Genomic DNA, 115,343 nt, shown 5'->3' on the forward strand with positions numbered 1-115,343 from the left:
GTATATGAGGCAGTTGAATAATAAGACAATGCCCTGGTGGTTCTCTCTACAACCGGCGAGGAGGTAGCCCCAATAGCCGGACGGTTCCCTGTTAGATCCAGGTAGCTTCCATTGGGATTTACTGGCGTAAAAGCATTGATCTCTTTATTGTAGCCGTAACGGTTTTCTCCACTGGCTCTATTAAAAACCTCACGGATTTCATTTCCCAGTACAGCATTCAAGTCATGCTTATTGTTCCAGTTTTTATTTACGTTTACCTGCCCCCTTAAATTGTAGCTTTTGGTTGTTCCATTATTTGTAATCAACTTTCCACCAATAGGAAGGCCATAAACCAATTGTCCTGCAGAATTTACAGAAGTCGCCCTATTTACCATTATCCTTGCTGCATAGCTATCCGGTTCCTGATAATTTTCACGCTCGTTAAAATTCCGGCCAATATTTCCAGAGATCGAAAAATTAAGCCAGGAAGTAATCTTAGTTCTCACATCCACATTCAGGCCCAAATTGTTACTCGTATTCATGGTATTGTTATAATTCAATTCATCCAGAGCTGAATACCTGAAAGGCAGGTATCCCCGGCCCTCTAAAGTCCGCGCCCTGGATGGAATCGTAAAGATATCATAGTACATTGTGCTTCCATCCGGATTGACCAGCAGATCATAAGGGCGCAGTCCAAACGGAGACATGCTCATCCCAAGCGCAGCGGCGGGATTAGTTTTATCCGTAGTATTACCGTAAGTCAGGGAAGTATTGATGGCCACACATCCTTTTAAGAGACTGGAAGTTGTTGATACATTAAAGGAGTATCCTTTATTCTTATTGCTTTTATAGATCCTGTCATCAGTATAGTAATTACCTGACATGTAATAAGAACTGTTTACACCACCGCCAGAAAGAGATAAATTATATTGTTTTGTGGCCTGCCGCTGAAGCAGGTATTTAGAAATCTGATCTGCATTATCATACTGCGCCAATGCAGCAAGTTCCCCATTCATCTGGGCTTCAGAAATTTCACCACGTTTGTTTCTAAAAATGATGGCTTGAGCCTGGGTCAGGTTCCCTGATATATAAGATGATTGTGTAACGTCGTCCACATAATTTTTATTGATCATATCTTTTTCCAGATCAATGTAATCAGCGACAGACATCATTGGCCCATAATCCGTCCTAGGTTTTGCACCGGTGCTATAGGTTGTAGTAAAGTTGAGTGATGGCGCCGAATTTTGCCTACCTCTTTTAGTCGTAATCACAATCACACCATTTGCAGCCTGGATTCCCCATATAGATGCTGCTGCTGCATCTTTTAAAAAAGTGATCTGTTGAATATCATCTGGATTAAGCAAATCCAATGCACCATTTGCGATAGAAATCTGCGATGGAAAGCCATCGACAACCAAAAGGGGCTCTACGCTCACCTGAGTATACTTACCGACGATGGTGGAGATACCACGTATGTTAATTGTCCCATTGCGACTGTTACCAGCTGTCGTCTTTGTCGAAATATTCACTCCTGGAACCAGACCTTGCAAACGTTCAAGGATACTGACCGTTGGAAATTGTGCGATCTCCTTAGCGGTTATGATCCCAAATGAACCAGTTGCCCGGTCTTTATTCAGATCCTGGTAGCCCGTACTTACAATCGATACATCCTCCAGAACAGCCACCAGGGGTTTCATGGCGATTACCACACTGGTTTGAGCAGTCAGCCTCAGCGTATCCGATTTATAGCCGATAAAGGTCGTAATCAGGGTTTCCTTACCTGTTAGGTTAAGCAAGTTAAACGATCCGTCTGATGCCGTCCTTGCACTTTGATTCCTGCCCAGCACAACAACGCTTGCGCCAGGCATCGGTTCACCTTTTTCATTCATCACCAGGCCTCTTATATCAATCCTGAATAAAGCAGTGCTTATGCGGTCGATAAAGGAACTTTCCTTCTTCAGTACAACGACCATTTTATTTTGAATTTCAAAACTCAATGGCTGGTCTTTGAAAATCAGCTCAAGTACTTCAGAAAGTTCCATATTCTTTACGCGAATATTTACAGGATCAGCGGTTTTCAATAGGTTGCCGTCTGCAACGAAATCGTAACCACTCTGCAATTTAAGTTGGGCAAAAATCCTTGCTAATGGTGCATTTTTCTCCGATAAGGAGATTTTCTGTGCAAAGCCTGCCGCGGCAACTTGCATAAGTGATGCTAACAATATCACGCTGGTTAATCGCATAATGAGCAAAATTTTAGGGTATACGCCTGATGGCATACCGGGGTTTCTGGTATATTTTGTATACATTTAGTCTAGGTTTGGTCTGCAGCATACCCCTACTTTCCACGGGAAAGGTTACTGCGGGTTCGGTTGATCAGTTGATTTTTGGCCTAAAGCCAAACTTAATCCAGGTTCCGGTCTCCGGGATCTGGTCATTTTTTTGTATTTATTTCTTCACGTAGACCCTCCTTCCTTCAACCTTAAAGTGAACTAATTTTGTAGCTTCCAAAGCCTGGAGTATCTGGCTTATATTTTTGGATCGGGAAACATTCCCAGAAAAAGTGCCTGTCGGAATGCTGCCTTCGTAAACTACCTCAATATTATACCATCGGGCAATGTCGCGCATAATCCTCTCTATAGTAATCTCAGTAAAAATAAAGTCGCCGGTTTTCCAAGCTGTATTTTCTTCCAGGTTTGCCTTGGAAATACTGATTGACTCTCCCCTGAGTAGGGATTGCTGTCCCGGACTCAGCACAATTTCGTCTTTATACCGAATCTTTCCTTTGCTATTCCAGGCAGCTGCTTCGAAATCTACACGCACACTTCCTTCCTGTAGGGTCGTTATAACGTCGGGCTCATCTTTATACGCCTTAATATTAAAGTGCGTTCCTAACACCGTTACATCCTGTCCATTTGTTTCCACGATAAAAGGCTTGGCTTCATCTTTTTGAATTTCAAAGTAAGCTTCTCCCGACATCTTAACCTTTCGGCTTTTTAACCCAGTGAAAGAAGCCGGATATGTTAGTGAGGAGGCTGCGTTTAGCCAAACCAACGAGCCGTCGGGCAATCTGACCCGGTAGGTCTCTCCCCGGTCGGTAGAAAGCATATTCATTCCCCGCTGTTCTGTCAGACCATTGTCTACGGTTTCATAGGTTATTTCCCCATCTGCTGTTTTAGAGATGCGTACCCCAGATTCAGATGCAAGCGCTCCGTTAAGGGCTGCGGACAACACGATTTTTCGCCCACTCGCCAACGTCAGCGTTGCTTTGTTGATTCCTGGGGCAATATCCTGCGCTGCAGCAATGGGATTCGTGCGGTTATCATCGTTAAAAAAACCGCTCCTTAGCAATAATGAAAAGGCGATGATTGCGGCAATTGCCGCAACGCCAGCCAGGCGCGGCCATAGCCTGCTCACTTTTTTGAGCTCCTGGGGCTGGCTGGTCACCTCTTCGAAAATTTGAAGTGCCCGGAATTCGCTGATATCCTTTTCGTAGCTTTCACTCAGCTGATAATCCGTTTCCAGCAAGCCGAACAGTCGCTGCTCCGCGCCGGGTGTATTCAGAAAAGTATTGAACGCTTCCAATTCAGTAGCAGTAGCTGTCTTTGCAGAGAACTTCGAATATAAATCGACGACCCTTTTGTCTTCCCAGTTGACCATATTGTATTGTCTAAGGATTATCCCCTTTTTAATAATAATCCCGGAGAAATGCTTTAGGGGGTATGGAGAAGGAAAAAAATTAAAGTAGTTTAAAAAGAATCAGCATAGCGGTCACGTCGGTGTGTGTTTTCAGGTATGCCCGGAGAAAGCGAAGAGCCAACTTCATGTAACTTCTGACCGTCTCGACACTTAAATTCATCTTTTGAGCAGCTTCCTCATACTTCAGTCCTTCAATGTGGCAGAGTTCATAGACCAGTTTCTGCTGAGGGGGCAATAGTGCAATGCCATCTGAGAGTAGTTTCCTGGTATCGGCCAGCAAAATTTCTTCCTCTGTTCCATTATCCTGCTCAGTCCACCCTCTTCCAAGTTCCGCGTCTGTTTTGGCTTCAAGCACTTTTCTCCTTAGCAACTGAAAGCTGCGGTTGCGTGTAAGTGTGGTTAAATAAGCCGCCAAGTTACTGTGTTCGGTAAGCCTGCCTGCGGTTTGCCAAAGTTTGAGCATGACCTCCTGCAGGACTTCTTCTGCAAGCAAATCGGACTTCAGCAAATACAAGGCCCTAGAATAAACCAGGATACGGTAATGATCATAAAGCATTTTAAAAGCATACTCGTTTCCCTTTGCAACTTTAAGCAGCAATTCACTTTCCTCAGTAAGGGGCTTAACTAACATAACATGCTTAAATATCAAATATACGTGTTTAATTAAAATAACGGGTAGTGTGACCCGCCGCCGTAGTCCATATCGGTATCATAAAAAGTAGAACAGAAGAAATATTTTGTCAGGATGTAACGCAGCCCTGTCATGTATCCTTTATCTGTGTTCCTCATCAAGTTTAACAAGCCTGCTTGTCAATGACATAGCTTTCCTCATTGCGCTTAACCTCAGGCTGAATTGAGCAGGCAAATTCAAGGGGGGCTGGCTTTTGTTTGTGCAGTTACCGTGCGTTCCTCGTGTTCTACGTTGGTGAGGCCATAAATACTTCTCAACACTATACATACTAATATCAATTTTTTCATGGGCTATTTGTTTGGTGAGCGGCTGATCATTTTTGCTGTCCATTGCAGGATCAACTGCCTATCCTTGGCAGAGAGTAACGCATTTCGGTGGATTAGGGTATAGGATGGCAATGGCATAGTGGGGTCCTTAATACTGCTGGCAATTGATTTCAACTTACTTCGCTGTCTGCGCGCGGAATAACTCCCGAACTGGTTAAAATTAAGCTCAGACTTCCCTTTTCTAATGTGAGAAGACACCCACCAGGCTGCAGGTTGTGAAAATGAGTACCATGGATATCTGGTATTGTCACTATGGCAGTCGTAACACGACTCGCGCAGTATACCCTGCACGGATTCGGGTACAGGGTAAATACGGCTAATGTCTAGTATTGCAGCCTGACCGGATTGATTACGGTCAGGCTGGATGAACTGAATGACTGCCAGCACAAATAGCATTATAAGCAGTATGTTTTTCATTATAAAGAGACTAATTGAATTCCTCTATCATACGACCACAATCTGGCATAGCCTTGCCTAAATACGGATTGTGTATGTCCTTTGTTTCGCTGATCCAGTTTCCGCCTTTTCCTTGATTATACATTGGACAATGGTCAAAATACAGCTTTCGGCCTGGAGTACTTTCTATTTTTACCAATTCGTAAATATCCTGGCTCAGAGTTTCAAAATGTTCCCGCTGATGGTTGATGTTTCCCTCACTGGCACTGATATGCTCGGCATGTTCTTTAGCGTCGTCAGCAATATCACTGAATGCCTTGGACTGTTCAGCATTCAAAGCATTTTTATCAATTATTGTGATTGCCAGCACCAGACTTTTACCGGCCTCGGCTGCTTCGTTATCGTTATCTTTTGTCAAAGCATTTTTTAGTTGTAGATAAGCGTTGATTAATGCCTCAGTGGGCGCCTTGCCTATTGGTTTCGCAACGACTACTGAGGTTAGCGCACTATCAGATGCCTTAGCGGCCGAGGTTGTTTTTTTACCGCTGGTGCAGGCAGCAAGCCATAGGATGGATGCTGCCATGCTGAATATGATTTTTTTCATTTTGATTTTATTGAAGTTGAACTGGTAAAGCCCCGGATACAACAGGGGGCATATTATGTAATTAGTTAATTGTTTTTACACTTTACCGCAATTTAGCATGGGGTCACTCTAATAAGGCCTTTTACGGGTCTAGAACAGCATTTTGATCACTACCAGTATGGTCTTTGACTCCTCGGTTGCTTTCGTTGCTGTTAATGCACCATTAACCTGTAACAAAATGATTATATCCTGATGCATTTTCTCTAGCTCGCACACGCTGGGCAAATACAGTTTGCGCAAAAGCGGTTGCGATTAAGCAAACAAAAAAATATCTATTCATTTTTTCAAGTTAATAATGACCCATCCGGGCAGGCATTTTGCCCTCCAGTGGATATTAAACTTTAAATCAAATCTGAAAACTTTGTATGGCAATCCGTACATCACTGATCGGAGACCGGCAATGCTGCGCGAAATAAGCATTTGGTACATTTGAGGGCAAACGAACCGAAAGAAATTGCCGATGAATAATACCTGGCAATAATATAAATAGTGTAGAAAGTTGGCTTAGATTATCAGTACGTTGCGCCAATTTACTACTTGCAGTCAACTTGGCTACTGCATCCTTGCAACAATTTTCCTTTTTACCGTCTTGTTCCTTATGATGATCTTTATCCTGATGGGAACCTAAATCTACATGCTGATGCTGAATACCCGCTCCGTGTTCATGCCCATGATTGGTTAAGGTTCCATTATGGTTTGCCTGAATTTCAGGTGTTTGCTGGGATGCATTGAAGCCCATATCAATCCCAATTGCACATGCAAAGCCTGTCACCGTATTTAATAAAAACACGATAAGCAGCATTATAGCTTTAATTGGCACTAATTTGCTCTTTGTCATCGATAGGCAAAAGTAATCTAATTCTAATATTACACAAAAAAATAGCAAATTTATCAGTCAAAAACCCCGTATTACAGATGTTTATTGCCATAAAAAAAAGGAAACTACTCATTAGAGTTGTTTCCTTAAGTACGATCAGCAAGAATACTTTGAACATCTAAATCGCTTTCTATTACTTATAAACCCTATAATTGAGGATTTGCAGCGGAAAAATTTCATTTAAAATTCTAGGCGTTGTCAAGGTAATCTTTGAAAGGATACCTTGACAAGACTACTTTAGAACAAAAAAGTTGGCAAATATGAGAGATTGTAGTTTTGGTTTATATTGAAGTTTATATAACCTCAAGTTTCACATTATAAAACTAATACTTTATTTGAATTAACTATTGAAAACAAGATCAAAGTGTCTTCAAAACACCGCCATCAGCCCTCAGGCTTGCTCCGTTTGTAGCTAACGACAAAGGACTGGAAAGATAGGTAGCCAGGTTTGCAATTTCTGCCGGTTCAATAAAGCGTGACAATAGCGAATGGGGATTCGTTTGTTGCATGATACCAACTTTTAACTGCTCCACACTCATATTTTGTATACCTGCAATATGTTCAACGGTTTTAGCTACGCCATCAGAATAAGTCGGCCCGCCTAAAATAGTATTTACCGTAACCTCTGTACCTTTGGTTAATTTCGATAAGCCATTGCCTACCGCCATCATTGCGGCTTTGGTCATTCCGTAGTGTATCATATTATCCGGAACATTAACACCCGACTCACTGCTGATAAAAATGATCCTTCCCCTGTTCTTGCTGAGCATCTTAGGCAATAAGGCCCTTGATAATCTTACGCTGCTCATGACATTGACCTCAAACATGTGATACCAATCGTCATCGCTAGTTTTCGCAAAATCTTTCAGATCAAAAATCCCGACATTGTTAATCAGAATATCGATATCACTTAATTGACTTAACAGGGCTTCTACCTGTGCTTTAACAGAGAAATCAGCTACAATCCCAGATACAATTGCATTTGGAAATTGTTTTTGTAACGCCGCAACTGCAGCATTTATTTTTGCTTCTTCACGACCGTTTATAATGACCTCAGCCTCTTCAGCTAGTAATTGTTGGGCAATAGCAAATCCAATTCCCTGTGTCGCGCCACTGATAAACGCTCTTTTTCCTTCTAGTTTTAAATCCATCTATTTTTATTTTTGTATCGTTCAATACATAATTATTCAAAAAAAATTAAGCTAAAATATCCAGCTGCATTTCTACCTGCGCTGCGAGTACTTTTTCATCAGGATAAATCCTTCTGAGGGTATTAAGGCCACACCAGAAAGTGATTAGGTATCTACCCAAAACTTGCGATGATAATGGGTTTTGCAGGTGACCGAATTCCCTTTCTCTTTCAATTGCGCTCACAAACATCTGCTCCACATCTTTTAGTATTCGAATGGCATCTGCCTCCAGCTCATCATCAATAAAAGTCATTTCTACAACTGTGTTTGCTATGATACAGCCTTTAAAATGATCTGTTTGCTTTGCTTTGGCTATACTCCTGAAAAAGTCTTTTATTAACATCAACGGAAACTCACTTCCTTCCAGTATTTTTCTGAAATCATTAAATGCTTCCCTCCGCTGTTGAATTGCGGCGCTGAAAACTTCCTTCTTTCCTCCTTTAAAGCTGTTGTAAAAACTACCGGAACCTACTCCGGTAGCAGTCAACAAATCGTTTAGCGAGGTTGCCGTATATCCTTTTTTCCAGAAAATTTGTTGCGCTTTGCTCACCAACTCGGCATTCTCAAATAATGTAGGTCTTCCTTTCATTGATATAATCATTTTTGTATTGATTGATACAAAAATAGAAAATCCAACCAATTATTCAAAAACATGAGTAAGAATAATTAATTAAATGACTGGCGATACTGTAAAGGGGTTTGCATGGTTTTTTTCTTAAATAACTTATTAAAAGACTGAGGATACTCAAATCCAAAGCGGTAAGCAATTTCGCTAACATTAAGGCTTGTTGTAGAAAGTAACACTTTTGCTGCCTCGATGATATGATTGTGGATATACTGCAGGGTGCTTTGTCCGGTGAGGCTACGCAACATATCACTTAAGTAATTGGCAGAAAGATTAAGTTCTTCGGCAAGTATTTTGACACTGGGAAGCGTAGGTACAGCCTTTTTATCATTTTCAAAATAGCCAGTAAGGATTTCTTCTAACTTTGTTAAAAGATCGTGATGTACAGCCTTTCTGGTAATGAACTGCCTGTTGTAAAAGCGATTTGAGTAACTAAGTAGTAACTCTACATGCGAAACCATCACATCCTGACTATATTGATCGATATTGTTTTTTAGCTCCTGCTGCATTTGTTTCAGGAGGGAGAAAATAATTTCTTCTTCTTTTACCGATAAATGGAGTGCCTCTGCAACCGAATAGGAGAAAAAACCGTAATCTTTAATACGCTTTGCTAAGTGATAATTCTGGATGAGCACTGGCTTAAATACCAGCATGTAGCCATTAACCGGTTTTCCGTCTGTTTCTCGTACCGAGAACACCTGTCCTGGTTTAGTGAATGTCATGATCCCCTCTTCAAAATCGTAATCCTGTTGCCCGTAACGGAATTTACCGTTTGTACCAGTTTTTATGGCTATGCAGTAGAAATCATTCGTAAAATGCTTCCATACATCACTGTGTTTGTAGCTCAGCAGTGCAAAATCAATCACACTTACCAAAGGATGATCAGGCTTTGAAAGTGCAAATAAACGATGCAGTTCAGAAATCGAACTGATCTGGTAAGGTGATTGATCTGTCTTCTTCATTTCCTCAAATTTAACCAATTAATCGAAGTTGGTGGAAAATGAAAGGTGTTTCCATTGTTCCATTTCAGTTTGCTCGTTTTTCCGGTGTTCCAGAATAGAGTTGTAGCTGTCTGGTCCAAGAACAAGATGAACGGGAGGCTCTTCTGCTTTTACGATTGCATTCAGTGCTTGTGCCAGTTTTTTTGGATCGCCTGGTTGGTGTCCGTTAAAACTGCTCAACATGGCTGCATGCTCTTTTTTACCGTAACCGATCACATCTTTTTTGGCCACAACTAGCGTATAATCAGACATGAAATTAGTACGGAACATACCTGGAGCCACCACAGTAATCTTAATGCCAAAGGGTTTGACTTCTTGTGCCAATGCTTCTGAAAGACCTACAACAGCAAATTTAGCCGCATTGTAACTTCCGGTATTGGCGTAACCCATATAACCCATATTTGAAGCTATGTTAATGATGTGTCCGGATTGCTGTTTTCTAAGGTACGGTAGGACATGACGAATAATGTTCACCGTTCCAAAAACGTTAACCTCCTGCGTTTTACGGAATTCTTCTTCAGAAATTTCTTCCAAGCTCCCCACCAGATAATAACCGGCATTGTTTAATACCACGTCCAACCTTCCAAAATGTACAATGCTTTTGTATATGGCATCGCTAACGGCTCCGTCGTTAGTAATATCTAATGCCAGAGGAAGAAAGTTTTCGCTAGTTTCGCCAAGGCTGCTCATGAGTTCGTTAACATTCCGTGAAGTAGCCACCAGTTTGTCGCCATTTGCCAATACCAGTTTGGCAGTTTCAAGCCCCATCCCTTTGGATGCACCTGTGATAAACCATACTTTTTGTGTATTCATTTTTTTAATTTTGATTGTGGTACAAAATTCGGCTAACACGGTCTGATAAAATTATCCATTTTACTGACATATGTATCCAATTTCAGGATCAGTGAATTCAAGATGAATGACTGATTTTTAGCTGAGCGCTACAAACATGCATTAGTAGCCATGTGATTATAACCTATTATAAACGAGAAGTTTATCTACACCGGCTATCTTTGAATAAAAAATATTCAAAGATAATCCTCTAATGCCCCACAATTGTAAAAACCTTTAGGAGAAATACTTTGAACAAGCTTGATGATATTGAAAACAGTGATTTTTAAATAAAAATTGGACTTTGAAATGTTCAAAGTCCAATTTATGCCCTTAGGGGGGTTATTTTGAACAGTACTCACAGATGGACTGAATTCAAAAAAATTTTATGATGATTTAAAGAAAATAGCTGATTTGAAACAACTTGTTTTGAGTGAACCCCTTAGTAGAGATTTTAAGCTAAAATATAGATGTAATTACAAAAAGGAATAAGATTAAAAACAGCCATAAAACTAGATTTGAGCAAGAAAACAAGTTAAAAAATATAGCAATAAATAATTTGGCTTAAATCTAGTTTTCTATCTATTGAATCCCGAGTCGGATTTCGTTGTTCTCTTTTAACCAGTCTGACTAATCCTTCGCTACTCATAAATCACATAGTTTACCTTATCAACACCTGTATTACCTGTCTTTTCATCATAAGCATACAAGATCAGTTCGTAGTTTCCAGCACAGCTAATTAGATAACTGCCCTCAAATAGATTTGTCGAGATCAATGACATTTTAATGTCCTTGATATATTTTCCGTCTTTTTTTAGTATGCTTTTCACTTCGATTTCGTCGGAGTTCCAAATTCCACCTTTATCGATGACGCATCCGCACATCATTACAACATTAGCCCGAATTTGGAGTAGCTTGTTCTTAATGGCATTCAGGGCTATGTATTGGTGGGTTCGCGGTTTCAATATGTCGATGATGAACCCCGGTATTTCTAATATAATTCCTTCCCCCAAAATATCCCGTCCAGGAATCAACCATAACTCGGTGCTTACTTTCACTTGAGCTTGTCTATAATTAATTGGGGAGGCCACCTCGATGTTGATGAATGTAGGTTCGTCAATATCAATATTCGCCAGGAAACATGCTGTTTGGGCATCCACAATGGAACTTTCTCTCATTTTGGGAGCTTTCATGATCAGATCTGTATTACCCGTGCTGCCAGTCGTTTTGCCTTCCGCTAAAATCTGCTGATTTACCTTGTTCCTGATAATTACGTAAGCACCGCCAAGGGAGCTACCTATGAACTTTGCATCTTTTGCTTTTGCTCTTATTACTATTTTTGTTTTAGTGGCAGAAACACAGATACAAGAGAAAAGAAATGCTGTAACAAACATTAGTACCTTCATGAGCTTTTTGATTTTTAGAATTCTTGTTTGAACCTATTATAAAAGGGGTGTTTTTCAATTCCAGATCTATGTTGTCGAATGGTATTGACTTGTGGATACTCCGCTGTGTAGTACGCCTCGATTCCGCCACAAAGTGGCTCTGCGTCACTTTTGCTGAAATATAAAAAAACTATAAAGCTAAAAGTCAACCAAAAACAAAAGTAAAAAAGAACCTGATCATGATTTATGATACAGGCTCTTTTTATCGATGAACTTGTTCCATCAATTAGACTTATTTATTTGATCCATATGTGAGTGTTTTACTATGAGATTGGTCTACTGCAACCACCACATTTTCATTCGTTTCCACCTTGCCATTAATTTCAGCTTTGTAGCTGACAGTTATCGGGCCACCCTCTAAATTAGAGACACTAACGTTCAATCCCCCAAAATCAAATGGTTTTACGGTTTCGAACACATAAGTTTTTGTGGTGCCTATAAAACTTTTCTCGTCTATTATTATACTGTTTTGATTACCTTGCGAAGTGCCATTCATTTTCCAAACAGGCGCTCCATACTGGCTTGCATCATGGTTTCCGGCACTTACCTGAAAATCTACCTGATCGTTTTGATCAGCTCCTGTTACTGTAACGGTCATTTTCATTGAAATTTTATTCCCGTCATCCGGGTTATCTCCAGATTTCTTTTTGCATGATGCTAAAGACAAAACACCTAGTAATATGACCATAACTGTTAATAAAGATTTTTTTGAGATTGATTTCATAATTGTTTTTTAAGATTTGTTATTATTTGATTGTTTTTCATGTGTAGTAAAAGTATTGCTAACCTATTATCTAAAGGGTCTGTAAAACAGCAGTAATACTAAAGCCAAAATGCCTAAAGTAGACTCTATGACCAACCATTGCGAACCAAATTCGCCCAAAGGCCCATCAACCAAGATTGTTATCAATCTAGAGATAGAATAGGCTAACCAAAACAGTGAAAGAAAAATGAGTGCCTTTTTTACATCCTTTAACAAAAGGTGAACTAGAGAAAAGCAAATAACTAAACCAACGCCACCATATATACCTCTTATGGAACTTATAGCATCTGTATTAGATAGTCGCGTAGCTACCAAATCCATAGTTCCCTGCGGATTATAAATTGATAAAACACTAACATAAGCGATACTGAAGATTGAAAAACCGATATAAATTTGACTACTGATTTTGGTGATTTTCTGTGTATTCATTATTGATTTTAACTACTGGTTATTTTTAAAAAGTCCTGTACTTTCATTCGTGCAAAGGATGTCTAAACCACTAGGAGTGCCAGAAGCTAGGGTACACTTATACTCAATGCTCGTATTTTTTAGGTAAACCTTAGCAGGGTCGTCAGCGTCGCTTTTTTTGCAGGATACATTGTTAACAATCATTGTAGAAGTCATTGTGGCAAATAAAATAAGTTTTGTTTCATGGTTTATTATTTAAAACTCCAGTGTTTTGAATGCAAAAATGAAACATTGAGAAATGTCAATCGCCCCACGAGGCTTCGTGGCACCTCTTATTGATTTAGAATAATGCGTTATTTAAAGTGGTGAAATACTTTAAATACCTGACAATAAACAACATAAATCGCTTTTAAAATAAACCTATTATAGCGAAGAAATAACTGAATAATAATAAGAAAACGGAGGACCTACAACGCCTTGTGGTATATTAGGTCGGTTGGTTTTCTGAAAAAATCTGAAGGAGATTTACCCGTGAATTTGCGAAAATTGCGATTGAATGAAGATTTAGAATTGAAGCCACAATCAAAAGCTATCGATAGCAGTGTATAGTTTTGGTTTTTCTCATCAGCAATCATTTTTACAAATTCATCTACCCTAAGTGAATTGATATAGTCGTAAAAACCCTTGTTAAATTTAGAATTGATCACTTGCGATAGCACAGCATCTTTTAGCTTTAAGGATTCGGCTAACTTACTTAGTGTAAGTTCCGCATTTTTATATAGTTTTTCTTGTGCCATTATCCTGTTAAGTTGCTGAAAAATACGTTCAGCTTCGGCATCCGTAAGTGAAGACCAGTCGTATTTTATTTTATTGAGCATTAATGCCGCGTTAGCGGGCTCTTCTAAAAGGTTTTCTTTTTGAGCAGAAAAGTTGGGATGTTCAGCAGCAGAGCGGGATGAGGCATTGGCGGTTTTGAATATTTGCTGTTGGCGTACACCAAAAAAACCGATGAAGCAGATGTACAACGAGGCACTGAAATAGATACTCTCTGCTGTGGGATAAAAAATAACAAAGACCCAAATTCCAGCGATGCCTGCAATCAGGTAGCGTAGCCAATTCAAGCTGATTTTATCTGTAGTTGAAAATTCTTCGCTTATTTTTTTCTTATATCGATGCAGTAGAACAATTGCGGCTGATACATAAATAATTCCCGAAATGATTATGCAAATATTGGTGATGATTCCAATGGTTTTATAGTAAGGCGAGGAAAAGCCCTGGTCATAAAGCAATAGCTTTTGCGCTGGGTTTTGTAGCAAAAAAGACATCCATAAAAGATAGGCAAAGGCAACAGGTAAAAAATGAAATAGCTTTTTCTTGCTAAATATTATCGGTGTGGTTAGATGAAGGATATATAGATACAAAAAAGGCCCATGCACAAATGCTAATAAATCTCCCCAGCCTATTAAATTGGGGAATTGGCAATAGTTTCCTGAAACCTGCAAATATAAACTGGCTAAGTGAAGCGTTGCTACCAGCTGCCAAATCATGAGTAGTTTATCTGCAGTTATTTTGTTAGGCTTAACTGCTAATAGTACGAACAAGTATAAAGAAATTGCAATACTGGTGAAGTATAACATGCTGTTATTTTGTATGGATGGCTAGATGTTATTGGTCAAACAAAAATATGAAATATATTCAAGTTCTTGACCATTGGTTGCAGACAGTAGCTTAAAATCAGCTTTTTGCCTTTGTTTGAAAAAAACTATTAAAGCAAAAAGCCAACTTTCGTTGAGGCTTCTCGTGATCCGCGGGGATTCGAACCTAGTTCAAACATCAGCGTTTAAATAGTATTTGACATGGTTTATACCAGCCCCAAAGTCATGCACTTCCAACAAGCACTCAAAACCAAAAAAATGGCCAATACACCCCTACAGCTCATCTTCCCCATCCATGTAGTCCAGCAAAACCTGACGCATCTGGTCTAAAAAGTGTGTACGTGATAACCTTTTCCGGCGCTTGATCTCCCTGAAACGGTTCGCCGGAATACCAATTTCCGTCAGCGAAGCCCTATCCTTACCCAATTGCCTCGACAAATAAATCGCATAACCTAATTCCACCAGGTTAATCATCTCCCCCGTCCAATCAAACCATTTCTTATTCGAAGCCATACCCACAGCAACACCAGCCGAAGCCGCTGCTCTTATCTATCACATTAACAGAAGGTTAAGGCATAAAAAAACGGAGTGAAAATTCCTGAAAACTTTCACTCCGGTGATGTACCAATTCTGAGGATTACCTAGAACATTTAAAAGTGTTTTGTGAGATCCTAGAGCCTATAATTGAGGATTTGCGTTCGAAAAAATTTATTGATTTTTAAGAGTACAGTCCGCCAAGTCTTATTTTTCAACCTCCGTAAGGTACTCTAGTTTGAATTAAAAACTTGGCGGAACTCAAATATTTTTGTATTAAAAATCGATTCATTTGCCTTAGAATTTTAACCACTCAATTAAGATCTTCAGCACAGGAATGACTGCTGAAATTATCTTCAGTAGAAGTATTAACATTTCAGCCCAGCCATTTAAATAACAGTTCTTTCTTGGCTTCTCGATGGATTTCAAATGAATCGATGTCTTTAGTCTTTTGTAAAATAATTTTTTCATACCTATTTCGAAATGATTTTTATTGTCATGCCGTAAAGGTGTTAGAAAAACAAAGTCTAAAACAGTTGCACAGGGTTGCGCAACCCTATATTACAAGACTAAAGATCAATAACTTAAATCGATTTATTTTTCTGAATCTTTTTTTAAAAACTGCAACATGTGCAACAATTTCTCCTTGACCAAATCCATATCTTTTGGATTAGGAGAATCCATTTTATTTTTGACGCTGTCTGAACTTATATCTCCTTGACGTGATGTATCAAAATTATCAGCTATGAAATTATAAACTTCAGTTTTCGCTTTAAAGCTTATCAACTTTTCATCCATCATTAATTTAAAGAAATATGCCAACTGGCCAACAGTAAGTTCAGATCGGATTTTTTTTCTTAAAGAAGTCTTTTCCGCAGAATCTCCCCTGCCAGCTTTATCATTAATAAAAGTCAAAGCTTCATAAAGAGTTTCTCCATAATGGTAATTATAAAAATCATGCTGAATTGCCTCGGTATCACCATTGAAACCTTCTTCAAATGCATCGTGAAACTTTGGGACATCTGATATGAGTACTTTATTTAGTTCACTAGAAATAAATGGGCTTGGGTCGAATATCTCTATTTCTGTCGTTTCATATTTTTCTAGCCATTGATCTATAGAGCTCCGATAGACATTAATATTCTTTAGAAATTCCTTACAACCAAACTCCAATCGCTCTAAATACGCGGCTCTCGAAGTCTTTTCGAGCCCAATTAGGTTATCCAAAATTTCCTTTTTTAAATGTTTTAGATTTTCCCTCCATTGGTACACATAATATGCTACAGAATGCTTAACTGGGTAATTGTATTCTAAAGAATTAATAAAAATCTCGAAATTTTCAAAACAGGGTTTACCCTGATCTTTTAAAAGCATATTATTTATATTGTTAACATGTAACTTGATATTTCTAAGGCTCTCGCCTTGGAGTGCATTGAAAATGTAGAATTTAAGTTGGTATAATTTATCTTCGACCTCACCTGCTGCTGACTTAGTGAATTTCATTGGAACTTCACCTAAAATTCCCCAAATTTTCGTGAGCATTTCTAGGAAGCGTTTTTCAGGCATAATATCTCTGGTTCGTATATCCCAGCTATCACGATTGTATTTGCCGTATTTTTCATTGAAGGCAGTCGTTTTCTCTACATCTTCAGCAGTTAAAAAGCCTATACCTTTATTCAGAAATGCCATTTCTGGAGCATCATAATCAGTAGGAATATCCGGTTCTTTATTAAAATAGCTTATCCGGCCATCAGGTTGGAGCTCTAGGATGAAAAAATCAGTCAGTGTTCTGTAGAATGCATCCATATCTTTCCAGGCAAGCTCATGATCGCGGATAAATTTCAACATGGACTGATAATCGGCATAATCATTAACACCTGAATCGTTTATTTTTTTAAGTATATTATCTACATATATCGTCTGCGATCCAGCGGTTTGATTCAACAGATTGAGTGAGATCTCTTCTTTAAAATCCTCTTCTGCAATAGACACTTTAACATTGAACTCCGATAGCCTTCGATATTTAATATATGAATCTGGGCTTGTGTAACTTACTGTTCGAAAATACTCTAGTTCTTTATTCTTGCCTTTTTCCATTGTAACTGTCAAAAAAGTTTGTTTTTATGTAACCTTGTTGGAATTTACGTCAGGTAACTCAAAGCCTAAATCAAAAAAATCAGAAGGGTAAATCATTAATTTCAAATGTAAAATTGCCAGTGTACCTTAGATAACAAAATAACCAGTTTTTTGCGATTTCATAAACCTCCTGATTATTATTTAGATAATCTATTAGCTTTTCCGATGCACTGAATTCTAATATTATCTTATTTTCTTCATTATCAAAATGGAAGTCGAAATATCTAAAATCGCTATCAATGACATCTACTTCATCAGAAACTTGCCACTTAATTTCGCTTACCAGCTCATCTCCATAATCTTCAATTAAAATAGCCCTTGCTTGGTAGCTCTCGAAGATTTCCTGGGAATAGAAATTAGGTATACCCTTTTTTATTATCTCACAGTTCAAATCATGTAGTAAATTAAAGTCTGCTACAACTTTATCAATAGCTGAAAATTTAGTGAAAATTATTCTACTGTTATGTTCGCTTTTATTGACAATAAAGCGGTTCACATAATTAATATTTTCAATTTCCCTTTCAACAAGCTCATCCCCAGAACATTCAATTTCAATGAATTTGTTTACATCTGCCACGGCAAGCAGATTTATGTTGTAAAAGTAATCTTTGTCATCTCTTCTTGTTGGCAATGATTCTAGCTCATAAGCCTGAGATTTAATTAGGGTTATGATACTTTCATAGATGCCCGTATCGTTAGCCAGCTTATTGGTAGCTTGCTTATTATCGTATTCCCTGAAAGCAAAAACTGTTTTATCGTACTCAAATAAAGAATCTATCTTACTAAGCTTATCTTGGTCACAGAACTTCATATCTGAAAACTTACCAGAAAACAAGTGATTCACAATTTTAGAATTGCTCCAATATGTATAAGGCCTGATATCCAAGTTCAATTTTGTAGATGGTGCATCTCTGGTTAAAAATACCCAGTCTTTGAAAGCACTTTTTTTGCAGCTTACTATAATCGTGGTATATACAACAGCATCATCGTATTCTCTAACCCTATAAGCTAGTAAATCGATTTCTCTTTGTATAGGTTGTACATCATCCAAATAGAATCGATTGTGTATAACAAACCAATTATTGTTTTCCAAGATTGTCGCGACATTATGTTCCAAGATAAAACCAGTTTTTTCTTGGAGTTCCTCTGCGATACTCTTTTCTTCTTTTCCAGCTTTTTGTTTTAGCATTATCTTATGACATTTGTCCTAATTAGATCAGACATCTAAAATTTCTCTGCAAATAACTAAAAAATACATTCGCATCTAAATTAAGCATAGAAATTATTAATAACAGATTAACTTTTGACAACTAAACCTACAAAATGAAGTTTTGAGGTATAATAATTTTAAAACTCTTAAATAGAAATCCTAAAAATCATTTAAACCCACTGAAGGACTTTGGATGTTCTGTTTTGAAAGAAGATACCGCATTGAAAACAATCACTATTATTATAGACAGCCTCATGTAAGATACAGTTAGAAAAGTGAAAAAGTACTAAACCTAAATACTTTACCTAGTGATAATCACGGGATAAATCCAATCATTTATCCATTCATTTGTCTATTACCTATGATATCAAGGACTCTTTGATACCTGTTAGTATAAGATTTAAGAAAACTTCCTGATATTAAATGTAAATCTTCAAAATGTTGTCTAGTAAGTCGTATTGTAATGTTTTTGTCCAACTCTTTATTATTTAACAGATCTTTGGAATAGGTTTCTTTAATTTCAGGTCCATTATAATCCATGTTAAAAACTACAATTGCATTCTCAAAATTAAAAAGTTCAATGTACGCATATAGTATCCGATACTGTTTGTCACCACGAAGATGAATAATATGAGATACCTCTTCCGGTCCAAGCTCATGTATATTATAATTATTAGGAAAATAGTAAAAATGAATATTATCTTCTTTACTCCCCTTTATAAATGCAATAACCTCCCCACAAAATTGAATATCATAGCCTTTAAATAAATACATATTTAAACACATCTTAACTATTGAGCGAAAGAAAATTCTTCCACCAAATTTTCGGTTCCCATTCTCGTCTGTAAATCTGTTAAGAATGTTAAATCGCTCTTTACTTGGCAGTTCAGAGGATTCAACAAAAAAGACTTCTTGTTTTCTTGATAGCTCTTCTTTCTTCCTTTTTAAAAGCTTGGCAAATTTGGATTCGGTTTCGAACAATACCACTTCTTTACCCTTGACCTTATATCTTAATTTATAATATGGCTTTAATTTTAATCCAACTTCTTTAATTTCACCAGAGGATGAGATCATTTTAATTCTGGGTTCTGCAGCGCCCCTGTCTCTATTGACTCCCAATAGAGATGATATTTCAGCAAGCTGACCACTCAATTCCGCATCTATTGTATCCCCAAACTCGCTATTACATTTTTTACACAACAACTCACTGGAAACGAGATTTCCACCGACACTGTTGTTGATAATGTGTTCCCGTGATGAATTCTCCTTTGTAATTTGGTTTCCACAGCTATAACAGTCCATAAATTAAGAGTTGAAATTCGAAATTAACTTAAAGTGGACGAATGAACAATAAAATCATCAGATTAATGTCGGCAACTATTAAGATTTAATTAGTTTAGTCATTAATAAAAAAATGCATCATGATTAACGACCGAGAACTAGAGAAAACTAAATTGCGTGAAGAGAATGCCAATATTTTGGCAGAATTTAAGAAAACCTATCCTCATAAATATGAGATACTCGATGAAACGCCCCTTGGAATGGGGGCCTATGGAGCAGTATACAAAGCGCTGGATATAGATAGGACGTTGGAAGTGGCAATTAAAATTCATCATAAAGGAATTGCTCCTGAAGGATCGGCAAGAGGCTGGGCAATATCAACAATGACAAATCATCCTCAAGTTGCAAATACATACACCATTGAAACATTTGAAAATCAGGATTTAAAAACTTGCAAAGCTGTAGTTACAAAACTAATACCCGGTGTACCTCTCCAAAAATTATGGGACAATATTGAAGAACTCTCCCCAGCAAACCGGGAAATTATCCAGGAAGACCTTGCACATTCATTAATACCTTCAATACTTAATGCTTTACGTTTTTGCCATGTTTTAGGATATGGTCATGGTGACCTCCATGCTGGAAATGTAATAACCTTTTTGAGTGATTTGGACAAAAGATATATACACAACGCTATTCTGATTGATTTTGATAATTCTTCAATTCGTGGAGAAATTCTATGCTCAAATGAAAATGAAAAGATAGAAAAGGATTATAGGGCTGTAAAACGCATGATATCACAAACAATAAGTGATTGGTATCACTTCGATGTCCTTAATATTTTGGTAGAAGCATATGATGAAGTATGTAATCTCTTTATTTCCTGGGAAAAAGTCATGCAGTTTATAGATTTAAGTAAAACCAACGGATTTAATAAAAACGTGATATTCACTTTTCTGAAATCCCTTATTGGTCTGGAAGTGACCAAAGAAAACTTACAACCAATTCTTACCTCAATTGCACAGCTGTGCAAGAAGCTAAATAAAGAGGAGGATTGCAAATGGGCTATCGAAGATTTTGATGAAGCTTACCAACAATATGAAAACCTATCAGAAATGCGACTAGAAATGACAATTATTGAAAATGCAGAAGTTAAGACAACATTTTATAAAAAACTGTTTGGTGGATAATTCAAACTTCGAACAAAATTTAAACATGAAATAAACAAATCTTAGTACTATGATTAGGATATATATGGATTGGAATGTAATGAGCCAAATGAAAGCTGGCAGACACACAGAATTTTCTGGAATCGTTGCCGACAATGACAAATTCTTCAAGCTCTACTCCACTTCACATATAGGAGACATCGCAGCAAGCAACCAACAAGAATCAAATAAATCGAATATAGATTCAGACCTGAATTTTATATCAAAGTTAACCGGCAACTACTGTGTATATAATACCGGCAAAGAAGTAATTATTGCAAACAGATCTCCACAAGATTTATACGCCGACAGAACAGATGTTAAAGATATCCTGAACATCCTGGATTTTGATATAAGTGAGATAATTACCAGCACGGAAGACCAGGAAATTGCCAAACTGATCAAGCCAGCACTAGACTCGTTAAGGAATTTACCTGTCGATGATGTATTCAGACAAGCATTTGAGAACCCTGAAACGGCAGCTCAAATGAAACAATTCCTACCTGATCTTGAAAATAACTATACGATTAAGGGACTTTTAAACTCCATCTTAAACATGTTCAATAGGCTCAATGAACGGGGAGATTACAAACAACTTCGTGAAATAGTGCAAAGTGGAGTTAAAATCAATAGAGACAGGCTTTTTGACAACTCGGCCCCCTATAAGATGATCAATAACAGCTATCAGAAACTGGGGATTACCTATCCCGATATCACTACTTCAAATCCGAATGCACCAGACTGGTACAATGAACTCACCAATGAGTACCTAAAATTAGATATGCATGGCTATCAGGAAGACCAGATAAAAATTGACAAAGGAAGGAAACAGACTTTTCGCAATACAATTGAAGATGCCTTTCATACCGCATATGCCACAACTTGTGATTTTTATATTACCAGTGACAAAAAGAATTATAAAAAAGCACAAATGATCTACGAAAACTTTGGCATGAATACGCTTGTCTTGAACCCCGAAGAGTTTGTTCAGCATTACAAAAACTGGCTTCATTTCAATGGAGATAGAGTTCTAAATATCATTCCTGCAATTCTCGAGCATGTAGAACCCAGGATCAGTAAAGATGGTAACCAGCGCACCTATTTTGGCTGTTTTTTTCTATTTGACTACTTCAACAAAATTTATCAGATTAACAGCCGTGAAGCCGAAGGTAGCAGTTTCCTAATACTTTCAAGAGAAAAACCTACAAATTCAAAACATTTATTTGGCAACGAGCTCGATGCCCTTATCCAGAAACTCCTGTTAATCTTTGGTAAGGATTTGGAACTACTTGACAAATTAGAAGAAACTGAAGCGGCCCTCATCAAAGATGGCAACTGGTCGGGCAGAAAGTGGATTCATAATGGTTTATGCTATAATCTAAGGATCTTAAATGGCTATTTACAATTCTATATTTCAAAGAGCACCGAGTGATGACAGGATTATTTTTATATTATTGAGTAAAGTAAACCATAGAATATATTCATCCCAAACTTGATGGAGTACAATCAAAAAGCCGAACTCTCTGATTAAAAAAACAGGAACTATTTTAGCAAGCGAAAGAAGAACGGAGAGCAAAAGAAATTGGTTCAAGTTATGACAACAGTATCAAAGCAATTAAAGCTAGGTCAATCATCTTTTGCCAATGAACATAGCCTCAATTAGATTTGATGTAATTTATTTCTAAACTGTTCAAACATCCGTTTTTTACAAAAAACTTAGTGGATAAACTAAATAGCTTTATAACCCATAATACTTTTTTAGTATTTCAGTCAATATACCTCCCGCTGTAGCGAGCCCAATATTCCAGGTACCTTCCATCGATTTATCGAGCATTTTCCTAATCCAGTTTTTGGCAGAGGGGCCAATAGAATTCTCAACCGGGACTTCCGTTTGAACAATATTGACAATTTCAGTTATTTCAGCTTCATTCACTTCATGTTCTCTTAAATCCTGTTTAAACAAGTCAAGATCGCCTTTACCATTATTAAAACTTGCATGAATTGTATTATAATCCCCAGTATTGATTACATTTTGGTTACCAGTGGAATGAATATTAATATGAGGTCGGGAAGTCATTTTCTGCTTTTCATTTTCCCTTTTTAATTCTCCTTGGAAACCTCCATTTTCAAGAAAAATGTAAGCAGATGAATCTAAGATCATTATATAGGGTAAATCCTTATCCTCAACGTCCTGCGTAGTGATCAAACCCCTACTCTTTAAAATACTGATCAGCCCGATCGCACTTTTTTCATTAGGTACCACATTTAATACCAACTCCCCATCAAGGTAAATACCATCTCCAAATGCACTCAATATATTATCCAGATTTTTGCACTGGTTTTCGTTAAGAACCTTCATTCTTTTTAGTTTTTAGTAAAAATAAGTTGAAAGAGAGAGATTACAAGGGAACCGACAGAGGATACATTTGCTCCAATAGCCAAAGCCCGCTCAACAGTCGATGTTACAGGTGTTCCTGACCTAGACTCCTCAATAAGCTGACTAAAAACAACTATAGCAGCCTCTTTTTCGGCTTTTGCTAAACTCAAATCATTTCTCAAAGTATAGATGATCTCTTCAGCCTTATCCTCTACTTTTCTTTTTTCAATCGAATTGGATAGTGTAAAGTTGTTACTATTACCAGTGTTGATCACATTACCATTTCCGGTCGAATTGATGTGGATATGATTTATCGGAGCAAAATGTTCCGTTGGCTTCTCTGGAGCGTTATGTGCCTGCTCAACCTCCTTAATTCCTTCATGGCTGATTTTGATCGTTCCTCCAAGACCGTGAGAGTTAATCAGACCTTCGTCCCTCAGGTAGTTAACCACATCGGAAGTTTTACCAGAATCGAAACCAAGTTCCCTTCCCATTTCGTGCATACTGAATACTGCATTCTGACTACCGTTTGATTCTATGTAGAGCTTATTAAGGAAGTTAAACCTATCTTGCTTAATCTTTGTTAAATCCATATTATAATTACCCGTGTTTCTGATTAGTTTATACAGAGGCACCAGAAAAAGTATTTCCGTTTCCTGTATTGATTGTAGCATTGTCACCCTTATTTTCGATCTGGTAGATATCTCCTATGAAGTAGTTAATAGTTGAGCCAATCTGTGCTTTAGTATTCCTATCTGCTCCCTTTTCATCTACCTGCGAAAAATCTTCTTCAAGCTTTAAAAGGAGGTCTAGCAGTTTTGTTCTGATAATTGTCGTCATTCCCTTTAGCTCAGAGGTTGCAACCAACTGATTACATTTGACAACCTCAAAATCATATTTATTTGTTTTTGCCTCATTTGACAACGCCTTTAGCACATCAGCAGCAAAGCCTTGTCCAATATATCCGTTACCAGAGTGCCTATTTACAATATCCTGTAATTGCCCAACGCTATGATCGAAACGTCTTTTTATTAGAATTTTAACAGTATCATCGTTAAAACAGGAAAGTGGTAGCGCTACTTCTTTGGTCAATCTTCCAGATTGTTTCATTACTGCTAGAACTGAAGTTCTTGCAAAACGGTAATAAGGAATGGTCTCTTCAGGACTGTAGCCATTTAGTTCTTTCTTAGCCCAGTCAGTAAGTTCATTATTACCAATCCTTTTTGCAAAGACCATTGTTTTTAGCAGTGGTTTTGTCAGATCATCTTCGGAAGTCAATGCGTCAATTATTTCGCTTACCATTTTCAAATATAATGATTCGGATCCACAAAAGATTTAAGGTTACATTTATGTAATAGGATTGATAACATGTCTACATCCCAAAACATACCAGGGCGAATCCACGCTATAAACCAATCCACCGATAAGAATTACTGTCTTAATTCCTCAAATACCGCTTTGCGGCAAAGTTCAATATCGAATACTTTTGAAGCAGAGACCATCTGCTCCAAAACCGCTCTAGAAGCACAACACACAAACTGCTTTGCCTGATGGATCATCAATACCTCACTCATCAAGGCGAATTTTGGACTTAATTGAGTTTTTGATATTTTTTTTTTGACACGTATAAGTTTATGTCGACCGGTCATTGGCATAACAAAGGAATTTTCAAAAAAATCTAGTGTTCTAAGGTCATCAAAGATCAAAGGATTATCCGATAATAGATTATTTGAATCTGATCTGAGAGAAAAACCCCAGTTTTCATGATCCTCGATAGAGTTGGACCTCAATAGCACCATTGAACCAATCGCAGGCCTGTACATACGCTGGAATGAAGGATCCATTCTCAACTTCTCCATTAATTCTGGTGGAGCAGCCTCTCCGGAAATTCTATTCTTAACCTTCAATTCCCGCAAGGGAAAACTTGTATCTTCCATATATCTTTTGAAAGTGGAATCCAACACCGGAAGCCGGAAAAAAAGATTACTAAGAAAAATTTGTAAATCAACCATCTGCTGCATCGAAAGTTGTGGGATACCTTTCTGTTCCTGAATAAATTTGACAATCACTTTTTCTCTGTTCTCAAACAGACCAAAAAGCTGTTCTGGAGTATCATCAGCCTGGCCATCCATTACAATTGTATTCCTGTCCTTCTCGAAGAAATGAGTACTTGGCGGAAAGCTTTTTGATTTGATCTGGTCTCGCTGCTTATCGTAGATATAAAACTCTCCTTGATCATTGGTAAACCCATTCAGGAAAAACTGGGGGATATAGTGGTGTTTGGAGGAAATCGCCATTAATATTGTTTTGCCTCAATATACAAATTAGAAGCTGTAAAATTAAAAAACAAAAAAAGCCTCCCTTTTACCAAGGGTATGGAGTTGCTACATTTGAACAGACAGTAAGTTAAGAGAATTCATAACTTAACAAAGATTATGTCACGAGAAAGAAAAGCGTATCCAAAGGAGATTAAGTAAATTCTATTACTTAAAAAAACTCATCCCCATCTCATTACTTAACACATACTAAACATTGAAACAATATAGAAGTTATACCTTAGAAATAAATATCATATTCTTATGATAAATGAAAACTATTAAGAGGAAAGCTAAAAGAATATCTGATCGTGGCAAAAAAGAATACAAATATGCCAATGAAAGCGAAAAACAACTATTGCAACTACTCGCGGAAATTATTGTAGAGATTTATTCGAGAGAAATAAACGAGAATGAAATTCAGAAAATAGAAAAATCCAAAGGTCGAAAAAAAGAATTTAAGGGTGGTTAAGCGTTTTACATTGAACACCTCTAAAAATCACCAAAAAGCGTAAAGCACTATGATTCAATAAAATAACTACATTAATTAGGATCAAAACACAAAATAACAAACAACTGTAAATCAATCGATTATAAATTAAATACAATAACTAATTCCAGTGTTCTAAGTTGAAAATGGCGAAAAAACTAAAACACAAAAGCCTAATAATCAGATTATTAGGCTTTTAAAAACTTATCTTTGTACCCGAGAGCAGATTCGAACTGCCACGCCGTTGCCAGCACCAGCCCCTCAAGCTGGCGCGTCTACCAATTTCGCCACCCGGGTATCTTACTGCAAATATATATTTATTCGCAATATAATATTAACCCATCATAGGCTAATTTAATATTATCTGGCAGTTCTTTTTCAACAACCTCATGAAGCCCCATATTATGGCTGATATGTGTAAAATAGGTTTCCTTTGCCCCTATCTTCCGGGCAAAGTCAATTGCTTCATCTAATGTAAAATGAGATATATGCTGCTCTTTTTGCAAAGCATTTACAACTAGTATTTTAGCGCCTTCAATTTTAGAAATAGTTTCTTCAGAAATAGTTTTTGCATCCGTGACATAAACAAAATCATTTATCCGGAATCCCAAAATAGGAAGCTTATAATGCATTATATCAAGAGGGATTATCGTTGTCTCACCAACAGAGAAAGCATCGTTAGCTATAGTATTTAAATCAATTTGTGGTAACCCCGGATAGTGTGCTTCAGCGAAAATGTAAGAAAATTCCTTTTTTAAAGCATGCTGAACACGTTCTGTTGCATATATCTCTATATTCTTTTTCAGCAGATAATTAAATGGTCTGATGTCGTCTAAGCCAGCAACATGATCTTTATGTTCGTGGGTAAACAAAATAGCATCCAGATCTTTAACATTTGCCCTAAGCATCTGGTATCTGAAATCCGGTCCACTATCAATAACAATGGTTCTATCCCCCGTTTCTATCAGAACTGATACCCTTAAACGCTTATCCTTATGATCGGCAGACCGGCAAACTATGCAATTACATGCGATAACAGGAATACCCTGCGAAGTACCTGTTCCTAAAATCGTGATCTTCAAAATAGAGGAGTTACTGTCATACCACCAAACTTAGAAAAAATTGTTAAAAAAATACAATCTTACCTCAAGTCTACCACCTCTACACCCGGATATTTCTTAGCATCAAAAGCAAATGTAGATTCGGGGACCTTAACATTAGGCACAAAAGATTTTATAGAATAAGCATACTTGCTTCCATTCTTATCAAAGATCAGCACATTGGAAATCTGCTTAGCTCCCTTATCAATACTTAATCGGATCTTGAAAAAAGACTTTTTAGTATCTATAGGCGATAGGTCGATCATTTGATAAACCTTGCCACCAACCTTACTATCTCCTGTATATAAGTACTTATACCCTTTTTCGTAAAGTGTAAAAATCTTTGCGGGGTTTATCACATCATCACTGTTGTCAACATTCGTAAGTTGTACTTCTTTATCGTCCTTCAAATAAGTCCACTGGCTTTTACCATCACTTATTAAATCCTGGCTAGTCATGGCAACCTTGTATTTATTGGCACTGGCCTTTGCATACAATGTGCCTTGCTGCGTTTCTTTAATTTTTGCTTGCTGATTATCTACAGTAAAAGTGAAATCGGCTTTAACAACATCGTATAAACGATATTTTTTACTTACCTCTGCCAATATGGCTTTTGCCTTGGCATCGGTTTGAGCGTAAGAGGACAAGGTAACTCCCAACACAAACATCAACAACACTATCTTCTTCATCATGTTCTTTAATTATTTATTAAGCTCATTCAAGAACTGTTCCAAAGCGTAATCATCAGGTATTAAAACTTCTCTTGCCTTACTTCCTTCAAATGGGCCAACCACTCCTGCAGCCTCTAGTTGGTCAATAATACGGCCTGCTCTATTATAACCAAGCTTTAATTTTCTTTGTATTAAAGATGTAGAACCTTGCTGATGCATAACAATTAATCTGGCGGCATCTTCGAACATAGAATCCCTATCGTTCGGATCAAAATCAAGCTTAGCTGACTCTGCTGCCTCATCGATATATTCTGGCAGCTGATAAGCTTCCGGATAACCACGCTGAACGCCAATAAATTCAGAGATCCTATCAACCTCCGGTGTATCAACAAATGCACACTGCAACCTGATCAGGTCATTTCCGGTAGACAATAGCATATCCCCCCTACCAATTAGCTGATCTGCACCACCGCTATCCAAAATAGTTCTTGAATCTATCTTAGACAATACCCTGAACGCCAAACGTGCCGGGAAGTTGGCTTTTATGGTACCTGTAATAATGTTTACTGAAGGACGCTGGGTTGCAAGTACAAGGTGAATACCAACCGCACGTGCAAGTTGCGCCAATCGGGCAATAGGCGTCTCTACCTCTTTACCAGCGGTCATCATCAAATCTGCAAACTCATCAACTATCAGCACTATATATGGCAAAAATCTGTGCGAGTTATTCGGATTTAATTTCCTTTTAATGAATTTCTCATTGTATTCCTTTAAATTCCTAACCTGCGCATCTTTTAACAGATCATAACGCTGATCCATTTCAATACAAAGAGAATTTAAGGTATTAATTACCTTTTTGGTATCTGTAATAATCGCATCAGCCTCACCAGGCAGCTTTGCCAAAAAGTGACGCTCAATTTTGTTAAACAAAGTCAACTCAACCTTTTTTGGGTCGACCAACACAAACTTAAGTTGCGAAGGGTGCTTTTTATAAAGTAACGACACCAAAATTGAGTTAATACCTACCGATTTACCCTGCCCGGTAGCCCCGGCAACAAGTAAGTGAGGCATTTTGGAAAGGTCAGCAATATAAACCTCATTAGAGATGGTTTTACCCAGTGCAATAGGTAAATCCATTGTAGTTTGCTGAAACTTCTCTGTAGCCAGAATACTTCTCATTGAAACCATCTCCGGGTGCATATTAGGCACCTCAATTCCAATTGTACCTTTACCAGGCATTGGTGCAATAATACGTATACCCAAAGCGGCTAAACTTAAAGCAATATCATCCTCCAGATTTTTGATCTTCGAAATACGGACACCAGGTGCCGGGATAATTTCATAAAGTGTAACCGTTGGTCCTATTGTAGCCTTAATCTTATCAATCTCTATGTTATAATGATTTAAGGTTTCAACAATCTTATTCTTATTGGCCTCCAACTCATCTGCGTTAACAGATATTTTATTGGAGCCATAGTTTTCCAACAGGTCCAGATGAGGATATTTATAACTAGCCAGATCTAGCGTAGGGTCATAATTACCAAATTGCTCAACAAGCTCTTCTGATTTCTTATCTTCTTCAGTTTTTTCAATAGTTAATTCTGGCTCTGCCTTGGGAACCTCCAGAATAGGAGATTTAGGTCGCTCATCAACTGATGGAGAAAGGACAATTGGCGGATGCATAACATTTACCGCCTGAGTAAATACTGGTGTTTTTTCCTCCTCAACGTCCCTTTCTTCAAATCTTGACGGAGTAACTACTATATTCTGCTCCTTTTTACGCTGATTACCTAGTTTATCATTAAGTGTAAACTCAACAGGCTCAGAGGGCATTTCGTTTTCCAGTTCAATATTATCAGGTGTTTCAGGAACAATTCCGCCATCCTGTTTACGCAGGGGTAGTTTAAAATCTATGTTATAGGCAATTATTAAAATCGTTAACCCTAAAAAAGCAATTAGCACCCCTACTCCTGCAGTCCCAATCTGGGCGGTCAGCAGTTTATTAGTCCAATAGCCAAACTCACCTTCTAAAAAATGAGGGGCATTGGAAAAGAAAGCGTGGCAAAACCCGAAAGTTAAAGAGATAAACAGCAAAAAGAAAAGGCTATAACCCAATGTTTTTTCAAGGGCGAATATTTTTACCTTAAACAGCAATCGGTATCCAATAACAAAGAATACAAATACAAAAAGAAAAGAGGCCACACCAAACCATTCGTAAATAAATTGATGAGATAGCAATGCGCCTATCTTGCCAAGCCAGTTCTGCACTACTGGAGGGATATTTACCTGCTGCAGTTCCTCGTAAGTTTTAAACAAATTACTCCAGCCACCATTAGCATCAATTACATAGCTGTGATCTTCTTGCCAGGTAAATAAGTATGAAGTAAAAGCTATAAGAAAGTATAGTGAAAGAATGACAAAAAACAAGCCTATGATCTTAATCGCCCGTCCATTCTGAAAATCCAGACGGGGCAATATTTCTGATCTCTCCCTGAATTTCTTTGTGCCTTGCGATCTGGAGCCCTGCTTATCAGCTTGATCATTTTTAAAAGAATTGGACTTAAATTGGTTTCCCCTTACCGACATTTTTCTTACGAATATTAATAATCAACAAACTTAAATAATATTATTGCCATCTATGCTAAGATATTACAAATACCGCTAAACATCGTCTAATTCAACAAATTTATTCAATGTAAAAACGTTTATTTCTTCAAAAACTTTTACAAAACATGTATCTTCTTAAAATAAATTCCTCGAGTATTTTAAACCTTCTCACTTAATTAAAGTCATAGATACAAAGCGTTTAAGTTTTGATTTTTTAGATATAGTTTTGTTTTAGGGTGATCCCGTTTAGTATTCCACTAGGCGGGATTCTTTTTTAGATAAAACATTTTTAGCTAAGTTTGTTAATTTTATTAAGCATTTTTAATTTAAATTTAACAATGGACATTGCTCATCTTGAAAGTTTAATCGAAGCCGATAAGAAACAAGAGATATCAGATCTTTTAACCAAACAGCCGCAGCTTGCCAGTCAAAAAACAAGCCACGGGATATCCCCTGCATTATTGGCATGCTATTACAGAAAACCTGGAATTGCCTTATTAATTGCAAGTTTTGTGGCAAACCTTACCATATTTGAAGCCTGCGCACTAGGCAAATATGAGCTTACTACCAAATTGGTTGCTCAAAACCCGGATTCAGTAAATTCTTTATCGGCTGATGGCTTTACGCCTTTGGGTTTAGCCACTTATTTTGCCAATGAGGAGATATGCAAATTCCTGATAGAAAGCGGAGCAGATGTAAATATCCCTGCAAACAATGGCTTTAATGTATATCCTATACACTCGTCAGTAGCTATTAAAAGTTATAACATCACCAAGATGCTGATCGATGCCGGGGCAATAATAAACGTAAAACAACAAGCGGGTTTCACACCTCTTCATGCAGCTGCCCAACAGGGAGACATTGAAATAATTATTCTATTGCTAGAGCATAATGCTGAAGTAAATAGCAGAATGGAAGGGGGCAAACTACCTGCTGACCTGGCTGAGGAAAAGGGTTTCTCTGAGATCGCAGAAATTCTGCGGGTTTAGCTTTTAAAAGTTCAAGGTCGTCTATACGTCCCAAATACGCAGGCGAATCCTTTTGATATAGTGTCTTACATCTAGAACAAGTGCCGCCAGAATATAAAACACAATAGGAAAACCTACCGCTAAAAAGGAAGAGTAAATAAAGAACAGCCGGATTTTACTAATCGACATATTTAAACGCTCTGCAAGGTAAGTACACACCCCGAAACTTTGCTTTTCAAAAAAGGTAACAATGCGCTGGAACATATTATTTTTTTAAAATTTTAATTCCTATACCACAATTTAAGCATTTTTTTTGAGTACAGTAATATTTATTTAGTTGTAACAACGCCTGAGACGTAAAAGCATTGTGTGCTTTTATCCCGGAATTAAAATATTTAGCATTTATTAGTATATCCTGCTATTATTATTATCCCGCTAAATTATATTTTTTGCTTTTTATAATTTGTGATGAATACACCCAGGATAATTAAGATTGTAGCAATAATAATGTCAAACGTAACAATTTCATCAAGGATTAACCAACCTAAAAACAATGCAATAACGGTATTGAAATAAGAAAGTACAGACACTTCGGTAGCAGTAACCTTCTTTAAAGCATAATGGTAACAGAAATACCCAACTACAGATCCAAAAATGGCCAGATAACCTACCGCCATTAAGCTCTTTAAACTCCAGGTCGCTATATGTGTATCTCCAGAGAAAACAAATGCAAGTCCGAGCTGAATTATAGCGGAGAATACAAATTGATAAAACAGATCAAGAAATATATTATCTGTTTTAAGGGTATATTTTTTAGTGTAAATAGTTCCTGAGGCCCAACCGGTAACCGCAAAACATAAAAACATAATCCCTGTTTTATAATTAGGGTCTAACAGATCACCTAAACCTGCCCTAAAAATAAAAGCTACTCCCAAAAAGCCAATAATTACACCTGCAAAGCCTTTTAAACTGGGTCTTTGTAAACCAAACAATACACTTCCCAGAAACACAACCAATGGGCTCAGCGCATTAATCAGCGATGTTAATCCGCTAGGTATGGTTTCTTCTGCTACAGTAGTCATTCCATTAGCAACAACAATCATTAAAACAGATACCAGCAACTGCCTTCTCAAATAAGGCCAGCTTTTCCATTTCAATTCATTTTTGCTCAGCAGTATCCCCATCAAAATTAAGGATGCAAATCCTTGTCTTATTGCGGCAACAAACCAGGCAGGGATGGTTTCCACTGCAACACGAATCCCAAGGTATGTTGTTCCCCAAACAACAGCAACACCTATTAAAGCAAATATTAGTTTAAAATCCGTTTTAGCGGTCATATCAATTTCGCAGATAACAATATCTGCTCCATCTCTTTTTGTACACTTATGGCTTCTTCCCTTGCTTTTTCAGCAAAGTCTTCGCCTTTGCTTGCATATATGATAGCCCTTGCAGAATTTACGAGTAGGCCACATTCTTTATTTAAGCCATAATTACAAACATCGGCAAGGCTGCCCCCCTGTGCACCAATACCCGGTACCAATAAGAAATTATCGGGAGCCAGTCTCCTTATATTTTCAAATTCAGAACCCCGTGTAGCACCTACAACATACATCAACTGCTCACTACCTGCCCACTGAGATGAAATTCGAATCACTTCTTCATACAATTTACCATCCGGCGTTTCATGCAACTGAAAGTCGCTATGACCTGCATTTGATGTTAAAGCCAAAAGGATTACCCACTTATCTTTATATTCCAGAAACGGACCAACAGAATCCTTTCCCATATAAGGAGCAACGGTTATAGCATCAAAACTCATCTCAGACTTGGCCTCATTAAAAAAGGCATCTGCATACATGGCCGAAGTGTTCCCGATATCTCCTCTTTTTGCGTCAGCAATTGTAAAAATATCATTAGGAATATATTGCCATGTTTTAATTAAAGTTTCCCAACCCCTTAATCCCATCGACTCATAAAAAGCAGTGTTAGGTTTGTAAGCTACACACAGATCTTTAGTTGCGTCAATTATCTGCTTATTAAATTCTAACACAGGGTTTTCGTATTTTAATAAGTGTTTTGGGATATTTTCCAAAACCGGATCAAGGCCAACACATAAAAAAGATTTCTTACTTTTGATTTGTTCAAATAACTGCTTCTTATTCATCAGAGGGTAAATTTTGTGTGCAAAGATGCCAAATTTAACAGTGATTTAATGCCTATTTAAAAACTTTTGAATGAAATTATTTTAAACAATTTTAAGTTTTTCTTGGAGATTAGTTTACAAATACATACAATTGCAACATAATTCTCTAAAAGTTTATCTGATCATTCCAGAAAATCCAATAAAATTTTGTCTTCTACTATCTTTTATAGCCGTATTTTCTGCTCTGTTCAATTGGTAAATTCTATTTTTAAAAATTTCTCTACACCCATATAATGTTTAATAAAACAGAATTAAATGAAAAACTCACAGCCGAATTGCGTGAGATTGCAAAAACTCAAGGTATACTAAATGCTGATGAGTTACGTAAGGCTGAACTGGTTGAAATTATTGCACAAATAACAGAACAAGAAACAGGCGCTCCTGTAGCTGAGGTGACTGAGGTAGCAGCACCAGCTAAAATCAGTAAAGCGAAAACTGTAAAAGATACTGGTACTGCTGAAAAACCAACCCGTAAAAGAATCCGGATTCCTGCAAAGGAAGAAGAAGGCCCAACAACTAAACCTTTCAATAGGGCATCGTTGTTTGATCCGCTTCCCGGCTCGGAACAAAGGTATGCTGAGGAAGCTGCTGAAGAATTATCCGTTCCGGATGCTGAGCCTCAGATTGAAGCTACTGAAGCTCCTTCAGAGGTCGCAGAAACAGCTCAACCCGCTCCTGTAGTGGCGCCTATCCAAAACGTTCCTTCAGGTGAAAACAAAAAAGGTAATAAACCTCAAAGAGACGAGAACAGACCTAAAGGGCCTAATACTGGCGGTCATCAAAAACAAAATGAGAATAGCTATTCAAATCTTGATTTTGATAATACCATCACCAACGAAGGTGTTCTGGAAATTATGCCTGATGGCTATGGCTTCCTTAGATCTGCTGATTACAATTATCTTTCATCTCCGGATGATATTTATGTATCTCAGTCGCAAATCAAACTATTTGGTTTAAAAACAGGTGATACGGTAAAAGGAAGCATCCGCCCTCCAAAAGAAGGCGAAAAGTATTTCCCCTTAGTAAGAGTAGAAACTATTAACGGACGCTTACCAGCTGATGTTAGGGACCGTGTTCCATTTGACTACCTTACTCCTTTGTTTCCTACTGAAAGGTTAAATCTTTTCACAGAAACCAACAACTACTCTACCAGGATCATTGACTTGTTTACCCCAATAGGTAAAGGGCAACGTGGTTTAATTGTAGCGCAGCCTAAAACAGGTAAAACCAATTTACTCAAAGAGGTAGCCAATGCAATTGCGAAAAATCACCCTGAGGTTTATTTGATCATATTACTGATAGATGAGCGGCCGGAAGAGGTTACTGATATGGCAAGAAGTGTAAGAGCTGAAGTTATTGCTTCAACTTTTGATGAGCCGGCAGAACGTCACGTTAAAATTGCCAACATCGTTTTAGAAAAAGCTAAACGTCTTGTAGAATGTGGTCATGATGTAGTAATCTTGCTAGACTCTATCACCAGGTTAGCCAGAGCTTATAACACAACTGCTCCTGCATCGGGTAAAATCCTTTCTGGTGGTGTTGATGCAAATGCATTACACAAACCGAAACGTTTCTTTGGTGCCGCACGTAACATAGAAAAAGGTGGCTCTTTAACCATCCTTGCAACTGCGTTAACAGATACCGGTTCTAAAATGGATGAGGTGATCTTCGAAGAATTTAAAGGTACCGGTAACATGGAGCTACAGTTAGATCGTAAACTATCTAACAAACGTATCTTCCCTGCTATCGATATTACTGCTTCGAGCACACGTAGAGATGACCTGTTACATGACAGAGACACTTTACAACGTGTATGGATCTTACGTAACCACCTGGCTGATATGAATGCTCAGGAAGCCATGGAATTTGTACAGGCACAAATAAAAGGCACAAAATCGAACGAAGAGTTTTTAATTTCGATGAATAGCTAATAAATGATAAAGAAGCATATCCCTAATGCAATTACCTGTGCAAATCTGTTCTCAGGCTGCATCGGAATAGTTTATGCTTTTAACGGAGCTCTGGAGACAGCAGCATATTTTGTGCTGCTGTCCGGAATCTTTGACTTCTTTGATGGCTTTGCAGCCAGATTATTAAACGTAAAATCAAACATCGGAAAAGATCTGGATTCTTTGGCCGACATGGTAAGCTTCGGTTTTCTGCCAGGAGTAGTAATGTACCAACTACTTTCGCAAAGCGACTATGCATCGCCTTACCTGCCTTATCTGGCCTTTATTATTACGGTATTCTCTGCATTAAGATTAGCCAAATTTAATAACGACACCAGGCAAACGGAAGATTTCATCGGTTTAAATACCCCAATGAATACTTTGTTTATAGTCTCCCTGCCGTTTATTCAAAAAGACTATCCCTCGGTTATCAATTCTACCTTACTGCTTATTGGATTAACGGCACTATTAAGCTGGCTACTGGTAAGTGAGATTAGAATCTTCTCTTTAAAATTCAGTTCAACGAGCTGGGCTCAGAATAAAATAAAGTATATCTTTCTGATCATATCAGCACTGCTACTGCCTTTTCTGAAATTTGCCGCTATTCCTTTTATACTGGTGTTGTATATAGGATTGTCAATTTTACATTTCAGACGTATTCCTGCAGCTTAAAGATCTTTTTCAAGATCCGCTTTTGCACGATCTAGTTGCTTATATAAGATTGGCACAAACTCAGCAATTTCAGCAAATGCCTGAGGCAATGCTTCTACATCAATAAGCTCGCGGGCATTATGTTCAATCATTTGCATGTGCAGTTTAGCATCTTCCCTTCCAATATAAGCAAAGGTAGGTTTCATTCTATGTGCACAGGTTGATACCAATGGCCAGTTTCTAGCGGCTACTGCACTTTCAAGCTCAGAAAGGTATACCGGCGTTTGAACTTTAAAAAGATCTATCATCTCTATGATAAACTCCGCATTATCTGCAGACATCTCTCTTAAGTAAGAAAGATCTAAAGGCTCATCATTTTTATTTACGTTAATCATTGGAACAAAAATATAATTAAATTTTAGATACAGATAAATTATCACGTAATCTTTCTAATACTTCGCGAACGGTTATTTTTAAACCCGGATGTATATAATCAGGAGCTATCTCAGCCAAAGGCTCTAAAACGAACTTTCTATATTGCATCTGAGGGTGAGGTATTTGTAATTCAGCTCCCATGTCTACCACAATGTCATCATAAAAAATGAGATCAATATCAATTAAACGAGAACCCCATTTTTCATGCCTAACCCTTCCAAGTTCAAGTTCAATTTCCAAAGCTTTATTTAGCACATCAATGGGTGTAAGTTTAGTTTTAACACCTAATGCGATATTTAAAAAAGAAGGCTGATCTTCATTTCCCCAGGCCTCAGTCTCGTAAACTGACGATCTTATAAACACCTCTCCTATTTCATTAGCAATTTGTTTAATGGCATCTTCAATCAACTGTTCCCTATCGCCAAGGTTGCTACCCAGTAACAAATAAACTTTTTTAGTATCAAATATCATATAAAGGCCTCAGGCTATTTTTTTACTTATATTTACAAAATAAATATTAAACCACCACATGAGAGAATTTTTCAAGTATGTTTTTGCAACCGTTGTTGGAGTTATCATTTCACTTGTCCTTTTTACCCTGTTATTTGTTGTAGTTATTGTTGGTGTTGTTTCATCTCTCGAGAGTGATAAAACTGTTAGTGTAAGCAGCAATTCGGTACTTTATTTAAATATGGATCAGGCAATTAAAGAGCGAACTCCGGATGATACTTTTTCAAATCTACCAATTGTAGGTGGAGATGGCGAGAAAAGTATAGGATTTAATGATATTCTTAAGTCTCTTAAAAAAGCAAAAACAGATGATGATATTAAATGCATTTATCTTAATGTAACTTCTCCAAATGCGGGCTTCGCAACATTACGCGAGGTAAGAAATGCTTTAATAGATTTCAAAACCAGTAAAAAGAAAATTATAGCTTATAGCGAGGTTTATACGCAGAGTGCTTATTATCTGGCCTCTGTGGCCGATAAAGTTTATCTGAATCCTGAAGGTGCACTTGAATTTAAAGGTTTAAGCTCTCAGGTCATGTTCTTTAAAGGAGCACTGGATAAATTAGGTATTGAGGCACAAATTATAAGAGTAGGCTCTTATAAGAGTGCAATTGAGCCATTTATTAACGATAAAATGAGCGATAAAAATCGTGAGCAGGTTACCGCTTATTTAACCGGAATGTACAATACATTTCTTGAAGGAATCGCTGAAAGCAGACACATCAGTACTCCGACCTTACATCAGATTGCAGACGATTATAAAATTCAGCAGCCAAAAGACGCACTTGCTTATAAGCTGATTGATGGTCTTAAATTTAAAGATGAAATTCTTGACGAGCTTAAATCTTTAAGCGGTAAAGACAAGAAAAGCAATATCAGCAGCATAACTATAAACGATTATGCCAAAAATATAAACGCCGATAAAAGTGAAAGCGGTAAAAACAAAGTAGCTGTAATTTATGCTGATGGAGATATTGTTGGTGGAGAAGGCTCTAATGCACAGATTGGTTCTGAGCGCCTTTCCAGAACCATCAGAAAGGCCAGATTAGATTCAAGCATCAAAGCTATTGTATTGAGGGTAAACTCACCAGGCGGCAGCGCACTTGCTTCTGATGTAATCTGGAGAGAAATTATTCTTACGAAAAAAGTTAAACCGGTAATTGCCTCATTTGGTGATGTGGCAGCATCCGGAGGTTACTATATTGCTTGTGCAGCGGATTCAATTTTTGTACAGCCAAACACAATAACTGGATCTATTGGCGTATTTGGTGTGATTCCTAATTTCCAGAAATTACTGAACTCCAAACTTGGAATTACATTTGATGGTGTTAAAACCGGAAAATATGCCGATATCATGAGTACTAACCGCCCTCTAACTGATGGCGAAAGGCTAATTATTCAAACTGATGTAAACAGAGTTTACGATACCTTTATTACTCATGTATCTGAAGGACGTAAAAAGTCTAAAGCATATATTGATAGCATTGGTGGTGGCCGTGTTTGGATAGGTACAGATGCGGTAAAAATAGGACTTGCAGATAGAACCGGAAGCTTTAATGATGCTATTGTTTCGGCAGCAAAAAAAGCAAAGGTAAAAGAGTACAGAGTAGTGGAATATCCTGAAATGATAAGCCCCCTAAAGTCATTTATGGAAAACAGTACCGATAAAGTAAAAACATATTATGCCAAGCAAGAACTTGGCGATAGCTATCCAATTTATCAGCAAATAAAATCAGCCATTTCAAAATCAGGCGTACAAACACGCATGCCATTTGAAATTAAAGTAAATTAAAAGATCTTAACTTTTATTCTTTAGAACGCATCGTCATACTTTAGAACGCACCGTCATCTCCTTTGGTTAATCAAAGGAGATGACGAAAGCCTCAAAACGACAGCCCTAAAATCAGCAGCGTCAAACAATCTTTCTTTATTGAACTTTATTCCAACCCGGATGTATTGTTAGATATGTACTATTTACCGATACTTTTTTAGGATGTACTGTAATGGCAGTAGTAAAAAAATGATCTCCTTTATTCCTTACATCAAAAGCTATCCCTTCATCCTCTGCATCATAAACAACTAAAGTATCTTTTTTAACAGTGCTCACATAAATCTCGGCCTTTTTTACATTCGGAAAAACTGCCTTTATCTCATCAAGAGATACTCCAATCCTTAAACCCTTATCAGTTCTGTAATTCGAAGCACTCACCACAATCTGCTTAACGTCTTTAGTAACCATCGTGCTATCCTTATAAGATGAATAAACCGACAGCATTCCTTTTTTGGTATCAGTTGAATCTCTGAGGTACCATATCCCCCACGCCTTTCCCATCGCGGCATCACCGTCATTTGGATTCCCTAAAATCTTAAAAACCTCTTGCATGTCTTGCCCTAAAAACACTTTATCAATCGACTTGCCCGGAACAATCATCAGATCTCCGGAATACTCTGGAAATGCACCGGCAGGAAGACGGGCCTCTTTGTCCTCCTCTGTCGTCTTTTTATTTGGTTCATTGCAGCCCAAAACCAGAGCCAGCAAAAAAACACTTAAAATATTGAATTGTCTCATAGCAACATAAGGTAAAAAAACCATGCCAATAATAGTTTAATCAAAAAACCGAGCGTTTTTATTTAATTTAGCAACGATGGAATTATCCTAAAAAATAGCTCCATTACTGTTAAGGTAAAAAATAACTCAATGGAAAACAAGACCATCGCCCGTACCCTCCGTCTCCTGTCTCAATTGATGGAACTACATAATGAAAATCCTTTTAAAATAAAATCAGTGGCTAATGCCGCTTTTAAAGTAGATAAACTGCCATTTGCCATTAAAGATAAAACGCTCGAAGAAATCGCACTCATAGATGGCCTTGGCAAAAGTATATCGGCAAAAGTATGGGAGTTACTGCAGACAGGCTCCATGGTTGAACTTCAGACCATCCTGACCGAAACACCCGAAGGAATTGTAGAAATGCTGGGCATTAAAGGTATTGGCCCTAAAAAAATATCAGTTATCTGGAAAGATCTCGCTATCGAAAACATTGGCGAACTTTATTACGCCTGCAATGAAAACAGACTTATTGAAGCAAAAGGCTTTGGTCTGAAAACACAGGAAGAGATCAAGAAAGTTATTGAATTTCAGATGGCAGCACATGGCAAATTCCTGTATGCCCAGGCAGAAGGTTTTGTTAACACACTATTTGGAGACCTTGCCATATGGCTTAGGGGCATCAGCGGAGAGCCGCTTTTAGGTGTTGCCGGAGCATACCGCCGCTGTCTGGAAATTATCGAAGAAATAGAACTCGTAATTGGTGCTGAGCGCATCGAAGAAGTAGTTACAAGAATATCAGAATTTGAGCCTTTACAATTTGAAGCGCAGGGCGATGATGCACTTATAGCACACAGTCCTACAGGTCTTAAAATCAAACTTTATGTGGTAGCCAAACACGATTTCTACCTCAATTGGTTTAAATTAACCGGCAATGAAAAACATGTTACCGATGTTTTAGCTTTAGCAGGCAATGGCCCCTTTAATGATGAGCAATCTATTTATCAAAAAGCCGGATTAGCATTTGTTGAACCGGAGCTTAGAGAGGGATTAAATGAAATAGAATTGGCAAAGGCAAACAAACTGCCTCAGTTAATTACCTACAATGACCTAAAAGGAAGTTTACATAACCACTCTACCTGGAGTGATGGCGTGCATACCCTGGAACAGATGGCGCTTTATTGTAAAGACAACCTGCAATTAGAATACCTGGGAATTTGCGATCATTCAAAATCCGCATTTTATGCCAATGGCCTAAACGAACAACGCGTTTACGCACAGCATCAGGAAATTGAAGCATTAAATGCTAAACTTGCTCCATTTAAAATATTTAAAGGAATAGAAAGCGACATCCTTTTTGATGGTTCATTGGATTACAGCGACGACATCCTTAAAACGTTTGATTTTGTAGTTGCATCTGTACACAGCATCCTGCGTATGGACGAAGAAAAAGCTACTTCAAGATTAATAAAAGCGATAGAAAACCCATATACTACCATACTAGGACACCCTACCGGTAGATTACTGCTTAGCAGAAAAGGTTACCCAATAGATTATGCCAAAGTAATTGATGCCTGTGCTGCAAATAATGTAGTTATAGAAATCAATGCCAACCCTTTGCGCTTAGATCTGGATTGGCGCTGGCATCGCTATGCGCTTGAAAAAGGCGTTATTTTATCTATAAATCCGGATGCCCACAGAACAGAAGGCTTCCATGATATGAAGTATGGCGTGTTAGTGGGCAGAAAAGGAGGCCTGGAGGCCAAACAATGCTTAAATAGTTATTCTGTAAATGAAATAGCAGATCATTTTAAAAACAGGTTCAACAATATTTAATCATTATAAAAGCCATTATGCTTACCTTTGACCTATAATAGAGCATGCTAAAAGAAAAACTACATAATGCACATCACAATAATCCCGCTCCGGATATATTAGTTATAGGCGATCTCATGTTAGATCACTACATCTTCGGGTCGGCCACCAGATTATCACCAGAAGCACCAGTACCAATCCTAAATGCACATAGAGAATCAAAAATTATTGGTGGTGCGGCAAACGTAGCCAGCAACTTGATTGATCTTGGGGCTAAAGTTCATCTTGCCGGAATTGTTGGTAATGATCTGTTTGCGGCCGACGTAATAGAGATATTAACAACAAAAGGCATAGATAATCGATTGATTTTAAAAGATGACAGCAGGGTAACTACCGTAAAAACCCGGGTTATTGCCGGAAATCATCAAATTGTTAGAATAGACAAAGAGGATATCCACAACATCTCTGCTGAACTGGAAGAATCTTTTTTTGCTTTCATTACCCCCTATATAGAAAAAGCAGATATTGTAGTCCTTTCAGATTACAATAAAGGATTACTTACTCCAACCCTATCCTTAAAAATCATTGGTTACTGCCAATCGCTTGGTAAAAAAACCCTTGTAGATCCAAAAGGAATGGATTATAGTAAATATGAAGGTGCTTTTCTTATTAAACCGAACAAGAAGGAACTGGCAGAAGCTGCCAAAGCAGAAAAAATCAATTCTGATGAGGATTTAATTAAAGCTGCTCACGTTATTCTGGACTCCACCAAGGCAACCTATCTGATTGTAACACTTTCAGAAGCAGGAATTGCTATTATTACTAAAGAAGATTATAAAATCATACCTGTTGCCGCTACCGAAGTTTACGATGTAACCGGCGCCGGAGATACCGTAATAGCCACTTTAGCGTATTGCCTATCACTAGACTTTAGTGTTGAAGAAGCGGCAACTATCTCTAATTACGCGGCATCAATTGTGATTAAACATATTGGCAGTGCAACTACCAGCATTGAAGAAATCATTGCATCTTTAAAAACCAATTAACATTCATGGTATTAGACGAATTAAATCATCATAAGGCAACCATTGAGAAAGTCATTTCGAACCTTGTACCTCAAATAGAGAGCAGCTGTAAACTAATTACAGATACCTTGCTTTCGGGTGCTAAAGTACTGTTGGCCGGAAATGGGGGAAGCGCTGCCGATGCACAGCATATTGCCGCAGAACTTACCGGTAGGTTTGTTAAAGAGCGCAAGGCACTACCTGCAATTGCACTTACGGTTGATACTTCGGCACTAACCGCAATAAGCAATGATTATGGTTACCATAGCGTATTCGAGCGTCAGTTGCACGCGCTAGCCAATCCTTCAGATCTATTTATTGCGATATCTACAAGCGGCAACAGCGCAAACATTATAAACGCCTTAAAAGCAGCAAAAGAAATTGGTTGTAAAACACTAGGTCTCTCTGGCAGAGACGGTGGCCAGATGAATGAACTTTGCGATATAAATATTGTAATCCCTGAAGACAATACTGCCAGAATACAGGAAATGCACATCCTGATTGGGCACATTCTTTGCACCGCAGTAGATCAATCATATTAATTATGGCAAAAGATTCAAAACAGACTCTTGTACAAAAAATAGTATCCAGAGATACGCTAATTGATAAGGCCCGTAAGTGGAAGGCTGAAGGTAAAAAGATCGTATTTACAAATGGCTGTTTTGACATCATACACCCTGGCCATATCGCCTACCTTGGCGAAGCTGCAGATCTGGGAGACATACTTGTTGTTGGTTTAAATACCGACAATTCTGTATGCCAACTTAAAGGCGAGAACAGGCCAATAAATAATGAGTTTAGTCGCACACAACTTATTGCATCTATGTTTTTTGTTGATGCTGTTGTCCTTTTTAGTGAAGATACTCCCCTTGATTTAATCAACGCAGTTCAACCTGATGTATTGGTTAAAGGTGGAGATTACAACCTCGATAATATTGTGGGCGCAAAAGAAACAATTGCCAATGGAGGTGAGGTTAAAGTACTTAACTTCTTGCCGGGTTATTCATCAACAAGTATTATAGAAAAAATAAAAGGTTCACAATAAGAAATTATTGATTTGAAAACACCTAAAAAGATTATTGTAATAAGGTTTAGTTCCATGGGGGATATCATTTACACAACCCCGGTAGTGAGATGCCTCAAAGAACAATTACCTGATTGCGAAATACATTTCCTTACCAAACCCGCATTCAAATACATTTACCAGAATAACCCCTATTTAACTAAACTTCATACGCTTAAACCAAGGTTATCTGATACCATTAAGGATATTAAAGCTGAGAATTTTGACCTGATTATAGACCTGCACAATAACCTGCGTACTTCTATTATCAAATTCAAAACCGGACTACCCTCTTCTACTTATAAAAAAGATAGAATAAGTAAATGGCTGGCATTAAAATTCAAATGGAATAAACTCATTTCTGGAAAACATCTGGTAGACAGATATCTTGAAACCGTGAAGTTTCTTGGTGTAAAAAATGATGACAAGCCTATTGATTATTATATCTCTAAAGAATATCATTTATCAGAATTTTTACCTCCATCTCATCAGCAAAAGTTCGTTGCCTTTGTTATTGGAGCCACTCATTTTACCAAAAGGCTGCCTAATGATAAGATCATAGAAATATGTAATAAAATAGATCTTCCTGTTGTTTTATTGGGGGGGAATGATGTAAAAGAGAATGCCGATATAATTAAGGAAGCTACTGGCGATAATGTATTCAGTACCTGTGGGATTACAAACCTGGATCAATCTGTTTTTCTGATCTCTAAAGCCCATAAGGTAATTGGATTTGATACCGGACTGACGCATATTTCAGAAGCTTTTGACAAGCCATTAGCGTCTGTATGGGGCGGCACCACACCTGATTTGCTAGGGGTACATCCTTATAAAATATCACAATCATTAATTGTTGGAGAAGACCTGGCGTGTAGACCGTGTTCAAAGTTTGGTTTAGAGAGATGTCCCTTAGGACATTTTAAATGTATGAAAAACATTCATACCGATAAGATTGTTAGTTTTATAAACTCATAAGAACGCTTATATGAAGCAATTGCTATTAGTAAGACACGGTAAATCAGATTGGGCCAATTCCCATCTTTCAGATTTCGACAGGCCATTAAATCCAAGGGGACACAGAAATGCACCAGAAATGGCGTCAAGGATACTTCAAAAAAACCTTGTTCCGCAATTATTGGTAAGCAGCCCTGCTTTAAGAGCAATTACTACCGCCAAACATTTTTCGCAAGTATGGCACAAATCTCCTGATCAAATCAAAGAAGAAACTGCTATTTATGAAGCTGATGTGAACACCCTTTTAAAGGTTGTAAACAAGCTGAATAATAAATATGACAGAGTAGCCATATTTGGGCACAACCCGGGATTTACAGATTTTGCAAACTACTTAAGTGATGCAAGTATCTATAATATCCCTACCTGTGGAATTGTTATGATAGAATTTCCTACAGATGACTGGGCTGAAGTTAGCCACTTTGGCGGAACGCTGATTGAATTCGATTCCCCCAAAAGTACTGATGGTGACTAAAAATGAAGGTGCTTAACAGTAAGTCCGTTATTAATTAGTTGCATTAACGAATCTACCCCTATTCTTAAATGAGTTTCCACATAATTAGTGGTTACACTGCTATCGCTTTCGGCAGTTTTTACGCCTTCCGGAATCATTGGCTGATCAGAAACCAGCAGTAAAGCTCCGGTAGGTATTTTATTGGCAAATCCAGTGGTAAAAATAGTTGCGGTTTCCATATCTACTGCCATTGCACGTAAGCCTTTCAGGTATTTCTTAAAGTTCTTGTCGTGCTCCCAAACCCTGCGGTTGGTGGTATAGCAAGTTCCTGTCCAATAATCTCTCGAGTGATCTCTTATTGTTGTTGATATCGCTTTCTGCAAAGCGAAGGCAGGTAATGCCGGTACTTCTGCAGGCAGGTAATCATTTGATGTCCCCTCGCCTCTTATCGCTGCTATAGGCAAAATCAAATCGCCCAATTGGTTTTTCTTCTTTAACCCTCCGCATTTGCCTAAAAACAAAACTGCTTTAGGAGAAATTGCGGTTAGCAGATCCATCATAGTAGCCGCCATCGGGCTTCCCATACCAAAATTGATAATGGTAATTCCATTTGCAGTTACGCTTTGCATCGGCTTATCTAATCCTAAAATAGGTGCATTGCCGTTCCACTCAGAGAACATTTGCACATATTTACTAAAATTTGTTAGCAAGATGTATTGTCCAAATTCTTCTAATGGTCTGCCGGTATATCTTGGCAACCAGTTCTTAACAATCTCTGATTTAGATTTTAAACCACCTTTTACAGGAGATTCAATTTCTTTAGTTTTTTTTGCTTTCGCTACTGCTTTTTCATCTTTTTTTACGTCTTTTTCTTCGTTCATATATTTATCCTTTCTTTATTATTCTTTTTTTGAGGTGTATGCTAAACTTCTGTTATCCACTTAAGTATGAGCCCGTCATCCTAAATCTTGTAGTCTTCGGCTACTTCTTCGTCATCTCTCCTATCGTCGAGATGACGGCTTGGCGTGCCTACAACCTTAACCAATATATTAAAAAAAAATCCCCGGTAAAACCGGGGATTTAAATTTCTAAGCAGCTTTTAACTTTTTAAAGTCGGCCTTCTCAAATTTCTCCACGGCATAGTCGAGTGAAATACTCAATTCCTGGACACTCGCGTCCGATGGTATTTCAAACATCGCATCAAGCATAATCGCTTCGCAAATAGAGCGTAAGCCCCTTGCACCAAGTTTATATTCCATTGCCTTATCAACAATGAAATCTAAAACCTCATCTTCAAATACAAGCTTTACATTCTCATATTCGAATAGTTTCACATACTGACGCAACAATGAGTTCTTAGGCTCAGTAAGAATGTTGCGTAAAGCCTGCTTATCTAATGGGTTAAGGTGCGTTAAAACCGGCACACGACCAATAAGCTCTGGTATTAATCCAAATGATTTTAAATCCTGAGGAGTGATATACTTGTACAGGTTTTTAAGATCCAACTCTTCGTCGTCCTTTTTAACTTTGTAACCTACAGCCTGTGTACGCAATCTGTTCGCTATTTTACGTTCAATACCATCAAATGCACCCCCGCAAATAAACAAGATGTTATTCGTGTTCACAGGGATCATCTTCTGATCAGGGTGCTTACGACCACCCTGAGGCGGAACGTTTACTACAGTACCTTCTAAGATCTTCAACAAGGCCTGTTGTACACCTTCTCCCGATACATCTCTGGTGATTGAAGGGTTATCACTTTTACGTGCCACCTTGTCAACCTCATCGATATAAACGATACCACGTTCTGCCGAAGCCACATCATAATCAGCCGCCTGCAATAAACGTGTTAATATGCTTTCAACATCCTCTCCTACATAACCTGCTTCGGTAAGCACCGTTGCATCGCATATACAAAAAGGCACATGCAATATCTTTGCAATGGTTTTAGCCAGTAAAGTTTTACCTGTTCCTGTTTCGCCTACCAGCATGATGTTGGATTTTTCAATCTCAATCTCGTCAGCTTTATCAATCTTCTGACTCAACCTTTTATAGTGGTTATACACTGCCACAGAAAGTACTTTTTTAGCATCATCCTGACCAATAACATACTGATCAATATGCGCTTTAATTTCCTGTGGTTTTAACAAGGTGATCGAAGGATCTAAAGCTTTACCTTTTTTGCTGCCCAGCTCCTGTACCAGAAGCTGATTCGCCTGAGCAACACATTTATCACAAATGTATGCATCAAGCCCTTCGATAAGCATTAAAGTATCCTGCTTACCTGAGCCACAAAAAGAGCAACGCGATTCTTTATTTTGTTTAGCCATTTTTAATCTTTCTTACTACTGGCAACCAGTACTTCATCAATCATTCCAAAACCTTTCGCCTCCTCAGCTTTCATCCAGTAATCACGGTCTGAAGCTTTTTCTACCCACTCATAAGATTGTCCGGAATGATTAGAAATGATATCGTACAATTCCTTTTTTAATTTTAGCATCTCCCTAAGGTTGATCTCCATATCTGAAGCCACACCCTGAGCACCACCAGAAGGTTGGTGAATCATTACACGTGAGTGAGGTAATGCAGCACGTTTTCCTTTAGCTCCTGCTACCAATAAAACCGCTCCCATTGAAGCCGCCATACCGGTACAAATTGTAGCCACATCAGGAGTGATGTACTGCATGGTGTCGTATATACCTAAACCGGCATAAACTGAACCACCTGGTGAATTGATATAAATTTGAATGTCTCTATTGTTATCTGTCGACTGTAAAAACAACAATTGAGCTTGTATAATGTTTGCATTTCCGTCATAAATAGCATCACCTAAAAAGATAATCCTATCCATCATCAAACGAGAGAAAACGTCCATTTGCGCTACATTAAGCTGGCGTTCTTCAATGATATAAGGTGTCATGCTTTTTGGAGAGTTGTTTGTTGCTCCAATAAAACGATCAACATTTAAACCGTTTATACGGTGATGTTTAACTGCATATTTTCTAAACTCGTCTTTATCTATTTTCATAAGTTCCTATTTTTCTTTTATCTGTTATGGAGCTTCCTCAGGAGGTTTCAGAAGTTCTTATTTTCTAATATTTGTCACCAAAGTAGCTAAACTAAATTGGTAATTTATTGTGGCATTGTAAAATTTGAATATCTTTTATATAAATAAGGCGGCCTTAATAAAGCCGCCTTATTCTTAAAACTATAAAATTAATTGTGTTTGCTGTTACCAGCCTTTCTTATTTTAATTCTATAAATTTATTATAAGCTATTTCTTTTTGGTCTAAAGTAGCAACTGATTGAATGTGTTCGAAAACTTTAATCGCTTTTACTTCATCAAAAATACGGTTAGCGTTGTCTTTCTCTTTAAGGAAAGTAGCAGTATACTGAGCCAATTGATCTTCCGGCATCGGAGCTGGACTGTACATTCTAAATTGTGCGTCTAAACGTTGTTTTGCTGTTTGGAAAACATCTTCATATTTAATCTCGATGTTATTGTCTTTAATCAATTTGTTTTCGATTAAAGTCCATTTCAAGTTTTTAGCGAAATCATCATAACCTTCAGCTAATTCTTCGTCAGTTAGTTTTTCGTTAGTAGCTTTTAACCATTTACGTAAAAACTCATCTGGCAAATCAATTTTAACACTGTCAGTAAGTTTAGTATACATATCGTTTTGTAATTTACGATCTGCATCTTGCTTAAACATGCTTTCGATTTCTTCTGTAATTCTGGCAGTAAAACCAGCCTCATCAGTTACTTCACCTGCACCAAATAATTTATCAAAGAACTCTTGATTTAAATCAGCTTCCTCTAAACGGTTTACATTTTTAACCGTTGCCTGGAATTTTGATTGTAGGTCTTTGGCATCTTCCTCGCTGATGTTTAATAATTTGGCTATTATAACCTCATTTTTATCAAAAGCTTTTTGAACGTCAAGCGTAACTACATCATCCTTTTTTAAACCAATTAAAGATTTTAAAATCTTTTTATCAGTAACCTGATCTAAACGAATAGATCCTGTTTGTGTAATGCCACCTTCAAAAACTGAACCATCGGCAGAAAGTTGTGCTAATTCGGCATAAAGTACGTCTTCTTCTGCCGAAACTTCAGGGTTTGTCATTTTGCCATAGCTTTTGCGGATGTTTTTGATACGCGCAGCTAAAGTTTCTTCGTCAGCTTTAACAACATATTGAGTAAACTTGTCTTTAGAAGAAAGGTTTAAATCAATAGCAGGTGCTAATCCTAATTCATAATCAAATTCAAACTCGTCTGTATAATCCCATTTGAATTCTTTAGAATCATCCATCACAGGCAAAGGCTGACCAAGAATTTCTACTTTATTATCAGTTAAGTGTTTGTTTAAAGTTTCGCTTAACAGATTGTTGATTTCTTCTACAAGAATACTTCTGCCATACATTTTTTTGATGTGAGCAGGAGGAACCATTCCTTTACGGAACCCAGGAAGGTTTGCTTTTTTAGCTTGTTCTTTTATAGTCTTATCAACCTTTTCAGTATAATCTTCAGGTGCAATTTTAATTTTTACAACTGCGTTTAAGTCGTTAATTTTTTCCTGTGTAATGTTCATCTTTCTGAATCAATATTTTTATAACCGTCTTTATATAAAAATTCCCCCGTGTTGCGGGGGAACTTTTGTGTGCGGAAGAAGGGACTCGAACCCCCACGCCGTGAAGCGCCAGATCCTAAGTCTGGTGCGGCTACCAATTACGCCACTTCCGCAGTTAGGATTGTTTTAGGACTGCAAAGATAGAGATAGTTTTCAATTCTCAAAACCCTTTTCAAAATATTTTCAATAAATATTTAATACCCCTCTGCCCTATTCTCATTACTTACTCACCATCAAAATTTCACCCTTCTGATAACCAGCAAAATACATTTGAAATTTTTAATGCATCAATAAATTTCATGAATAAAAAAAAATTAAAATATTTTTTCATTTAACTGTTTTCCGGTAGAGTCGTCGCTAGTTTTCGATCAAAAAGCCATGAAGACATACTCGTTATCCTGAAATCGTGCTATAGCACATGCTGTCGTCGAGATGACGAGCGTATTAGAATGACGCTTAGTACTAACTAATCACCTCCTGTATAGCCAGAGCAGGAGGCGACATTGCTTATCAGGACGTGACATTCTTTTATTGCCCCACCCCTCTTACCATCCGAGAAACCCAGGAGTTGTGGGTGCATCTCTTGTTTCAGTTACCTATATCCCAAGCCCATATTGTAGAATAGAAAGGCCCATTTGTCGGCAATCTCTTCAATAGCTTTATCTGTCGGTTTACCGGCACCATGCCCGGCGTTGGTCTGTATACTGATCAGCACCGGTGCATCACCTCCCTGCCGCTCCTGCAAGGTTGCCGCAAACTTAAAAGAGTGCGCCGGTACAACCCTGTCGTCATGATCGGCAGTAGTAACCAATGTTGCGGGATATTTACCTCCTGCTTTTAAAGCATGCACGGGCGAATACTTATGTAAATACTCAAACATCTCTTTTGAATCTTCCGACGTCCCATAATCATAGCTCCAGCCTGCTCCTGCCGTAAATTTATGGTAGCGCAACATATCCATTACCCCAACGGCCGGAAATGCTACCTTAAACAGCTCTGGTCGCTGCGCCATGGTAGCTCCAACCAACAACCCGCCATTTGAACCACCCATTATTGCCAGGTAATCTTTAGAAGTATACTTAGTTGAAATCAAATACTCCGCCGCAGCAATAAAGTCGTCAAATACATTTTGCTTTTGGAGTTTAGTTCCTGCAAGATGCCATTTTTCGCCATACTCGCCACCACCACGCAGATTAGGGACTGCATAAACACCTCCCTGCTCCAGTAAAACAACTACAGAAGTACTAAACGCAGGAGTTAAACTAATATTAAAACCTCCGTAACCATATAACACAGTAGGATTTTTGCCATTTAGCACTAGTCCTTTTTTATAGGTAATGATCATTGGCACCTTAGTGCCGTCTTTAGAAGTATAAAATATCTGTTTAGACTCGTATTTTGATGGATCGAAATCGATACCCGGCTTTTTATAGACTTCCGATTGGCCTGTAGTTACCGAATATTTAAAAATTGTAGTTGGATAAACATAGGACGTAAAGGTATAAAATAGCTCTAGCTCCTTCTTTTTACTGCCAAAGCCAACAGATGTACCTATCCCGGGCAACTTAATTTCGTGTTCCAGTTTACCGTCCATACCATACTGCAATACCATCGAAACTGCATCCTTAATGTAATTAGCAAATAGCTTACCTCCACCGGTTGATGGGCTTAATACATTTTCTGTTTCTTTGATCAGGTCTTTCCAGTTTGCAGGTTTGGGATCGGCAGCATCCACAGTAACGATGCGTCCATTTGGCGCGTCAAGGTTTGTATATATGTACAACTTGCTGCCAATATTATCAATGATGCTATGGTTTTGTTCAAAATTATCGACCACAGGGATAATGGCAGAATTGGCCACAGAAAGATCCTTTATGTACAACTCATTACCTGATGTAGAATTAGCAGCAGAGATAATCAAATAGCGTTCATCTTCTGTTAAGCCTGCACCAATATACCTGCGTGGAGTTTTTGCACCTCCAAATACCAGCTGATCGTCTTTTTGCGGCGTTCCCAGTTTATGGAAAAACAATTTATGTTGTTCTGTTAACCCTGATAGCTGGCTTCCCTCTTTAGGTTTATCGTAGCTGCTGTAATAGAAGCCGGTATTGCCTTGCCAGGCTATACCAGAGAATTTTACGTCAATAAGTGTATCGCCAATAATTGACTTATCGGCTGCGTGCATCACAACAACGCTGGTCCAGTCTGAACCTCCTGCCGAAAGCTGATATGCTACCAAACTTCCATCTTTAGAAAAACTGATGTCGGCCAATGAGGTGGTTGCATCTTTAGAAAACGTATTTGGATCCAGAAATACTTCAGGCTCTCCGCCTTCCTTTTGACGATACAGAAGGCTTTGGTTTTGCAAACCCGTGTTTTTATAGAAATAAGTATAATCGCCTTCTTTAAATGGCTGAGAATACTTTTCGTAATTCATCAACTTTGTTAATCGTTCTTTTATGACTTTTCTGAAAGGAATTTGGGCCAGGTACTTTTGGGTTACTGCATTTTCTGCTTTTACCCATGCTTTGGTATCCTCTGCACGATCATCTTCCAGCCAACGGTACGGATCTTCTACTACAGTTCCAAAATAGGTGTCTTTTATGTTTTCTTTCTTTGTTTCCGGATAAGTTATTGCCATTTTTTGTAATGTATTGTTTTTTTGAGCCTGAGCAAAAATAGGGAACATAATGACAAGTGCGATCAGGCTGTTTTTAAATGTTGTTTTCATAGCCAAAATTGTTTTACCTAAAATTTAATATTGAGATTATGTTCATAAAATTAAACAAAAAATACGCACACAACACTGTTACTTTTCTTTATTACTACGAATACGTAACTTGGGCGCTTTAATTAACTTTAATGAAGAACTTATTTTGCAAATCGGCCAGGGTTGGACTGGCACTCATGTTAACTTCCATCGGTGTTTGGGCTCAGGCCCCTTACCATGCATCATCTACAAAAATAAATGCATTAGTGCACACAAAATTAGATGTAAAGTTCGACTACTCAAAACGCCATCTAATTGGTAAAGAGTGGGTAACATTAAAGCCTTACGCCTACCCAACAGATTCGCTAACCCTAGATGCTCAGGGCATGGATATCAGAACTATTGCATTAGTAAATGGGAAAAACCTGCAAACGTTAAAATACACTTACGATGAAGAGCAGCTAAAAATACAGCTGGGAAAGAAATTCTTACCAGGCGAAGCCTACACCATTTTTATTGATTATACAGCAAAACCTGATGAATTAAAAGTAAAGGGCAGCGCTGCCATAACAGATGCAAAAGGTCTTTATTTTATTAATCCAGACAGTGCGGTTAAAGGGAAGCCGGTACAGATCTGGACGCAGGGCGAAACAGAAGCGTCTTCTGCTTGGTTCCCCACTATAGATAAACCAAATCAAAAAACTACAGCCGAAATTAGCATTACTGTGCCGGCTAAATACGTAACCTTATCAAACGGAAAACTGGTAAGTCAGCTAAAAAATGCCAATGGAACCCGTACAGATACCTGGAAAATGGATCTGCCACATTCTCCTTATCTATTTATGATGGCAGTTGGCGATTTCAAAATCTATCGTGATAAATGGAACAGTAAAGAAGTAAACTATTATCTGGAACCTGCTTACGCGCCTTATGCCAAACAAATTTTTGGGCTTACCCCAGAAATGATAGACTTCTATTCTAAAACACTTGGTGTTGACTATCCCTGGAATAAATATAGCCAGATTGTAGTTCGTGATTACGTAAGCGGTGCAATGGAAAATACCACTGCCACCTTACACGGTGCTTACGTACAACGCACACCAAGAGAAATGCTTGATGAAAATTTCGGACAGGCAGAAAGCACTATCGCGCACGAATTGTTCCATCAATGGTTTGGCGATTATGTTACGGCTGAAAGTTGGAGCAACTTAACTGTAAATGAATCTTTTGCCAACTATAGCGAATATTTATGGGCAGAACATAAGTATGGAAAAGATGCTGCCGATGCGCACAATTATGAAGACATGAGCCAGTATCTAGGTTCTAAAAAAGAAGCTTTAAAGAACCTGGTACGCTTTCATTATGCCGATAAAGAAGAGGTTTTTGATGCGGTATCTTACCAAAAAGGCGGTCGCATTTTAAACATGATGCGCAACTATTTGGGCGATAAGGTTTTCTTTAAAGGCTTAAATATCTATCTGAAACAAAACGCTTTTAAAAATGGTGAAGCTCATCAATTACGCCTGGCCATGGAGGAAGCTAGTGGACAGGACATGAACTGGTTCTTTAACCAATGGTATTTTAATGCCGGTCATCCGAAAATAAGTATAGACTATGCATGGGATGAAAGCGCGAAAACTCAAAAAGTAACACTTAAACAAACTCAGGCGGGAGATCCTTTTACCTTACCTATGGCCATAGATGTGTATACCGGGGCCAATAAAAAGCGTTATCAGGTAACATTTAAAGATGCAGTACAGACTTTTACATTTGCCAGTGCAACTAAGCCCGACCTTGTGAATGTTGATGCCGATAAAGTTTTATTAGCTGAAAAAGACGACCATAAATCCTTAGCCGAGTTTGCATTTCAATATGCACACGCTCCTTTATTTATGGACAGACTTGAAGCGATAGAAGCCGCTGGAAAAAACAAAAAAGATGCAGAAGGTGCAAAGGTTTTACTTTCGGCATTAAACGACAAGTATTATACGTTAAGAATGCAGGCAATAGATTCAATTGCGGCAGATGATTCAGAACTTTTTAAAACAGCAATGCCTGCAATTCAAAAACTTGCCACTTCTGATCCGAATACCCTTGTACAGGCACAGGCAATTTCCATTATAGGAGGCAATAAAAATGCTGCTGATTTAGCATTGTTCAAAAAAGGGCTTGAAAGTAAATCGTATGCCGTTCAGGGATCATCATTAATGGCTCTTGCTTTACAACAACCTGAAGAAGCCCTAACTGTCGCTAGAGCGCTTGAGAAAGACAACAAAGCATCACTTACACAAGCAATTGCATTTGTTTATTCAAAATTTGGTTCAGAGAAAGAATTACCTTTCATTACCGAGAAATTTACAGCAATGTCTGCTCAGGAACAGATAGAGATGATTCCTGCTTATGTAAACATATTAGGCAAGGTTAGCGACATTAATGAGCTAAAAAAGGGAGTTGATCTTGTTAAAGCCATCGGATTGAAATACAAAAGCTATGGCTACAATAAATATGTTACTAACTTCCTGCTGCAACTTAAAAAGCAAAAACAGGGAGACCAGGCTGCTTTGAGCTATACTGACAGCGCAATTGATGAATTGAAATAACAAACAGCAAATTGAATTAACACAAACTTTATATACAAACCACACAAATGACAAAGAAAACCATCTTATTTTTGGCGCTTTTAGTTAGCGTAACACTCTCGTGTAAAACCGTTAAAAAAGTTATTCAAGCTCCTCCTTCTGCGGTAGAGAAACCAACGGGTGATACTGAGCTAGACAACATTAAGAAAGATCTTCCTGAAAGTCAGGTAGAGCGTACTGATGCCGGAATTAAATTCACATTTAGTTCAGAGATATTGTTCCCTACCAACTCTTCGTATTTAAATGAAGGTTCAAAAAAGAGTATTGCTGATGTTGCTAAAGTTTTAAAACATAAGGACGCCAACCGTCAAATTCTTATCGAAGGACATTCGGATAAAACTGGGACCGCAAAATACAATCAGTGGTTATCAGAAAAACGTGCAGTATCTGTTAAAACTTACCTGGTTAGTTTAGGTATTAACGGAGATAGAATTCAAACTTCAGGTTTAGGTGATACACAGCCTATTGCAGATAACAAAACTAAAGAAGGACGTTTAAAAAACAGAAGAGTTGAGGTTACCTTGTTGAAGTAAGAACAACTGTTAAAGATAAATAATTCAACCCAGCCGGCCGGTTAATAAAGTTGCTTTTGAAGCTGAAACAGATACTGAACTGCTTTAACCAGTCGGCTACCATACCAGGAGAACATTTCTCCATCAACCAGCATTACTTTAGCCTCAGGTACTACAGCCCTGATTTCTTCAAGGTGTGCTTCTTTGAAGGGATAGGGCTCTGAGGATAAAAATATAAGATCGGGCTTTAATTTAGCCAGTTCATTTAGTTTAATTTCAGGATACCGCTTCTCTTTAATTACATTGCTAAGGCCATTTAATGCCAATATATTATCTATAAAGGTATCTCTGCCAGCCAACATATATGGTTTTTTCCAGATCAGGTAAGCCACTTTTTTATTGATTCCGTTTTGAACGGCCAAGGTTTGAAGATCATTAAAGCCTGCACTGATCAGGTGATTTAAATAGGAGGCCTCTGGTTGCCTGTCAACCAGTTCACCTATTTGGGCAATGCTCTTCTTTGCATCTTCCAGCGTATAAATATCGCTCATCCAAACAGGATAATCCTCCATCAGTTCTTCGATCTGCGATTGCTCATTCTCTTCTTTATTACCGATGATGAGGTCGGGATTTAAATCCCTTATTAGCTGGATATTTAGTTTCTTAGTCCCTCCTATTTTGGTACGCTCTGCAAACTTTTCAATGGGATGAATGCAAAATTTAGTAAGTCCGATGATTTCCTGATCAAGCCCAAGCTCGAACAACAGTTCTGTCTGAGAAGGCACTAAAGAGACGATCCGCTTTGGCGGATAATTGATTAAAATTTCTCTGTTCAGCTGATCGGTAAAACTGCGTTGCATGATGCAAAGATAGTTGCATTATGCGTAATTTAAAGCAATCGTCGAGGACGAGACGGCGACAAAATGACTTATTCATATTTCAATGCATCCACAGGATTTGACTTTGCAGCACGATAAGCCTGCCAACTCACAGTAAACAACGCAATCAAAATGCTCGATACTCCGGTAAGAATGAATACGGCAGGGCCAATTGAAATGTGGTAATCAAACTGCATCAGCCAATTATTCATAATCAGATACCCAATTGGCATGGCCAACACCATAGCTATCATAACTGTTTTAACAAAGCTTACTGACAACAGGGTAATGATACCAGTAATGGTTGCGCCCAATACTTTACGTATGCCAATCTCTTTTGTGCGTTGCTCGGCACTAAAGGCCGACAGCCCAAATAAGCCAAGACAGGAAACAAATATAGAAAGGCCTGCAAAGAGGTTCGATATTATAGACAGCATTTGTTCATGTTCAAATTTCTCGGCAACCAGGCTATCAACAAATTTGATTTCTACAGGGAAATCAGGATTTAATTCTTTTGTGATCTTTGTGATCTGATCAATGCTTTCCCGTACATTCCTTGTAGTGTTTAACCGCATCGTGATTACATCACTGTTTTCAGCATTGAATACGATGGCCATTGGGTGCAGCGTTCTGGTAGGTTCATCCCACAGTACATCGGCAAATACGCCCACCACCGGTCTTTGTTTACCGTTGAAAAGAACTTGCTGACCAAGGGGTTCTTTAAACCCCATTTGTTTTACAGCAGTTTCACTGAGCATCAGTGCCGACGAGTCTGAGGCACGGCCTTTACTAAAATCGCGTCCGGCAATTAATCTGATGTTATTCGTTTTCAGGAAATCATAAGTGGTCTGAATAAGGTCAAATGAAATTTTCTTATCTCCATCTCTCATGCCATGCCATTCAAGCCCGCTGGTATTTGAATTTTGAAAGGCGATGCTTCCTGATGACTGCGTTACCGCCGTTACTGCCCCTGAGTTGAGCAATCTGTCCTTGAACAAGTCAAATTTAGGATATAAGTTGCCTTCATGAGGCATTTCGATCAGTGCATTGCTATCATATCCCAGAGGTCTGTTCTTTAAATATTGTAATTGCTGATAAAGGATGAGTGTTGCCACGATTAGAACAATTGCAAAGCCGAACTGGATGATAACGAGCACCTGCCTAAAGCTGAGACTAAAATTGCTTTTAAATGCTATGGTCTTCTTTAAAGCCTGAACCGGGTTAAATGAAGAAAGGAAAAATGCTGGGTAACTACCAGCAATCAGACCGGTAAACAGAATCAGGCCGGTCACTGCCAGCCAGTTTCCGGGATGGTCATAACTGATCTGCAGTTTGGTATTCAGCAGGCCATTGAATGCTGGCAGGAATAGTTCAACCAAGACTATTGATAGTACCACACTAACTATGGTTAGGATAAATGATTCGAGCAGGAACTGCATTATTAATGATGTGCGGCTGGCACCAATTGTTTTTCTGATACCCACTTCTTTAGCACGTTTTTGAGATCTGGCAGTAGAGAGGTTCATAAAATTGATGCAGGCTATTGCAAGAATACCCAAGGCAAGTATAATGAAAATGCGTACTTGTTCGATCTGGCCGCCATCGGCTATACCATTAGTAAAATGGCCATACAGATGGTATTTTTCGAGGGGATATACAAAGGGGGCTGCTTCAAGAGTTTTTGTTCCGGTATTTCTGGCAATGGTGTTTTTTATTTTTTGGTTGAATGCATTAGGCTCGGTCCCATTCTTTAGTGTAAGCAACGTAAAGAAAGAATAATTGCCCCAGTTAGATTCGGCTGGCCATCCGTTCAGGTTCTCATAAAGTTTCCAGGATGTCAGACATTCAAATCCATAGGTAAAATTTGGCGGAAGATCCCTTATTACCGCAGTAACCTTCAGGTTGGCCTGGTTTTCAAATCGAACAGTCTTATTGAGTACATCCACAGTTCCGAATAACCGTTTTGCAATGGTTTCTGTAAGCACAATGGAGTTCGGATCGTCAAAGGCTTTCTCCGGATTACCGCTTAGATAGTCAAACTTAAATATTCGCAACAGATCAGGATCAGCATAGCGTCCTTCTACCTTAAAAGAATTCTGCCCATTAGCCACTAATCTTCTGCTGGCCCATAACACCCTGCTAATGTTTTCTATTTCTGGGCTTTCTTCTTTTAGCACCAATGGAAGCACATTGGAAACCTGTGGCGTGGTTCCGGTAATGCTCTTATCGGTACCGTAAAAATTAACCATCAGGTGATAAGTGTTTTCACTATTCCCAAATTGCTTATCATAACTCCACTGGTATTGCACATACAGCAACAACAATAGGCTTGCTGCAAGACCAATGGCGAGCCCGCTGATATTGATCAGCGAAGCAGTCTTGTGCTTTAGTAAATTCCGAAAAGCAATTTTAAGATTTAGTTTAAACATGTCCAGGCGCTATTCTTTAAACAGTTTGTTGAACCACAACGTCTTCCTTAATAACCCCATCCAATAAATGTAGAATACGACTTCCATACGCAGCATTAACTTCAGAATGGGTAACCTGAACAATGGTAATTCCCTCCTCTTCATTTAGCTTTTTAAACAGATCCATAATCTGTAAAGCCTGAGTAGATTGCAGGTTCCCGGTAGGCTCATCAGCTAAAATTATAGATGGTTGTGCCACCAAAGCGCGCGCAATACCGACTAATTGCTGCTGGCCTCCCGATAATTGATTAGGGAAAAGATCACTCTTGGCCACCATATTAAATCTGTCCAGAATATCAGCTACCCGACTTTTACGCTCAGAGCCCGGAACTTTTTTATACAATAATGGCGCTTCAATATTTTCCGCTACCGTCATCTCATCAATAAGATGATAAGCCTGAAATACAAAACCAATATGGTTACGGTATAGCTCTATACGCTTACGCTCGTTTAGTGAAACTACATCTTCGCCCATAAACTCATACTGTCCGTAGGTAGGTTCCTCCAGCATTCCCAATATATTAAGCAGCGTTGATTTTCCTGCGCCAGATGGTCCCATTATGGAAACAAATTCACCTTGTTTTATACTTGTAGTTACGTGACGAAGGATGTAACTTTTTACCCCTTTGTTAGCGTAATATTTCTCTATATTTTTTAATTCTATCATGAGATTATGTTTTTATGTTTTAATTCTATTCGTATTTCAAGGCATCAATTGGGTTGGTACTGGCAGCTTTATAGGATCTAAGGCTTACAGTGATCAGGGTAATGACAATGGAAAGCAGCATGGCGATCATAAAGGGCCAAACACTGAGTGGTGCTCTGTATTCAAAACCTTGAAGCCACTTGGAAACAAATATATAAGAAACTGGCCAGGCGATGAGGTTGGCGATCAGCACCATCCAGAGGAATGAACTGTTCAGCATCCTGATGAGTTCTGCAGTGGATGCTCCAAGTACTTTTCGGATGGCTATTTCTTTGGTCCGCTGTGTAGCGATGAAGGAGATCAATCCAAACAGGCCTATGAAGGAGATGAAGATAACCACCCCTGCAAATACTTTAAAAAGTACGCTCATAACCCGCTCCGTCTCATAAAATGAGCTGATCTGATCGTCCATAAAGCTGGAGTTGTACACATAATCAGGAAATGTCCCGTTCCAATCGCTTTCAATGGCTTTCATGGCCTGAAGAAGCTGGCCTGGTTCCATTTTCACGGCCATAAGATTGTAGACTCCCTTGTAGGAGAACAATGCTGTAGGCTCTATTTTATCATGCAGAGAAAAATTGTTAAAATCTTTAACCACACCAACAACCGGCATCTTACGGCCTTGAGTTTCTATAAATTTCCCAAGGATTTCATTGGGGTTGCTGATGTTGAGTTTTTTTAGCAGGGTTTCATTGACAATGGTTTCTTTAAGGGTGTCTGTTTTAGACAGGGTTCTCCCTGCGATCAGTTTCAATGAAAAGGTGTTGATGTAGTCACGGTCTGTTGATTTCACGCTCAGCTGGAAGTTTTCATCTTTGGTACTGTTGTATTTAAAGCTGGAGGTGTTGTTGTTGTTGGATGAAGGGGCTGCATTGCTAAAACTGACTGCTTTCACGCCATTGATATGAAGTATTTTCTCCTTTAAGGTGTTGAATTTTAGTTGGCTCAGACTATCGGATGGTACATCCACCAGGGCAATGGCGTTGGTGTCAAATCCTAAAGATTTGGCCCTCATGTAACTCATTTGATTGATCACTACCAGAGTGCCTACGATCAGTACGGATGTGATGGCAAATTGAATAACCACGAGCGCCCTTCTGAGTCCGATTGCTCCTGCGTTTGCGGCGCTGATCTTATTTTTTATCGCCAGCGCAGGACTGAAACCTGACACGATCATTGCGGGATAAAAGCCAGCCAGGAAACTCACTACCAAAACCAACAGTGTCATGAAGACGAATATTACGGGATGCCCAAAGAGGCTAAAAGAAATATCCCCACTGAACAGGTTTCTCATTCCCGGAAGGGCTAATTCTGTAAGCACACTTGCAATAAGCAATGCAATGACGGTGATCAGTGCAGTTTCGCTTAAAAACTGCCACACCAATTGTTTCCGCCTGCTTCCCATTACCTTGCGGATACCAACTTCCTTAGATCTGCTTACGGCTTGGGCGGTGGCCAGGTTAATAAAATTGATACAGGCAGTGAGCAATAAAAATGAACCAATAACGATCAAACCGATGATCTGACCCTCTGGCATGACTTTATTATTAAAGTTGCTGAATTTTTCGTTATAGTGGATATCACTTAAGGGCTGAAAATAGTGGTGCTCCTTGCCTACGCTTCCTTTTTCATAGTATTTATCGATAAGTTTCAATACAGGAGCTTTAAGCGCTGATGCGTCGGCACCTTTTTTTAACAGTACATAGCATTCGGAACTGGAGCTTACAGATTGCCAGCTATTCAGGCTTTCGTCTTTGTAGGTCAGGTAGGAAATGACTACATTGAAAGGGAAACTGCTGTTATCCGGAAAATCTTCAAAAACGCCGGTGACTTTGAGGTCTAACCTGTTTGAGAACCTGATGTTCTTGCCAACGGCATCCTGCCATTTTCCAAAATATTTATCAGCCGTTTTTTTTGACAGGGTAACGGTGTTCGGGACTGACAGCGCCTTGCGTGGCTCTCCTTCAAGCCACTTGATCTTAATGATATCGAAGAACTGGGGTTCAATATAATAAACGTTTGATGCTTCTTTGACTTCAGGTCTGGTGGTGGTGGCCGCCACCTTGATGATCCCTCCTGATTCCTGAACAGCAGCAACCTGCTCTGCCTGAGGAAAGTCGTTACGCACTGCCGCTGCGAGTGGTCGCGGCACTCCTTTACTATAAAATTCATTTTCGCCCGGATAGGTCCAGGAGGATACGACCCGGTAGATCCGGTCGTTATTTTCATATCCCTTGTCAAAGCTCAGCTGGTATCTTAAAAAGATAAAAATAAGCAGACATGCGGCCAGTCCGATAGATAACCCTGCGATATTTATGAAGGTGTATCCTTTATATTTCCAAAGGTTTCGTAAGGCGATTTTTAAGTTCAGTTTAAACATCTCAATTCTTATTAATCTGGTTATTCGTATTTAAGTGCATTAATTGGATTTGATTTAGCTGTTCGATAAGCCTTATAGCTTACAGTAAGCAAGGTTATTGATATGGTACCAAGGGCAGCCAATGCAATTATCCACCATGAGATTGTGGTATGAAATTCAAAATTATCCAGCCATTTAAGCATCACATAGTAAGCTATAGGTGCCGCTAATACGGTTGCAACAAGAATCATCTTCACAAACGACAGCGATAATAGCTGCATTAAGCTTACTACCGAAGCACCCAAAACTTTTCTTATTCCAAACTCTTTGGTACGCTGCTCGGCACTATAAGATAATAAGCCGAACAACCCTAAACAAGATATAAAAATAGCCAAACCTCCAAACAGATTAGATAACAATCCCAGAGTTTTTTCCTTAGTAAGTTTTTCAGCATATATAGAATTCATAAACTTGATCTCTACAGGATATGCCGGGTTTATTTCTTTAGTGATGCTTGTAATTGTCTCTATGTTTTGTTGCAGGTTATTGTTCTCATTTAAGCGCATGGTAATTGCCCCTGTACCACCTTTATTAAAATAAACGATCATCGGATTATTTGATTGGTATGGCGAGTCCCATACATAATCATCAAAAACGCCAATGATGGTGCAGTTGCTATCAAACATTTTAACAATTTCGCCAACTGGTTTTTTTAATCCCATTACTTTAACCGCAGAGGCACTAACCAAAATCGCGGAAGAATCAGAAGCGTATTTCTTATTAAAATCGCGACCACTGATCAGTTTAATTCCATTAGTACTAATATAATCGTAAGTAGTTCCAACTCTGTTAAACAACACTTTATTTTCGGGATTTGGCATCCCCCGCCATTCTATTCCGGTAAAATTAGACCCGTGATGTGATAAGTTAACCGATGACTGATACATGTTTGTAACGGCACCAGATTTTAACAATCTTGTTTTAAGTAACTCAAATTTCTCATTCAATTGCCCATCTTGCGGCATTTCAACCAGTGCATTTACATCAAACCCAACTGGCTTATTTTTTATGAACTGAATCTGCTTATAAATAACCAGCGTTGAGATGATCAGGATAATTGTGAAACAAAACTGTCCAATTACCAACAACTTTCTTAAGCTTAGCGAAAAGAAGCTTCTGCCCTCTACATTTCTTTTGAGCGATTGTGTAGGGTTAAAAGACGACAAATAAAATGCAGGATAACTACCGGCAATTAGCCCGGTAAGTAAAATAACAGACAAAAGCCCTAACCAGATGTAAGAATTAAAATAAGGGATGCTCATTTTAATATTCAGCAGGTTATTGAATATTGGCATAAATGCTTCTATTAATGCAATAGCAATGATTACACTAATTAATGTAAGCACCATTGATTCGGCCAGAAACTGCATAATTAAGGATCTCCTGTTTGCCCCTATCGTTTTCTTTATACCAACTTCTTTTGCACGTTTTTCGGACTTTGCCGTTGCCATGTTCATGAAGTTAATACAGGCAATTAAGAGTATACCTATAGCCAAAGCTGTAAAAAGCCAGATCTGTTCAATGTCTCCGCCTACACTTTTACCCTCTTCAAACTTTCCGTACAGGTGCATTTTACTTAACGGGAAAAGGAAGTTGGGTTGAGAAACCTCTCTGTTGTTTCTTTTAATGGCCTCATAAATTTTCTTATTAACCAAATCAAGATTTGCATCTGGCCTTAGGGTAACCAATGTTACAAAGCTGAAATTGCTCCAGTTTAAATCTCTGGCGCCCTCATCTAGTATTTCGTACAGAGACCAGGGCATTAAATAATCAAATCTATTTGAGCTGTTCTCTGGAAGATCTTTTATAACTGCTGTAACGGTCAAATTCTCTTTCTCCTGATATTTGACCGTTTTATTTAATACGTCAGTTGATCCGAATAAAGTTTTAGCCGTGCTTTCTGTAAGTATTACTGATCTGGGGTCTTTTAAAGCTGTCTTAGGATCACCATGGATGAACTTATAATCATACATCTTTAAAATGTCTGGTTCGGCAAATTTAGACTTCTTTTTAAAGCCGTTAATTCCATTTGCAATTAATCCGGTGTTACCATAGTCCATCCGGCTTATGTATTTTACCTCAGGAATTTCCCGTTTAATTACCGGAGCAAATGCAGTTGTCGACCCATTAAAGGTGACAAAGATCTTTCCTTTGTCATCAAGAACGTTAGTCATCACTACATGTACATTTTCGGAATCTTTTGACTGTTTATCAAAGTTCAGCTCATACATTACATATAGCAACAGCATTAAACATGCTGCAAGGCCAATGGCTAAGCCCACAACATTTATTATGGAAGACACTTTGTTCTTCCAAATGCTTCGCAATATGATTTTAAAATTCAGTTTGAACATTTCGTCATGATTTCCTTTCTGGTTGCTAATCGTATGCCAAATTAAAAAAACCTCACACAAGCCTTATAATCAATAAATTAACATCTAAAAATAAGCACCACATGTTCATTATCGAACAGGCTTCGTACAATAACGAACAATATTCAATTATTCATATTTCAAGGCATCTACGGGATTAGATTTAGCTACCTTAACGGATTGTATGCTCACTGTTAAAATTGCAATCAGAAATGATAGTCCAACGGCAATAGCAAATGGCAATACAGATATGGCCACTCTAAAACTATAAGCAGACAACCAGTGACTTATAATGATATAGGCAAGTGGAAAAGCTATGAGATTTGCAATAGCAACCAGCTTGATAAAGTCCTTATTTAATAGCGTAAGGATGTTTGCTGTACTGGCGCCTAAAACCTTACGAATGCTGATTTCTTTTTTACGCTGTTCGGCCATAAATAAGGCAAGACCTAATAAACCCAGGCAAGAAATAAATACTGCAAAGCCACCAAACCAGTTAGATAGGGTTCCTAGCAATTTCTCGTTTTGAAGTTTTGATTCGAAATCATCGTTAACAAATCTGTGGTCTACCGGAAAATCAGGGTTAAACTTCTTAATGATATTGTCTATAGTACTAACTGAAGAACTCAGATTCTGATCCGGATTTAGCCTTGCGATGATGTAATTATAATTGCTTGTTGGGTTATACATCACTAGTGGATTAACTTTTTGATAAGGAGATTCCATTACAAAATCTTTCATTACACCAACAATTGTTACCGGCGTATCATCCCATTTTATTATCGTGCCAACAGGTTGTTTTAGTCCCATTATTTTTACTGCGGTTTCGTTAACCAGAACATTTACAGTATCTACAAAGCGAGACGAAAATTCTCTGCCGGCAATAATTTTGGCACCGGTTGTTTCAGTAAAATCATAGCCCGTCCCTCTGTAATTAAATAAGATCAGTTCTTTTGGATTTTTACCTGGCCAGCTAAAATCAAAAGTTGCATCTCCAAACTGATTTAAACTATGACTAAAATAGGTAACTGAGGTTGCAGCACCTGATTTTAAAAGCTGATCTTTTACAAGATCCAGTTTTTCTTTTCCTTTTAGATTGCCTTGAACCGGTATTTCTATAAGGCCATTTCTATCGTAACCTATTGGCTTGTTCTTAATGAAATTTAACTGCTGATATATTACTCCGGTACAAACAATTAAGCATGCTGCAAATACAAACTGAAACACAACCAACACTCTTCTTACCGAAAGTGATGAGCCGCCAATGGCTGCAAAGCCCTTTAATACTTTTACAGGTTCAAATGAAGAAAGATAGAAGGCGGGGTAACTTCCGGCAATAAAACCGGTAATTATGGTTAAACCTAGCAGCGTACTCCAAAACTTCCAGTCTTGATAATTAATAACCAGTTGAATATTTAGAAGGTTATTAAAATATGGCAAGCTTATCTCTATCAAAGTAAAAGCAACCAGCATTCCTATAAGGGAAAGCACCATAGATTCCATAAGGAACTGCCCAATAAGTGATTTTCTTGAAGATCCAATAGCCTTACGTACACCAACTTCTCTTGATCTTTTCTCGGACCTTGCCGTAGACAGATTCATAAAATTAACACAGGCGATCAGAAGAATGCAAAAAGCCAGAACAATAAAAATTCTGATCTGATCTATTTTGCCACCGGTTGATTTTCCGTTTTCAAACTTATCATACAAATGCCATTTAGATAATGGATGCATTAATCCCTCATTTTCAGAATTCTTCCAGTTGCGTTTATAAATGCCTTTTATCTGACCACTAACATTATCCAGGTATTTATTATCCTTCAATTGCATTAAAGTAAGAAACGCATTGCTTCCCCATGTGGCATTTTTCACCCAGATATTTAATTTCTCATTCAATGACCAGGGCATCAGATAGTCAAACTGAATAGTTGAATTTTTAGGAACGTCTTCAATTACCGCTTCAACTTTTAATGGCTCACTGTTTTGAAATTTTACGGTCTTATTAATCGGGTCTTCATCACCAAATAAATTTCTTGCCATTGTTTGGGTCAGTATAACTGAATTTGTCTCCTGCAACACTTTCATTGGATTGCCTTTGATAAACTTATAATCCAGTATTTTAAGAAATGAGGGATCTGCAAAAATAGCAGCCTTTTTAAAGTTGTTTTGCTTATAGCTTAATAATTCATTAGTGGGGGTTGAAGAATGTGATGCGTAAGCTACGCCTTGAATTTTCTCGCTAATTTCCTTTGCCATTGGTGCCGGGGTAACACCGTAACTAACTATATCAGTACTGCTTACCGAATTAAGATACACTACATATGTTTTATCATAGTTCTTAAACTGCTTGTCGTAGCTCCATTCATACGCAACATACAGTAGCAGCACCATGCAACTGGCTAAACCAATTGCTAACCCGCCCACGTTAATTAATGTATACCCCTTGTTTTTCCAAAGGTTACGTAGTGCTATTTTTAAGTTTAATCTGAACATGACTTTAGCAGTTAAAAGTTATTCGTATTTCAAAGCATCAATAGGATTGGATTTAGCCACCTTAACGGATTGTACACTTACAGTTAGAATAGCTATAATAAGCGATAGCACCGCTGCTATTGCAAAAGGTAAAGCCGAAATACTCACTCTAAATTCATAAGCAGACAACCACTTGTTAATGACAATATAAGCAAGTGGAAAAGCAATGAGGTTAGCAATACTTACCAGTTTAACAAAGTCTTTATTTAGCAACGTTAAAATATTTGCAGTACTTGCACCCAGAACTTTACGGATGCTGATTTCTTTTTTGCGTTGTTCGGCAATGAATAATGCTAAACCTAATAAACCCAAACAAGAGATAAATATGGCAAAACCGCCAAACCAATTGGACAAAGTACCAAGGAGTTTTTCATTTTGAAACTTATATTCATAAGTATCAGCTACAAACCTCCTGTCTATAGGAAAATCAGGATTTAAAGCTTTAACAATTTCATCAATCCTATCAACGGAGGCACTTAAATTTTGTGAAGGATTTAATCTGATGATAATGTTACTAAACTCTTCAGCTCTATTGTAAATGATCATTGGCTTAGATGTTTGATAAGGCGATTCGGTCACAACATTTTTCATCACCCCAATAATGGTAACTTTAGCTCCCTCAAAATCGATCTTTGCCCCTATTGGTTGTTTTAATCCCATTACTTTTATTGCTGCCTCATTAACGATCACATTTAGTGAATCTGCCTTTCTTAAGAATTCCCTGCCGCTGACCATCTGTGCTCCAAGCGTTTTAGTAAAATCATAACCAGCACTGCGATAATTGAACAGCACCTTATCATTTACATTTTTGCCAGGCCACCCAACACTGAATGTATTATTTCCCTCATCACCTAATGGCGTGCTGAAATAGGTTATGCTTGTGGCCGCACCAGATTTTACCAACTGATCTTTCAGAAGATCCAGTTTCTCGCTGTTAACGAAATTGCCCTGTGCGGGCATCTCTATTAATCCACCATTATTATAACCAATTGGTTTATTTTTAATGTAGTTTAACTGCTGATAGATCACTGCAGTACATATGATTAAACAGGTTGCAAAGCTGAACTGAAAAACGACCAATATTTTACGAACAGAAAGTGAAGAGCTTCCAATATTACTAGCTCCTTTTAACACCTTAACCGGCTCAAAAGAGGACAGATAAAAGGCCGGATAGCTTCCGGCAATAAAACCTGTTGTTAAAGTTAAGCTGAGTAACGCTACCCAAAACTTCCAGTCGTGATAATTTATAGCTAGTTGAATATTTAAAAGTCCATTAAAATAGGGCAAACTGACCTCTATTAAAACAAAGGAGATAACCATACCCATTATTGCAAGCAACATAGACTCCGTCATAAACTGGCCAATGAGCGATTTCCTGGACGAACCTATTGCTTTGCGTACGCCAACTTCTTTCCCTCTTTTCTCTGATCTGGCGGTAGAAAGATTCATAAAATTGACGCATGCAATTAAAAGAATGCAGAATGCAAGAATAAAAAAGATTTTGATCTGATCAATTTTGCCACCTACCGATTTTCCGTTGTCAAAATCACTATATAAATGCCATTTTGCTAATGGATGAAGCAGTGCCTCACCCATAGCGTCCTTTGAATTCCGGGAATAAATCCCCTTCATTAGCCCATTCGCTTTTTCGAAAAAACTGTTGTCTTGTAATTGTACCAGTGTTAAACAGAAATTGCCGCCCCAACCTGCATTTTTCACCCATGGGTTTTGATCGGCATACAGCGCCCATGGCATTAAAAAATCGAATCTGATGCTATTATTTGCTGGAATATCTTCAATAACAGCTTCTACTTTTAGTATGTATTTGTTGTTAAATTTTACGCTTCTATTAATTGGATCTTCGTCGCCAAATAGATTCTTTGCCATAGTTTCTGTAAGGACCACCGAATTGACCTCTCTTAACACCTTATCAGGATTCCCCTTTATAAATTTATAATCTAATATTTTTAGGAAAGAAGGCTCACTGTAAACTGCACTTTTTTTGAACTTCTTTTCCCCATTACTAATTAATTGATCATTAGGATATGTAGAATGCGAAGCATAAGCAACTCCAGGTATTTTTTCTTTCACCTCATTGGCCATAAGACCTGGTGTCCACGCCCAGCTAAATACCTGCGTATTTGCTTTGGAATTATTATATACCACATAGGTTTTATCATAGTTCTTAAACTGCTTGTCGTAACTCCACTCGTAAGCAATGTAAATCAGCAATACCATACAACTTGCCAAACCAATTGCCAGGCCACCCACATTAATCAATGTGTAAACTTTGTTTTTCCAAAGGTTTCTTAATGCGATTTTGAGATTGAGTTTAAACATTTTGATCGAGTTTAGGTTATTCGTACTTCAAGGCATCAATTGGGTTTGCTTTTGCCACTTTTACCGACTGTGCACTTACAGTTAGAACGGCTATAATAAGTGATAGAATTGCTGCTATTGCAAAAGGTAAAGGGGAAATAGACACTTTAAATTCATATCCAGACAGCCACTTATTAATAATGATATAGGCTAGCGGAAACGCAATTACATTGGCTATGGCCACCAACTTTATAAAATCTTTATTTAAGAGTGTAAGAATATTAAGATTACTGGCACCTAAAACTTTACGGATGCTGATTTCTTTTTTACGCTGTTCTGCCATATAAAGAGCCAACCCTAATAAGCCCAGGCAAGAAATAAACACGGCAAAACCACCAAACCAATTGGATAAAGTGCCTAGTAATTTCTCATTGGCAAACTTACCTTCAAAAGAATCATCTACAAATGTTCTGTCTACAGGGTATTCAGGGTTAAGTTTCTTTACGATATTATCTATAGTGGCCACCGAGGTACTAACATTTTGATCCGGATTTAAACGCACTATAATATATCTTGCCGGATTATCATTCATGGCAATCAAAACAGGGTTTGCCTTTTGATATGGAGATTCCATCACATAATCCTTAAGCACTCCAATAATAGTTATGTCAGTATTTCCCCATTTTATCTTACTGCCAACAGGCTTAGTCATCCCCATAATTTTAGCAAGAGCCTCATTAATCAAAACATTTGTTGAGTCGGCAAACTGAGGGCTAAAATCTCGGCCATCAACCAGCTCCATACCTGTTGTTTTAACCAGGTCATAGTTTGTAAACCTAAAATTTATCAGGATCTTATCATTTAGATTTTTACCTGGCCACCTTACATCATATCCATTATTGCCACCAGCTGTTAGCCTTTGCGAGAAACTAGTTACTGATGTTACGGCACCCGATTTCAGCAATTGGTCTTTAAGTATTTCTCTTTTAGCCGGAGTTTTCAAATTCCCCTGTATAGGAATTTCTATCAGGTTATTTTTATTGTATCCAATTGGCTTATTTTTAATGTAATTCAATTGTTGATAGATAACGATGGTGCAAACAATTAAACAGGCTGCAAATACAAACTGGAAAACCACCAATCCCTTGCGAACAGACAATGAAGAACTTCCTGATAAGGTAAATCCCTTAAGCACTTTAATTGGGGCAAAAGATGAAAGATAAAATGCTGGATAACTGCCCGACAGCAAACCGGTTAAAACTGTTAAACCGAATAGCGTACCCCAAAATTGCCAATTGCTGTAATCAATTGACAATTGAATACCTATTATGCTGTTAAAATAAGGCAAACTAATCTCTATCAATACAAAGGCTATAAGCATACTCATTAAGGCCATAAGCATTGATTCCATCATAAATTGCCCTACCAGGGCCTTCCTGCTCGAACCAATGGCTTTACGTACCCCAACCTCTTTAGCTCTTTTCTCAGAGCGGGCAGTAGATAGATTCATAAAGTTTACACAGGCAATTAGGAGGATGCAAAAGGCAAGTAAAAAGAAGATTTTCAGCTGGTCAATTTTACCGCCAACAGGCAAGCCATTTTCAAATGTGCTATACAAATGCCATTTAGATAGTGGGTATAAAAAAAGCTCACCATTGCTGGTTTTATCATGAGATTTGATCATTCTATGAAACTGTTTATTGGCATTGTCGAAGAAAGAATTGTCTTTAAACTGAACAAACGTTAAACAAAAATTAGTACCCCAGGATGCATCTTTTGTCCACTGATTTAGTTTTTCGTACAATGCCCATGGCATCAGAAATTCATATTGAATGCTGCTGTTCTTTGGCACATCAGCAACAACCCCTTCTACTTTTAACTCTTCACTATTATCAATCCTCAGAGTCTTATTCAAAGGATCCTCATCTCCAAAAAGATTTTTTGCAAGTGTTTCTGTAAGCACTATGGAATTAGGATTTTTCAAAAATTCTGAAGGGTTTCCTTTAAGCACCTTCAGATCGAATATCTTGGTGAAGTCTGCATCTACAAAGACACTTCCTTTTTTAAAGCTGTTTTGTTTATAAGTGATTAACCTATCAGTTGGATAATCTAACCTTGCAATCTTTTCTATCCCAGGAACCGTTTGTTTTGCCTCGACAGCTAATACTCCGGGAGTAGCCGCAAAACTGAAAGTTTCTGTAGGCGTTTTCTGATTGTTATAAACAACATAGGTTTTGTCGAAATCAGTGAATTGCTTATCATAGCTCCATTCATAGGCAACATACAGCAATAAGATCATACAACTGGCCAACCCAATACCCAGGCCACCAATATTTATAAGTGTAAACCCCTTATTTTTCCAAAGGTTGCGTAATGCAATTTTTAAATTCAGTTTAAACATTATGATTGAGTTTAAGGTTATTCGTATTTTAATGCATCAACAGGATTAGCTTTTGCAGCTTTATAAGCCTGAAAACTTACTGTTAAAAAGGCGACTGCACTTGTACCAAATATTGCGGCTACTATAATCCACCAGGAAATTACAGTGCGGAACTCAAAATGCCCCAGCCATTTATTCATCAAATAATAGGCAACGGGTACGCCAATTATAATTGCTACCAAAATCATTTTCATAAACGATACAGATAGCAGCTGCATGATACTGGCTACCGAGGCACCCAGAACTTTACGTACACCAAACTCTTTAGTACGCTGCTCTGCGCTGTAAGCAGCCAAACCAAATAACCCTAAGCAGGATATAAATATGGCCAATCCACCAAACAAGTTTGATAAAATACCGAGAACCTTCTCTCCCTGTAGCTTTTTGGCATACAGATCGTTAACAAACTTCAAATCAACCGGATAAGCTGGATTTATTTGTTTGGTTATCTGCGTTATCAACTCAACATTTTTGGTTAAACTATTATCTGGGTTAAGACGCATGGTGATCTGACCACCCCATCCCTGACTAAAAGCAACTACCATTGGTCGGTCGGTATAATATGGAGAGCCCCAAATGAAATCCTTGAATACCCCAACTACAGTAAAATCATTACCATGATATTTTACTGGTGTACCAATTGGATTTTTAAGTCCCATCAGTTTCACTGCAGTGCTGCTCAACATTAGCGCTGCAGTATCTGAAGCAAATGATTTAGAAAAATCACGTCCCGAAACCAGTTGTATTCCATTTGTTTTGGTAAAGTCATAGGTAGTAGCAATTTGATTAAAAATTACATCCTTATCTGCCTTGGTCATTCCAGGCCATTCAAAATTCCAAAAACTAGAACCACTGTTAGATAAACTTCCCGATGACTGGCATAAAGCTGTAACTGCACCTGATTTTAATAGCTCTGTTTTAAAAAGATCAAACTTCCCTCCAAGCTCACCTTCCTGGGGCATCTCGGCCAAAAGGTTAAGGTCATAACCTACCGGTCTGTCTTTGATAAATTGGACCTGTTTATAAATAACCAGGGTAGCAATAATGAGTATAATAGCAAAACTAAACTGACCAATAACCAGTACCTGCCTCAAACTAACAGGGATAACTTTTGTTCTTGCAATTTTTCTTTTTAGGGTTTGTATAGGATTAAAGGATGAAAGATATAATGCAGGATAACTCCCAGACAACAATCCTGTTAATAGAATTATAGTTGTAATACCAACCCAATAGCCGGCACTGTAATAATCAATACTAAGTTTTATATTAAGCAGGTTATTAAATGTTGGGAGTAAGATTTCGACCAATACAATGGCCACCAATACACTAATAACAGTTAGTAAAATCGATTCTGTTAGGAATTGAGAAATTAAGGAAGCCCTGCTTGCTCCTATTGTTTTTTTAATGCCAACTTCTTTTGCCCTTCTTTCAGATTTGGCTGTTGCCATATTCATAAAATTAATACAGGCAATAAACAGAATGCCTAATGCTAAGGCAACAAATAAATAGATGCGTTCAATATCCCCACCCACACTTTTCCCATTCTCAAATTTGCCGAACAAATGTCTATCGGATAACTTAAATATAAAGGATTCATCTGTTGAATAACTACTGTTCTTTTTTATAATTCCTTTCATCTTTGAATTTATCAAAGGAATGTTTGCCTGCTCATTTACCCGAACTACGGTTTGCCAGTTGTAATTGCCCCAATCGGGCCTTTTTACCCAATCAGATAGTGCTTCAAATAAAGACCATGGCATCAGAAAATCGAATGTATTTGTGCTATTGCCAGGCAAGTCCTTAATAATACCTGTAACTGTTAAATCTGCCTCGTTGTTATAACGTACTGATTTGTTAAGTGCATCACCATCTTTAAATAACAACTTTGCCATTCCTTCGGTTAAAACCACCGATTTAGGTGTATTTAAAGCAGTAAGCGGATTGCCTGCTATAAACTCATAATTAAATATTTTAAGAATATCCGGATCAGCATATTTAGATTCTTTTTTAAAACTATTTTCACCATTAGCTATTAACTGTTGACCATTATTACTGATACGACTAATCGCTTCAACATCTGGAATTTCTTGTTTTATAACCTGGGCTATTGCATTGCTTGTTAGATCAACAGTTCCCTTAATGTTACCTTTAGCATCTACAAAATTGGTCATTACCTGATAAACATTTTCCGAGCGCTTAAATTGCTTATCAAAACTCCATTCATAGGATACATATAGCAGCAACAAAAGGCATGATGCAAGTCCTATTGCTAAACCAATAACATTAATTATTGATGAAGTTTTATGGTTCCACAGGTTTCTTAAAGCTATTTTTAAATTGAGTCTGAACATTGTATGTTATTTTAGGTTATTCATATTTTAATGCATCGGCAGGATTTGTTTTCACCGCCTTTCGGGCCTGAATACTCACCGTAAGCACGGTAAGAACCGTGGAAAATAATGCTGCAATAACGAAAGGAAAAAGAGGGATGTCTATTCTATAAGCAAAGGTTTCTAACCATTTCTTTGCCAATACATAAGCAAGGGGCCAGGCAATAAGATTAGCAATCAATACTATTCCAATGAAAAAAGTATTTAGCATTTTAAACATCTGAAAATCTGTAGCTCCAAGTATTTTCCTGATAGATATTTCTTTAATTCTATTGTTGGTTGTAAATGCAGAAAATGCAAAGAGCCCCAACACTGCAATAAATATGGTTAGCATTGCTGCAAAGAAAAATACCGACTGAAGCTGTTCCTGTTTTTTAAACAGCTTACCATACAACTCATCCAAAAATTCATACCTGAAATCTTCGCCATCAAGTGTATTAATATCAGACCATTGCGACTTAAGTGCTGCAAGCGCTGAAGTCATACTACTTTGGTCAATATTTACCATTATCTTTATTTTCTTTTCATTGCATGGATTCTTTATCGCATATATTGTTGGCGCTACAGTCGCTTCAAAACCCTGAGCTTTAAAGTCCTTTACCACACCAACTATTTTATAATCCATATTGCAACCTCTAATTACCTTACCTACAGGATTAGTTACTCCGTAACGTGCCACTGCAGTCTCATTCAAAATTGCCGAAACGGCTGTATCAGCAATAAAATCTCTGGAAAAAAAGCGCCCGCTTTTTAACTTAATACCCAGCGTTTCAAAGTAATCAAAGTTCACATCCAGAAAGTCCATTGATAATTCCTTACTTTCTAATTTGTAATTATTAGTGCCGGGCTTAGATCCATCTGGTATGTCTGAAGCTACAGTTACGTTGTTCACTCCAGGTATTTTCATTATTTTGTTTCTTGCACTTTCAAAATCTTTAGGCTTATTGTAAAACTGGATATTTTTAATAAAAACCACTTGTGATGGTTTAAACCCTTTATCCTCAGCCTGCATATATTTTAGCTGATTGTTTACAATCAGTAAACCTGCAATAAAGATGATAGCGATTACAAACTGACCTGCCAAAAGAGAATTCCGCAACCAAAGTGTTTTGTAACTGGTTTGCATATTGCCCTTTAAAACTGATGCTGGTTTATAACCGGAAAGTACCAGTGCCGGATAAATACCGGAGATAACTGTAACTCCTAATAGGATTAATATAAGTTGACCAAAAAGAGCCGTATTTCCATGCCATATAGACAATGGGATACCAAATAAATTATTAAACAAAGGAAGCATCATTTCGGCCAGAATAAGCCCTAATATTAAGGCTAGCAAACATTGCATAAATATCTCTGCAAGGAACTGGAACGTCAGGTTAAAGCGATAAGCCCCCAGTACCTTTTTCACCCCAACTTCCTTTGCCCGTTTGGTAGCCTGAGCAATGGTAAGATTTGTAAAGTTGATACAGGCAATAATGATAATCAGGGTACCTAAGCCAAACAATGCAACTACAATCTTATAATTAGTATCGTTGCCTGCCATTGGCCTTAAGTGCAGGTTCTTTAATGGATCCAGAAAAATAACAGAACGTCCTGCAATTCTTCGGTCATTTGCAGTCATACCGCCTTTAATAAGCTCCGTCTTGTACAGCTGATCTATTTTTTGCTGGAGTGCCTCGATATTTGCTCCATCTTTAACCTGTATAAAGGTTCTAAAATTATTTGTACCGTAATCCTTATTATCTAAACCTATATCCTTTGAGAGCGATACAATATCAAACTTTATATTAGAATGCTCATCTGTCCTTTCAATTGTGCCAAATAATTTAACGGGCTGTGCATCTTTTTTTGGCCCGAGGCCAACCATTGTGGGAAATACTACTTTCTTGTCTGAAAACAGCTCTTTAATAAATAATTTAGGGACATACATCTGAAATCCCGGGTCTTTTTCATCAACTGACTTTGCATCCGGCCAAATATTAAGCATTCTAGCAACTTTAAAATCCATCAACAAAGCTTTGTTTGAATAAACCCTGCCCTTTTCTGTATTGATTGGAAATTCAAACCAAGTAGGAGTCATTTTACCCGCTACCTCTACTTCCGGAAAATTATCCTTAATTAATTTGGCCAGCGGCGCAGGTGTATATTCCGTTTTAAAATCCGGCAAGCTTCTCCCTACCTGATAAATTCTGTCGTAATTCGGCACATCTTTATCATAGCTGGTTTCGTAAGTAACATACAGGATTACTAATATAAAAGCCGCCAAAGCAATGGCAAGTCCACCAATATTAATTGCTGTATAAGCCTTGTTTTTCCAAAGGTTGCGTAGGGCTATTTTGAGGTTCAGTTTAAACATGCTGATTATTCGTATTTAAGTGCGTCAATAGTATTTGCAATTGCAGCCTTATATGATCTTAAACTCACAGTAATTAGGGTAATGAGCATCGAGATAACCATAGCCAATACAAAAGGCCATATCGTTAAATCCATACGGTAGGCAAAACCAGACAGCCATTTATTGACAAATAAATAAGCCAGTGGCCAGGCAATTAGATTTGCAATGAAAACCATAATCAAAAAAGAGCCGTTCAACATTTTCACTAATTCTATGGTTGAAGCACCTAATACTTTTCTGATTGCTACTTCGCGAGTTCTTTGCGTAGCTACGAAGGAAATTAAGCCGAACAAACCGATAAATGAGATGAAAATAATTACGCCGGCAAAAACTTTAAACAATGCACCGGTTATTTGTTCGCTCTCATAATAACCGTTTATTCTGTCGTTAACAAAATTTGCCTGATAAATACCGTTTGGAAAAGTGCTGTTCCAAATTCTTTCTACCTGTTTCATTGCAGGCATAATTTGTTTAGCATCTATTTTAATAGCGACATTCCAGTATTCTTGTTTCCCAGGAAAAATTGCAATTCCTGAAATACTTTCTTTTAATGATTTATCATTATAATCTTTAACTACGCCGGTAATTGGTAGGATGTTGCCACTTGCATCTATAACTTTCCCTATCACATCCTGAGGATTTGTGACATTAATTTTTTTCAGAAACGTTTCATTCACCACACATCCATTAGCCGTATCGCTTTTCAGAAAAATCTTACCTGCAATTAACTTAAGGTCAAAAAGCTCGAAATAATTTTCATCTGCTCTTACAGTTCTTAATTCAAAATCTTTATTTTTTATTCCATTATAAGTGAAATCGGTCGAATTTACATCGTTTGATAATGGGGCTGTCTGGCAAAAACTAAGGGACTCAATCCCAGGAACCTGCAATATCTGTTCTTTAAACGTATTATATTTAGTCTTGCTTGTGCTATCGGTCAAAATGCCAACCATTGCAACTGCGTTCGGGTCAAAGCCTAAAGATTTCTTTTGTACATATTCCATTTGCCTGATGATTACCAATGTTCCGATAATCAAAACCACAGTTATTGAAAATTGAACCACAACCAAAAATTTACGAAGGCTTAAACTGCCACCATTTAAAGAAATTTTATTTTTTATGGCCAACACAGGGTTTAATCTGGAAATGATAAGTGCAGGATAAAAGCCAGCAAGAAAACCTACAAAAACAACCAAAAGCACCATGAATACTAAAATGCTCATGTGGCTGAAGAGACTAAATTCAATTTGTCCTTTAAAAAGATTTTGCATTGGCGGTATTGCCAGTTCGGCAATAACACAGGCAATTAACAGTGCGATTAAGCTTTGAGCAAAAGTTTCGGTTAAAAACTGTGCGATAAGTTGTTTCCGCTTGCTACCCATAACCTTGCGAACACCAATTTCTTTTGAGCGATTTACAGATTGAGCAGTGCTTAAATTTATAAAATTGATGCATGCTGTTAGAATAAGGAACAGGCCTATTATTGCTAACCCATAGATTTCGCTTTTACCAATTGTCGATTCAAGGAAATTATCGTATTGTGTACTAAAATGAATATCTCTTAATGCCTGAAGTTGATTGTTTTGATTACCAGCAATTTTCTGAATCGGATAATACTTTTTATTAAACTTATCTAAAGGCACCTGCATATCAGCAAGGGTCACTCCGGCTTTTAAAAGAACATAACTTGATGAGCTCGAATTAACAGAATCCCAGTTCGTGATATTCCGGCCATAGTATGTCTGATAACTGATAACGATCCCAAGCGGAAAACTGCTATTTTGAGGCATGTCCTGTATTACGCCTGTTACCTCAAGGTTTGTTTTGGCACCCAATGTAATGGTTTTGCCAATAGCATGTTCTGCTGTCCCGAAAAACTTAATTGCAAATGCTTCGGATAAAACGACGGTATTAGGCTTAGATAGTGCTTGCTGAGGTTTGCCATATTGCCATCTGATATCATTAAAAACTTCAAAAAAATCAGGGTCGGCATAATATACCGCTTCCTGTGTTTTAATGACCTCTCTTCCTGTCTGGTCTTTCACATGCAAAATACCACCACGCTTTACTATCGAGCCAACCTTTTCAAATCCTGCAATTTCATTTCGTGCCGCGGCTGCAAAAGGAACAGGAACTCCTGCAGAGTAATCATCAAAGGCATTATACTTCCAATTGGTTACTACTCTGAAAATCCTTTCTTCATTTTTATATCCCTCATCAAAACTCAGCTGGAAGCGGATAAACATAAAAATAAGGATACAGCTGGCCATTCCAATTGAAAGACCAAGCACGTTTATAAAGGTATATCCCTTGTTTTTCCAGAGGTTCCGCAATGCTATTTTAAGATTCAGTTTAAACATAGTAACCTAGTTATTAAGGGAATTAGATCAATTCCTCTGTACGCCCCTTATTAATTTTTTCAGAAATAACATGTCCATCCTTCAGGTTGATGATCCTGTTAGAGAAACTGGCATCATGTGAAGAGTGCGTTACCATTACAATGGTAGTTCCTGTTTCGTTCAGCTCACACAATAACTCCATTACTTCATTACCATGTGAACTGTCCAAATTACCGGTAGGCTCATCGGCCAGTACCAGTTTAGGTTTGGTTACCAAAGCTCTGGCAACAGCAACACGCTGTTGCTGTCCTCCAGAGAGTTGTTGTGGGAAGTGTCCGCTTCGGTTTACAATATTCATCCGTTCTATAATCTCATTTACAAGGCGCTTGCGTTCGCCCGCGGCAACTTTGTTATAGATCAGCGGCAGTTCAATGTTTTCAAAAACTGTCAGTTCATCAATCAGGTTAAAGTTCTGGAATACGAATCCCATATTACGTTTTCTAAAGTTAGAACGCTCTCTATCGTTCAGTTTCAGAAGCTCAGTATCAATAAATTTATAACTACCACTTTCAGGTTTATCCAGCAAACCCATTACATTTAATAAGGTAGACTTGCCGCAACCGGAAGGCCCCATTATAGAAACAAACTCTCCTTCTTTTACATGAAGATTAATACCATTTAAGGCAGTTGTTTCTATTTCTTCAGTTTTGTAAACTTTTTCCAGATTCTCAATTTTTATCATGGTTATATTTTTATGGTGTTAATCTATTTTATATATGCTATTTTTTTATTTTAGTAATAGGAAAGTTTCTCTGCTCCTCGCACAGATACAGAGAAGGCCTTTCCTATCTAACTAAACTAAAACTAAACTAATTTCTATTTACTAACTTCAATTATATCATACTGATTGAACTGATCATAAGATGAAGTAATTACTTCCTCATTCTTTTGTAAACCTTCCAGTACTTCATAATACAGATGGTTTTTACGTCCAATCTTTATATTTCTTTTTGTTGCTTTCCCGTCTTTAAGTACAAACGCCCATGACCCGCCAGTGCTTTGAAAAAACTGTCCCTGTGCCAGAAGTAACGATTTACTGTTATCAGACAAGGTTAGTTTTACCTGCAACGATAAACCTCTTCTTAAGCCATCCGGCGATGCACCATCAAATGTCAATTCTATTTGGAACTGACCGGCAGTTACCTCAGGGATTACCTTTTTAACCGTTAAACGGTAGGTTTTACCGTTAAATTCACAGTTTGCCGACTGGCCTTCTTTTACCCTGTTAATGTAATATTCATCAACACCAGCCTGTAATTTATAACCTTGTAACACATCAATTTTACCAAGCATTTCATTAGCATTATATGATTTACCTGTTACCGGATCATATGATGATAAGCGGCCTGCAACGGGAGCTTTAATGGTCATATTTTCAATATTCTGTCTAATGGTTTCTAAACTTTCGTTCATTCTGCTTATAGAGAAATCTATTTGTTGCAATTGCATCGTACGACTCTGGTTTTCTTGCTTTACAGCTTCTCTCAGGATTTTTTTACGACCTTGATAATATTCATAGTCCTGACTTGATATGTTAAACTCCTGCAAAGTGATTACCTTTTTTGAATACAATACACTGTCTATTTTATATTTACGTGTTGCCGTTCTTAAACTATTCTCAATATCCATCATATCCTGGCTCATCACCCTTTGGTTTTGTTCAAGATCTAACCTAAGCTTACGCAGCTGATTGATCTGTTCAATTATACTGGTCTCACTAGAGGTATAACTAGATAAAGCATTGGGATTTGTAATTCTTAAAAGAGGTGTTCCTTTTACTACACTGGCTCCATTTTCAGTAAAGATCTCTGCAACAGTACCACCTTCAGGAGAACTGACAATTACAGAAGTTAACGGAACAACACTGGTATTTAATAAAACTACATCTTCAAAATCTCCATAAAGTACTTTATTGATGGTGATTTTATCCGGATCGGCATTGTAAACTTTGTTTAATGACAAACTGTACCCATATGCAACAAGACCCACAAAGATCACTCCTCCTACCAGCATAAGGATGGTTTTCTTATTGAATCTTTTTTTCTCTATTTTCTTATCCATTTTATTTTCTACGCTTAACACTTACCGCTAAGCCAAGTATATGCCAACTGCTCAAATAACTTTTAGACATCTGTAAATCAACTGATTAAATATAACACAAAACAAAACATGTTCAAAATCGGACACTCGATGTACATCATCGAACACTTTTAGTATTTTTGGTTAACAAATTTTTTATTACAATGATAGATGCAACCGTTTTAGTCATTGATGATGATGATGATATCCTTTTAAGTGCAAGATTATTTTTAAAGCAGCATTTTAGTCAGGTAATCACTTGTAAATCACCAAAAGAGATTAATGTATTACTAAGCCGTAATGAAGTAGATATCATTCTGCTTGATATGAATTACCAAAAGGGAGCAAGTGATGGACGAGAAGGGATTTACTGGCTGGAACATATTCTTTCCATAGATAAAGACTATGTAGTAATATTAATGACAGCTTATGGCAATGTTGAACTTGCAGTGCAGGCAATTAAAAAAGGCGCTACAGACTTCATATTAAAGCCATGGGAGAATGAAAAACTATTTGCCACACTGTCTGCCGCTTCACGATTAAGGCAGTCTAACAAAAAAGTAAAAAAGCTCGAAAGAATTCATTCTTCTTTGCAAAAGGACATCAACAGGCAGTTTGAAAACATTGTAGGAAACTCAGAACCTATAAAGCATTTACAAAACACGCTTATAAAAGTAGCACCAACCGATGCCAATGTATTGATTCTGGGAGAGAATGGTACCGGCAAGCAAGTGTTTGCTTATGAATTACACAAACTCTCGCACAGAAAGAACCAGATATTTATGCATGTAGATCTTGGTTCTTTGAATGAAAACCTGTTCGAAAGTGAATTATTTGGCTATGCTAAAGGTGCCTTTACTGATGCAAAAGACGATAAGCCGGGAAGATTTGAAATGGCCGAAGGTGGAACAATATTTCTGGATGAGATTGGCAACCTATCCATGCCATTACAGGCAAAGCTCCTAAGTGTAATTCAGAACCGTACGGTTAACCGTTTGGGCGAAAGCAAAGAGCGTAAGATCAATGTACGCCTGATCACAGCAACCAATATGCCGCTTAATGAAATGGTCTCCAAAGGTACATTCCGTCAGGATTTACTTTTCAGAATAAATACAGTTGAGCTGCTTTTACCAGGATTAGCACAACGTGGAGATGATATCCTACTTCTAGCAGGCCATTTCTTAAATACTTTTAGTACCAAATACCATAAAAGCATTCTGGATTTCGAACCTAAGGCCGAAGCTATGTTATTAAGTTACCACTGGCCGGGGAATGTTCGTGAGTTGCAGCATGTAGTTGAGCGAGCTGTAATCATGTCAGATAGCCTTAAGATCGGGGTAAACGACCTGCAACTCAGTCCACAGAAATTTGGCAGTAGCACACCCATCCAATCTGATATGGGCTTGGAGGAAATGGAAAAACTAATGGTGCAAAAGGCAATAGATAAGCACAAAGGAAACATATCAAGAGCCGCAGCAGATCTTGGATTAACACGTGCAGCACTTTACAGGCGTATAGAAAAATTCGATTTATAATGTTTTACAACCGTTTTACCTTCCGTTTAATAAGTCGCCTGCTGGTCATCAATGCACTGGCTGTTCTGTTGTTTTTTCTCATCAAAAAAACGGAGCTATGGTTTACCATAATAGGTTTAAGCATCATATTGATTGGTACAATGCTAAGCCTCTACTATTACATTAACCAGATCAGGGACGACATCAATAGATTTATTCTGGCAGTAAAAACGCGCGACAATACTTTAAACTTCAAAAATAAAGCAACCAGAGGTAGTTTTCCGGAATTGTATGAATCATTTAACGATATTATACAGGTCCAAAAGGATATACAGCTTGAAAAGGATTCTATGTTTCAGCTTATAAAAACAATTCTGGAACAGGTTCCTGTAGGTGTGATTGTAATAAAAGACGAAAGAGAAGATACAAAACATGAAGAAATTGTATTCTTTAATCAGGCTGCTGCCCAATTATTAAATGTACCTGCATATAAATACTGGCATAGGCTAGGACAACATATTCCCCAATTTGCTACCGAGATAGAATCTATTGGCAAAGGAGGTAAACGGTTTATGGAGCTTAAAATACAAGATAAACTAATCCAGCTATCTACAGAAGTAATCCCACTAAACCTTTACAATACAGACTATACCATCATATCCTTCCAAAACATTAAGGACGAGATTGAGCAAAAAGAATCAGAAGCATGGAACAGGCTCATTGGGGTTATCTCACATGAAATATTGAATTCCATTACCCCTATCAGTTCCCTTTCTAACACGGTAGACGGTATGATTGCCGATAAGCAGAGTTTAAATTTTGAAGAACTTGAAGACTTAAAACCTGCAATAAAAACCATAAGAAGAAGATCGGAAGGTTTGCTGGACTTTGTAAAAGATTACCGTTTAATAGCCGAGCTACCAACACCAGACTTACATTACCATACCATTGGCGAGATTTTGCAGCATATTAAAGTGCTAATGCAGCCCTTTGCCAGCGGCCGAAACATCATACTAAAAGTAGAGCAAACATCCTCAAAAATCAGTATAAACATAGACTTAAAACTGGTAGAGCAAGCATTGATCAACCTGGTTACCAATAGCATCTATGCACTTGAGGGCACAACAGAGCATCCTGTTATCGAGATTAACTACAGGTTAGATCAGAACAAGTTATATTTTGAGGTTAGTGATAATGGTAAGGGCATTGAACCTGAGCTATTAGAAAAGATCTTCGTACCATTCTTTACCACCAGAAAAAATGGTTCGGGTATTGGCTTAACCATTACCCGAAACATTATGAAAATGCACCAGGGAAGTTTGGAAGTAGCATCAGTTCCTTTCGAAAAAACTACTTTTTCTCTGGTGTTTAAATATCAATAATTAAATGACTGTACCATCTGGTATAATAGCACCCTTTTTCACTACTACAATACCATCCTTAACGGTATAAAGCGCATGATCGCCATCAGGTAAATGTGCACCCCCAATAATCGTCACATTGTCGCCTATTCTACTGTTTTTGTCAATTATTGCGTTTACAATTTTACAGTTGTCGCCAATACCTATCAGTGGCTTAGTGCCTTTTTCCTTCTCTATTTCAATCAGGGTCTGGTACTTATCGCTACCCATTATGTAACAGCTTTCTATATGAGTACCCACTCCAATTCTTGAGCGGATACCAATAACAGCATGTTTTATACATTTAGCCTGTAAAATACAGCCTTCGGCAATAATGGTTTTATCTAAAGTTGTTCCTAATATCTTTGATGGTGGCAACATACGGGCACGCGTAAAAATACTATGGCTGCTATCAAATAAGTTGAATTTAGGAATATCATCAGTTAAGCCAAGATTAGCCTCAAAAAACGAAGATATATTACCTATATCAGTCCAGTAACCATCGTATTGATAGCTTAACACATCATATTCAGTAAGCATTCTTGGAATAATCTCTTTTCCGAAATCTTTCTCATCTTCATTCTCAGCAAAAATCTTGATTAAAAGATCCTTATTAAAGATATAGATACCCATAGAAGCCAGATAATCCCGACCCTCTGCATGCATCTCCGGGCCAGTATCTGAAATCCAGTCGCCCAGATTAGTTTTAGGTTTTTCAATAAATGAAGTGATGATATTCTGTTCATTTGCCTTAAGAATCCCGAAATCAGGAGCGTCTTTAGCATTTACAGGTATGGTTGCAAGTGTAACCTGTACCCCACTATCAATATGTGCCTGCACCATCTCTTTAAAGTCCATCTGATACAACTGATCTCCTGATAAGATCAGTACATATTCAAAGTCATGGTTCAACAAGTGATGCATCGTTTGTCTTACCGCATCGGCAGTTCCCTGAAACCAAGTCGGATTCTCGGGCGTTTGCTCGGCTGCCAGAATATCAACAAAAGCCAGACTAAAGTGGCTAAAGTGGTAAGTATTTTTAATGTGCTTATTTAAAGATGCAGAGTTGAACTGCGTTAAAACAAACATGCGGTGTATACCGGAATTTAGGCAATTGGAGATTGGAATATCAACCAATCTGTATTTCCCTGCGATAGGCACAGCAGGTTTTGAGCGAGTTTGTGTAAGAGGGGCTAACCTAGAGCCCTGGCCGCCGCCAAGAATTACACCCAATACTTTGTCAGTCATGTTCATTCATATTTAAATTTGGTAAAGATCAATATACTGTTGTGCCGCATTATCCCAGGAATGATCGAGCTGCATCATAAACTTACGAATTTCTTTCACTTTTTTCTTATCCAAATATAATTCATAGGCACGCCCCATTGCATGGTTCACATCCCATACGCTGGTTTGGTCGTGGCATATTCCAAAACCGGCATCACCAATATCAATTACCGTGTCTTTAAGCCCTCCAATACGCCTTACAATAGGTATTGTACCATATCTTAAAGCATACATCTGGTTTAAGCCACAAGGCTCTACCCTACTTGGCATAAGCAAAAAATCTGCTCCCGCATATATTTGATGAGAAAGTTGTTCATTATATCCTATATAAGCATTGTAATTTCCGGGAAAAACATCTTTTAAATGATTCAGTCTCCCCTCCACCTGCGGATCACCGGAGCCTAGCACCAGTACATTTATATCGCCATTTGCCTGATGCAAAGCGTTGTAAAATATATCCGGTAGCAGGTCTGCTCCTTTTTCTCCAACCAATCTACCAATAAAGGTGTACAAAGGTTTTTCGGGATTCAGGTTAAAAACACTGCAAAGTGCTGCTTTGTTTGCCTTTTTACCAGCCTCAACTGTTTTAATAGAAAATTGCTTTTCGAGCATGGCATCTGCCGAAGGATTCCAGACATCATTGTCAATCCCATTTAAGATCCCTACAGACTTCCCACGCTCCTGCGCCAGCAAATCCTCCAGTCCGTTTGCCCTAAAGCTTATTTCGTCAAGGTAACTTGGAGAAACGGTAGTTACCCTCCAGGCACACTTAATTGCTGATGCAAGTGGATTGATGGAGCCTCTCCAGTCAAGCTGGCCTGATTTCCATAAGTCGAATGGCGGAATATAGTGAAGTTTGTCCCAGCCGAACTGCCCCTGATATTGGGCGTTATGAATGGTTAATATGGTAGGTACGTTGCTAATATTTCTAAACTGCTGGCAGTATGCCATCATAAAAGGCACTAAACCGGTATGATGATCATGACAATGAACAACATCAGGACGATGCTCCCATTGTGAAATCCAATCTAAAACGGATATCTGGTAAGCTAAAAAGCGTTCTGTATCATCATCATAACCGTAAACCTTTTCCCGGTCCATAAGTCCTGAAATGTGCACCAGATAAAGATCAAACCCAAGCTTATTGGTTTTCTCTCTGAAAATTCTTACAGGAAAGTTATGGAAGCCCAGTTTACTCCAGCCATCATACACCACCTCAAACTCATTCTCTTGCATAAATTTGGTCTGATAGGCAGGCATAACAACCTTAGCCACATGTCCAAGTTTATTTTGATACTTAGGCAAAGCACCAACAACGTCCCCCAAACCACCTACTTTAGCAATAGGATAGCATTCGGCACTAAGGTGTATAATTTCCATAATTTGAGGTTTTATAAATCACTCTCAAATTAGCGATTACAATAGGGAAAGCAAATAATTAAAGGAAAAAAATTTAATAAAAATGAAGTTGGTTAGTTTTTTAAAAAATGGCATACTATTCAGCGTCTGGAATCAGTTACGCTGAAGAAGCTAAACAATTCCCAGGTCTCTTCATCGCATATCCATTTTTTTCTAAGCGCAAAAACTAGCCAACTTCATTTTTATTGAATTTATAGAGGGAGACGTAAAGGGATGGAGGAGAGAAGGGAACTATCGTCACCCTGAATTTATTTTGCTGGCCAGCTACTTCGTGGTCAGGGTCCCGGACTAGGAAAACCACTTTATCAGACTAGCACAACAGGTCAAATCTACCTTGACGGCTCCTTATCGGCCGTTTAGCAGAACATTTTCCAGATTAAGCGTCTAACAAAAAATCAATTGTATTGCAAAGAGACCTAGGAACTTTTGCCCTTTTTCAGGGCAAAAGGTTCCAGACTCTGAGTAGTATATTGATTTTTTCAAAAGCAATTAAGAAAACTAATCTGCAATTGCTCTGAACATCAAAGCAGCAACAGTTAAATTAGTTCTGCTGTCAATTAAAATGGCTGCGCCATTGGCTTTGTTATCCGTGTAAAAGTCAAAGGCAAGGGCATCAGCAGTTTTGATTACAATACGGCCTATGTCGTTTAATTTAAAGTCATAAGCTTCCTGTTTTTCAAGCGTATTGATATCAACTTTGTGTATGATCTCCCGAATTTTACACTTAGTAACTTTACTATTGTGCTGCAATAAATAAGTAATGCTCTCATCAAGAGGACGTTTATCCATCCAGCATACATCCGCTTCGATCAGCTGAGAGTTTTGAGGTAAGTGATCAGAGTTTACCAATACATCACCACGACTAATATCTATATTATCTTTCAGGTGAAGTGTTACCGACTGACCTGCATGCACTTCAGAAGGAGTTTGATCAAATATCTCTATACGTTCAATTACTGAACTGGTACCCGAAGGCAATACTGTTACTTTATCATTTACATTAAATGATCCACTAAGCACACGGCCCGCATAACCTCTGTAATCATGAAGCTCATCAGTCTGAGGTCTAACCACCCACTGCACAGGCATACGGGCAAGGTTATAATCAGGTCCGGTCTCTACATCAACATTCTCCAGGAAATGAAGCAGGCTTTGCCCTTTATACCAAGGCATATGTTCTGATTCATTGACTACATTATCGCCTTTTAAAGCACTAATAGGAATAAAAGTAACATCCTTTAGGCTTAAATCAGCAGCAAGTGTTCTGTACCTGTCAGTAATCGTGTTAAATACCTCTTCGCTAAAATCAACCATGTCCATTTTGTTTAGGCATACCACAACATGCTCAATACCCAATAAAGAAACCAGGTAAGAGTGTCTGATGGTTTGCTCAATCACACCATTACGTGCATCAATTAAAATGATGGCAAGTTTGGCGGTAGATGCACCGGTAATCATGTTACGGGTATACTGAATATGGCCAGGGGTATCAGCTATGATAAACTTACGTTTCTCAGTCTGAAAATATTTATAAGCCACATCAATGGTAATTCCCTGCTCTCTTTCAGCTCTTAGGCCGTCGGTTAAAATAGCAAGGTCAATTGATCCATCATCGTTTTTACGGTTAGACTGCTGTAAAGCCTCTAACTGATCAGCCAAAATGGAATCTGTATCATATAACAACCGTCCAATAAGTGTGCTTTTACCATCATCAACACTACCGGCTGTAAAAAATTTAAGTAAATTCATTAAAAGTATCCTCCTTTTTTGCGGTCTTCCATTGCAGCTTCCGATACCTTATCGTCCATGCGGGCTCCGCGTTCACTAATCTTTGATGCGCTGATTTCAGCAATGATATCTTCCAGTTGATCTGCGTCAGATTCAACCGCGGCAGTACAGCTCATATCGCCAACCGTACGGAAACGCACTTTCTTGTGCTCAACAATGTCCTCTTCATCCATATTCAGAAACGGAGAAGCAGCCATTAGCTGACCATTACGGGTAATTACATCTCTTTCATGAGCAAAATAAATAGAAGGTAATTCAATGTTCTCCCGACGAATGTAATTCCAAACGTCAAGCTCAGTCCAGTTACTGATAGGGAAAACACGAACGTTCTCACCTTTGTGGATCTTTCCATTATAAATGTTCCACAGCTCCGGACGCTGACGTTTCGGATCCCATTGCCCGAACTCATCCCTTACCGAGAAGATACGTTCTTTAGCGCGGGCTTTTTCCTCATCTCTGCGGGCCCCACCAATACAAGCATCAAAACCGTGTGCAGCAATAGTATCTAAAAGTGTAACCGTTTGCAGAGAATTTCTGCTGGCGTTTTTACCTTTTTGCTCTACCACTTTACCCTGGTCAATAGAATCCTGAACCGAACCAACAATCAGCTTTTCGCCAATGCGTTCAATCATTTTGTCCCTATAGGTAATGGTTTCCTCAAAGTTGTGTCCGGTGTCAATATGCACCAAAGGGAAAGGAAATTTACCTGGTCTGAAAGCCTTTTCAGCTAAACGCACCAATGTAATTGAATCCTTACCTCCCGAAAACAACAAGGCAGGTTTTTCAAATTGCCCCGCAACTTCACGTAAAATGTGAATTGCCTCGGCCTCTAATTCGTCTAAATAATCTAAATTATACTTACTCATTTTCTTTGTTGCAATTACGAAGTGGCGTGTAAACCACATTCTTTTTTTGATTGATCTTCCCACCACCAACGGCCGGCTCTAAAATCCTCGCCTTCCCTTACTGCTCTTGTACAAGGAGCACATCCTATACTGGGGAAACCCTTATCGTGTAATGTGTTGTAAACAATATTATTCGTTTTAATGTATTCCTTCACCTCATCCAGCGACCAGAAAAAGATCGGGTGAAACTTGATCAACTGATTTTGCTCATCCCACTCCAGGTTGGTCATATCGTGCCTGTTTACAGATTGCTCAGATCTGATACCGGTAATCCATAGCTGATTACCGTTTAAAGCACGTCTTAAAGGTTCTAGTTTACGAATTCCGCAGCATTCTTTTCTGTTCTCTACCGATTCATAAAAGCTGCTCGGGCCCTTTTTATTCACCATTTCCTGTACAGCCTCTGCCTGTGGGAAATAAGCCAATATTGGTTTCTTATAAATTTCTAAAGTACGGTTCCACACGTAATACGTTTCTGGAAACAACCTTCCGGTTTCCAATGTAAAAACCTCAATAGGAATATCATTTGCAAAGATCATGTGTGTAATCACCTGATCTTCCCAGCCAAAGCTGGTAGAAAAAACAATCTTACCGGGATACTCACTTGCAAAGAATTTAAGTGCATCAACCGGATCAAGTCCTTTTATTTTTTCTGCTATTTCTTCTAATTTTTCCTTCATGACTAAACTAATTTGAGGATAAAGTTGATGATGCTTCTTAAGCTTACCAGAATGACAAGAATACCTACCGAAACCATAATAGTTTTAGCAGAGATCTTGTTGGATACCCTTGCCGCAATTGGCGATGCAAGTGCACTACCGATAACCAAACCTCCTACCGCCTCCCAATGTGCCCCATTTAACATGGTTATAAAGGTCAGCGAGCTCATCAACGCAATAAAAAAGCGCGTTATCTTTACTGTTCCTAATGAAAACCGGGCATTTCTTCCGCCGGCTATTAAGCTCGACAAAACAATAGAACCCCAGCCTCCGCCACCAACAGCATCAATAAAACCACCAAACAAACCCAGCAATGAAACTTTCTTTATTTTTTTCTTTGGGCCTGTTGTTTTGGCGTTTGCTTTATACGCTTTAGAAAGGATTACAAATCCCAGTATTAAAGTATATAAAGAAACAACCGGCTTGGTATAATTACTATAATGCTCTAATGATGATAACAGGTATGCTCCTGTTACCGCACCCACAATTCCGGGGATAAGCAATAACCTGAACAATTTCCAGTTCACATTACCAAAGCGATAGTGCATCCAGCCAGCTATACCGTTACTCAAAATCTCAGAAAGATGAACACCCATACTGGCCGAAGCCGGTGGAACACCCATTGCCAAAGAGAATGAGGTGGTAGTAACACCGTACGACATTCCAATCGCACCATCAATCATTGCAAAAATAAAACCGCCCAGCAAGAACCAGTAAAACATCGGGTTCAGATTTTCAATGTAAGCCTGAAATTCCGGTTCTTTATGCCAAAATGCAGTAACAACAATTACAAAAGAAAATACGATTGCCAGCCATATCAGCCACTTCATCTTACCTCTTTTGCTTTTCTCTTCCTTATCTTTAACTAAAGAAGATTCTTCATCTTCAGTTGAAGCCAATTTTTCAGTAACCAATAACGATGTTACTTCATTCAGTCTTTTAACCTTCGAAGCAAAATCACCATTAAGTGTATTTCTAAGTGCCTCCATTTGCTGCAAAGTATCATTCAACTCGTCAGGCAAACTATCATTTAACACTTCTTTCAACCGTTTTGCAATGGTTGGCGATTTACCGTTGGTAGATATTGCTATTTTAAGATCACCCTTTTTAACAATAGACCCCAGGTAAAAGTTACACAGGTCAGGTTTATCAGCAAAGTTAACCAGCAAATTGCGCTGGTCGGCCTGTATTCTGATTTCCTGATTCAGCAATCCATTATTTGTAGCTGCCACAACCAAATCTGCACCATCCAGATCGGCAGCAACAAACTCTTTTTGAAGTACTGTTACACCCTCATGCTTGTCAGCCAGTTCCTGCAGCTCCGGTAAAATCTCAAGCCCTATAACGGTAACCCTGGCATCAGGGCTATTACCTAATATTGCTGTTAACTTTTCCAAACCAACCGGGCCAGCGCCAACAAGTATGGTATGTATGGTATTCAATTTTATGAAGACAGGAAATAACTGATTGCCTTCCATAAAAACTACAATTCTTCTTTTAAAGCCTGGTAAAAATTCTTGATTGGCTGAAAAGAAGGATGTAAAGAAACCACCTGACCAAATATCAACAATGCCGGTGCCTCAATACCTTTTTCTTCTACCAGTTCCACAATCGTATCTACAGTACCCACGGCTAGTTTCTCATTCTCTGTTGATCCGCTTTGAATAGCAGCAACAGGCAATAAATTCTTACCCTCGTTCTGAAACAGTTTCACAATCTCTTTAAGCTTACCCAATCCCATCAACACCACTACGGTAGCTTTTGATCGTGCAGCCTCATAAAGGTCATTAGATATTTTTCCGGAAGAGGTAGTACCTGTTACCACCCAGAAGCTTTCGCTAAGTCCGCGGTGTGTAACCGGGATTTGCTGCAAACCAGGTACAGATATAGAGCTGGATAAACCGGGAACAACCGTTACAGGCACACTATAACCCACAGCAAAGTCCAATTCCTCATATCCCCTGCCAAACACAAACGGATCGCCACCTTTTAAACGAACCACGTGGCCGTAATTAAGGGCATAATCGATCATCAGTTTGTTTATTGCATCCTGACCATACGAATGTTCACCAGATCTTTTACCAACATATACCTTAATGGCATCAGGGTTGGCATAATCCAAAACTCCTTCATTAACCAATGCATCATACAAAACTACATCAGCAGTTTTAAGTGCATTGGCACCTTTCATTGTGATCAGTTCAGGATCACCGGGACCCGCGCCCACAAGCGTGATCCTTGGCTCTCTGTTATATATATTTTTGTGAGTGATCATTAGGTTACTCCCCTCTTGTTCCTTTAATTGAGTTATAAAAACGCTCAACATCAGCTAAGTAAGCAGTTGCAAACGCTTCTGTAGGCTCGTTTTTGTTAATTTGAAGTACCAGGTCATTAAATGAACCTTCAAGTACAACTTCTCCGGTTTCAACGTAGTTTTTATCGAACTCTCTGATCACACCAATCTGAGTGCTGCTGTTCACACCTTTATCAAGCAATAAAGCTTTGGCTGAACCAACAAATACTGCGTAAGTATGATAAATGGCATCAGACCATGCCCCAGCCTCGTACGAAGCTTTAGCCCAACCTAATTTCTCTTCAGATTCTAATAACAAAGTAGCCACAAGATCTATTACCACACCCGCACATTCACCAACACCAATAGCAGTTTCAAAAGTTTCTTCATGGCCCCAATCTACATACTCTTCGTCTTTAAGATTAGTAAGATCAGCAAGTGGTTTCAACAATTGGTAAAAATAATCTTTACCGTTTCTGTCATAATACTTGTTAAAGCCTTCTTCTTTTTCGGCTTTAGCGCCAAAGTCATTTAATAATGTTCTTAAAACATCGGTAGCACGTTTAGATGGCGCTTTAATTACACGCTCAGCTACCCTGCCTTCTCCGTTACCAACTGTACCACCGCCAAGCATTACCTGTACTGCAGGTACAACTTTACCATTAGCCTTTACAGAGCTACCATGAAAACCAATGTGAGCCAAACCATGCTGTCCGCAAGAGTTCATACATCCACTGATCTTTATTTTAAGGTCTTTGTCGTAAATCAATTCCGGATATTCCTCGTAGATCACGTCTTCCAAAGCAACCGAAAGTGACATGCTGTTTGATATACCAAGGTTACAAGTATCTGTACCCGGGCAGGTAGTTACGTCGCCAACACTATCAAACCCAGGTTTAGCAAAACCTAAAGCTTTAAGTTCAACATATAATGAAGGTAAAGCACCTTCTCTAACATATTTCAATAATAAGCCCTGATTCTGGGTAACACGAATCTCGTCAGCCGCAAAAGGACTAATTGCATCAACCAGTTTACGGGCGAGATCGGTTGGGATATCACCTTTAGTTACTTTGATGTACACACCATAAAAACCCTCTTGTTTTTGAACAAAAGCGTTAGTAGCGCGCCAGTGTTTATAGTCCAGTGAATTTACCACATCATCCAAAGCAGGATAATCCAATAATTCAGGCACCTGAGGATCAGGTACAGCATCACGGTCTATTTTAAAAGATTTTGATTTATTGGCAACACGCTCTTCTTCAATAAGCCTAACAACTTCTTCTAAGCCAAGTTTCTGAACCAGGTATTTTAAACGCGCTTTATTTCTATTGGTTCTTTCCCCGTAACGATCAAACACCCTTAGCATTGCTTCAGCATAAGGAATGATCTGGTCTTCGTGCAGAAAATCGTGAACAGGTTCAGCTAAAAATGGCTGAGCCCCTAAACCACCACCTAAAACAACTTTAAAACCACGCTCGCCCTGCTCGTTAATTTTCGGAATAAAACCAAGGTCGTGGATATAACTAAATGCCGTATCTGTTTCATCAGAAGAGAAAGAAAATTTAATCTTTCTGCCCATCTCCTGGCAAATAGGGTTACGTAAAAAATATTTAAAAAATGCATGCGCATACGGCGATACATCAAATGGTTCGTTTGGATTTATACCTGAATCCGGAGAAGAGGTTACATTACGAACAGTGTTTCCACAAGCTTCGCGAATGGTTACATCGTCACGTTGAAGTTCTTCCCAAAGCTGGGGAGTCCTGTCTAAGCTTACATAGTGAATTTGAATATCCTGGCGGGTTGTCAGGTGTAAGTTCCCGCTTGCATATTCATCAGATACATCTGCAATACGTAAAAGCTGATTGAAAGTTACTTTACCAAATGGCAGTTTAATACGTACCATTTGAACGCCGGGCTGTCTTTGGCCATAAACACCACGCGCCAAACGCAAGCTTCTAAATTTCTCATCATGGATTTTACCCTCGCGGAATTCCCTGATCTTCTTTTCAAGATCGATTATATCTTTTTCGACAATAGGATTTTCTAACTCTGTTCTAAAGCTCTGCATCTTTTGTTAGGTCTAATTTAAAAAAAGCTTCTTTGTCGGGGAGACTGAAGAAGCTTTTAAAAGTTTTGTTCCAAACAGTCCGTAGTCTTACCCTTTCATGCATTGCATGATCATGTATTTAACGCTACAATTCACTGTTTTCATAAAGCAAATATATAAAGTATATAGGTTTGGTAGTACATAGAATTGTAAAAAAAGAATTAATGCACTAATTATCAATCAGTTATTTTGCAATTTAAAACCATTCAAGATTAGCTAAGTTCGTGCTTAATAAAAGGTTACGATGCTTTAAACAAATACGCCGAGCTTTACTTCGTGTTAAGCAGCGAACAAATGTTAACATAATGATAATATGAAATTTACACTATCTTTATGTTGTTTTGTAATTCTTAAAAAAATATGTCATGAAAGATAAAAAAAAGGGATCAGCTATCAAATCTGCAATCAAGGAACTTCGTAAATCATTAAACACTCAAATAGCCACAGGAATTGAAGCAGTAGTTACAGGATTGGACTACAACCCGAAAGATGCCAAAAAAGAAATCAATAAAGCAGCAGCTAAATTAGCAAAAAAACTATCTAAAAAACTTAAAGTAAGCAGCTCTGATCTAATTGAAGCAAGCACTGTAACTAAGAAAGCAGAGGCTCCAGTTAAAGAAGCCGCTGCCACTGCTAAAGTTAAAAAAGTAGCTACCAAAGAGCCCGCTAAAAAATAACGCTGTATTAAGCATTATTTAAGAAAGGAAACAGACTCAACTCTCTCTCCTACCGGGTGGTTGGCAGTAAACTTAAAGCCAAGAAAATGAGCTAAGGTTTGCGCAAACTGTTCCTGATAAATCTGCCCTTCAGTTTTCATTTCTCCTTTGGGCGGTGTATCAGGGCCTAGAACAGCGAACCATGTTTCGTTAGAGTGAGCCGTCTCTGATCCATGACTAACCCAGCCTTTATCTATACCACGACCATGATCCGGGCAAATCATAATAGTTGTATTATCCTTATAGAAAGGATCGGCCTGAAGGCTTGCCCAAAGACTTGCAATCATTTTATCCAGATAATTAGCGGCATCAAGAAAAGAATCATATTGCCCGGCGTGCCCGAACTCATCAGTATCTATGAAATCTATGTAAACCAGTCGTGGGTGATTCGCTGCTATATAGGTTTTAGCCAGCGCATAAGTTGTTAAATCGAAACGCTCTGAAGTACCGAACGTATTGGGTAAAAAGTACTGTAATTCATTGGCCAGCTTTTGAGCCTCGGTTAAGTTTGCACCTTTTACATCCTCGTAAGGGTTATACAAAGGCATTTTATTCCTATTACGGTTCACTATGTTTCCTACTGCAGCCCAACCTGCAAAAGTTACCACCTTATTTTGATAGCCTTTTTGTTTATTGATAAACTCAAGTACGTTTTCGTTCGGATTATCCGGATAGCTATTCGAATTAATGGCCGGATCATAGTAACCACAAACTGTTTCACTCCTACCAGGATAAGAGAACCAATATTTGTTTTTAACATTCACATAATTCTTTAGGTCGCGGTTACCATATAGCTGCCCATGTTTCGCAATAGTATTCCAAAAAAAAGGCATCAGTTTTTGTCGGCGCTCATTTGCAGTTGGCGCCCAATACTTTTTAACCAACTCTGTTGAATCCTGCCTGCGATATTTTTTTTGGAACAATAATGAAGAATCTGCACCCTTGAAAATTTCCTGCCAGCGATACCCGTCAATAGAAATAAGGATTACGTTTTTTGTCTTACCTTTTTGGGCAAAGGAAGAGACAGCTGCCGCCATAAAAACCAAGGCAAACACAAGTAATTTTGTTTTCATAATTTTTAGTATATATAAACTTTAAGATTTAATAACAATAATTTAACAATTAGATATTTTTAAGTTAAAACAAGTCAAAAGACACTATATTAACTATATACACGAACAACAACAAACCTACTTCTATCTTCAAATGTTTACAAATATTAAAAATATACTTCATTTATTGCAATTTTTATTTTACAATTGTATTCTAAAAAAACGGCTCCAAACTTCGACTTACAGGTATGAAAAGACGCAACTTTTTAATCAACACATTGATTGGCACCGGCAGCCTTTCAGGAATACAAAATCTATACGCAAAAACAGAAGCCTCCGCAGCCTTATCCGGCAAAAAACCTTTAATGCGTATTGGTATTTGCACAGACCTTCATCAGGACCTGATAAAGGACGGCGAAAAAAGACTGCAGTCGTTCATCAACGAAATGAACCAGCGTAAACCCGACTTCATTATTCAAATGGGAGACTTTTGCATCCCTAAGGAAAAGAACAAAAACTTAATGGGAATCTGGAATCAATTTACCGGACCAAAATATCATGTAATAGGAAATCATGATACAGATGGTGGTTTTACACATGACCAGGTTGTTGATTTCTGGAATGCCAAAGGAAAATATTACTCGTTTGACACCAATGGCTATCATTTTGTGGTGCTAAACGGCAATGAAAGACCAGAAGGAGATACTTCCAAAGGATATCCAAGATCTATGAATCCAGCACAGATAAAATGGATGAAACAAGATTTGGAAGCAACGAATTTACCTACAATTGTATTTTGTCATCAGGGTATAGATAATGATCAGGATGGCTTAAAAGAAGGAGCCTTGATCCGTTTAATATTTGAAAGAATAAACAAGAAAGCAGGGTTTAATAAAATTCAGTTCGTTTTTAGTGGCCACCATCATGAAGACTATCATAATGTTTACAACGGCATTAATTATGTACAGATCAATAGCATTTCCTATCAGTTTACCCATCCGGTTACAGGTTACGATTTTGCACACACTAAAGAACCCCTGTGGGCATTTTTAACAATTTACACCAATGGCACTGCAGAAATCAAAGGCCGTAAATCGGAATATATGGGGCAAGAAGCCACACAAAACGACCCCGATTATAACGGATACCCCAATGTACCCTATATTTCGGACAGAGCAATTAAGATTTAATTTGCTTTATCATCCTTTAAAGCGGACATTCTTTAAAACTGACGTCATTCAAGAACCGACCTCATTCGAGAACCGAGGTCATTCAAGAACTGGCCTCATTCGAGATGACGTGCATTATGTCGAGATGACGTGTATTATACTATTACACCCCCAACAATACACAGTAATGTCATATTGAGTAACATACCAAACACTTTGCCATCCAAGCTGTAATTTTAATTCGTTTATAAAACTACATGAAGAGAAGAATCAGTGTTTTACCACTTGCTATAATAGCAATACTACTTTTTGTTTTGAACTGGTACGTGCTTTCGGGCATCAGAACAATAAGTTCAAATTCACTTACCACCCCACTTTTCTGGGGTTTTATCGTGCTCACCACCGCCACCCTAATTTATTCCATAATAAGAATGCGCGACAATGGAATGGACCTGCTCTTTAAAATAACCACTCATGTTTTTCTGATCCTGTTTGTTACAGAGGTGATATTTTCGGCATTCCTGCTGCTGGGCGATACATACAGATTGATAACGCAAGGCGCCAGAAATGTATATTGGGTTGAATTTGCCCTCCTGGTCGTCCTACTCGTAATCCTAATATTTATCTACGGCATGATTAAAGGAAAATATGCCTACAGGGTAATTAAGCATACCTTATTTTTTGATGATCTGCCGTCAAATTTTGATGGCTTTACCATCACACAAATCTCTGATGTACATGCCGGAAGCTTTAAAAATCCAACAGCAGTACAAAAAGGCATCGACCTGATCAAAGCGCAAAATTCTGACCTCTTTGTATTTACCGGCGACCTGGTAAACAACAAAGCAGAGGAGATTACACCCTGGATTGATCATTTCAAACAGGTAAAGGCACCATACGGACAGTTTTCTGTTTTAGGAAACCATGATTACGGCGACTATGTACCATGGAGAAGTGAATCAGAAAAGAACGCAAATCTACAACGACTAAAAGAATACCATGAAGAGCTGGGCTACAAATTATTACTCGACGAAGAGGTAACCTTACACAAAGACGGGCAAAAAATAGTGTTGGCCGGAGTAGAAAACTGGGGAATAGGTTTTGGCGAAAGAGGAGACTTAAACAAAGCTTTAGCAGGCACCAGTCTCAATGACTTTAAAATATTACTTTCACATGATCCATCACACTGGGACGCAGAAGTAGTAAAACACCCCTCAAAAGTTCACCTTACCTTAAGCGGACACACACATGGCATGCAATTTGGGATAGAAGCATTTGGGATCAAATGGAGCCCTGTAAAGTATCGCTACGCACATTGGGCAGGTATAACAAGCAGGAATGGTCGATATTTAAACATCAACAGAGGCTTTGGTTTTCTTGGATTTTCTGGCAGGATTGGTATATGGCCAGAGATAACTGTAATAGAATTGAAAAAATCGCCTGAAATAAGTTAAAATACCTACTTTTGTACCTTGTTATAAAAAGCATATTTGCAACCCCTGAATGGAAGAAACACAAGATCTGAAAAGGATATTTCAAGACAGAAAAAGAACTAACATCCTAAGAAGTGCCGAACAAAACACCATTTCTTACCTCGTAAAACGAGTTCCTTCGTCCATCAGCTCAGATATGCTAACCTTTACAGGTACTTTTGGATCGCTTCTGGTTCTTGCAGGTTTTATTTTAGCTACATACGACAACCGCAGCTTTCTATTGCTTGGTATATTAGGCTTAGCAATTAACTGGTTCGGCGACTCACTTGACGGAAGAATAGCTTACTACAGAAACATTCCAAGAAAATGGTACGGCTTTTCTTTAGATATCATAATGGATTGGGTAAGCACGGTACTTATTGGATTGGGCTATATGGTATATGCCAGAAACGAATACGAACTTATCGCATTCGTTTTTGTGGTTTTATACGGATGGGCAATGATCATTTCTCAGTTACGCTATAAGATAACTGACATCTACAGCATCGACTCGGGCATTGTAGGCCCTACCGAAATCAGAATTATTCTGGCCCTGATACTTATCGCCGAGGTTCTTTTCGGACACTTAATAGAATATTTTGCGGCAGCGATCTGCATCACCTTGTTTATCATTAACTTTTTAGATACCAGAAAACTGCTAAAACTTGGCGATATTCGTGACAATGCAGAGCGAGAAGCTCGTTTAGCCAAAAAAGACAGTGTTTAATGAGTAAAAAAAATGCCGTATTTGTTTTTGCCAAAGCCCAGCTTTCTGCCTTTACCGGCGGAATAGTTGACTATCTGGTAATGATATTATGCACTGAATTACTAAACATTCATTACACCATTTCTATTGCCATCGGCGGAATCGTTGGCGCAGTAGTTAACTTCTCTGTAAACCGCTACTGGACTTTTACCACTGCAAATGCAAATAAGGCCCCGGTTGGACAACAACTCATTAAATTTATATTTGTAGTTGGCGGCAGTATTTTATTAAAATCATCGGGTACCTATTTGCTCACTACCTGGCTAAAGATAGACTACAAAATAACCAGAATCATGGTTGACATCATTGTATCTCTGGGCTTTAACTACGTTTTACAGAAATACTGGGTATTCAGAAGAAAATCTCTTTAGTCGGCTTAAATCAACCTTATCTTATTATTGAATATTTGTAATATTTTTATTTGTTTAGTTTTACTAAACAAAAATATACATATATTTAACTTCTGAAAGAAAAAAACAGCCGTGCCGTACGCGCCCACGATCCTGATGCCTAGGCACAAATGCGTTCGAGATAACGAAGAGAACGACGGCAGCTTTAAGACGACAGATTGTTTTAGTAAAATTTTAAACCACAAATAACAAACAAATGAAAAGATTAATTATTGCCTCCTGCCTATTGTGCTTTACTATGCAGCTTAATGCGCAGGTAAAAAAAGTAAAACATGTTGTTCTAATTGGATGCGACGGATTTGGAGCCTATGCAGTACCTGATGCTAAAATGCCCAACCTAAGAAAGTTAATGGAAACAGGATCATGGTCGTTAAAAGCCAGATCCGTATTACCTTCTTCAAGCGCTGTGAACTGGGCGTCTATGCTTATGGGTGCCGGACCAACTGAGCATGGCTTTACAGAATGGGGCAGTAAAACTCCAGAAATTCCTTCGGCTACTACCACTAAATATGGTCTGTTCCCATCTATTTTTAGCGTAATCAGAGATCAGAAACCCAACGCTAAAACTGCAGTAATTTACAGCTGGCCGGGCATTGGACCACTAGTAGAGAAAGATGCGATCAGCATTGTAGTACCAGGCAATGATAACGACGATTTTTGTGCGGATACTGCCGCCACCATTATCAAAAGAGACAAACCTTATTTCACTTTTATCCACCTTGATGAGCCAGACGGAACAGGCCACGGCATTGGACACAGGACCCCTGCCTATTACGAGCAACTTCAAAAAGTTGACATAAGAATTGGAAAGATTGTACAGGCAGTTAAAGACGCAGGCATAGAGAACGAAACCATCATTATACTATCTGCTGATCATGGCGGAACGGGCAAAGGACATGGCGGAAAATCTTTAGACGAAGTACAAATTCCATGGGTAATAAATGGCGCAGGAGTTAAAAAGAACCACGAGATTAAGGATGTAATTATCACATATGATACTGGCGCAACCATTGCCTGGATACTTGGATTAAAAGCCCCTCAAAGCTGGAGAGGAAAAGCTGTAGCAGATAGCTTTTCAGGAATATAACATAGTTGCGCCCCGGCATATATTACACAAATATAAATACGGTAAAAGACGTAATGAATACATAATAAATAAAGGATTGAAATACCCTTGCTATACCGTTGATATACCCTTGAATTACCACCAGGGTATCCCAACGGTATAGCAAGGGCATAGTAATAGTAACTTAATTATGTTCTTATATTGTATGCATATAGTTATTATTATATATTCAATAGCAACTCACAATAATTGATGGTAAGTTACACCCCTCCGAATTCCAAATTTTATTTACTTTTGGATAAAACGCGAAAACCATGGAAGACGATATTATCCTAAAGATCAGCTACAGAATAAAAGAAATACGAAAAGAAAAGAACATTACCATACAAGAGCTCGCTAATAGAGCCGGAGTAAGCAAGGGCTTGATCTCCCAGATTGAAAATAACCGTACCATCCCATCGCTACCTGTTCTAATGAACATTGTACACTCCCTAAATCTTGATCTGACTGGTTTCTTTAAAGACATCTCCCCTGCCAATCATCAGGAAAAGGTTTTTGTAATCCGCGCCAGCGAATATAAACCACTAAAAAAAGAGGCAGCCAAAGGATTTAATTACCAGCGCATACTTGCCCGCAACATCCATGGAGGTCCTGTAGACTTTGTATTACTGGAACTTAAAAAAGGCGCACGTCGCAATAAAATGGTAACCACCGATGCGTTTGAATACAAATACCTGATAAAAGGAAAAATTGAATACCTGATAGAAGATAAGAACTATATTCTGGAAGAAGGAGATTCTATTTTCTTCGATGGAAGGTTAGGCCACAACCTATCTAATATTGGCGACTCTGACGTGCTCATGTTAGTTGTTTACTACTTCATCACAAACGACTAATTAATACTTTCTTTCTTACAAATAGTTTATAAATACTAAATAGAAAATCACCGGATTTAAGCTATTGTGAACTATTTATCTTAAAATATGTCGTTAAAATACAAAAAATGACATATACAGTAACTATTATATAATTTTTTGCCTAAAATTATATATTTAAAAGTTTAGCATTTCTTAACATATTGTTTACATAAAGTATTTACATTTGTATAAATACTAAACAATAGTATAGCCAAACTAAACTTTTAAAATATGAAAATTTGTTACTTATTAAAAAAGACAAGTCTGCTCACGGTAGTGATGTGGCTATTAACTTTCGGCATTACTTATGCCCAAAGTACAATTACAGGTTCTGTAGTTGATGAGAACAACCTGCCACTGGCGGGAGCTTCTGTAAAGATTAAAGGCAAAAAAAGTGGAACGACCACAAACACCGAGGGTAAGTTTAGCATTTCTGCGCCCTCAAACACCATTCTTGTAATTAGCTTTATTGGTTACGCACCAAAAGAAGTTAATATTGGTTCACAAAACTCACTAAATGTAAAGCTTGATCCTGACCAGAGCGCTTTAGACGAAGTAGTAGTAACTGCACTGGGTATTAAAAAAGAGAAAAAACGTGTTGGTTATGCCGTACAGGAAGTTAAAGGTGAATCGTTACAGAAAGCGATTGCACCGAATGTGCTGGAGTCGCTTACGGGAAAGGTAGCTGGCTTAACCATCACCAACAATGGTGGCGACTTTTTCTCTGATCCGGGTATTTATTTAAGGGGGCGTAAACCACTATTGGTGGTTGATGGGGTTCCTAACGATACCGATATGTGGAACATAAGTTCGGACGATATAGAAAACGTTACTGTGTTAAAATCTGCAGCAGCCTCGGCACTTTATGGTTCCCGCGGAATCAATGGTGCAATTCAGATCACCTTAAAATCCGGAAAATCAATAGATAATGGCACAACAGTTTCTATCAACTCTTCTACAACCTTTCAGGGCGATTTCATCCGTATCCCCAAAGCACAAAGTCAGTACGGACCGGGAAATGCCGGCCAATACTCGTTTGGTACAGGAGCTGCAGGCGGTGGCGGCACAAATGATTTCGATTATTCCATCTGGGGGCCAAAGTTTGACGGCAGATTAATTGCTCAATATGATTCACCAATTGATCCTAAAACAGGTAAAAGAATTCCTACACCTTGGGTTGCCAGATCAACTGATAATCTGGGTAATTTCATGGAAACAGGAATAGTAACCTCAAATAACTTCTCGGTACAAAATCAGGGTGAGCATGGTAACTTTGTAATCTCTAACACGTACAAGTATTCAAAAGCTTCTCAACCAGGATCTAAATTAAATATTAACATTACCCGTTTACGTGGTGAATTTAAAATATCTAAATTAATTAGTCTTGAAGGTTCATTACAATATGACTACCAAAACTCAAATAATCGCTTACGCGCTGTATACGGACCCACATCAATCATCTACAACCTGGCTATTTGGGGCGGAGCTCATTTTGATGTAAGAGACTTTAAAAACTACTGGGTGCCAGGAAAAGAAGAGGTTCAGCAATACTTTGTGGAGAATTGGAGATACAATAATCCTTACGCTTTAGCTTATGCATGGCAAAAACCTTATGAAAAGAATGACATACTTGGAAATTTAAAACTAAATTTCAACATAAACAGTAAGCTTAACGCATTTATTAGAACCACATTAAATACGTATTCATTAACTGATGAGGAAAAGATAGCAGTAAGTATTTACAACTATGATATTGGTGACCGAGGCGGTCGTTATCGTTATAGCCACGACAAGATAGCGGAATCTAACACTGACCTTTTACTTAGCTACTCAGATAACTTCCTTAACAAAGATTTTAGTGTAGAAGCTACCTTAGGCGCAAATCAACGCTTTCACAATGCAGACTTCTATAGTGCTTCTACTACGCAATTAGTAGTGCCTGGAATCTATAAATTAAGCAATTCTGTTGATCAGGTTACACCAACCAGTTCAAAGTATAAAAAAGGTGTTTACAGCGGTTATGGCTCAGTTGATTTAGCCTATAAAAATTGGGTTTTCTTTGGTTTTACCGGCAGGGTTGACAATTCCTCTACACTACCTAAGAAAAATAGCACGTTCTTTTATCCATCGCTTTCACTTAGCACCGTGCTGACTGATGTTTTCACTTTTCCTAAAGCTATCAGTTTCTTAAAGCTCAGGGCTTCATATGCTAAAGTGGGCGGCGATTATGACATCAGTAACGGTACTTATCAATTCTATAATGCAACCAATGCCTACACCACAGGAAGCCGGTATCGTAATCTGCCAACGGCAACATATCCAAGCATATTGGATAATCCTGATATTTCGCCCGAATTTAACAAAAGCTACGAGTATGGAGCTGAAGCGCGCTTTTTCAATAACAGATTTGGTTTTGAATTCTCTTATTATGAGAACAATTATGGCCCACAGATCTTTACACAGCGCTTTTCTGAAACTTCTGGATATACCGGAATTCAATTAAACGGAAGAACTACTCAAAGAAGAGGAACCGAGGTTTCTATAAATGCTATACCTGTTAGAACAGACAATTTCACCTGGTCGACGCTTGTAAACTTTGACATGGGGAAAAATTATCTGACCTCTTTACCGCCCCTACCTGATGGTTCCCCTCAAACTCAGGAAGGAAGAACTAAGGTAGGTGCACGATTAGATGATTACTGGTATAATGAATGGGAAAGATCTCCGGACGGTCAGTTGGTTATTCAGCCTAATGGCTTACCAAGAAGAACAGATGTAGTGCGTTTGGTAGGAAACACACAAGCCAACTTTACATTGAGTATGGGCAACACATTTACTTATAAGGATTTTTCCCTTAACTTTTTAGTTGACGGCAGGTTTGGCGGGATAACTTACGATAGTTATGAAAGAGATTTATGGAGATCGGGCTCACACCCTGATGCTATACATCCTGAAAGGGAGCTTTCGAATATTGCGTATGCAAACGGTGGCGACCCTAAAACCATGCAAATACCGGGTGTAAAAATAGTAAGCGGAGAAATTACTTATGATCCGGAAGGAAAAGTTTTGACCGATACCAGAAAATTTGAAGCCAGTACTTATAAAGTAGATTATCAAAACTGGGCAGGTAGCTACAAAGGTGCCTGGGAAAATAATGTTATCGAAAAAACTTTTGTTAAACTAAGGGAGCTAACATTAACCTATAGCTTGCCAGCCAAGTTCTTAAAACAACGCTTTATCAAAAAAGCATCATTATCACTTGTAGGCAGAAACTTACTGTACTGGACCAAGGATAAGACTTATGGCGACATGGACACCTATACGTTGAGCACGGGAGATACTGCTTTACAACATCCGGCACAACGGACATATGGTTTCAATTTAAACTTTAATTTCTAAAACTTTTGATGATGAAAAATTATATAGCAAAATCAATAGTAGTATTGATAATCATAAGCCTGACAAGTGGTTGCAAGAATTTCGACGACCTAAGGGACAATCCTAACAACCCCAACAAGGTTCCACCAAGTCTGTTGTTTACAGCAGTTATACCAACACCCGTATCGTCATTTTCTGATGAATACATAAATGCGCAGTACCATCTTTGGTCGGCTGTTGACAATGCATCGGCAGTAAGTTACCGTTTTGGCAGTGGCACTTTTAGCTATGCTACCCTTCGTAACATTGACAAGATGGAAAAGGAAGCGGCAACAACAAATGCACCGGTTTATAGCATTATGGCCAAGTTTCTACGCGCTTACAACTATGTAGAAATGACAACGAGACTTGGAGACATTCCGCTTTCGGAAGCCATGAAGGGCGCTGAAATACCACAGCCAAAATACGACACACAGAAGTCGGTATACATTCAATGCCTGAACTGGTTAACAGAGGCGAATAACGAATTAGGTGCATATATCAGCACCCATCCGGGAGAAAAAATAGCCGGCGATTTTTACTATAATGGCGATTTAAAGAGCTGGCAAAAAGCAATAAATGCGTATACAATAAGGGTATTGATATCGCTGAGCAAAAAAGCAGATGATGCAGATTTGAAGATTAAAGATCGCTTTTCAGCTATCATCAACAACCCGGCTCAATATCCGTTAATGGCTGGTTTGGGAGATAATATGCAGATTACTCATAGAGATGAAGATGGTTTTAGAGGAAATTACAATCCAAATGCCGCAGTGTATCGCGTAAGTGTGGTATTGGTTGATACTTATGTAAACTTGCTAAAAACTTATATGGATCCGCGTTTACAAAAAGTAGCAGATCCAACACCTAAGGCATTGGCCGCAAATCCAACAAACGAAACAGCTGTAAGGGAAGATTTTAACTCGTATGTGGGTGCTGATATCTCTGCAAGTGGAGCAACGAATGTTTCCAGAAAGCTGAATGGAGAAATATCTTATCCTAACGAGAGGCGCTTTTGGAATTTTATAGGCCAGCCATCTATTTTGATTGGCTATCCTGAACAGGAATTAAATATTGCCGAAGCCGCACATTTGGGATGGATTGGTACTGGCGCAAAAACCCATTACGACAATGGCATAAAAGCATCAATGGATTTTTATGGTGTTGATGGCAGCGTAACCGCTACTTATCTAACAAACAACGCTCCATATCTATTAGGTGCTGCCGGTTTAAAAAGAATACATGAACAAATGTATTTGGCCCTTGCAGAAAACTCAGGCTGGGAATCGTTCTTTATGACCCGTAGAACAGGAGTACCTACATATAAATTCTCTACTGAGAATAGTGTTACTAAAATTCCGGTTCGATGGGCTTACCCTACTGCGGAAGATACAGACAACAGAGCGCATTACCGAGCAGCACTAAGGTCGCAATTTGGGACAGAAATAGATGACAGAGACCAGATCATGTGGTTATTAAAATAAAGGTTAGTTTATATTAGCTGAGGGCCGTTTAAAAGCGGCTCTTTTCACTAATTTTATATGATCCAACAAACACCTAAACAATACAACTACCTGAAAAACAATTTAAAGCAATAAAAACAACGTAATAATGAATAATATATCAACTCAACCCTTTTCAGCTAATGGTAAAACGTATACACCACCTGCAAAACCTATTGTGGTAATTTGCATGGATGGTTCTGCAGATGAATATCTGGATACCACAATGGCACACGACCGTATGCCTAACCTTAAAAAAATGGCTTTGCAAGGCTACAGAGGTATGGTGCGTGGTGCATTGCCGTCATTTACCAATGTAAATAACTCATCAATAGTTACAGGCGTTAGCCCTGCTGTACATGGCATTTGCGGTAACTTCTTTTATGATACTGCAAAGGATCAGGAAGTGATGATGAACTCATCGGAATATCTTAGAGCCGAAACACTTCTTGCCGCAGCTGCAAATGCTGGTCGTAAGGTTGCAGTGGTTACTGCAAAGGAAAAACTGCGCGACATCCTTTCTTACAAACTAAACGGCATTGCTTTCTCTGCAGAAAAAGCAGATCAGGCAAAACTGGATACCCATGGTATTGAAAATGCAGAACAGGTTATTGGTCACAAAACCCCTGCTATTTATAGTGCCGAAGCCAGCTTATTTGTGTTGCGCGCCGGTGTTGCATTGATAGCCAACGGCATGGCCGATTTCCTATACTTATCCTTAACTGATTATATGCAGCATACTTATGCGCCTGATACGGAAGAATCATTGGCATTTTATGAGGCACAGGATGTTGAACTAGGCAAAATGCTTGAGCTTGGTGCCATTATTGGTGCCACCGCAGATCATGGCATGAATGCAAAGGTTAAAGCCGATGGCACGCCTAATGTATTGTTTATTGAAACCATGCTTACCGAGAAATTTGGCTATGGCTTTAGGGTGATTTGCCCAATTACAGATCCTTATGTAAAACACCATGGTGCTTTGGGTTCTTACGTGGCTGTGCACATGGACGACACATCGAAGGTTAATGAAGTGAAAAACTGGCTTGCTGTACAACCAGGAGTTACCGAGGTATATGACAAAGAAACTGGATGCCGCATACTTGAGCAACCTTCAGATAGAACCGGAGATCTGTTTGTATTGTCAGCCCGCGATGTGGTTGTTGGTAAAACTGCAGCCCATCATGATTTAAAAGCATTAGATGGTACGCTGCGCTCACATGGCGGCAGGTACGAGGAAATGGTACCATTGGTAATTTCGCATCCGCTAAATGCGACCTACAAAATGAAAACACAGGGCGATCCCCGCAATTTCGATGTGTTCGATTTTACCGTTAACGGAACCCACTAAATACCCGCAGTTACAGTTTGAATTTATAGAAGGAAAATGAAAGAAGAAGATATTAATAACGCCCGCAATATTTTAAAACTGGCATCACTAATTGCCGGCAAGCCTGTTTCGTCAGGCAATCAATTGGCTGTACACAATCCTTACAATGGCGAACTGGTAGGAACTGTGGAAACAGCTGACTTAAACGATACCAATAATGCTATTGAAACCGCCCTTAAAGGTGGTGTTGCAATGACCCGCTTTGAAAGATACACTGTGCTTGATAAAGCCAGAACATTGCTTTTAGAAAGAAAGGAAGAATTTGCTCAGCTGATCACTTCCGAATCTGGCCTGTGCATTTCTGAAAGCACTTATGAAATTGGAAGGGCGCATGATGTGCTTTTGTTTGCTGCTATTGAATGCCTTAAGGATAATGGACAGATCTATTCATGTGACATATCGCCCAACGGCAAACAACGCAAAATATTTACGACTTACGAGCCCCTAAAACTTGCGGTAGCCATCACCCCTTTTAATCACCCGCTAAACCAGGTTGCACACAAGATTGCTCCTGCCCTTGCGGCCGGAACTCCGGTGATTTTAAAGCCATCAGAAAAAACACCTTTAACGGCCATTCGCTTTGTAGAGTTATTGTATGAAGCGGGCTTACCTCCGTATATGTTGAGTGTTCTTTTAGGAGACACCAAAGTGGTTTCAGAAATACTGGTACAAGATCCAAGGATTGATGTGGTTTCTTTTACTGGCAGCGTTGCTGTGGGTAAACTGATTGCCAAAACGGCCGGCTACAAAAAGGTAATCCTGGAGCTGGGCGGAAATGACCCGCTGATAGTTCTTGAAGATGCCGACCTTGATTTGGCAGTAGAACTGGCCGCTGAAGGATCATTTAGAAACTCAGGTCAGCGCTGCACTGCCGTAAAACGGATTCTGGTACACGAAAGCGTATCTGAAGAGTTCACCAAACGTTTTGTCGAAAAAGCTAAAGGATACACCTGTGGTGATCCTTCTAGTCCCGCAACCAGAGTTGGGACAGTTATAGATGAACAATCGGCCGTGTACCTGGAGGATGTTGTAAACAAAGCAGTTGCGCAAGGTGCAAAAGTGCTGCTTGGTGGTAAACGTACTGGTGCCCTATTGGAACCAACTGTGATTACCAATGTACCAAGAGACGCTCAAATGGTAGTACAGGAGTCATTCGGCCCACTTGCTCCTATTTTAACTTTCAAAGACATAGCCGATGCAATTGAACTTTCAAATTCTACTGCCTTCGGCTTATCATCAGGAGTGGTTACCACAAACATGGAACATGCCATCCGTTTTGTAAAGGAACTTAAAGTAGGTACGGTAAATATTAATGAAGTACCCGGATACCGCATAGAAAATTCTCCATTTGGAGGAATTAAGGATTCGGGTTTAGGTATAAAAGAAGGAGTAATTGAGGCCATTAAGTGCTTCTCTTATGTAAAAACATTTTCAATGCCCTGGTAATTATGACAAAGAATATTCAATATGATTTAATAGTGGTGGGCTCAGGTATACTGGGTACTTTCCACGCGTTACATGCTTTGAGGTTAGGTAAAACAGTACTGCTTACAGAAAAGGATCAATATCCTGTAAATGCTACGGTACGGAATTTTGGACAGGCAGTAGTATCTGGTATGTCGTCTGACTGGTTTGATTACGCCAGGAGATCAACCGAACTGTATCAGGAAATACAGCAGGAAGCCGACATCAGTGTACGTAACAACGGCACTGTTTATCTTTCTTCTGATGATGATGAAACTCAGTTACTGCACGAGCTAAAAGAAAGGATGGATGCCATAGATTATGAAGCTAATTTGTTATCTGTAGATGATTGTTTAGCGAAATGGCCATCATTAAAAAGAGAATACTGTAAAGGTGGGCTGTTCTTTCCACAGGAAGTAAGTGTGGAGCCAAGCAAGCTGATTTACCAGTTAATTGAATATGCTGTTGCTAAATACCCTAAACTTACTTACATGCCTTCAACGGCAGTTTTAGATTGCGTTGTGGCAGGTGATCATGTTGAAATTACAACTGCTACCCGGCAAACATTTACTGCAGAAAAGGCTATCATTTGCAATGGAGGGGAGTTTAAACTGCTGTTTGCAGACCTGTTTAAACAAAGCGGGATCATATTAAGCAAACTCCAGATGATGAAAACTGTACCAATGCCAGAAGTACAATTGGAAGGAAATATCCTAACAGGCTTGTCTATCCGCAGGTATGAGTCATTTCAGGAATGTCCATCGTTCTCCGGAATTTCTACTCCTGAACATTATAAAGAATGCCAGAAATGGGGAATTCATATTTTGTTTAAGAAGGCAGTAGACGGTTCCATTATAATTGGCGATTCACATGAATATGCAGACGTAAACCATACAGATGATCTTGGTTTTGGCATTAACAGCCATATTAACGAACTGATGTTAACCGCAGCACAGGAGATTGTAAGCTTTGATGTACGTAAAATAGCATCGACCTGGGCTGGCTTTTACCCTCAGCACAACAGCAAGCATATTGTGGAATACGATATTGAAGACCGGATACATATCCGAACTGCAATTGGAGGCAAGGGCATGACGTCATCGGCCGGATATGCAGAAGCAAGTATAAAAAAGATTTACAACTAGGCAGACTCAGATAAACTCTACGATCAATCCTTATGAAGCGAATAAACCATTTAATGGCCAACTCGAAACTCTTCTTTATTATCTGGTGTATGCTTGCCGCCTTTGGCACTTACTTTTGCATGTATGCTTTTAGAAAACCTTTTACCAATGGAACCTATACAGGGATAACACTCTGGGATCTTGATTACAAAGCGATCCTAATAATTGCGCAGCTTATGGGCTATATGCTTTCTAAGGTAATGGGCATAAAGGTAATTTCGGAGCTTAAGGCATCTGGCAGAAAAAAACTAATCATTTTTCTTATTCTTTTTGCGGAGGCGGCACTCCTTCTTTTTGGAGCAGTACCGCAGCCCTACAATTTCTTTTTTCTGTTTTTAAATGGCCTTCCACTCGGCATGGTTTGGGGAATTGTGTTTAGCTATCTGGAAGGCAGGCGCTTTACAGAAACACTGGCCATGGGATTAAGCATTAGCCTGATCTTTTCATCGGGGATGATCAAAACAATCTATTTTACCGTACATGAATGGGTACCACTGGTCTCGGAATTCTGGATGCCTGCATTGATAGGCGTACTTTTCTTACCGCTGTTTCTCACTTTTGTCTGGATGCTTTCGGTGATTCCAGAACCCACTGAAACCGACAAGCTATTGCGTGTTGAACGTTTACCGATGAACGCTGAGGATAAACGTTCGGTGATGGCAGAATTTGGCTTCGCGATTTTTGGCATTGGTTTGATCTATATGATGCTGACCACCATGAGGGATTTTAGGGATAATTTTTCTGTCGAGATCTGGAATGAAATAGATATTCATTGGGATAAGGGTGTATTATCATTAACAGAAACGATTTCCGGAATTATCGTTTTAATTGCCATAGGTAGTCTTTCGATGATACGCAACAACATACGCGGTTTTTGGGCTACGCAATATCTGATTGCCCTTGGCCTTGTACTTAGTGGTGGTAGTACCCTGTTTTTCCAACTGCATCTGATAAGTCCTTTTTGGTGGATGTTACTGGTAGGAATGGGGATGTTTTTAGCTTACACTCCTATTCAGGTAGTGCTGTTCGATAGGATGATCGCTTTATTTAAGATCAAGGCCAATGCGGGATTTTTTGTTTACATCTGTGACTCGGCAGGATACCTGGGCAGCGTATTCTTACTGCTTTACAAAGAATTTTTCATGAAGGATTTAAGCTGGTGCAAGGTATTGATTCGGTTCAGCTATACACTTACAGTGGTTTGCCTGATCCTATTGGTTATGGTATCTGTATTTTTTAACCGTAAAATTGGCATTAAAGGTCCGATTACCGGGGTATTAGACAGAAAGGTTTAAAACTGGAGCATAACTCCTCATTCCTAGAAACCGAGTGATCTCTTGGTTATGCTAATTGCGTAGTAGCTAATTCATAGTCAAGAGGTCTCTACTGTTCTCGAGATGAAGACAGGTTATTTAAAACTGGCCAGATAAAGAAAAGCCGTAAGCCTTGTTTTGATACATGGGCACCACATTAAAATTAGAAGCTTGCTTACCCATGATCAGCTTTTTTAAATGTGGGTATACCAGGTAACTTATTTTGGTTGACAAAATACCGAAGCCTGCTCCTGCTACCACATCACTAACCCAATGCCTGTTGTTGTATAATCTAAAAACACCTGTAGCACCGGCAACGGCATATCCGGCATACCCTATCCACGGCGATACATCTTTATATTCCTGTTTTAAAAACTCCGCTGCCGCAAATGATGTTGCGGTATGCCCCGAAGGGAATGAGTTGTTGGTACTGCCATCAGGACGAAGCCTGTTTGTAGTAGATTTAACAATAAGTGTAGAGGCTTTCATTAATCCAAAAGAGATTGCATAAATACCTGTAGCATCTGCCAGATTATGTCGGCCTTTTACACCCGATAGATTTAAGGCATAAACCGCCGCTGCGGGAGCATATTGCATAAAATTATCGGCATGTACGGAAAAGAAAGGGTGATCTTCCTGTAATTCATTACGGGTACTTACATCCAGGTCGTGTACAAAATTATTACCACCTCCCATTGCTCCGTATGCAAGAAACACCGCCGGAATGATAAAAGGTGCAACTTTAAAGGTATTCTTTTTTTGAGGCAGGGAGTCTGTTTGACCGGAGTACTGCGCGAAACTGCAAAAAGGTAAACAAAGGACAATTACAAAGCCGTACTTCATCTTAAACATCTTCTTATTTATTAAATTCTTAATCAAAACTAAACACCAAATTTGGAGTAACTCTGAAGTTCCCCTTCTAAAAAACTCACCGTAAAAATGTGTTGTGAATTCTGATAAGCATAATTTAACTTAAAATGATATAAGTTGCAAATTTGATTGGATATAGCAAGGCCCAGGCCCATTCCTTCTGAGGCAGTATTTTTATAGAATCTTTCAAAAACCTTATCTGCAATCAACGCTGTATCTAAACTGGTATTACTAACGATAAGTTGGCTATCATTTAATTGAATAAAGATCTGGCCGTCTTTATAGTTATGACGGATGGCATTACTAAGCAGGTTATTGATCAACATATCTGCAAGATGCTTGTTCATATTGATCTGCTTGTGAGCAAGGTCTGTTCTAAGGTTTATGTTATGCAGTTGAAGCAGCTCCTGGAATTGTCTTGTTTTTTGCCTGATCAAGTTATCCAGCGGAATCGTTTCCTGATCTGCTATCAGATTATTCTCGATCTTGGCAAGCATCAGTAAGGTTTGGTTAAGACGAGATAACTTGCCCACTGCAACATAAATATCTTCTATAAGTTCGCCTTGCGAATCACTGAATGTTTCTGTTTGGATCAGTGTATCTAGTTTGGAATTTATTACTGCCAGAGGAGTCATCATTTCATGAGATGCATTGTCTGTAAAACTCTTCAATTCCCTGTAATCTTGTTTTACACGCAAGGACATGGTTGCAACTGCCGTATTTAACTCTGCAAATTCATCGATTTTGGTTGACTCTATTCTGATGTCATTTTTATCTGCCAGATTAAAGGCTTTCATCTGTAGCAGTATCCCATAAAAAGGCTTCCAGATATTATTGAGTATAAACCTATTGATTAACAACAGGGTTATTAGAAGCAAAATAGTTACGCTAAGGGTTATTAAAACTATTATTCTGACCAGGTCTTCAGACTCTACTCTTGATTTTGTTACCGTAACAGAATACAGTTTCCCGCTTACTTTTACAGTACTGATAAGGCTTCTGCCAGGTTCTATCTTTTGTGCAGATTCATTAAAATAGTCATTATAGAAATACCTGCGTTCAAAATCACGCTCAGGATCTATCAGGTGATAGCTTACTTTCTGCTCTTTAAAACTACCTGCCTGTGGCAATTTGCCATTGGCTTGCACATAGGCAACAATTTCATCTTCTTCGATTTCCAGATCCCTATCCAACTGATCTGTCAGGATATAATGGATTACCGAATAATAGATTACCCCAGTAAATACAAAAACAATAATAGAGGCAATTAAGGTGACCCTGTTATATTTTGCGGATAACTTCATACATTTTCAAATTTGTAGCCTACACCATACATAGATTTGATGTAATCTTTGCATCCTGCTTCTACCAGCTTTTTCCGTAGGTTTTTAATGTGGGTATAAATGAAATCGAAATGATCGGAAAGGTCAATCTCATCACCCCATAAGTGCTCTGCTATTGCACTTTTGGTAGTTACCTTGTTATGATTTGCAATAAAATAAACAAGTAGATCATATTCCTTACGGGTAAGGATTAACACATTATCTCCTATCTTCACACTCATTGCCTGCGTATCAATATGTATTTCATTAAAAGTGATAATGTTGCTGCCATTATAACTTTTTCTGCGCACTATTGCTGTTACCCTTGCTTTAAGTTCCGACAGGTGAAAGGGCTTTACAAGGTAATCATCAGCACCAAGGTTCAATCCATCAAGCTTATCATCAAGCGAATGCCTTGCAGAAATGATAAGTACCCCGTCTTTTTTATTGATCTTTTTAATTGCACGCAGAATCTCCATCCCATCGCCGCCCGGTAGTGTTAAATCTAAAAGAATACAATCATAATTATAGATGTTAACTTTCTCTATTGCCGATTTATAGTCTGCTGCGGTTTCGCAAATATTACCTTCATCTGTAAAATAAGTGATAATACTTTCGCGCAATGAGCTTTCATCTTCTATCAATAATATTTTCATTCTGGAGATGTTAAAAAATTAAATGTAGTAAATTAATAAGGCAGTTTATGGTCTTTATAGAGTAAGTTTATCATGCTGGGCAAAACGATAAGCAGTAAGGGCATAGCAACAATAAAACCACCAATAACAGCTATTGCCAATGGCTGATGGAGTTGCGCCCCGGCTCCAATACCCAATGCAAGAGGCATCAGTGCAATTATAGCT

General features: G+C 38.4%; 92 protein-coding genes and 2 tRNA genes (2 of these 94 cut by a window edge). 30 read left to right on the forward strand and 64 right to left on the reverse strand.

The features are described from left to right. From HQN86_RS08455 to HQN86_RS08540, 18 genes are all read right to left on the reverse strand, one after another. Window positions 1–2,288, reverse strand: partial view of a SusC/RagA family TonB-linked outer membrane protein gene (locus HQN86_RS08455; protein WP_172660572.1) — the 5' portion only. Its footprint begins 1,300 nt before the window's first position; only the first 2,288 of its 3,588 coding nucleotides appear in the window; the start codon lies at window positions 2,286–2,288; the stop codon falls past the left edge of the window. A 139-nt stretch (window positions 2,289–2,427) separates the two neighbouring features. After that, window positions 2,428–3,507 (reverse strand): FecR family protein, encoded by a 1,080-nt coding sequence (locus tag HQN86_RS08460; RefSeq protein ID WP_172660573.1) that lies wholly within the window; start codon window positions 3,505–3,507, stop codon window positions 2,428–2,430. 211 nt (window positions 3,508–3,718) lie between these two features. Continuing rightward, on the reverse strand, window positions 3,719–4,309 hold the full coding sequence (locus tag HQN86_RS08465; protein ID WP_172660574.1) for an RNA polymerase sigma factor: 591 nt from the start codon (window positions 4,307–4,309) through the stop codon (window positions 3,719–3,721). A 350-nt stretch (window positions 4,310–4,659) separates the two neighbouring features. Beyond that, on the reverse strand, window positions 4,660–5,112 hold the full coding sequence (locus tag HQN86_RS08470) for a heme-binding domain-containing protein (protein ID WP_172660575.1): 453 nt from the start codon (window positions 5,110–5,112) through the stop codon (window positions 4,660–4,662). A gap of 10 nt (window positions 5,113–5,122) precedes the next feature. After that, entirely contained in the window at window positions 5,123–5,695 is a 573-nt protein-coding gene (locus tag HQN86_RS08475) for a DUF3347 domain-containing protein (protein ID WP_172660576.1), read from the reverse strand. A gap of 385 nt (window positions 5,696–6,080) precedes the next feature. After that, window positions 6,081–6,572 carry a hypothetical protein gene (locus HQN86_RS08480; RefSeq protein WP_172660577.1) on the reverse strand — a complete coding sequence of 164 codons (492 nt, stop codon included), beginning with the start codon at window positions 6,570–6,572 and terminating at the stop codon, window positions 6,081–6,083. A gap of 398 nt (window positions 6,573–6,970) precedes the next feature. After that, a complete protein-coding gene (locus tag HQN86_RS08485) occupies window positions 6,971–7,762 on the reverse strand; it encodes an SDR family NAD(P)-dependent oxidoreductase (protein ID WP_172660578.1) in 792 nt (263 codons plus the stop codon). Window positions 7,763–7,808: 46 nt separating this feature from the next. Continuing rightward, a complete protein-coding gene (locus HQN86_RS08490; RefSeq protein ID WP_172660579.1) occupies window positions 7,809–8,390 on the reverse strand; it encodes a TetR/AcrR family transcriptional regulator in 582 nt (193 codons plus the stop codon). Between the two features lie 77 nt (window positions 8,391–8,467). Further along, complete coding sequence (locus tag HQN86_RS08495) at window positions 8,468–9,388, reverse strand: helix-turn-helix domain-containing protein (protein ID WP_172660580.1); 921 nt, start codon at window positions 9,386–9,388, stop codon at window positions 8,468–8,470. 18 nt (window positions 9,389–9,406) lie between these two features. Continuing rightward, a complete protein-coding gene (locus tag HQN86_RS08500; RefSeq protein WP_172660581.1) occupies window positions 9,407–10,240 on the reverse strand; it encodes an SDR family NAD(P)-dependent oxidoreductase in 834 nt (277 codons plus the stop codon). Window positions 10,241–10,899: 659 nt separating this feature from the next. Further along, the gene (locus HQN86_RS08505) at window positions 10,900–11,664 is read right to left on the reverse strand and encodes a hypothetical protein (RefSeq protein ID WP_172660582.1); all 765 of its coding nucleotides are present in this window, start codon (window positions 11,662–11,664) and stop codon (window positions 10,900–10,902) included. Between the two features lie 271 nt (window positions 11,665–11,935). Then, window positions 11,936–12,427, reverse strand: coding sequence for a hypothetical protein (locus HQN86_RS08510; RefSeq protein WP_172660583.1), 492 nt, complete (start codon window positions 12,425–12,427; stop codon window positions 11,936–11,938). A gap of 66 nt (window positions 12,428–12,493) precedes the next feature. Continuing rightward, window positions 12,494–12,895 (reverse strand): DUF4345 domain-containing protein, encoded by a 402-nt coding sequence (locus tag HQN86_RS08515; RefSeq protein ID WP_172660584.1) that lies wholly within the window; start codon window positions 12,893–12,895, stop codon window positions 12,494–12,496. Window positions 12,896–13,341: 446 nt separating this feature from the next. Beyond that, on the reverse strand, window positions 13,342–14,511 hold the full coding sequence (locus tag HQN86_RS08520; RefSeq protein ID WP_172660585.1) for a helix-turn-helix domain-containing protein: 1,170 nt from the start codon (window positions 14,509–14,511) through the stop codon (window positions 13,342–13,344). Between the two features lie 291 nt (window positions 14,512–14,802). After that, window positions 14,803–15,042: an RteC domain-containing protein gene (locus tag HQN86_RS08525; RefSeq protein ID WP_262889294.1), complete on the reverse strand. Its 240-nt coding sequence runs from the start codon at window positions 15,040–15,042 to the stop codon at window positions 14,803–14,805. 615 nt (window positions 15,043–15,657) lie between these two features. After that, on the reverse strand, window positions 15,658–17,160 hold the full coding sequence (locus tag HQN86_RS08530; RefSeq protein WP_172660587.1) for a hypothetical protein: 1,503 nt from the start codon (window positions 17,158–17,160) through the stop codon (window positions 15,658–15,660). Window positions 17,161–17,239: 79 nt separating this feature from the next. Continuing rightward, window positions 17,240–18,388 carry a hypothetical protein gene (locus tag HQN86_RS08535; protein WP_172660588.1) on the reverse strand — a complete coding sequence of 383 codons (1,149 nt, stop codon included), beginning with the start codon at window positions 18,386–18,388 and terminating at the stop codon, window positions 17,240–17,242. Window positions 18,389–18,745: 357 nt separating this feature from the next. Then, on the reverse strand, window positions 18,746–19,711 hold the full coding sequence (locus HQN86_RS08540) for an HNH endonuclease (protein WP_172660589.1): 966 nt from the start codon (window positions 19,709–19,711) through the stop codon (window positions 18,746–18,748). A 119-nt stretch (window positions 19,712–19,830) separates the two neighbouring features. Here HQN86_RS08540 and HQN86_RS08545 point away from each other — a divergent pair, with 119 nt between their 5' ends. Both HQN86_RS08545 and HQN86_RS08550 read left to right on the forward strand, forming a co-directional pair. Further along, entirely contained in the window at window positions 19,831–20,880 is a 1,050-nt protein-coding gene (locus tag HQN86_RS08545) for a protein kinase family protein (RefSeq protein WP_172660590.1), read from the forward strand. Between the two features lie 49 nt (window positions 20,881–20,929). Beyond that, window positions 20,930–22,330 carry a hypothetical protein gene (locus tag HQN86_RS08550; RefSeq protein WP_172660591.1) on the forward strand — a complete coding sequence of 467 codons (1,401 nt, stop codon included), beginning with the start codon at window positions 20,930–20,932 and terminating at the stop codon, window positions 22,328–22,330. 306 nt (window positions 22,331–22,636) lie between these two features. Here HQN86_RS08550 and HQN86_RS08555 read toward each other — a convergent pair whose 3' ends face one another. The 4 genes from HQN86_RS08555 to HQN86_RS08570 form a co-directional block, all read right to left on the reverse strand. Further along, on the reverse strand, window positions 22,637–23,257 hold the full coding sequence (locus HQN86_RS08555) for a hypothetical protein (protein WP_172660592.1): 621 nt from the start codon (window positions 23,255–23,257) through the stop codon (window positions 22,637–22,639). Between the two features lie 5 nt (window positions 23,258–23,262). After that, window positions 23,263–23,949 (reverse strand): hypothetical protein, encoded by a 687-nt coding sequence (locus HQN86_RS08560; protein ID WP_172660593.1) that lies wholly within the window; start codon window positions 23,947–23,949, stop codon window positions 23,263–23,265. Further along, window positions 23,897–24,577: an AbiTii domain-containing protein gene (locus HQN86_RS08565; RefSeq protein WP_172660594.1), complete on the reverse strand. Its 681-nt coding sequence runs from the start codon at window positions 24,575–24,577 to the stop codon at window positions 23,897–23,899. The genes HQN86_RS08560 and HQN86_RS08565 overlap by 53 nt, the downstream gene beginning before the upstream one ends. Before the next feature lie 128 nt (window positions 24,578–24,705). Then, on the reverse strand, window positions 24,706–25,572 hold the full coding sequence (locus HQN86_RS08570) for a DUF4238 domain-containing protein (protein WP_172660595.1): 867 nt from the start codon (window positions 25,570–25,572) through the stop codon (window positions 24,706–24,708). A 289-nt stretch (window positions 25,573–25,861) separates the two neighbouring features. Between HQN86_RS08570 and HQN86_RS08575 the strand changes: the two genes are divergently transcribed. After that, a complete protein-coding gene (locus HQN86_RS08575; RefSeq protein WP_172660596.1) occupies window positions 25,862–26,062 on the forward strand; it encodes a hypothetical protein in 201 nt (66 codons plus the stop codon). A gap of 231 nt (window positions 26,063–26,293) precedes the next feature. On the opposite strand, the gene HQN86_RS08580 is transcribed toward HQN86_RS08575, so the two are convergent. The 4 genes from HQN86_RS08580 to HQN86_RS08595 form a co-directional block, all read right to left on the reverse strand. Next, window positions 26,294–26,377: transfer RNA gene (locus tag HQN86_RS08580), tRNA-Leu, on the reverse strand. A 20-nt stretch (window positions 26,378–26,397) separates the two neighbouring features. After that, complete coding sequence (locus tag HQN86_RS08585) at window positions 26,398–27,162, reverse strand: MBL fold metallo-hydrolase (RefSeq protein WP_172660597.1); 765 nt, start codon at window positions 27,160–27,162, stop codon at window positions 26,398–26,400. A 59-nt stretch (window positions 27,163–27,221) separates the two neighbouring features. After that, window positions 27,222–27,872: a LolA family protein gene (locus tag HQN86_RS08590; protein ID WP_172660598.1), complete on the reverse strand. Its 651-nt coding sequence runs from the start codon at window positions 27,870–27,872 to the stop codon at window positions 27,222–27,224. 9 nt (window positions 27,873–27,881) lie between these two features. Then, window positions 27,882–30,437: an FtsK/SpoIIIE family DNA translocase gene (locus HQN86_RS08595; protein WP_172660599.1), complete on the reverse strand. Its 2,556-nt coding sequence runs from the start codon at window positions 30,435–30,437 to the stop codon at window positions 27,882–27,884. Between the two features lie 359 nt (window positions 30,438–30,796). Between HQN86_RS08595 and HQN86_RS08600 the strand changes: the two genes are divergently transcribed. Next, a complete protein-coding gene (locus tag HQN86_RS08600; protein ID WP_172660600.1) occupies window positions 30,797–31,447 on the forward strand; it encodes an ankyrin repeat domain-containing protein in 651 nt (216 codons plus the stop codon). A gap of 21 nt (window positions 31,448–31,468) precedes the next feature. Here HQN86_RS08600 and HQN86_RS08605 read toward each other — a convergent pair whose 3' ends face one another. From HQN86_RS08605 to pyrF, 3 genes are all read right to left on the reverse strand, one after another. Beyond that, a complete protein-coding gene (locus HQN86_RS08605; RefSeq protein WP_048904402.1) occupies window positions 31,469–31,690 on the reverse strand; it encodes a PspC domain-containing protein in 222 nt (73 codons plus the stop codon). A gap of 176 nt (window positions 31,691–31,866) precedes the next feature. Continuing rightward, a complete protein-coding gene (locus HQN86_RS08610) occupies window positions 31,867–32,763 on the reverse strand; it encodes a DMT family transporter (RefSeq protein ID WP_172660601.1) in 897 nt (298 codons plus the stop codon). After that, window positions 32,760–33,590 (reverse strand): orotidine-5'-phosphate decarboxylase, encoded by an 831-nt coding sequence (gene pyrF, locus HQN86_RS08615; protein WP_172660602.1) that lies wholly within the window; start codon window positions 33,588–33,590, stop codon window positions 32,760–32,762. The genes HQN86_RS08610 and pyrF overlap by 4 nt, the downstream gene beginning before the upstream one ends. Before the next feature lie 272 nt (window positions 33,591–33,862). Between pyrF and rho the strand changes: the two genes are divergently transcribed. Both rho and pssA read left to right on the forward strand, forming a co-directional pair. Further along, window positions 33,863–35,560: a transcription termination factor Rho gene (gene rho / locus HQN86_RS08620; protein WP_172660603.1), complete on the forward strand. Its 1,698-nt coding sequence runs from the start codon at window positions 33,863–33,865 to the stop codon at window positions 35,558–35,560. Between the two features lie 3 nt (window positions 35,561–35,563). Beyond that, entirely contained in the window at window positions 35,564–36,250 is a 687-nt protein-coding gene (gene pssA / locus HQN86_RS08625) for a CDP-diacylglycerol--serine O-phosphatidyltransferase (protein ID WP_172660604.1), read from the forward strand. Here pssA and HQN86_RS08630 read toward each other — a convergent pair. Together HQN86_RS08630 and folK are read right to left on the reverse strand one after the other, a co-directional pair. Continuing rightward, a complete protein-coding gene (locus tag HQN86_RS08630; protein ID WP_048904397.1) occupies window positions 36,247–36,624 on the reverse strand; it encodes a histidine phosphotransferase in 378 nt (125 codons plus the stop codon). The two genes, pssA and HQN86_RS08630, sit on opposite strands and share 4 nt — an antisense overlap. A gap of 16 nt (window positions 36,625–36,640) precedes the next feature. Further along, on the reverse strand, window positions 36,641–37,135 hold the full coding sequence (gene folK, locus HQN86_RS08635) for a 2-amino-4-hydroxy-6-hydroxymethyldihydropteridine diphosphokinase (protein ID WP_172660605.1): 495 nt from the start codon (window positions 37,133–37,135) through the stop codon (window positions 36,641–36,643). A gap of 58 nt (window positions 37,136–37,193) precedes the next feature. Between folK and sppA the strand changes: the two genes are divergently transcribed. Beyond that, the gene (sppA, locus tag HQN86_RS08640; RefSeq protein WP_172660606.1) at window positions 37,194–38,966 is read left to right on the forward strand and encodes a signal peptide peptidase SppA; all 1,773 of its coding nucleotides are present in this window, start codon (window positions 37,194–37,196) and stop codon (window positions 38,964–38,966) included. A gap of 135 nt (window positions 38,967–39,101) precedes the next feature. On the opposite strand, the gene HQN86_RS08645 is transcribed toward sppA, so the two are convergent. Next, on the reverse strand, window positions 39,102–39,743 hold the full coding sequence (locus HQN86_RS08645; RefSeq protein ID WP_172660607.1) for a hypothetical protein: 642 nt from the start codon (window positions 39,741–39,743) through the stop codon (window positions 39,102–39,104). 129 nt (window positions 39,744–39,872) lie between these two features. On the opposite strand from HQN86_RS08645, the gene HQN86_RS08650 reads away from it, so the two are divergent. From HQN86_RS08650 to HQN86_RS08675, 6 genes are read left to right on the forward strand one after another with little or no spacing between them, the layout of a single operon-like run. Further along, entirely contained in the window at window positions 39,873–41,558 is a 1,686-nt protein-coding gene (locus HQN86_RS08650) for a DNA polymerase/3'-5' exonuclease PolX (RefSeq protein ID WP_172660608.1), read from the forward strand. A gap of 44 nt (window positions 41,559–41,602) precedes the next feature. Then, the gene (rfaE1, locus tag HQN86_RS08655) at window positions 41,603–42,583 is read left to right on the forward strand and encodes a D-glycero-beta-D-manno-heptose-7-phosphate kinase (protein WP_172660609.1); all 981 of its coding nucleotides are present in this window, start codon (window positions 41,603–41,605) and stop codon (window positions 42,581–42,583) included. 5 nt (window positions 42,584–42,588) lie between these two features. Beyond that, window positions 42,589–43,143 (forward strand): D-sedoheptulose 7-phosphate isomerase, encoded by a 555-nt coding sequence (gmhA, locus tag HQN86_RS08660; RefSeq protein ID WP_172660610.1) that lies wholly within the window; start codon window positions 42,589–42,591, stop codon window positions 43,141–43,143. 2 nt (window positions 43,144–43,145) lie between these two features. Further along, the gene (gene rfaE2, locus HQN86_RS08665) at window positions 43,146–43,646 is read left to right on the forward strand and encodes a D-glycero-beta-D-manno-heptose 1-phosphate adenylyltransferase (protein WP_172660611.1); all 501 of its coding nucleotides are present in this window, start codon (window positions 43,146–43,148) and stop codon (window positions 43,644–43,646) included. A 12-nt stretch (window positions 43,647–43,658) separates the two neighbouring features. After that, window positions 43,659–44,639 carry a glycosyltransferase family 9 protein gene (locus HQN86_RS08670; protein ID WP_246269520.1) on the forward strand — a complete coding sequence of 327 codons (981 nt, stop codon included), beginning with the start codon at window positions 43,659–43,661 and terminating at the stop codon, window positions 44,637–44,639. A gap of 10 nt (window positions 44,640–44,649) precedes the next feature. After that, window positions 44,650–45,150: a SixA phosphatase family protein gene (locus HQN86_RS08675; RefSeq protein ID WP_172660612.1), complete on the forward strand. Its 501-nt coding sequence runs from the start codon at window positions 44,650–44,652 to the stop codon at window positions 45,148–45,150. Here the strand turns inward: HQN86_RS08675 and HQN86_RS08680 are convergent. The 6 genes from HQN86_RS08680 to HQN86_RS08705 all read right to left on the reverse strand — a co-directional run bounded on the left by HQN86_RS08680 (window position 45,147) and on the right by HQN86_RS08705 (window position 52,491). Next, the gene (locus HQN86_RS08680) at window positions 45,147–46,010 is read right to left on the reverse strand and encodes an AMP nucleosidase (RefSeq protein WP_172660613.1); all 864 of its coding nucleotides are present in this window, start codon (window positions 46,008–46,010) and stop codon (window positions 45,147–45,149) included. The two genes, HQN86_RS08675 and HQN86_RS08680, sit on opposite strands and share 4 nt — an antisense overlap. Before the next feature lie 207 nt (window positions 46,011–46,217). After that, complete coding sequence (gene clpX / locus HQN86_RS08685; protein ID WP_172660614.1) at window positions 46,218–47,459, reverse strand: ATP-dependent Clp protease ATP-binding subunit ClpX; 1,242 nt, start codon at window positions 47,457–47,459, stop codon at window positions 46,218–46,220. 2 nt (window positions 47,460–47,461) lie between these two features. Beyond that, window positions 47,462–48,157, reverse strand: coding sequence for an ATP-dependent Clp endopeptidase proteolytic subunit ClpP (gene clpP, locus HQN86_RS08690; protein ID WP_068890234.1), 696 nt, complete (start codon window positions 48,155–48,157; stop codon window positions 47,462–47,464). A gap of 217 nt (window positions 48,158–48,374) precedes the next feature. Further along, the gene (gene tig / locus HQN86_RS08695; RefSeq protein ID WP_172660615.1) at window positions 48,375–49,721 is read right to left on the reverse strand and encodes a trigger factor; all 1,347 of its coding nucleotides are present in this window, start codon (window positions 49,719–49,721) and stop codon (window positions 48,375–48,377) included. Window positions 49,722–49,791: 70 nt separating this feature from the next. Further along, window positions 49,792–49,873: transfer RNA gene (locus tag HQN86_RS08700), tRNA-Leu, on the reverse strand. A gap of 479 nt (window positions 49,874–50,352) precedes the next feature. Beyond that, the gene (locus HQN86_RS08705) at window positions 50,353–52,491 is read right to left on the reverse strand and encodes a prolyl oligopeptidase family serine peptidase (RefSeq protein ID WP_172660616.1); all 2,139 of its coding nucleotides are present in this window, start codon (window positions 52,489–52,491) and stop codon (window positions 50,353–50,355) included. Between the two features lie 131 nt (window positions 52,492–52,622). Here HQN86_RS08705 and HQN86_RS08710 point away from each other — a divergent pair, with 131 nt between their 5' ends. Both HQN86_RS08710 and HQN86_RS08715 read left to right on the forward strand, forming a co-directional pair. Next, window positions 52,623–55,070: a M1 family metallopeptidase gene (locus HQN86_RS08710; RefSeq protein WP_172660617.1), complete on the forward strand. Its 2,448-nt coding sequence runs from the start codon at window positions 52,623–52,625 to the stop codon at window positions 55,068–55,070. A gap of 47 nt (window positions 55,071–55,117) precedes the next feature. Beyond that, complete coding sequence (locus HQN86_RS08715) at window positions 55,118–55,642, forward strand: OmpA family protein (protein ID WP_172660618.1); 525 nt, start codon at window positions 55,118–55,120, stop codon at window positions 55,640–55,642. A 41-nt stretch (window positions 55,643–55,683) separates the two neighbouring features. Here HQN86_RS08715 and HQN86_RS08720 read toward each other — a convergent pair whose 3' ends face one another. The 13 genes from HQN86_RS08720 to HQN86_RS08780 all read right to left on the reverse strand — a co-directional run bounded on the left by HQN86_RS08720 (window position 55,684) and on the right by HQN86_RS08780 (window position 81,000). After that, complete coding sequence (locus HQN86_RS08720; RefSeq protein WP_172660619.1) at window positions 55,684–56,481, reverse strand: ABC transporter substrate-binding protein; 798 nt, start codon at window positions 56,479–56,481, stop codon at window positions 55,684–55,686. A gap of 68 nt (window positions 56,482–56,549) precedes the next feature. Beyond that, entirely contained in the window at window positions 56,550–58,928 is a 2,379-nt protein-coding gene (locus HQN86_RS08725; RefSeq protein WP_172660620.1) for an ABC transporter permease, read from the reverse strand. A gap of 16 nt (window positions 58,929–58,944) precedes the next feature. Further along, complete coding sequence (locus HQN86_RS08730; protein WP_172660621.1) at window positions 58,945–59,634, reverse strand: ABC transporter ATP-binding protein; 690 nt, start codon at window positions 59,632–59,634, stop codon at window positions 58,945–58,947. 25 nt (window positions 59,635–59,659) lie between these two features. Next, window positions 59,660–62,053 (reverse strand): ABC transporter permease, encoded by a 2,394-nt coding sequence (locus HQN86_RS08735; protein WP_172660622.1) that lies wholly within the window; start codon window positions 62,051–62,053, stop codon window positions 59,660–59,662. Window positions 62,054–62,073: 20 nt separating this feature from the next. Beyond that, entirely contained in the window at window positions 62,074–64,446 is a 2,373-nt protein-coding gene (locus HQN86_RS08740; RefSeq protein ID WP_172660623.1) for an ABC transporter permease, read from the reverse strand. Window positions 64,447–64,593: 147 nt separating this feature from the next. Beyond that, entirely contained in the window at window positions 64,594–66,957 is a 2,364-nt protein-coding gene (locus HQN86_RS08745) for an ABC transporter permease (RefSeq protein WP_172660624.1), read from the reverse strand. Between the two features lie 18 nt (window positions 66,958–66,975). Beyond that, complete coding sequence (locus HQN86_RS08750; protein ID WP_172660625.1) at window positions 66,976–69,336, reverse strand: ABC transporter permease; 2,361 nt, start codon at window positions 69,334–69,336, stop codon at window positions 66,976–66,978. Window positions 69,337–69,352: 16 nt separating this feature from the next. Continuing rightward, window positions 69,353–71,716: an ABC transporter permease gene (locus HQN86_RS08755; protein ID WP_172660626.1), complete on the reverse strand. Its 2,364-nt coding sequence runs from the start codon at window positions 71,714–71,716 to the stop codon at window positions 69,353–69,355. Window positions 71,717–71,733: 17 nt separating this feature from the next. After that, a complete protein-coding gene (locus HQN86_RS08760) occupies window positions 71,734–74,106 on the reverse strand; it encodes an ABC transporter permease (protein ID WP_172660627.1) in 2,373 nt (790 codons plus the stop codon). A gap of 16 nt (window positions 74,107–74,122) precedes the next feature. Continuing rightward, a complete protein-coding gene (locus tag HQN86_RS08765; protein ID WP_172660628.1) occupies window positions 74,123–76,501 on the reverse strand; it encodes an ABC transporter permease in 2,379 nt (792 codons plus the stop codon). 5 nt (window positions 76,502–76,506) lie between these two features. Continuing rightward, window positions 76,507–78,900, reverse strand: a complete 2,394-nt coding sequence (locus HQN86_RS08770) for an ABC transporter permease (protein ID WP_172660629.1) — start codon at window positions 78,898–78,900, stop codon at window positions 76,507–76,509. Between the two features lie 22 nt (window positions 78,901–78,922). Further along, entirely contained in the window at window positions 78,923–79,621 is a 699-nt protein-coding gene (locus tag HQN86_RS08775; protein WP_068890251.1) for an ABC transporter ATP-binding protein, read from the reverse strand. 134 nt (window positions 79,622–79,755) lie between these two features. Then, on the reverse strand, window positions 79,756–81,000 hold the full coding sequence (locus tag HQN86_RS08780) for an efflux RND transporter periplasmic adaptor subunit (RefSeq protein WP_172660630.1): 1,245 nt from the start codon (window positions 80,998–81,000) through the stop codon (window positions 79,756–79,758). Window positions 81,001–81,182: 182 nt separating this feature from the next. Here HQN86_RS08780 and HQN86_RS08785 point away from each other — a divergent pair, with 182 nt between their 5' ends. Then, window positions 81,183–82,553 carry a sigma-54-dependent transcriptional regulator gene (locus HQN86_RS08785; protein ID WP_172660631.1) on the forward strand — a complete coding sequence of 457 codons (1,371 nt, stop codon included), beginning with the start codon at window positions 81,183–81,185 and terminating at the stop codon, window positions 82,551–82,553. After that, window positions 82,553–83,914: a sensor histidine kinase gene (locus tag HQN86_RS08790; protein ID WP_172660632.1), complete on the forward strand. Its 1,362-nt coding sequence runs from the start codon at window positions 82,553–82,555 to the stop codon at window positions 83,912–83,914. Before HQN86_RS08785 ends, HQN86_RS08790 begins: the two co-directional genes overlap by 1 nt. Here HQN86_RS08790 and HQN86_RS08795 read toward each other — a convergent pair whose 3' ends face one another. From HQN86_RS08795 to HQN86_RS08830, 8 genes are all read right to left on the reverse strand, one after another. Next, entirely contained in the window at window positions 83,915–85,180 is a 1,266-nt protein-coding gene (locus tag HQN86_RS08795; RefSeq protein ID WP_172660633.1) for a glucose-1-phosphate adenylyltransferase, read from the reverse strand. 12 nt (window positions 85,181–85,192) lie between these two features. Continuing rightward, complete coding sequence (locus HQN86_RS08800; protein ID WP_172660634.1) at window positions 85,193–86,599, reverse strand: glycogen synthase; 1,407 nt, start codon at window positions 86,597–86,599, stop codon at window positions 85,193–85,195. Window positions 86,600–87,136: 537 nt separating this feature from the next. Next, complete coding sequence (locus HQN86_RS08805; RefSeq protein WP_172660635.1) at window positions 87,137–88,387, reverse strand: sulfate adenylyltransferase subunit 1; 1,251 nt, start codon at window positions 88,385–88,387, stop codon at window positions 87,137–87,139. Continuing rightward, window positions 88,387–89,292 (reverse strand): sulfate adenylyltransferase subunit CysD, encoded by a 906-nt coding sequence (cysD, locus tag HQN86_RS08810; RefSeq protein WP_048904366.1) that lies wholly within the window; start codon window positions 89,290–89,292, stop codon window positions 88,387–88,389. The genes HQN86_RS08805 and cysD overlap by 1 nt, the downstream gene beginning before the upstream one ends. A gap of 14 nt (window positions 89,293–89,306) precedes the next feature. After that, window positions 89,307–90,011 (reverse strand): phosphoadenylyl-sulfate reductase, encoded by a 705-nt coding sequence (locus tag HQN86_RS08815; protein ID WP_172660636.1) that lies wholly within the window; start codon window positions 90,009–90,011, stop codon window positions 89,307–89,309. A gap of 2 nt (window positions 90,012–90,013) precedes the next feature. Continuing rightward, a complete protein-coding gene (locus HQN86_RS08820; RefSeq protein WP_172660637.1) occupies window positions 90,014–91,528 on the reverse strand; it encodes a TSUP family transporter in 1,515 nt (504 codons plus the stop codon). A 5-nt stretch (window positions 91,529–91,533) separates the two neighbouring features. Further along, window positions 91,534–92,325, reverse strand: coding sequence for a uroporphyrinogen-III C-methyltransferase (cobA, locus tag HQN86_RS08825; RefSeq protein WP_048904363.1), 792 nt, complete (start codon window positions 92,323–92,325; stop codon window positions 91,534–91,536). Window positions 92,326–92,329: 4 nt separating this feature from the next. Next, entirely contained in the window at window positions 92,330–94,414 is a 2,085-nt protein-coding gene (locus HQN86_RS08830; RefSeq protein ID WP_172660638.1) for a HEPN domain-containing protein, read from the reverse strand. A 404-nt stretch (window positions 94,415–94,818) separates the two neighbouring features. Between HQN86_RS08830 and HQN86_RS08835 the strand changes: the two genes are divergently transcribed. Continuing rightward, window positions 94,819–95,130, forward strand: a complete 312-nt coding sequence (locus HQN86_RS08835) for a hypothetical protein (protein WP_172660639.1) — start codon at window positions 94,819–94,821, stop codon at window positions 95,128–95,130. A gap of 14 nt (window positions 95,131–95,144) precedes the next feature. Here the strand turns inward: HQN86_RS08835 and HQN86_RS08840 are convergent, their stop codons facing one another. Next, the gene (locus HQN86_RS08840) at window positions 95,145–96,242 is read right to left on the reverse strand and encodes an alkaline phosphatase family protein (protein WP_172660640.1); all 1,098 of its coding nucleotides are present in this window, start codon (window positions 96,240–96,242) and stop codon (window positions 95,145–95,147) included. A 227-nt stretch (window positions 96,243–96,469) separates the two neighbouring features. Here HQN86_RS08840 and HQN86_RS08845 point away from each other — a divergent pair, with 227 nt between their 5' ends. From HQN86_RS08845 to HQN86_RS08900, 12 genes are all read left to right on the forward strand, one after another. Continuing rightward, on the forward strand, window positions 96,470–97,411 hold the full coding sequence (locus HQN86_RS08845) for a metallophosphoesterase family protein (RefSeq protein ID WP_172660641.1): 942 nt from the start codon (window positions 96,470–96,472) through the stop codon (window positions 97,409–97,411). A gap of 236 nt (window positions 97,412–97,647) precedes the next feature. Next, on the forward strand, window positions 97,648–98,844 hold the full coding sequence (locus HQN86_RS08850) for a metallophosphoesterase (RefSeq protein WP_172660642.1): 1,197 nt from the start codon (window positions 97,648–97,650) through the stop codon (window positions 98,842–98,844). A 49-nt stretch (window positions 98,845–98,893) separates the two neighbouring features. Next, complete coding sequence (locus HQN86_RS08855; protein ID WP_172660643.1) at window positions 98,894–99,589, forward strand: CDP-alcohol phosphatidyltransferase family protein; 696 nt, start codon at window positions 98,894–98,896, stop codon at window positions 99,587–99,589. After that, a complete protein-coding gene (locus tag HQN86_RS08860) occupies window positions 99,589–99,999 on the forward strand; it encodes a GtrA family protein (protein ID WP_172660644.1) in 411 nt (136 codons plus the stop codon). The genes HQN86_RS08855 and HQN86_RS08860 overlap by 1 nt, the downstream gene beginning before the upstream one ends. A 235-nt stretch (window positions 100,000–100,234) precedes the next feature. After that, complete coding sequence (locus tag HQN86_RS08865; RefSeq protein ID WP_172660645.1) at window positions 100,235–101,125, forward strand: alkaline phosphatase; 891 nt, start codon at window positions 100,235–100,237, stop codon at window positions 101,123–101,125. Window positions 101,126–101,418: 293 nt separating this feature from the next. After that, on the forward strand, window positions 101,419–102,000 hold the full coding sequence (locus HQN86_RS08870; RefSeq protein ID WP_172660646.1) for a helix-turn-helix domain-containing protein: 582 nt from the start codon (window positions 101,419–101,421) through the stop codon (window positions 101,998–102,000). A gap of 252 nt (window positions 102,001–102,252) precedes the next feature. After that, on the forward strand, window positions 102,253–105,420 hold the full coding sequence (locus HQN86_RS08875) for a SusC/RagA family TonB-linked outer membrane protein (protein WP_172660647.1): 3,168 nt from the start codon (window positions 102,253–102,255) through the stop codon (window positions 105,418–105,420). 11 nt (window positions 105,421–105,431) lie between these two features. Beyond that, window positions 105,432–106,922: a SusD/RagB family nutrient-binding outer membrane lipoprotein gene (locus tag HQN86_RS08880; RefSeq protein ID WP_172660648.1), complete on the forward strand. Its 1,491-nt coding sequence runs from the start codon at window positions 105,432–105,434 to the stop codon at window positions 106,920–106,922. Window positions 106,923–107,049: 127 nt separating this feature from the next. Next, entirely contained in the window at window positions 107,050–108,291 is a 1,242-nt protein-coding gene (phnA, locus tag HQN86_RS08885; RefSeq protein ID WP_172660649.1) for a phosphonoacetate hydrolase, read from the forward strand. A 36-nt stretch (window positions 108,292–108,327) separates the two neighbouring features. Continuing rightward, window positions 108,328–109,776, forward strand: a complete 1,449-nt coding sequence (gene phnY, locus HQN86_RS08890; RefSeq protein WP_172660650.1) for a phosphonoacetaldehyde dehydrogenase — start codon at window positions 108,328–108,330, stop codon at window positions 109,774–109,776. 2 nt (window positions 109,777–109,778) lie between these two features. After that, window positions 109,779–110,939, forward strand: coding sequence for a TIGR03364 family FAD-dependent oxidoreductase (locus HQN86_RS08895; protein WP_172660651.1), 1,161 nt, complete (start codon window positions 109,779–109,781; stop codon window positions 110,937–110,939). A 32-nt stretch (window positions 110,940–110,971) separates the two neighbouring features. After that, window positions 110,972–112,273 (forward strand): DUF5690 family protein, encoded by a 1,302-nt coding sequence (locus HQN86_RS08900; protein ID WP_172660652.1) that lies wholly within the window; start codon window positions 110,972–110,974, stop codon window positions 112,271–112,273. A 117-nt stretch (window positions 112,274–112,390) separates the two neighbouring features. On the opposite strand, the gene HQN86_RS08905 is transcribed toward HQN86_RS08900, so the two are convergent. The 4 genes in view from HQN86_RS08905 to HQN86_RS08920 are tightly spaced (at most 32 nt apart) and all read right to left on the reverse strand, a layout consistent with a single transcriptional unit that may run on beyond the window. After that, window positions 112,391–113,143, reverse strand: coding sequence for a phosphatase PAP2 family protein (locus tag HQN86_RS08905; RefSeq protein ID WP_172660653.1), 753 nt, complete (start codon window positions 113,141–113,143; stop codon window positions 112,391–112,393). Between the two features lie 29 nt (window positions 113,144–113,172). Next, a complete protein-coding gene (locus tag HQN86_RS08910; protein ID WP_172660654.1) occupies window positions 113,173–114,465 on the reverse strand; it encodes a sensor histidine kinase in 1,293 nt (430 codons plus the stop codon). Further along, a complete protein-coding gene (locus HQN86_RS08915; protein ID WP_172660655.1) occupies window positions 114,462–115,139 on the reverse strand; it encodes a response regulator transcription factor in 678 nt (225 codons plus the stop codon). The genes HQN86_RS08910 and HQN86_RS08915 overlap by 4 nt, the downstream gene beginning before the upstream one ends. A gap of 32 nt (window positions 115,140–115,171) precedes the next feature. Next, window positions 115,172–115,343, reverse strand: the 3' portion of a protein-coding gene (locus tag HQN86_RS08920) for an efflux RND transporter permease subunit (protein WP_172660656.1). It continues 2,864 nt past the right edge of the window; only the last 172 of its 3,036 coding nucleotides appear in the window; its start codon lies off the right edge, out of view; the stop codon is at window positions 115,172–115,174.

This window comes from Pedobacter panaciterrae (assembly GCF_013204795.1).
GTDB classification, from domain to species: Bacteria; Bacteroidota; Bacteroidia; order Sphingobacteriales; family Sphingobacteriaceae; genus Pedobacter; species Pedobacter panaciterrae.

Coding starts and splice junctions, on each gene's coding strand:
- HQN86_RS08465 (WP_172660574.1), bottom strand. CDS start 4,309: ATGTTAGTTAAGCCCCTTACTGAGGAAAGTGAATTGCTGCTTAAAGTT.
- HQN86_RS08470 (WP_172660575.1), bottom strand. CDS start 5,112: ATGAAAAACATACTGCTTATAATGCTATTTGTGCTGGCAGTCATTCAG.
- HQN86_RS08475 (WP_172660576.1), bottom strand. CDS start 5,695: ATGAAAAAAATCATATTCAGCATGGCAGCATCCATCCTATGGCTTGCT.
- HQN86_RS08480 (WP_172660577.1), bottom strand. CDS start 6,572: ATGACAAAGAGCAAATTAGTGCCAATTAAAGCTATAATGCTGCTTATC.
- HQN86_RS08485 (WP_172660578.1), bottom strand. CDS start 7,762: ATGGATTTAAAACTAGAAGGAAAAAGAGCGTTTATCAGTGGCGCGACA.
- HQN86_RS08490 (WP_172660579.1), bottom strand. CDS start 8,390: ATGAAAGGAAGACCTACATTATTTGAGAATGCCGAGTTGGTGAGCAAA.
- HQN86_RS08495 (WP_172660580.1), bottom strand. CDS start 9,388: ATGAAGAAGACAGATCAATCACCTTACCAGATCAGTTCGATTTCTGAA.
- HQN86_RS08500 (WP_172660581.1), bottom strand. CDS start 10,240: ATGAATACACAAAAAGTATGGTTTATCACAGGTGCATCCAAAGGGATG.
- HQN86_RS08505 (WP_172660582.1), bottom strand. CDS start 11,664: ATGAAGGTACTAATGTTTGTTACAGCATTTCTTTTCTCTTGTATCTGT.
- HQN86_RS08510 (WP_172660583.1), bottom strand. CDS start 12,427: ATGAAATCAATCTCAAAAAAATCTTTATTAACAGTTATGGTCATATTA.
- HQN86_RS08515 (WP_172660584.1), bottom strand. CDS start 12,895: ATGAATACACAGAAAATCACCAAAATCAGTAGTCAAATTTATATCGGT.
- HQN86_RS08520 (WP_172660585.1), bottom strand. CDS start 14,511: ATGTTATACTTCACCAGTATTGCAATTTCTTTATACTTGTTCGTACTA.
- HQN86_RS08525 (WP_262889294.1), bottom strand. CDS start 15,042: ATGGCTTCGAATAAGAAATGGTTTGATTGGACGGGGGAGATGATTAAC.
- HQN86_RS08530 (WP_172660587.1), bottom strand. CDS start 17,160: ATGGAAAAAGGCAAGAATAAAGAACTAGAGTATTTTCGAACAGTAAGT.
- HQN86_RS08535 (WP_172660588.1), bottom strand. CDS start 18,388: ATGCTAAAACAAAAAGCTGGAAAAGAAGAAAAGAGTATCGCAGAGGAA.
- HQN86_RS08540 (WP_172660589.1), bottom strand. CDS start 19,711: ATGGACTGTTATAGCTGTGGAAACCAAATTACAAAGGAGAATTCATCA.
- HQN86_RS08545 (WP_172660590.1), top strand. CDS start 19,831: ATGATTAACGACCGAGAACTAGAGAAAACTAAATTGCGTGAAGAGAAT.
- HQN86_RS08550 (WP_172660591.1), top strand. CDS start 20,930: ATGATTAGGATATATATGGATTGGAATGTAATGAGCCAAATGAAAGCT.
- HQN86_RS08555 (WP_172660592.1), bottom strand. CDS start 23,257: ATGAAGGTTCTTAACGAAAACCAGTGCAAAAATCTGGATAATATATTG.
- HQN86_RS08560 (WP_172660593.1), bottom strand. CDS start 23,949: ATGCTACAATCAATACAGGAAACGGAAATACTTTTTCTGGTGCCTCTG.
- HQN86_RS08565 (WP_172660594.1), bottom strand. CDS start 24,577: ATGGTAAGCGAAATAATTGACGCATTGACTTCCGAAGATGATCTGACA.
- HQN86_RS08570 (WP_172660595.1), bottom strand. CDS start 25,572: ATGGCGATTTCCTCCAAACACCACTATATCCCCCAGTTTTTCCTGAAT.
- HQN86_RS08575 (WP_172660596.1), top strand. CDS start 25,862: ATGAAAACTATTAAGAGGAAAGCTAAAAGAATATCTGATCGTGGCAAA.
- HQN86_RS08590 (WP_172660598.1), bottom strand. CDS start 27,872: ATGATGAAGAAGATAGTGTTGTTGATGTTTGTGTTGGGAGTTACCTTG.
- HQN86_RS08595 (WP_172660599.1), bottom strand. CDS start 30,437: ATGTCGGTAAGGGGAAACCAATTTAAGTCCAATTCTTTTAAAAATGAT.
- HQN86_RS08600 (WP_172660600.1), top strand. CDS start 30,797: ATGGACATTGCTCATCTTGAAAGTTTAATCGAAGCCGATAAGAAACAA.
- HQN86_RS08605 (WP_048904402.1), bottom strand. CDS start 31,690: ATGTTCCAGCGCATTGTTACCTTTTTTGAAAAGCAAAGTTTCGGGGTG.
- HQN86_RS08610 (WP_172660601.1), bottom strand. CDS start 32,763: ATGACCGCTAAAACGGATTTTAAACTAATATTTGCTTTAATAGGTGTT.
- pyrF (WP_172660602.1), bottom strand. CDS start 33,590: ATGAATAAGAAGCAGTTATTTGAACAAATCAAAAGTAAGAAATCTTTT.
- rho (WP_172660603.1), top strand. CDS start 33,863: ATGTTTAATAAAACAGAATTAAATGAAAAACTCACAGCCGAATTGCGT.
- pssA (WP_172660604.1), top strand. CDS start 35,564: ATGATAAAGAAGCATATCCCTAATGCAATTACCTGTGCAAATCTGTTC.
- HQN86_RS08630 (WP_048904397.1), bottom strand. CDS start 36,624: ATGATTAACGTAAATAAAAATGATGAGCCTTTAGATCTTTCTTACTTA.
- folK (WP_172660605.1), bottom strand. CDS start 37,135: ATGATATTTGATACTAAAAAAGTTTATTTGTTACTGGGTAGCAACCTT.
- sppA (WP_172660606.1), top strand. CDS start 37,194: ATGAGAGAATTTTTCAAGTATGTTTTTGCAACCGTTGTTGGAGTTATC.
- HQN86_RS08645 (WP_172660607.1), bottom strand. CDS start 39,743: ATGAGACAATTCAATATTTTAAGTGTTTTTTTGCTGGCTCTGGTTTTG.
- HQN86_RS08650 (WP_172660608.1), top strand. CDS start 39,873: ATGGAAAACAAGACCATCGCCCGTACCCTCCGTCTCCTGTCTCAATTG.
- rfaE1 (WP_172660609.1), top strand. CDS start 41,603: ATGCTAAAAGAAAAACTACATAATGCACATCACAATAATCCCGCTCCG.
- gmhA (WP_172660610.1), top strand. CDS start 42,589: ATGGTATTAGACGAATTAAATCATCATAAGGCAACCATTGAGAAAGTC.
- rfaE2 (WP_172660611.1), top strand. CDS start 43,146: ATGGCAAAAGATTCAAAACAGACTCTTGTACAAAAAATAGTATCCAGA.
- HQN86_RS08675 (WP_172660612.1), top strand. CDS start 44,650: ATGAAGCAATTGCTATTAGTAAGACACGGTAAATCAGATTGGGCCAAT.
- HQN86_RS08680 (WP_172660613.1), bottom strand. CDS start 46,010: ATGAACGAAGAAAAAGACGTAAAAAAAGATGAAAAAGCAGTAGCGAAA.
- clpX (WP_172660614.1), bottom strand. CDS start 47,459: ATGGCTAAACAAAATAAAGAATCGCGTTGCTCTTTTTGTGGCTCAGGT.
- clpP (WP_068890234.1), bottom strand. CDS start 48,157: ATGAAAATAGATAAAGACGAGTTTAGAAAATATGCAGTTAAACATCAC.
- tig (WP_172660615.1), bottom strand. CDS start 49,721: ATGAACATTACACAGGAAAAAATTAACGACTTAAACGCAGTTGTAAAA.
- HQN86_RS08705 (WP_172660616.1), bottom strand. CDS start 52,491: ATGAAAACAACATTTAAAAACAGCCTGATCGCACTTGTCATTATGTTC.
- HQN86_RS08710 (WP_172660617.1), top strand. CDS start 52,623: ATGAAGAACTTATTTTGCAAATCGGCCAGGGTTGGACTGGCACTCATG.
- HQN86_RS08715 (WP_172660618.1), top strand. CDS start 55,118: ATGACAAAGAAAACCATCTTATTTTTGGCGCTTTTAGTTAGCGTAACA.
- HQN86_RS08720 (WP_172660619.1), bottom strand. CDS start 56,481: ATGCAACGCAGTTTTACCGATCAGCTGAACAGAGAAATTTTAATCAAT.
- HQN86_RS08725 (WP_172660620.1), bottom strand. CDS start 58,928: ATGTTTAAACTAAATCTTAAAATTGCTTTTCGGAATTTACTAAAGCAC.
- HQN86_RS08730 (WP_172660621.1), bottom strand. CDS start 59,634: ATGATAGAATTAAAAAATATAGAGAAATATTACGCTAACAAAGGGGTA.
- HQN86_RS08735 (WP_172660622.1), bottom strand. CDS start 62,053: ATGTTTAAACTGAACTTAAAAATCGCCTTACGAAACCTTTGGAAATAT.
- HQN86_RS08740 (WP_172660623.1), bottom strand. CDS start 64,446: ATGTTCAAACTGAATTTTAAAATCATATTGCGAAGCATTTGGAAGAAC.
- HQN86_RS08745 (WP_172660624.1), bottom strand. CDS start 66,957: ATGTTCAGATTAAACTTAAAAATAGCACTACGTAACCTTTGGAAAAAC.
- HQN86_RS08750 (WP_172660625.1), bottom strand. CDS start 69,336: ATGTTTAAACTCAATCTCAAAATCGCATTAAGAAACCTTTGGAAAAAC.
- HQN86_RS08755 (WP_172660626.1), bottom strand. CDS start 71,716: ATGTTTAAACTGAATTTAAAAATTGCATTACGCAACCTTTGGAAAAAT.
- HQN86_RS08760 (WP_172660627.1), bottom strand. CDS start 74,106: ATGTTCAGACTCAATTTAAAAATAGCTTTAAGAAACCTGTGGAACCAT.
- HQN86_RS08765 (WP_172660628.1), bottom strand. CDS start 76,501: ATGTTTAAACTGAACCTCAAAATAGCCCTACGCAACCTTTGGAAAAAC.
- HQN86_RS08770 (WP_172660629.1), bottom strand. CDS start 78,900: ATGTTTAAACTGAATCTTAAAATAGCATTGCGGAACCTCTGGAAAAAC.
- HQN86_RS08775 (WP_068890251.1), bottom strand. CDS start 79,621: ATGATAAAAATTGAGAATCTGGAAAAAGTTTACAAAACTGAAGAAATA.
- HQN86_RS08780 (WP_172660630.1), bottom strand. CDS start 81,000: ATGGATAAGAAAATAGAGAAAAAAAGATTCAATAAGAAAACCATCCTT.
- HQN86_RS08785 (WP_172660631.1), top strand. CDS start 81,183: ATGATAGATGCAACCGTTTTAGTCATTGATGATGATGATGATATCCTT.
- HQN86_RS08790 (WP_172660632.1), top strand. CDS start 82,553: ATGTTTTACAACCGTTTTACCTTCCGTTTAATAAGTCGCCTGCTGGTC.
- HQN86_RS08795 (WP_172660633.1), bottom strand. CDS start 85,180: ATGACTGACAAAGTATTGGGTGTAATTCTTGGCGGCGGCCAGGGCTCT.
- HQN86_RS08800 (WP_172660634.1), bottom strand. CDS start 86,599: ATGGAAATTATACACCTTAGTGCCGAATGCTATCCTATTGCTAAAGTA.
- HQN86_RS08805 (WP_172660635.1), bottom strand. CDS start 88,387: ATGAATTTACTTAAATTTTTTACAGCCGGTAGTGTTGATGATGGTAAA.
- cysD (WP_048904366.1), bottom strand. CDS start 89,292: ATGAGTAAGTATAATTTAGATTATTTAGACGAATTAGAGGCCGAGGCA.
- HQN86_RS08815 (WP_172660636.1), bottom strand. CDS start 90,011: ATGAAGGAAAAATTAGAAGAAATAGCAGAAAAAATAAAAGGACTTGAT.
- HQN86_RS08820 (WP_172660637.1), bottom strand. CDS start 91,528: ATGGAAGGCAATCAGTTATTTCCTGTCTTCATAAAATTGAATACCATA.
- cobA (WP_048904363.1), bottom strand. CDS start 92,325: ATGATCACTCACAAAAATATATATAACAGAGAGCCAAGGATCACGCTT.
- HQN86_RS08830 (WP_172660638.1), bottom strand. CDS start 94,414: ATGCAGAGCTTTAGAACAGAGTTAGAAAATCCTATTGTCGAAAAAGAT.
- HQN86_RS08835 (WP_172660639.1), top strand. CDS start 94,819: ATGAAAGATAAAAAAAAGGGATCAGCTATCAAATCTGCAATCAAGGAA.
- HQN86_RS08840 (WP_172660640.1), bottom strand. CDS start 96,242: ATGAAAACAAAATTACTTGTGTTTGCCTTGGTTTTTATGGCGGCAGCT.
- HQN86_RS08845 (WP_172660641.1), top strand. CDS start 96,470: ATGAAAAGACGCAACTTTTTAATCAACACATTGATTGGCACCGGCAGC.
- HQN86_RS08850 (WP_172660642.1), top strand. CDS start 97,648: ATGAAGAGAAGAATCAGTGTTTTACCACTTGCTATAATAGCAATACTA.
- HQN86_RS08855 (WP_172660643.1), top strand. CDS start 98,894: ATGGAAGAAACACAAGATCTGAAAAGGATATTTCAAGACAGAAAAAGA.
- HQN86_RS08860 (WP_172660644.1), top strand. CDS start 99,589: ATGAGTAAAAAAAATGCCGTATTTGTTTTTGCCAAAGCCCAGCTTTCT.
- HQN86_RS08865 (WP_172660645.1), top strand. CDS start 100,235: ATGAAAAGATTAATTATTGCCTCCTGCCTATTGTGCTTTACTATGCAG.
- HQN86_RS08870 (WP_172660646.1), top strand. CDS start 101,419: ATGGAAGACGATATTATCCTAAAGATCAGCTACAGAATAAAAGAAATA.
- HQN86_RS08875 (WP_172660647.1), top strand. CDS start 102,253: ATGAAAATTTGTTACTTATTAAAAAAGACAAGTCTGCTCACGGTAGTG.
- HQN86_RS08880 (WP_172660648.1), top strand. CDS start 105,432: ATGAAAAATTATATAGCAAAATCAATAGTAGTATTGATAATCATAAGC.
- phnA (WP_172660649.1), top strand. CDS start 107,050: ATGAATAATATATCAACTCAACCCTTTTCAGCTAATGGTAAAACGTAT.
- phnY (WP_172660650.1), top strand. CDS start 108,328: ATGAAAGAAGAAGATATTAATAACGCCCGCAATATTTTAAAACTGGCA.
- HQN86_RS08895 (WP_172660651.1), top strand. CDS start 109,779: ATGACAAAGAATATTCAATATGATTTAATAGTGGTGGGCTCAGGTATA.
- HQN86_RS08900 (WP_172660652.1), top strand. CDS start 110,972: ATGAAGCGAATAAACCATTTAATGGCCAACTCGAAACTCTTCTTTATT.
- HQN86_RS08905 (WP_172660653.1), bottom strand. CDS start 113,143: ATGTTTAAGATGAAGTACGGCTTTGTAATTGTCCTTTGTTTACCTTTT.
- HQN86_RS08910 (WP_172660654.1), bottom strand. CDS start 114,465: ATGAAGTTATCCGCAAAATATAACAGGGTCACCTTAATTGCCTCTATT.
- HQN86_RS08915 (WP_172660655.1), bottom strand. CDS start 115,139: ATGAAAATATTATTGATAGAAGATGAAAGCTCATTGCGCGAAAGTATT.